The sequence below is a fragment of the Lysobacter sp. CC-YZS074 genome, assembly GCF_056739745.1.
This window is the reverse complement of record NZ_CP200301.1, coordinates 2,569,315-2,681,643: the sequence shown is the minus strand read 5'-3', so window position 1 is coordinate 2,681,643 and position 112,329 is coordinate 2,569,315. Positions and strand designations below refer to the sequence as shown.

The 112,329-nt window shown below is 70.4% G+C and carries 107 protein-coding genes, 1 tRNA gene and 1 riboswitch (2 of these 109 cut by a window edge); of the genes, 28 read left to right on the top strand and 80 right to left on the bottom strand.

Going from position 1 to position 112,329, the window contains the following annotated elements:
* From pyk to U8331_RS12135, 6 genes are all read left to right on the top strand, one after another.
* Positions 1–138, top strand: the 3' end of a protein-coding gene (gene pyk / locus U8331_RS12160) for a pyruvate kinase (protein WP_481131290.1). It extends 1,323 nt beyond the left edge of the window; 138 of the gene's 1,461 nt are visible here — the last part of the coding sequence; its start codon lies beyond the left edge, outside the window; its stop codon occupies positions 136–138.
* Between the two features lie 155 nt (positions 139–293).
* A complete protein-coding gene (locus U8331_RS12155) occupies positions 294–920 on the top strand; it encodes a hypothetical protein (RefSeq protein ID WP_481131289.1) in 627 nt (208 codons plus the stop codon).
* Between the two features lie 76 nt (positions 921–996).
* Positions 997–2,007 carry a class I fructose-bisphosphate aldolase gene (locus tag U8331_RS12150; protein WP_481131288.1) on the top strand — a complete coding sequence of 337 codons (1,011 nt, stop codon included), beginning with the start codon at positions 997–999 and terminating at the stop codon, positions 2,005–2,007.
* 99 nt (positions 2,008–2,106) lie between these two features.
* Positions 2,107–4,386, top strand: a complete 2,280-nt coding sequence (locus U8331_RS12145; RefSeq protein WP_481131287.1) for a hypothetical protein — start codon at positions 2,107–2,109, stop codon at positions 4,384–4,386.
* Between the two features lie 375 nt (positions 4,387–4,761).
* Positions 4,762–5,595 carry a M23 family metallopeptidase gene (locus tag U8331_RS12140; protein ID WP_481131286.1) on the top strand — a complete coding sequence of 278 codons (834 nt, stop codon included), beginning with the start codon at positions 4,762–4,764 and terminating at the stop codon, positions 5,593–5,595.
* A 44-nt stretch (positions 5,596–5,639) separates the two neighbouring features.
* Entirely contained in the window at positions 5,640–6,761 is a 1,122-nt protein-coding gene (locus U8331_RS12135) for a hypothetical protein (RefSeq protein WP_481131285.1), read from the top strand.
* Between the two features lie 101 nt (positions 6,762–6,862).
* Here the strand turns inward: U8331_RS12135 and cysK are convergent, their stop codons facing one another.
* Positions 6,863–7,819, bottom strand: a complete 957-nt coding sequence (gene cysK / locus U8331_RS12130) for a cysteine synthase A (protein ID WP_481131284.1) — start codon at positions 7,817–7,819, stop codon at positions 6,863–6,865.
* 214 nt (positions 7,820–8,033) lie between these two features.
* Between cysK and U8331_RS12125 the strand changes: the two genes are divergently transcribed.
* The 4 genes from U8331_RS12125 to U8331_RS12110 all read left to right on the top strand — a co-directional run bounded on the left by U8331_RS12125 (position 8,034) and on the right by U8331_RS12110 (position 14,864).
* Positions 8,034–9,155 carry an efflux RND transporter periplasmic adaptor subunit gene (locus U8331_RS12125; protein WP_481131283.1) on the top strand — a complete coding sequence of 374 codons (1,122 nt, stop codon included), beginning with the start codon at positions 8,034–8,036 and terminating at the stop codon, positions 9,153–9,155.
* Positions 9,156–9,157: 2 nt separating this feature from the next.
* A complete protein-coding gene (locus tag U8331_RS12120; protein WP_481131282.1) occupies positions 9,158–12,283 on the top strand; it encodes an efflux RND transporter permease subunit in 3,126 nt (1,041 codons plus the stop codon).
* A gap of 79 nt (positions 12,284–12,362) precedes the next feature.
* Positions 12,363–13,856: an alanine/glycine:cation symporter family protein gene (locus tag U8331_RS12115; RefSeq protein ID WP_481131281.1), complete on the top strand. Its 1,494-nt coding sequence runs from the start codon at positions 12,363–12,365 to the stop codon at positions 13,854–13,856.
* A gap of 102 nt (positions 13,857–13,958) precedes the next feature.
* On the top strand, positions 13,959–14,864 hold the full coding sequence (locus U8331_RS12110) for a TrmH family RNA methyltransferase (protein ID WP_481132974.1): 906 nt from the start codon (positions 13,959–13,961) through the stop codon (positions 14,862–14,864).
* Positions 14,865–14,992: 128 nt separating this feature from the next.
* Here the strand turns inward: U8331_RS12110 and U8331_RS12105 are convergent, their stop codons facing one another.
* The 8 genes from U8331_RS12105 to U8331_RS12070 form a co-directional block, all read right to left on the bottom strand.
* On the bottom strand, positions 14,993–15,778 hold the full coding sequence (locus tag U8331_RS12105) for a sensor histidine kinase (protein ID WP_481131280.1): 786 nt from the start codon (positions 15,776–15,778) through the stop codon (positions 14,993–14,995).
* 192 nt (positions 15,779–15,970) lie between these two features.
* Positions 15,971–17,140, bottom strand: coding sequence for a methyl-accepting chemotaxis protein (locus tag U8331_RS12100; RefSeq protein ID WP_481131279.1), 1,170 nt, complete (start codon positions 17,138–17,140; stop codon positions 15,971–15,973).
* A gap of 137 nt (positions 17,141–17,277) precedes the next feature.
* The gene (locus U8331_RS12095) at positions 17,278–18,351 is read right to left on the bottom strand and encodes a protein-glutamate methylesterase/protein-glutamine glutaminase (RefSeq protein ID WP_481131278.1); all 1,074 of its coding nucleotides are present in this window, start codon (positions 18,349–18,351) and stop codon (positions 17,278–17,280) included.
* A 14-nt stretch (positions 18,352–18,365) separates the two neighbouring features.
* Positions 18,366–18,962, bottom strand: coding sequence for a chemoreceptor glutamine deamidase CheD (gene cheD, locus U8331_RS12090; RefSeq protein WP_481131277.1), 597 nt, complete (start codon positions 18,960–18,962; stop codon positions 18,366–18,368).
* A complete protein-coding gene (locus U8331_RS12085; protein WP_481131276.1) occupies positions 18,959–19,840 on the bottom strand; it encodes a CheR family methyltransferase in 882 nt (293 codons plus the stop codon). Before U8331_RS12085 ends, cheD begins: the two co-directional genes overlap by 4 nt.
* The gene (locus U8331_RS12080) at positions 19,833–22,031 is read right to left on the bottom strand and encodes a putative bifunctional diguanylate cyclase/phosphodiesterase (RefSeq protein ID WP_481131275.1); all 2,199 of its coding nucleotides are present in this window, start codon (positions 22,029–22,031) and stop codon (positions 19,833–19,835) included. The genes U8331_RS12085 and U8331_RS12080 overlap by 8 nt, the downstream gene beginning before the upstream one ends.
* Positions 22,032–22,208: 177 nt before the next feature.
* On the bottom strand, positions 22,209–24,368 hold the full coding sequence (locus tag U8331_RS12075) for a methyl-accepting chemotaxis protein (RefSeq protein ID WP_481131274.1): 2,160 nt from the start codon (positions 24,366–24,368) through the stop codon (positions 22,209–22,211).
* A 269-nt stretch (positions 24,369–24,637) separates the two neighbouring features.
* A complete protein-coding gene (locus tag U8331_RS12070) occupies positions 24,638–27,325 on the bottom strand; it encodes a methyl-accepting chemotaxis protein (protein WP_481131273.1) in 2,688 nt (895 codons plus the stop codon).
* A 397-nt stretch (positions 27,326–27,722) separates the two neighbouring features.
* Between U8331_RS12070 and U8331_RS12065 the strand changes: the two genes are divergently transcribed.
* Positions 27,723–28,034: an energy transducer TonB gene (locus U8331_RS12065; RefSeq protein ID WP_481131272.1), complete on the top strand. Its 312-nt coding sequence runs from the start codon at positions 27,723–27,725 to the stop codon at positions 28,032–28,034.
* 424 nt (positions 28,035–28,458) lie between these two features.
* Here U8331_RS12065 and U8331_RS12060 read toward each other — a convergent pair whose 3' ends face one another.
* From U8331_RS12060 to U8331_RS11810, 51 genes are all read right to left on the bottom strand, one after another.
* A complete protein-coding gene (locus U8331_RS12060) occupies positions 28,459–28,977 on the bottom strand; it encodes a chemotaxis protein CheW (RefSeq protein WP_481131271.1) in 519 nt (172 codons plus the stop codon).
* A 36-nt stretch (positions 28,978–29,013) separates the two neighbouring features.
* Positions 29,014–31,005 (bottom strand): chemotaxis protein CheA, encoded by a 1,992-nt coding sequence (locus U8331_RS12055; RefSeq protein ID WP_481131270.1) that lies wholly within the window; start codon positions 31,003–31,005, stop codon positions 29,014–29,016.
* 4 nt (positions 31,006–31,009) lie between these two features.
* Complete coding sequence (locus tag U8331_RS12050) at positions 31,010–31,375, bottom strand: response regulator (protein WP_481131269.1); 366 nt, start codon at positions 31,373–31,375, stop codon at positions 31,010–31,012.
* Positions 31,372–31,662, bottom strand: coding sequence for an STAS domain-containing protein (locus tag U8331_RS12045; protein WP_481131268.1), 291 nt, complete (start codon positions 31,660–31,662; stop codon positions 31,372–31,374). Before U8331_RS12045 ends, U8331_RS12050 begins: the two co-directional genes overlap by 4 nt.
* An 83-nt stretch (positions 31,663–31,745) precedes the next feature.
* The gene (locus tag U8331_RS12040; protein WP_481131267.1) at positions 31,746–32,486 is read right to left on the bottom strand and encodes a chemotaxis protein CheW; all 741 of its coding nucleotides are present in this window, start codon (positions 32,484–32,486) and stop codon (positions 31,746–31,748) included.
* The gene (locus tag U8331_RS12035; protein WP_481131266.1) at positions 32,483–33,256 is read right to left on the bottom strand and encodes a ParA family protein; all 774 of its coding nucleotides are present in this window, start codon (positions 33,254–33,256) and stop codon (positions 32,483–32,485) included. The genes U8331_RS12040 and U8331_RS12035 overlap by 4 nt, the downstream gene beginning before the upstream one ends.
* Before the next feature lies 1 nt (position 33,257).
* On the bottom strand, positions 33,258–34,271 hold the full coding sequence (gene motD / locus U8331_RS12030) for a flagellar motor protein MotD (RefSeq protein WP_481131265.1): 1,014 nt from the start codon (positions 34,269–34,271) through the stop codon (positions 33,258–33,260).
* A 7-nt stretch (positions 34,272–34,278) separates the two neighbouring features.
* On the bottom strand, positions 34,279–35,019 hold the full coding sequence (locus U8331_RS12025; RefSeq protein ID WP_481131264.1) for a flagellar motor protein: 741 nt from the start codon (positions 35,017–35,019) through the stop codon (positions 34,279–34,281).
* 279 nt (positions 35,020–35,298) lie between these two features.
* A complete protein-coding gene (locus U8331_RS12020) occupies positions 35,299–37,110 on the bottom strand; it encodes a chemotaxis protein CheA (RefSeq protein ID WP_481131263.1) in 1,812 nt (603 codons plus the stop codon).
* Positions 37,111–37,112: 2 nt separating this feature from the next.
* The gene (locus U8331_RS12015) at positions 37,113–37,745 is read right to left on the bottom strand and encodes a protein phosphatase CheZ (RefSeq protein ID WP_481131262.1); all 633 of its coding nucleotides are present in this window, start codon (positions 37,743–37,745) and stop codon (positions 37,113–37,115) included.
* Entirely contained in the window at positions 37,742–38,134 is a 393-nt protein-coding gene (gene cheY / locus U8331_RS12010) for a chemotaxis response regulator CheY (protein ID WP_481131261.1), read from the bottom strand. The genes U8331_RS12015 and cheY overlap by 4 nt, the downstream gene beginning before the upstream one ends.
* 72 nt (positions 38,135–38,206) lie before the next feature.
* The gene (locus U8331_RS12005) at positions 38,207–38,968 is read right to left on the bottom strand and encodes an RNA polymerase sigma factor FliA (RefSeq protein WP_481131260.1); all 762 of its coding nucleotides are present in this window, start codon (positions 38,966–38,968) and stop codon (positions 38,207–38,209) included.
* The gene (locus tag U8331_RS12000; protein ID WP_481131259.1) at positions 38,965–39,843 is read right to left on the bottom strand and encodes a MinD/ParA family protein; all 879 of its coding nucleotides are present in this window, start codon (positions 39,841–39,843) and stop codon (positions 38,965–38,967) included. The genes U8331_RS12005 and U8331_RS12000 overlap by 4 nt, the downstream gene beginning before the upstream one ends.
* Positions 39,830–41,647, bottom strand: coding sequence for a flagellar biosynthesis protein FlhF (locus U8331_RS11995; protein WP_481131258.1), 1,818 nt, complete (start codon positions 41,645–41,647; stop codon positions 39,830–39,832). The genes U8331_RS12000 and U8331_RS11995 overlap by 14 nt, the downstream gene beginning before the upstream one ends.
* A gap of 77 nt (positions 41,648–41,724) precedes the next feature.
* Positions 41,725–43,791 carry a flagellar biosynthesis protein FlhA gene (flhA, locus tag U8331_RS11990; protein WP_481131257.1) on the bottom strand — a complete coding sequence of 689 codons (2,067 nt, stop codon included), beginning with the start codon at positions 43,789–43,791 and terminating at the stop codon, positions 41,725–41,727.
* A gap of 259 nt (positions 43,792–44,050) precedes the next feature.
* Complete coding sequence (gene flhB / locus U8331_RS11985) at positions 44,051–45,187, bottom strand: flagellar biosynthesis protein FlhB (protein WP_481131256.1); 1,137 nt, start codon at positions 45,185–45,187, stop codon at positions 44,051–44,053.
* 27 nt (positions 45,188–45,214) lie between these two features.
* Positions 45,215–46,003, bottom strand: a complete 789-nt coding sequence (gene fliR / locus U8331_RS11980; protein WP_481131255.1) for a flagellar biosynthetic protein FliR — start codon at positions 46,001–46,003, stop codon at positions 45,215–45,217.
* A 22-nt stretch (positions 46,004–46,025) separates the two neighbouring features.
* Positions 46,026–46,295: a flagellar biosynthetic protein FliQ gene (locus tag U8331_RS11975; RefSeq protein ID WP_481131254.1), complete on the bottom strand. Its 270-nt coding sequence runs from the start codon at positions 46,293–46,295 to the stop codon at positions 46,026–46,028.
* A 10-nt stretch (positions 46,296–46,305) separates the two neighbouring features.
* Entirely contained in the window at positions 46,306–47,064 is a 759-nt protein-coding gene (gene fliP, locus U8331_RS11970; protein ID WP_481132973.1) for a flagellar type III secretion system pore protein FliP, read from the bottom strand.
* 101 nt (positions 47,065–47,165) lie between these two features.
* Positions 47,166–47,903: a flagellar biosynthetic protein FliO gene (gene fliO / locus U8331_RS11965; protein ID WP_481131253.1), complete on the bottom strand. Its 738-nt coding sequence runs from the start codon at positions 47,901–47,903 to the stop codon at positions 47,166–47,168.
* Positions 47,900–48,250 (bottom strand): flagellar motor switch protein FliN, encoded by a 351-nt coding sequence (gene fliN, locus U8331_RS11960; protein ID WP_481131252.1) that lies wholly within the window; start codon positions 48,248–48,250, stop codon positions 47,900–47,902. The genes fliO and fliN overlap by 4 nt, the downstream gene beginning before the upstream one ends.
* Positions 48,247–49,251 carry a flagellar motor switch protein FliM gene (gene fliM / locus U8331_RS11955; RefSeq protein WP_481131251.1) on the bottom strand — a complete coding sequence of 335 codons (1,005 nt, stop codon included), beginning with the start codon at positions 49,249–49,251 and terminating at the stop codon, positions 48,247–48,249. The genes fliN and fliM overlap by 4 nt, the downstream gene beginning before the upstream one ends.
* 23 nt (positions 49,252–49,274) lie before the next feature.
* Positions 49,275–49,766 (bottom strand): flagellar basal body-associated FliL family protein, encoded by a 492-nt coding sequence (locus tag U8331_RS11950; RefSeq protein WP_481131250.1) that lies wholly within the window; start codon positions 49,764–49,766, stop codon positions 49,275–49,277.
* A 470-nt stretch (positions 49,767–50,236) separates the two neighbouring features.
* On the bottom strand, positions 50,237–51,427 hold the full coding sequence (locus U8331_RS11945; protein WP_481131249.1) for a flagellar hook-length control protein FliK: 1,191 nt from the start codon (positions 51,425–51,427) through the stop codon (positions 50,237–50,239).
* Positions 51,424–51,888 carry a flagellar export protein FliJ gene (fliJ, locus tag U8331_RS11940; RefSeq protein WP_481131248.1) on the bottom strand — a complete coding sequence of 155 codons (465 nt, stop codon included), beginning with the start codon at positions 51,886–51,888 and terminating at the stop codon, positions 51,424–51,426. The genes U8331_RS11945 and fliJ overlap by 4 nt, the downstream gene beginning before the upstream one ends.
* Entirely contained in the window at positions 51,885–53,303 is a 1,419-nt protein-coding gene (gene fliI, locus U8331_RS11935) for a flagellar protein export ATPase FliI (RefSeq protein WP_481131247.1), read from the bottom strand. Before fliI ends, fliJ begins: the two co-directional genes overlap by 4 nt.
* Entirely contained in the window at positions 53,300–53,908 is a 609-nt protein-coding gene (locus tag U8331_RS11930) for a FliH/SctL family protein (protein WP_481132972.1), read from the bottom strand. The genes fliI and U8331_RS11930 overlap by 4 nt, the downstream gene beginning before the upstream one ends.
* Positions 53,909–53,919: 11 nt before the next feature.
* On the bottom strand, positions 53,920–54,903 hold the full coding sequence (gene fliG / locus U8331_RS11925; protein WP_481132971.1) for a flagellar motor switch protein FliG: 984 nt from the start codon (positions 54,901–54,903) through the stop codon (positions 53,920–53,922).
* A 31-nt stretch (positions 54,904–54,934) separates the two neighbouring features.
* On the bottom strand, positions 54,935–56,584 hold the full coding sequence (gene fliF, locus U8331_RS11920; RefSeq protein ID WP_481131246.1) for a flagellar basal-body MS-ring/collar protein FliF: 1,650 nt from the start codon (positions 56,582–56,584) through the stop codon (positions 54,935–54,937).
* A gap of 69 nt (positions 56,585–56,653) precedes the next feature.
* Complete coding sequence (gene fliE / locus U8331_RS11915; RefSeq protein ID WP_481131245.1) at positions 56,654–57,025, bottom strand: flagellar hook-basal body complex protein FliE; 372 nt, start codon at positions 57,023–57,025, stop codon at positions 56,654–56,656.
* A 329-nt stretch (positions 57,026–57,354) separates the two neighbouring features.
* Entirely contained in the window at positions 57,355–58,791 is a 1,437-nt protein-coding gene (locus tag U8331_RS11910) for a sigma-54 dependent transcriptional regulator (protein ID WP_481131244.1), read from the bottom strand.
* Entirely contained in the window at positions 58,784–59,191 is a 408-nt protein-coding gene (locus U8331_RS11905; protein WP_481131243.1) for a response regulator, read from the bottom strand. The genes U8331_RS11910 and U8331_RS11905 overlap by 8 nt, the downstream gene beginning before the upstream one ends.
* A 14-nt stretch (positions 59,192–59,205) precedes the next feature.
* A complete protein-coding gene (gene rpoN / locus U8331_RS11900) occupies positions 59,206–60,591 on the bottom strand; it encodes an RNA polymerase factor sigma-54 (RefSeq protein ID WP_481132970.1) in 1,386 nt (461 codons plus the stop codon).
* Between the two features lie 238 nt (positions 60,592–60,829).
* Entirely contained in the window at positions 60,830–61,456 is a 627-nt protein-coding gene (locus U8331_RS11895) for a response regulator (protein ID WP_481131242.1), read from the bottom strand.
* A gap of 351 nt (positions 61,457–61,807) precedes the next feature.
* A complete protein-coding gene (locus U8331_RS11890; protein WP_481131241.1) occupies positions 61,808–62,365 on the bottom strand; it encodes a PilZ domain-containing protein in 558 nt (185 codons plus the stop codon).
* Positions 62,362–62,643 carry a flagellar protein FliT gene (fliT, locus tag U8331_RS11885; RefSeq protein ID WP_481131240.1) on the bottom strand — a complete coding sequence of 94 codons (282 nt, stop codon included), beginning with the start codon at positions 62,641–62,643 and terminating at the stop codon, positions 62,362–62,364. The genes U8331_RS11890 and fliT overlap by 4 nt, the downstream gene beginning before the upstream one ends.
* Entirely contained in the window at positions 62,640–63,053 is a 414-nt protein-coding gene (gene fliS, locus U8331_RS11880) for a flagellar export chaperone FliS (protein WP_481131239.1), read from the bottom strand. The genes fliT and fliS overlap by 4 nt, the downstream gene beginning before the upstream one ends.
* 4 nt (positions 63,054–63,057) lie before the next feature.
* The gene (gene fliD, locus U8331_RS11875; protein WP_481131238.1) at positions 63,058–64,407 is read right to left on the bottom strand and encodes a flagellar filament capping protein FliD; all 1,350 of its coding nucleotides are present in this window, start codon (positions 64,405–64,407) and stop codon (positions 63,058–63,060) included.
* A gap of 258 nt (positions 64,408–64,665) precedes the next feature.
* Entirely contained in the window at positions 64,666–65,847 is a 1,182-nt protein-coding gene (locus tag U8331_RS11870; RefSeq protein WP_481131237.1) for a flagellin, read from the bottom strand.
* Between the two features lie 236 nt (positions 65,848–66,083).
* Positions 66,084–67,277: a flagellar hook-associated protein FlgL gene (flgL, locus tag U8331_RS11865; RefSeq protein WP_481131236.1), complete on the bottom strand. Its 1,194-nt coding sequence runs from the start codon at positions 67,275–67,277 to the stop codon at positions 66,084–66,086.
* A 15-nt stretch (positions 67,278–67,292) separates the two neighbouring features.
* On the bottom strand, positions 67,293–69,167 hold the full coding sequence (flgK, locus tag U8331_RS11860) for a flagellar hook-associated protein FlgK (RefSeq protein ID WP_481132969.1): 1,875 nt from the start codon (positions 69,165–69,167) through the stop codon (positions 67,293–67,295).
* An 11-nt stretch (positions 69,168–69,178) separates the two neighbouring features.
* Positions 69,179–70,219 (bottom strand): flagellar assembly peptidoglycan hydrolase FlgJ, encoded by a 1,041-nt coding sequence (flgJ, locus tag U8331_RS11855; protein WP_481131235.1) that lies wholly within the window; start codon positions 70,217–70,219, stop codon positions 69,179–69,181.
* 9 nt (positions 70,220–70,228) lie between these two features.
* Positions 70,229–71,323 carry a flagellar basal body P-ring protein FlgI gene (locus U8331_RS11850; RefSeq protein WP_481131234.1) on the bottom strand — a complete coding sequence of 365 codons (1,095 nt, stop codon included), beginning with the start codon at positions 71,321–71,323 and terminating at the stop codon, positions 70,229–70,231.
* 21 nt (positions 71,324–71,344) lie between these two features.
* On the bottom strand, positions 71,345–72,094 hold the full coding sequence (locus U8331_RS11845) for a flagellar basal body L-ring protein FlgH (protein ID WP_481131233.1): 750 nt from the start codon (positions 72,092–72,094) through the stop codon (positions 71,345–71,347).
* A 2-nt stretch (positions 72,095–72,096) separates the two neighbouring features.
* Complete coding sequence (flgG, locus tag U8331_RS11840; protein WP_481131232.1) at positions 72,097–72,882, bottom strand: flagellar basal-body rod protein FlgG; 786 nt, start codon at positions 72,880–72,882, stop codon at positions 72,097–72,099.
* Between the two features lie 56 nt (positions 72,883–72,938).
* Positions 72,939–73,685 carry a flagellar basal body rod protein FlgF gene (locus tag U8331_RS11835; RefSeq protein WP_481132968.1) on the bottom strand — a complete coding sequence of 249 codons (747 nt, stop codon included), beginning with the start codon at positions 73,683–73,685 and terminating at the stop codon, positions 72,939–72,941.
* A gap of 21 nt (positions 73,686–73,706) precedes the next feature.
* Positions 73,707–74,927, bottom strand: coding sequence for a flagellar hook protein FlgE (flgE, locus tag U8331_RS11830; protein WP_481131231.1), 1,221 nt, complete (start codon positions 74,925–74,927; stop codon positions 73,707–73,709).
* A 42-nt stretch (positions 74,928–74,969) separates the two neighbouring features.
* Positions 74,970–75,638: a flagellar hook assembly protein FlgD gene (locus U8331_RS11825; protein ID WP_481131230.1), complete on the bottom strand. Its 669-nt coding sequence runs from the start codon at positions 75,636–75,638 to the stop codon at positions 74,970–74,972.
* Positions 75,639–75,661: 23 nt separating this feature from the next.
* Positions 75,662–76,069, bottom strand: a complete 408-nt coding sequence (gene flgC / locus U8331_RS11820; RefSeq protein WP_481131229.1) for a flagellar basal body rod protein FlgC — start codon at positions 76,067–76,069, stop codon at positions 75,662–75,664.
* 11 nt (positions 76,070–76,080) lie between these two features.
* Positions 76,081–76,449 carry a flagellar basal body protein gene (locus U8331_RS11815; RefSeq protein ID WP_481131228.1) on the bottom strand — a complete coding sequence of 123 codons (369 nt, stop codon included), beginning with the start codon at positions 76,447–76,449 and terminating at the stop codon, positions 76,081–76,083.
* A gap of 79 nt (positions 76,450–76,528) precedes the next feature.
* Positions 76,529–77,458, bottom strand: coding sequence for a chemotaxis protein (locus tag U8331_RS11810; RefSeq protein ID WP_481131227.1), 930 nt, complete (start codon positions 77,456–77,458; stop codon positions 76,529–76,531).
* 112 nt (positions 77,459–77,570) lie between these two features.
* Between U8331_RS11810 and flgA the strand changes: the two genes are divergently transcribed.
* The 4 genes from flgA (at position 77,571) to U8331_RS11790 (ending at position 80,266) form a co-directional block, all read left to right on the top strand.
* Entirely contained in the window at positions 77,571–78,251 is a 681-nt protein-coding gene (flgA, locus tag U8331_RS11805) for a flagellar basal body P-ring formation chaperone FlgA (protein ID WP_481131226.1), read from the top strand.
* A gap of 103 nt (positions 78,252–78,354) precedes the next feature.
* A complete protein-coding gene (gene flgM, locus U8331_RS11800) occupies positions 78,355–78,666 on the top strand; it encodes a flagellar biosynthesis anti-sigma factor FlgM (RefSeq protein ID WP_481131225.1) in 312 nt (103 codons plus the stop codon).
* Positions 78,667–78,686: 20 nt separating this feature from the next.
* Complete coding sequence (locus tag U8331_RS11795) at positions 78,687–79,028, top strand: flagellar protein FlgN (RefSeq protein WP_481132967.1); 342 nt, start codon at positions 78,687–78,689, stop codon at positions 79,026–79,028.
* Complete coding sequence (locus U8331_RS11790; RefSeq protein ID WP_481131224.1) at positions 79,025–80,266, top strand: ATP-binding protein; 1,242 nt, start codon at positions 79,025–79,027, stop codon at positions 80,264–80,266. Before U8331_RS11795 ends, U8331_RS11790 begins: the two co-directional genes overlap by 4 nt.
* Positions 80,267–80,685: 419 nt before the next feature.
* Here the strand turns inward: U8331_RS11790 and U8331_RS11785 are convergent, their stop codons facing one another.
* The 5 genes from U8331_RS11785 to U8331_RS11765 form a co-directional block, all read right to left on the bottom strand.
* Positions 80,686–82,419 (bottom strand): EAL domain-containing protein, encoded by a 1,734-nt coding sequence (locus U8331_RS11785; RefSeq protein WP_481131223.1) that lies wholly within the window; start codon positions 82,417–82,419, stop codon positions 80,686–80,688.
* A gap of 9 nt (positions 82,420–82,428) precedes the next feature.
* On the bottom strand, positions 82,429–83,859 hold the full coding sequence (locus U8331_RS11780; RefSeq protein ID WP_481131222.1) for a M28 family peptidase: 1,431 nt from the start codon (positions 83,857–83,859) through the stop codon (positions 82,429–82,431).
* Positions 83,860–83,982: 123 nt separating this feature from the next.
* Positions 83,983–84,402, bottom strand: coding sequence for a large conductance mechanosensitive channel protein MscL (mscL, locus tag U8331_RS11775; RefSeq protein WP_481131221.1), 420 nt, complete (start codon positions 84,400–84,402; stop codon positions 83,983–83,985).
* 117 nt (positions 84,403–84,519) lie between these two features.
* Entirely contained in the window at positions 84,520–85,239 is a 720-nt protein-coding gene (locus U8331_RS11770; protein ID WP_481131220.1) for a fumarylacetoacetate hydrolase family protein, read from the bottom strand.
* Positions 85,240–85,278: 39 nt separating this feature from the next.
* The gene (locus U8331_RS11765) at positions 85,279–85,572 is read right to left on the bottom strand and encodes a hypothetical protein (protein WP_481131219.1); all 294 of its coding nucleotides are present in this window, start codon (positions 85,570–85,572) and stop codon (positions 85,279–85,281) included.
* A gap of 204 nt (positions 85,573–85,776) precedes the next feature.
* Between U8331_RS11765 and U8331_RS11760 the strand changes: the two genes are divergently transcribed.
* Positions 85,777–86,106, top strand: coding sequence for a Rieske (2Fe-2S) protein (locus U8331_RS11760; RefSeq protein WP_481131218.1), 330 nt, complete (start codon positions 85,777–85,779; stop codon positions 86,104–86,106).
* Between the two features lie 6 nt (positions 86,107–86,112).
* On the opposite strand, the gene U8331_RS11755 is transcribed toward U8331_RS11760, so the two are convergent.
* The 4 genes from U8331_RS11755 to thiS are packed head-to-tail and all read right to left on the bottom strand — an operon-like array spanning position 86,113 to position 89,766.
* Entirely contained in the window at positions 86,113–87,951 is a 1,839-nt protein-coding gene (locus U8331_RS11755) for an SLC13 family permease (protein ID WP_481131217.1), read from the bottom strand.
* Between the two features lie 12 nt (positions 87,952–87,963).
* A complete protein-coding gene (gene trmB / locus U8331_RS11750) occupies positions 87,964–88,737 on the bottom strand; it encodes a tRNA (guanosine(46)-N7)-methyltransferase TrmB (RefSeq protein WP_481131216.1) in 774 nt (257 codons plus the stop codon).
* Positions 88,737–89,528, bottom strand: coding sequence for a thiazole synthase (locus U8331_RS11745; RefSeq protein WP_481131215.1), 792 nt, complete (start codon positions 89,526–89,528; stop codon positions 88,737–88,739). The genes trmB and U8331_RS11745 overlap by 1 nt, the downstream gene beginning before the upstream one ends.
* 37 nt (positions 89,529–89,565) lie before the next feature.
* Positions 89,566–89,766: a sulfur carrier protein ThiS gene (gene thiS, locus U8331_RS11740; protein ID WP_481131214.1), complete on the bottom strand. Its 201-nt coding sequence runs from the start codon at positions 89,764–89,766 to the stop codon at positions 89,566–89,568.
* Between the two features lie 175 nt (positions 89,767–89,941).
* Between thiS and U8331_RS11735 the strand changes: the two genes are divergently transcribed.
* The 6 genes from U8331_RS11735 (at position 89,942) to U8331_RS11710 (ending at position 95,858) form a co-directional block, all read left to right on the top strand.
* Positions 89,942–91,795: an autotransporter domain-containing protein gene (locus tag U8331_RS11735; RefSeq protein ID WP_481131213.1), complete on the top strand. Its 1,854-nt coding sequence runs from the start codon at positions 89,942–89,944 to the stop codon at positions 91,793–91,795.
* Between the two features lie 76 nt (positions 91,796–91,871).
* Positions 91,872–91,945, top strand: a tRNA-Gly gene (locus tag U8331_RS11730).
* 105 nt (positions 91,946–92,050) lie between these two features.
* Positions 92,051–92,536, top strand: a complete 486-nt coding sequence (locus U8331_RS11725) for an ATP-dependent zinc protease family protein (protein WP_481131212.1) — start codon at positions 92,051–92,053, stop codon at positions 92,534–92,536.
* The gene (gene rimK, locus U8331_RS11720; protein WP_481131211.1) at positions 92,533–93,441 is read left to right on the top strand and encodes a 30S ribosomal protein S6--L-glutamate ligase; all 909 of its coding nucleotides are present in this window, start codon (positions 92,533–92,535) and stop codon (positions 93,439–93,441) included. The genes U8331_RS11725 and rimK overlap by 4 nt, the downstream gene beginning before the upstream one ends.
* Positions 93,442–93,814: 373 nt before the next feature.
* Positions 93,815–94,498, top strand: coding sequence for a response regulator transcription factor (locus U8331_RS11715; RefSeq protein WP_481131210.1), 684 nt, complete (start codon positions 93,815–93,817; stop codon positions 94,496–94,498).
* Positions 94,485–95,858 (top strand): sensor histidine kinase, encoded by a 1,374-nt coding sequence (locus tag U8331_RS11710; RefSeq protein ID WP_481131209.1) that lies wholly within the window; start codon positions 94,485–94,487, stop codon positions 95,856–95,858. The genes U8331_RS11715 and U8331_RS11710 overlap by 14 nt, the downstream gene beginning before the upstream one ends.
* Positions 95,859–95,862: 4 nt before the next feature.
* Here U8331_RS11710 and U8331_RS11705 read toward each other — a convergent pair whose 3' ends face one another.
* The 5 genes from U8331_RS11705 to metK form a co-directional block, all read right to left on the bottom strand.
* A complete protein-coding gene (locus U8331_RS11705; protein ID WP_481131208.1) occupies positions 95,863–96,534 on the bottom strand; it encodes a hypothetical protein in 672 nt (223 codons plus the stop codon).
* Positions 96,535–96,622: 88 nt separating this feature from the next.
* Positions 96,623–97,225: a hypothetical protein gene (locus U8331_RS11700; RefSeq protein WP_481131207.1), complete on the bottom strand. Its 603-nt coding sequence runs from the start codon at positions 97,223–97,225 to the stop codon at positions 96,623–96,625.
* A gap of 143 nt (positions 97,226–97,368) precedes the next feature.
* Positions 97,369–98,193, bottom strand: a complete 825-nt coding sequence (gene metF, locus U8331_RS11695; protein ID WP_481131206.1) for a methylenetetrahydrofolate reductase [NAD(P)H] — start codon at positions 98,191–98,193, stop codon at positions 97,369–97,371.
* A gap of 335 nt (positions 98,194–98,528) precedes the next feature.
* The gene (gene ahcY, locus U8331_RS11690; protein WP_481131205.1) at positions 98,529–99,977 is read right to left on the bottom strand and encodes an adenosylhomocysteinase; all 1,449 of its coding nucleotides are present in this window, start codon (positions 99,975–99,977) and stop codon (positions 98,529–98,531) included.
* A gap of 50 nt (positions 99,978–100,027) precedes the next feature.
* Positions 100,028–100,153: riboswitch (S-adenosyl-L-homocysteine riboswitch) on the bottom strand.
* Between the two features lie 194 nt (positions 100,154–100,347).
* Positions 100,348–101,559 carry a methionine adenosyltransferase gene (gene metK, locus U8331_RS11685; protein ID WP_481131204.1) on the bottom strand — a complete coding sequence of 404 codons (1,212 nt, stop codon included), beginning with the start codon at positions 101,557–101,559 and terminating at the stop codon, positions 100,348–100,350.
* Between the two features lie 128 nt (positions 101,560–101,687).
* Here metK and U8331_RS11680 point away from each other — a divergent pair, with 128 nt between their 5' ends.
* Entirely contained in the window at positions 101,688–102,806 is a 1,119-nt protein-coding gene (locus tag U8331_RS11680; protein ID WP_481131203.1) for a metal-dependent hydrolase, read from the top strand.
* Here the strand turns inward: U8331_RS11680 and U8331_RS11675 are convergent.
* The 6 genes from U8331_RS11675 to U8331_RS11650 all read right to left on the bottom strand — a co-directional run bounded on the left by U8331_RS11675 (position 102,800) and on the right by U8331_RS11650 (position 109,032).
* Complete coding sequence (locus tag U8331_RS11675) at positions 102,800–103,633, bottom strand: class I SAM-dependent methyltransferase (protein ID WP_481131202.1); 834 nt, start codon at positions 103,631–103,633, stop codon at positions 102,800–102,802. The two genes, U8331_RS11680 and U8331_RS11675, sit on opposite strands and share 7 nt — an antisense overlap.
* Before the next feature lie 26 nt (positions 103,634–103,659).
* A complete protein-coding gene (gene dusB / locus U8331_RS11670) occupies positions 103,660–104,658 on the bottom strand; it encodes a tRNA dihydrouridine synthase DusB (RefSeq protein WP_481131201.1) in 999 nt (332 codons plus the stop codon).
* 194 nt (positions 104,659–104,852) lie between these two features.
* Positions 104,853–105,803 carry a ribokinase gene (locus U8331_RS11665; protein ID WP_481131200.1) on the bottom strand — a complete coding sequence of 317 codons (951 nt, stop codon included), beginning with the start codon at positions 105,801–105,803 and terminating at the stop codon, positions 104,853–104,855.
* Positions 105,804–105,813: 10 nt separating this feature from the next.
* Positions 105,814–107,112 (bottom strand): NupC/NupG family nucleoside CNT transporter, encoded by a 1,299-nt coding sequence (locus U8331_RS11660; RefSeq protein ID WP_481131199.1) that lies wholly within the window; start codon positions 107,110–107,112, stop codon positions 105,814–105,816.
* A 111-nt stretch (positions 107,113–107,223) separates the two neighbouring features.
* Positions 107,224–108,360: a GGDEF domain-containing protein gene (locus tag U8331_RS11655; protein ID WP_481131198.1), complete on the bottom strand. Its 1,137-nt coding sequence runs from the start codon at positions 108,358–108,360 to the stop codon at positions 107,224–107,226.
* A gap of 69 nt (positions 108,361–108,429) precedes the next feature.
* Positions 108,430–109,032, bottom strand: coding sequence for a TMEM165/GDT1 family protein (locus U8331_RS11650; RefSeq protein ID WP_481131197.1), 603 nt, complete (start codon positions 109,030–109,032; stop codon positions 108,430–108,432).
* 303 nt (positions 109,033–109,335) lie between these two features.
* On the opposite strand from U8331_RS11650, the gene U8331_RS11645 reads away from it, so the two are divergent.
* The 5 genes from U8331_RS11645 to gcvT all read left to right on the top strand — a co-directional run.
* The gene (locus U8331_RS11645; RefSeq protein WP_481131196.1) at positions 109,336–110,304 is read left to right on the top strand and encodes a potassium channel beta subunit family protein; all 969 of its coding nucleotides are present in this window, start codon (positions 109,336–109,338) and stop codon (positions 110,302–110,304) included.
* A 136-nt stretch (positions 110,305–110,440) separates the two neighbouring features.
* Positions 110,441–110,587: a hemin uptake protein HemP gene (hemP, locus tag U8331_RS11640; protein ID WP_481132966.1), complete on the top strand. Its 147-nt coding sequence runs from the start codon at positions 110,441–110,443 to the stop codon at positions 110,585–110,587.
* A gap of 68 nt (positions 110,588–110,655) precedes the next feature.
* Positions 110,656–111,612: an SPFH domain-containing protein gene (locus U8331_RS11635; RefSeq protein ID WP_481131195.1), complete on the top strand. Its 957-nt coding sequence runs from the start codon at positions 110,656–110,658 to the stop codon at positions 111,610–111,612.
* Position 111,613: 1 nt separating this feature from the next.
* A complete protein-coding gene (locus tag U8331_RS11630) occupies positions 111,614–112,048 on the top strand; it encodes an NfeD family protein (protein ID WP_481131194.1) in 435 nt (144 codons plus the stop codon).
* Between the two features lie 115 nt (positions 112,049–112,163).
* A protein-coding gene (gcvT, locus tag U8331_RS11625; protein WP_481131193.1) for a glycine cleavage system aminomethyltransferase GcvT crosses the window boundary here: on the top strand, positions 112,164–112,329 show its 5' portion. It continues 956 nt past the right edge of the window; only the first 166 of its 1,122 coding nucleotides appear in the window; it begins with the start codon at positions 112,164–112,166; the stop codon falls past the right edge of the window.

Below are 112,329 nucleotides of genomic sequence, written 5' to 3'. Positions count from 1 at the left end.
GATGCCGGTCAGTTGGCCGAGGGCGAACGCGTGGTCGTCACCAGCGGCGACCACATGGAGCAGCACGGTGCGACCAACGTGCTGCGCCTGCTGCAGGTGAGCGCCGACGGCAGCGCCGAAGGGCTGGGCGAGCTGTAGGCATCGTCGGATAGCCTGACTTCGCGAACGCGACCCGCTCGACGAAGGCTTGGTCGTGCACAATCAGGATCATGTAAGCGGGGATTTGTCAACGTAGCCGTGCGCGGTTAGATTGACTCTGGCGGCAGTCCTGTTTCTGCCGAGGAGGGATAGTCATGGAAGTTGCTCGGAAGCTCGCCATATCCGCTCTTGCTGCTTGTCTCGCGACCGGTCTCGTCCATGCACAGGAGGACGTGCGGGTCGCCAGTGAAGCCGATCTCGCCGAACAATGGGTACAGCTCACGTCGTCGGCTGCCCTGGGCTACCCCGCCGAGTTTGTGGAGCGGGGCGACAATGTCTGCCTGGCAATGGGTTACGCCATCGCAGCGGACGGCACGACGTCGAACTTCAACCTGCTGAAAGGCTGGAACAGCAGCACCGGGCACGACGAGCCCGTTGGTGGCTATTGGGACTCCTTCGCCCAGGCCGGTGCCGCTGCGCTGAGCCAGTGGAAGTTCCAGCCGAAGCGAGGGGCCGATGTACCGGACATGTCCTACACGGTGGCCACCCTCAGCTTCCACGGGGACGAGCCGGTCAATGCGGAGGCGCTCAGGAATCGGTGTGACGTGGATATCCACTCCCTTGTGGCGAGCAGCTGGGGAGAGTTTCAGCAGGGTCGCTCCGTCGAGGAGCGCGAGCGCGACCGGAGAATTCATACCTCACCACTCCGCGATCCACGCAGCGATGCGCGGGAACAGCGCGGGCCGCGGGTGGAGGCTGCCTCCCGCAGGGCGCGGCCCTGACCTCGACTGGAGCAGGCGGGGAGCCCGGATGGCTATACTTCCGGGTTCCACCGCCACAGCAGGGTCTTTTTCCCCCATGAGCATCGAACAGCTTGCCGAAACCGCCTTGGCGATGGTCGCCCCGGGCAAGGGCATCATCGCGATCGACGAGTCGAACGCCACCATCAAGAAGCGCTTCGATGGCGTCGGCATCGAGTGCACCGAGGAGAACCGGCGCGCCTACCGCGAGATGCTGCTGACCACGCCGAAGCTGGGCGAGCACATTTCCGGCGCGATCCTGTTCGACGAGACCCTGCGCCAGTCGACCAAGGCCGGCGTGCCCTTCACCAAGGTCATGACCGACAACGGGATCATCCCCGGCATCAAGGTCGACAAGGGCACCCACGCGTTGGCCGGCTTCCCGGGCGAAGTGGTGACCGAGGGCCTGGACGGCCTGCGCGCTCGCCTGGAGGAGTACTACAAGCTCGGCGCCCGCTTCGCCAAGTGGCGCGCGGTGATCAACATCGGCGACGACATCCCGTCGGGCACCTGCATCGACGCGAACGCCCACGCGCTGGCCCGCTACGCGGCGCTGTGCCAGGAGCAGGGCCTGGTGCCGATGGTCGAGCCGGAAGTGATCATGGACGGCAGCCACGACATCGACACCTGCTACGAGGTGACCGAGGTCACCCTGCGCTCGCTGTTCGCCTCGCTGTACGAGCAGAACGTGATGCTCGAGGGCACCATCCTGAAGGCCTCGATGGTCCTGCCGGGCACCACCAGCGGTGAGAAGGCCAGCGTCGAGGAAGTCGCCGCTGCCACCCTGCAGTGCCTGAAGTCGACCGTGCCGGCGACCCTGCCGGGCATCGTGTTCCTGTCGGGCGGCCAGTCCGACCAGGACGCGACCGCGCACCTGGACGCGATGAACCGCATGGGTCCCAACCCGTGGCCGCTGAGCTTCTCCTATGGCCGCGCGATGCAGTCGGCCGCGCTGAAGCTGTGGTCGCAGGACCTGGTCGGCAACGTCGGTTCGGCGCAGGAGACCGTGTTCGCGCGTGCGCGCGACAACGGCCTCGCCGCGCTGGGGCAGTGGAAGCCGGCCGCCTGACACGACGCAACCCACAGGTTTGACGACGACGCCGGTCCGGTTCGGGCCGGCGTCGTTCGTTTTGGCCGGCGCTACGCTGCGTCGGCCTTAGCAGGCAGCATGGGGAACCACATGCGGATCATCGCAGGGGCGATTGCGGCCCTGGCATTGGCCATCGCGGCGCCGGGCGCGCACGCCGATGAAGACATCTACTACGTCGACCAGCAGACCACCGTCCAGGGCGCTTACGGCGGCACAGTCAACCAGCAGGTGCTGATGGGAGTGGACCTGCGCCCCGAGGGCGACGCCGGCCGTATGCGGGTGCGGCAGCTCTGGGCCCGGATGCACGGTGGCGGCCACACCCAGGACACGCTCGCACTGGATCCCGCCGACCCGGACGAGTCGCCACTCATCCGCGTGCTGGCCACCGGGTTCGAAGCGGCACTTGGTCGCGACGGCCAGGTGGAGGATTTCGCGCCGGTCGACCCGGACGCGTGGGTGGCGCTGGTGGAGCGGAACCCGCGTGCGGCGGAACTGCTCGAGACGATGCGGCAGACGGCGGGCATGGCGCCGCACCCGCTTCCGTCGAAGCTCGCGCCCGGCCAGAGCTGGAGTGTGCGCGAGACACTCCCCGGACTCGGCGAGGTCCAGTGGGACCGGACCGTCGTGCAACTGGAGCCGGACGAGGTCCTGGTCGACGTGCACGCGCATGGCCCCGCGGTCGAGCTGCGCGGTCGCCAGGCCCTGGTCCGCGCCGATGGCATGCCGATCGAAGCCTGGCTGCGGCTGGTCATGCCTCCCACCACGGAAGAGCCGGCCACCCGGTCCCGGCTCTACATGGTCAACCTGCGACACCTGGAGGGGCTGGAGACCGAGTCGGACGAAACCTACGATGACATCTTCGAGCAGTACCTCCTGCAGCCGCCGTTTGCCGGCAGCGCCGCGGAGGCCGAGCCGTTCCTCTCCACGGCGACCACCGCCGAGGGTGAGCTGGAACCCTGGATGACGTCGCTCGAAGACCTCGACATGATCGATCCCACGCTGGTGTTCTCGCTCCAGCGCGACCATCGGGCGGCGCGTCCGCTGCTGCGGATCGGCGGGCAAATGGACGTGCCGCGTCCCTACGGCGAATGGCCGCGCGCGCTGGAGGCGCACCTGCGCGGTGTGGCGCTGCTCGACCGCGACGGGCGCGAGATTCCCGGGCTCGAGGCGGTGCCGGTCCGACGGGTTGCCAATGCGATCCGCGGTGCCGAGCTGGAGCTGGTCGAAAACCAGGCGCGGTTTCCGTTCCGTCTGCCTCCGGGCACGCCGGCCGCGGCGCTGGAGCCGCTGGACCGGATCCGCCTCGACCTGGACCTCCCGGTGTACGAGTGGGCCGGCAGCGAAACCGTCACGGCGGGGACGCCGGCCAATGCCGACGGGCGCCTGGCGATCGACTGGAACGGTCGGCGTGCCACGCTTTCGGGCGGGGTCCCCGGCGAGAGCGGCATCTGGACGACCGTGGTCGCGCTGGATGCCGACGGAGCGCCGATCCCGTACCACCAGTCCGCCCTGCCCCTGTTCGACCCCGCCACGGCGCCGGGACCCGGCGCGCGGCGCCTGGCGTGGGAGCGGGTGCGGCGCCCCGCGCGGATCGAGGTGGTGGCCGCCCGGCCGATCGGCGCGCTGCAACTGCGGCATTACCGCTGGGGGCCGGTCCGGCGCCAATGGACGTTCCGCAACCTCGGCACCATGGGCGCGGGTGGCCCGCTCGTGGGTGTGCACTACATCGCCCCGCCGCCGGCGCCGCCAGTCGGCGAGCACGGCGCGGAGGTGCTCGCGGCCATGCGGATCGGCTCCCCGGCGTATTCCTACGACAACGTGACGCTGGAAGGCGCGCTGGTGCCATGGGCCGTGGCGCACTGCCGGGCGATGTCAGCCGGGCATGCCGTCGAGCCGGTGCCAGGTTCCGGCGACGATGGCGCGGGTTACCGGGGTGTCGTCGAGTTCGTCGAGCCGTCGCCCGGCCCGGGCGGGCGCCCGGACGCTTTCGAAACGATCGACCCGAATTCCAGCACCCACTGGGCCTTCGCGCCTCCGGTGGGCGCGGCGGGCACCGGGCCGCTCACCGCGACCATGGAATGCCCGGCGTGGACCCGGCGCAGCCGGGAGCCGATTGCCACGAGCACCTGCTTCCAGTCCGAAGGCGATGGCTGGCTCACCATCCGTGGGACCTGCCGCGGCCAACTCGACCTCGGCACGGTCAGCGCCAGCGATGCGCAGGGACGCCACCTTTCGCCGCTTCCCGCCGGCGACCGCGAAGACGCGCTGCGCTTCTGGGGCGAACCGGCCATGGTCGATTACACCCTCCGGAGCGAGCGGGTGCTGCAACGGGAGCTGCAACTGGCGCCGCCGCGCTGAGGCAGCGGCGCGCGAAGGCACTGGCGCCGCAGCGGGAAGGCGCACCGGACCGCCCTTCGACCCGGCGCTACGGCAACCCCCCAGCCAGTCGTCATCCGAACCTTCCGCCACGTCCCCGAACAGGAAGGTGCGAGGTAGCGTTCGCCGGTGTTGGGCGGCATCGCCAGGATCCTGTTCGCAGACCCGCAAAAAAACCGACGAGCGGTAGCCTCGTTCCGGTATTCAGCCCGTTCTATCGGTCAGGAAGTCGCGCGTTGCGGCGTTCACTACCGGACTTGCCATGCCGCTGGGCAGCTCGCAACGCATCCTTTTTGAGCGCTGCGCCAGCCACTGCTTTAAGCAGAAGGTGTGGCCGTGAATCGAGGGAGAGAGGGCATGGATGAGCATTTAATTCGACGATCGATCGCCGCGCTACTGGGTATTGCTGCTATGACGTTTCTGGGGGTCGGATACGCAGTGATGATGGTGGAGGTTCGGCATTGCCGATCTGGCACTGCGTGTGCCGGGAGCGGCACTGATCGCGTATGCCGCCAAGAGTCGCACTGTTGGAGCACGTGGCACGAGACATCCGGGGGTAGCGCGATTGCCGATCGAACAGAAAAAATTGGTGGTCGGCCCCCCGTGGAATTGCCGCGGGTTAGCCCAGATGACAACTCTGACGCAACGATGGATTGCTGGAAGAACATCACCAACAGCCCTACCAAAGCATCACCGTTCCCAAATCGATACGATGGGCGCACTCACAACGGCGTAGATATCGGATCAGCTACAGCAAACTATGGCCGCGGCGCACCAATCCGTTCATTAGGTGCAGGGTACGTCACTGAGGCTGGTGCGAATTCAGCGAACGGGAACTATGTGCGAGTAATGCAGGGTGATGGTAACGAAGTCACCTATATTCATCTGCTTGATTATGGAGTCGAAGAGGGTGAAAAAATAGCGGTAGGCCAGCAATTGGGGCGAATGAACTGCACTGGATATTGTGGGGGCAAGCCAGGTGATGCGGGGTACCAGAAGGTAAATAAGACTCACGTCCATGTGCAAGTCAGGCGTGTTAGCGACAAAAAGCTTCTCGATGCGTGGGACCTGTATGGTGGTGAGGATTGCACTGCTTCTCTGCCCCCCGGGCCGCCTCCAGGTGGCGGGCCAGGCCAGTGCCCGTTAATCAACGATGTCGAGGCATCACCCTCGGCAAAACACTGCCCGTAGCGGGCCAGTATCGAGTATGGAACTTCCAGAACAAGGAAGCTGAAATGAATACTAATTTCATGAAATTTTTCGTCGCGGCTACGTCTCTCCTGGTGTCTCAGGGCGCCAGCTCGGGAGTCATCGAAAGAGCTGGAACTCCGAGCAGCTCGAATGGCATGACTATAAGCTGCAACAATCCATATCGAAATCTTGGAGTTGTCCGGGCGCCGGGAAGCACGGTGGTATTCCAGACCAGTCCTCACGGAGTGGAGTGGCGCCACTCGCTGCCGGAAATGGAGTTCACGTCCGACAGGTACTTCATGGCCCCGGACGGCTCAGCAGTCGTTGTCGGGGTATCGCCAGATTCCTCGTACCTGGTCGCCGACGAAATTGGTGTGCGGGAGCTTGAAGGCGCGGCACTAGCAGTGGACTACCAGGGTGACAGAGTGTTGATTGCCACCTCCATCGGCCCTGACACGGGCGCTGATGAGATGGAGGCTGAGGTCGTTTCAGGGCTTCGCGTCCGCGTTTTCAACCTGCGTTCTGGGACCCTGATTGGCGACTCCCGCTTCAGTGACGAGATTCCCGTTGTGGACTCCGAGTTCATTGTCCGGCTGTCGGAGGATGGCAGCTTCTACTATTACGTGGAGCGCGTTGCGACCGGCGGGGAGAGGCCGGTGCTGCGCGATGTGAAATCCGGGGAAAAAGAACTGCTGGAAGCGGAGGTTCCCGGCTCCGTCGAGGATGTGATGATGTACTCGCGTGCGCTCGGGCACGTGATTTCCGAGGAGCGGATCTACTCGATCGGGCCAGGTCAAGTGGTCCCTGTCGCTGATAACGAAGCCGTGGGTGGGGTGTATCGGCTCGTACAGTCCAGCGACCCGACCATCCAGGCTGTGAAGGGGCGGGAGGGGTGGGGAGTGTTCAACGCCGGAACGGGGGAGTGGATACTGACCGGGGTCGGGTCGACGCTTTCGTTCTCCGGGCCGCGACTGGTCGTGGTGGATACGTCCGTGGACTCCAGGGGAATTCGCGTGTGGGATTTTTCCGGCGTACGGCCAAAGCTTGTCGTGGACAGCCGGCCGGGCAGGACTCTCGATGGAAAGAGCCTGGTATGCGCCGGCCCATTTGGATTCATGAGCTTCGAGCGCGGCGAACTCCAGTGGCATGGAACGTCCAGGCCGTGAGGCACGGGTGGCCGGCAGGCCATGCGGCGCCGGTGCTGCAGCCGCAAAGGCCAGAAAACTAGTTGCGCTGGGGGCGCTCGAGGGCGCCCCGACTGCTTCGCTCAGGGCAGTCCCGCCAACCAGTCTTCATCGGAACCTTCCGCCACGTCTTCGAACAGGAAGGTGCTGAGGTAGCGCTCGCCGGTGTCGGGCAGCATCGCCAGGATCACCGCGCCGTCGTCGGCATCCTTCGCGACCTGCAGCGCGGCGGCGACGGTGGCGCCGGCGGAGATGCCGGTGAAGATGCCTTCCTCCGCCGCCAGCCGGCGCGCGGTGTCCCGGGCCAGCACGTCGTCGATCGGGAGGATCGCGTCGGCGGCATCGCGATTGAGGACTTCGGGTACGAAGTCCGGGGTCCAGCCCTGGATCTTGTGCGGTTGCCACTCCTTGCCGGCCAGCAGCGAGGCCCCGGCGGGCTCGCAGGCGGTAATCCGCACTTCCGGTCGGGCGAGCTTGAGCATCTCGCCGACCCCGGTCAGGGTGCCGCCGGTGCCCCAGCCGGTGACGAAATGGTCGAGCCGGTGGCCGGCGAAGTCCTGCAGGATCTCGGCGGCCGTGGTCTGCCGGTGGTAGGCCGGGTTGGCCGGGTTCTGGAACTGGCTGGCCAGGAACCAGCCGTGCTTTTCGGCGAGTTCCGAGGCCCTGCGCACCATGCCGGTGCCGCGTTCGGCCGCCGCGGTCAGGATCACCTTCGCCCCGTAGGCGCGCATCAGCTTGCGGCGCTCGATCGAGAAGGTCTCGGTCATCACCGCAACGAACCGGTAGCCGCGCGCGGCGCAGACCATCGCCAGCGCCACGCCGGTGTTGCCGCTGGTCGCCTCGACCACGGTGTCGCCGGGCTTGAGCAGGCCGCGGGCCTCGGCGTCGAGGATGATCGCCAGCGCCAGCCGGTCCTTGACCGATCCGCCCGGATTGAACGACTCGACCTTGGCGTACAGGGCGATGCCCTCGGGCGCGATCCGGGTCAGGCGGACGACCGGTGTGCGGCCGATGGTGTCGACGATGCTGTCGTGGAGCATGGGGTGACTCCTTTGCACGGACGGGCGGGCCAGCGTGCCACAGCTGTTCACCGGGGAACGTGCCCGCCGCCGCGGCGCGGCCAGGACGCCTTTCCGCCGGGCCGCGCGGTCCATTGCGTGACCGCTTTGCCGCTTCTGCTGTCAACCTTTGGCCCACGTCCCCGTTACCTACTCGCGTCTAGACTCTCCGATTCACTTTCCCTACCGAGACAGCATGCGATTCATGACCCGATTCGGCGCCGCCTGCGCCCTTGCGATGGTGCTGGGCATGGCCGGCTGCGGCGACGCCGAGCCGGAGCGCGAAGGCGCGAGTGCCGAGATCGTGACGACCCGGGCCGTGCGGATGCAGCCGTGGAGCGACACGGTGCGGGCGCTGGGCACGGTGCGGGCGCGCGAGTCGGTGACGGTCACGGCGAAGGTCAGCGAGACCGTCGAGGACGTGCATTTCGACAGCGGCGACGTGGTCAAGGCGGGTGAGCCGCTGGTGACCCTCAGCGGGCGGCAGCAGCGCGCCGCGCTGGCCGAGGCGCAGGCCGCCGCCGACGAGGCCGAGCGCCTGTACGGGCGCCAGGCCGACCTCGCCGAGCAGCAGCTGATCGCCCGGGCCACGCTCGACACCCAGCGCGCCACCCGCGACGCCGCCAACGCGCGGGTCGCGCAGATCCGCGCCCAGCTCGGCGACCGGGTGATCCGGGCGCCGTTCGCCGGCGTGCTCGGGCTGCGCCAGGTCAGCCCCGGGTCGCTGGTCACCCCGGGGACCGCAGTCGCGACCCTGGACGACACCGCCCGGGTCTACGTCGACTTTCCGGTGCCCGAGACCGCGCTGGCCTACCTTGCCGAGGGCCAGCAGCTGACCGCGACCAGCGCCGCCTATCCCGGCCGGGAGTTCACCGGCACGGTGGCGACCGTCGATTCGCGGGTCGACCCGGCCACCCGCGCGGTGACCGTGCGCGGCGATTTCGCCAACGCCGACCGCGCGCTGCGCCCGGGCATGCTGATGCAGGTCACCCTGATCCGGCCGGAACGCGAGGCGCTGCTGGTGCCGGAGATCGCGGTGGTGCAGGTCGGCAACACCTCGTTCGTGTACCGCACCAGGGACGACGACACGGTGGAGCGGGTCAACGTCGAGATCGGCGCCCGCCGCGGCGGCCTGGCCGAGGTGCTGTCGGGGCTGGAGCCGGGCGACCGGATCGTGGTCGACGGCACCGACAAGCTGCGCCCGGGCGCGAAGATCCGGGTCGCTCCGGACAAGGCCGCCGGCGCGCCGGCCGGCAGTGGTGACAACGCCGCGCAGGCGCCGGATGCGGCCGCCGAAGCCACCGACGCGACGGACTGAGCATGAGCATTTCCGAGCTGTCGATCCGCCGCCCGGTATTCGCCACCGTGGTGAGCCTGCTGCTGATGGTGCTGGGCGTGATGGCGTTCTCGCGGTTGACCCTGCGCGAGCTGCCGGCGATCGACCCGCCGATCGTGTCGGTCGACGTCAACTATCCCGGCGCCTCTGCCGCGGTGGTGGAAACCCGCGTCACCCAGGTGCTGGAGGATGCGCTGTCGGGCATCGAGGGCATCGAGACGATCCAGTCGCGCAGCGTCAACGGCCGTTCGGCGGTGACCCTGGAGTTCACCCTGGAACGCGACATCGAGGCCGCCGCCAACGACGTGCGCGACGCCATCAGCGGCGTCGCCGACCGCCTGCCCGAGGAGGCCGACCCGCCCGAGGTCGAGAAGGCCGACAGCGATTCCGACACCGTGGTCTGGCTCAACATGAGCTCGACCACGATGGACACCCTGCAGCTGTCCGATTACGCCGAGCGCTACATCGTCGACCGCCTGTCCAGCCTCGACGGCGTGGCGCAGGTGCGCGTCGGCGGGCGCCAGCGCTACGCGATGCGGATCTGGCTCGACAGCGCGGCGATGGCCGCGCGCGGGATCACCCCCGGCGATGTCGAGGCGGCGCTGCGGGCCGAGAACGTCGAACTGCCGGCCGGCCGCATCGAATCGGCCGACCGCGACTTCACCCTGCGCGTGGCGCGCCAGTACGAGGAGCCGGCGCAGTTCGCCCAGATCCCGGTGAAGGAGGGCGCCGACGGCTACGTGGTGCGGGTCGGTGACATCGCCCGGGTCGAGCTGGCCTCGGCCGAGCGCCGCGCGTACTACAAGAGCAACGGCGAGACCAACGTCGGCCTTGGCATCGTCAAGACCTCCACCGCCAACGCGCTCGACGTGGTCAAGGCCGCGCGCGCGCAGGCCGAAGAGATCCAGAGCACCCTGCCGGAAGGCACCGACATCTTCGTCGCCTACGACGACACGGTGTTCATCGACGCCTCGATCAAGCGCGTCTACTGGACCCTCGGCGAGGCGATGGCGCTGGTGCTGGTGGTGATCTGGCTGTTCCTGGGCAGTTTCCGCGCCGCGCTCATCCCCGCGGTGACGGTGCCGGTGTGCCTGGTCGCGGCGTTCATCCCGCTGTACCTGTTCGGCTACTCGATCAACCTGCTGACCCTGCTGGCGCTGGTGCTGTCGATCGGCCTGGTGGTGGACGACGCGATCGTGGTGCTGGAGAACATCCAGCGCCGCGCCGACCTTGGCGAACCCAGGCTGGTGGCGGCTTCGCGCGGCACCAAGCAGGTCGCCTTCGCGGTGATCGCGACGACCACCGTGCTGGTCGCGGTGTTCCTGCCGGTCGGCTTCATGGAGGGCAATACCGGCCGCCTGTTCCGCGAGTTGTCGGTGGCGCTGGCGGGCGCGGTGGCGCTGTCGGCGTTCGTCGCCCTGACCCTGACCCCGATGATGTCGTCCAAGCTGGTGCGGCCGCACAAGGAAGAGACCTCCAACCGGCTCAACGTCTGGATCAACCGCAAGCTCGACGCGCTCGCGGGCGGCTACCGGCGCTGGCTGCAGCGGCACGTCGGCAAGCGCTGGCTGCTGGCGGCGCTGATGCTCGGCACGCTGGCATTGAGCTACGGACTGATCCGGCTGGTGCCGTCGGAACTGGCGCCGGCCGAGGACCGCGGCAACTTCTTTGTCTCGGTGACCGGACCGGAAGGCGCCGGCTTCGACTACACCGTCGGCCAGATGCGCCAGGTCGAGCAGATCTTCGCCGACAACACCGGCGAGGGCACCGCGATCCGCCGCTACAACTCGCGCGTGCCGGGCGGCTGGGGCGCCAGCGAGGAGATGCACACCGGCAACGTGATCGTGTTCCTGCAGGACTGGGGCGACCGCTCGCGCAGCACCGCCGAGGTCGCCGAGGAGCTGCGCCGGGAGCTGTCGGTGCTGCCGGGCGTGCGCGCGCAACCGCGGGTCGGCGGCGGCCTGGTCGGTGGCCGCGGCCAGCCGATCCAGATCGTGCTCGGCGGCCCCGAATACGAGGAGATCGCCGGCTGGCGCGACATCATGATGCAGCGCATGGAGGCCAACCCCGGCTTCTTCTCGGTCGACTCCGACTACAAGGAGACCCGCCCGCAGATGCGCGTGCAGATCGACCGCCAGCGAGCCGCCGACCTCGGCGTCAGCGTGTCGAGCATCGGCCAGGCGCTGGAGACGATGATGGGCAGCCGGCGGGTCACCACCTTCGTGCAGGATGGCGAGGAGTACGACGTGATCGTGCAGGCCGAGCGTGGCGACCGCGCCGACCCGGCGGACATCGCCGCGATCCGCGTCCGCGCCGAGAGCGGCGAGCTGGTGCCGCTGTCCAACCTGGTCACCCTGAGCGAGCTGGCCGAGGCCGGCAGCCTCAACCGCTTCAACCGCCTGCGCGCGATCACGATCACCGCCGGCCTGACCCCCGGCTACAGCATGGGCGAGGCGCTGGCGTTCCTGGAGGCGACCGCGCGCGAAGAGCTGCCCGAGTACGCCCAGATTGACTGGAAGGGCGAGTCGCGCGAGTTCCAGAAGGCCGGCGGCGCGGTGCTGCTGACCTTCACCCTGGCGCTGCTGGTGGTGTTCCTGGTGCTGGCCGCGCAGTTCGAGAGCTTCATCCACCCGTTCGTGATCATGCTGACGGTGCCGCTGGCGGTGTTCGGCGCGCTGATCGGCCTGGCCGCGACCGGCGGCACGCTCAACCTGTTCAGCCAGATCGGGATCGTCATGCTGGTCGGCCTGGCGGCCAAGAACGGCATCCTGATCGTCGAGTTCGCCAACCAGCTGCGCGACGAGGGGCGTTCGATCCACCAGGCGATCATCGAGTCGGCCGGCGTGCGGTTGCGGCCGATCCTGATGACCTCGATCGCGACCGCGGTCGGCGCGGTGCCGCTGGTGGTCGCCGGTGGCCCGGGCTCGGCCAGCCGCGCCACCATCGGCGTGGTGGTGATCTTCGGCGTCGCCTTCTCGACCCTGCTGTCGCTGTTCGTGGTGCCGGCGTTCTACGTGCTGCTGGCCCGGTTCACCCGCTCGCCCGATGCGGTCAGCCACGAACTCGAGCGGCTGGAGGCGGAGACCCCGCAGGCGGGCGGCCACGCGTGACGGTGGCGGTGGCGGGCTGCGGCCCGCCACCGAATCCGGTTAAGGTGCGGAGCTTGTCAGCCCCAAGGATCACCGCCACGTGGAAGACCTGATCAACTCCCTCAACGGCATCATCTGGAGCCGCGCGCTGGTCGTGCTGTGCCTTGGCGCCGGCCTGTACTTCTCGATCCGCACCCGCTTCATGCAGGTGCGCGGCGTGCCGGAGATGGTCCGGCTGATGCTCACCAACAAATCCTCCGCGGCCGGCGTGTCTTCGTTCCAGGCACTGGCAATGTCGCTGTCGGGCCGGGTCGGCATCGGCAACATCGCCGGGGTCGCGACCGCAATAGCCTTCGGTGGCCCGGGCGCGGTGTTCTGGATGTGGGTGATGGCCTTCCTCGGCGCGTCGACCGCGTACGTCGAGTCGACCCTGGCGCAGATCTACAAGGAAAAGGACGACCAGGGGCGTTTCCGCGGCGGCCCGGCGTACTACATCGAGAAGGCGATGGGCCAGCGCTGGTACGCCTGGATCTTCGCGGCGGTGACCATCGTCGCCACCGGCTTCCTGCTGCCTGGCGTGCAGGCCAACGGCATCGCCGAAGGCATGACCAACGCATTCGGGTTGCCGCCGGCAGTAACCGCGGCGGTGGTGGTGGTCGCGTTGGGCTTCATCATCTTCGGCGGCGTCAAGCGGATCGCGAAGTTCGCCGAGCTGGTGGTGCCGTTCATGGCGCTTGCCTACATCCTGGTCGCGGTTGTCATCCTGTTCCTCAATGTCGAGCGGGTGCCGGCGATGTTCTCGCTGGTGTTCTCCAGCGCCTTCGGCATCCACGCCGGCTTCGGCGCGATGCTCGGGCTCGCGGTGGAGTGGGGCGTCAAGCGCGGTATCTACTCCAACGAGGCCGGGCAGGGCACCGGTCCGCACGCGGCCGCCGCGGCCGAGGTCGAGCATCCGGCGCAGCAGGGCTACGTGCAGGCGTTCTCGGTCTACGTAGACACCCTGCTGGTATGCACCGCGACGGCGTTCATGATCCTCTCGACCGGCATGTACAACGTGGTCGACGCCGGGGGGCGGATGCTGGTGGAGGCACTGCCGGGCATCGCCGCCGGACCGGGTTTTGCGCAGAACGCGGTCGAAGTGGTGCTGCCGGGCTACGGCGCCGGTTTCGTCGCCATCGCCCTGCTGTTCTTCGCCTTCACCACCATCGTCGCCTACTACTACATGGCCGAAACCAACGTCACCTACATCAACCGCAAGGTGCACCGGCCGTGGCTGGTCTTCGCGCTTCGGGTACTGCTGCTGGCCGCGGTGACCTTCGGCGCGGTGCGCAGCGCCGGCATGGCGTGGACGCTCGGCGATATCGGCGTCGGGCTGATGGCTTGGCTCAACCTGATCGCGATCCTGGTCCTGCAGAAGCCGGCCCTGAAGGCACTGCGCGACTACGAGGCGCAGAAGAAGGCCGGCGCCGGCTACAGCTTCGACCCGGAGGCGCTCGGCATCCGCAACGCCAAGTTCTGGGAGCGCAAGCAGGACGGACTGGAGCCCGTGCTGCCCGATCCGGATCGGACGCTGGACCCACGTGACGGGCACTGATGCGAATGCACCTCGAACTCCCGTGTGCGCCGACGTCGCCCTCTTTGCCCATTGTCACGACCGGCGGGCCCATGCGCCGCGGTTCCACGTCGCCCTATGACCATGCCCGCTGACCCCTATGGCCGCCATCGGGGCGGCAGGCGCCCGGCGGAGGGAGAGCGTGCATCGCGTGCGCCCAGTCGCATGCAGGTGGGCGACACACGGGCAGGCGACACGCGGCCAAGCAAACAGTCCGCCGTCGATGCGGCGCCCCGCGAGCTGCGCCTGTACGGGCTGAACGCGGTGCGCGCCGCCTTCGCGCGGCGACCGCATGCACTGCGCAAGCTGTACCTCTCGGAGGCGCGGATCCCCGTGCTGCAGCCGCTGCTGAAATGGTGCGTGGCCAACCGCATCGGTTACCGCGTGGTGGGTGAGGACGACCTGCGCAAGCTGGCGGCGAGCTCGCACCACGAGGGCGTGGTCGCCGACCTGCTGCGCGAGGAGCCGCAGCCGCTGGCGGACTGGCTGGCCGCGCTGCCGGCCGGCCCGCAATGCGCGGTCTGGCTGGATGGTGTCGGCAACCCGCACAACCTCGGGGCGATCCTGCGCTCGGCCGCCCATTTCGGCGTCGCCGCGATCCTGCTGCCGTCCGATTCCACTCTGGCGCTGTCCGGCGCCGCCGCGCGCGTGGCCGAAGGCGGCGCCGAGGCGGTGCCGCTGGTGCGGCTGGACGACGCCGACACCTTGCTGGCCCGCTTGCGCAGCGCCGGCTTCGCGCTCGCCGCGACGGTGGTCGACGGCGGTGCCGACCTGTTCGCCACCGGGTTGCCGCAGCGGCTGGTCTACGTGCTCGGGGCCGAAGGCGCGGGCATGGACCGCGGCCTGGCCGCCGACTGTGACCTGCGGTTGTCGATCCCCGGCACCGGAGCGGTCGAGAGCCTTAACGTGGCCGCGGCCACCGCGGTGCTGCTGGCCGCGTGGCGCACGGCGGCCGGCGGATCTGCCGGCACATCAAAGCCGCGCCGGTAGGAGCGACGCAAGTCGCGACCCACTGACCCTGAAGAACCGCCGCGTTCGACGCCATGTGGCATCGCGCGAACGAGGAACCGCGTTGAACGTCGGACCCGATTGTCAGTGGGTCGCGACTCACGTCGCTCCTACGTGGGGCGGTGCGGCGGACCACCCGTCGGCAACCGCGCCCGCACGCAGGTGCCGCCCTGCGCCCCGCGCACGACCTCCAGCGTGCCGCCCAGCTGTTCGGCGCGTTCGCGCATCGTCACCAGGCCGAGGCCGTGGGTCTGGCGGGGGTCGAAGCCGCGGCCGTCGTCATCGACGTGCAGTTCGAGCACGTCGTCGGCGGTGTCCAGGGTGACCTGCACCTCGGTGGCATCGGCGTGGCGCAGGACGTTGGTCAGCGCTTCCTGGGCGATGCGGAAGCAGGCCAGTTCCACCGCCGGTGCGGGACGGCGCGGCAACGGTTCCAGCGCCAGCGACAGCCGCGGCGTGCCGGCCCGGAACAGCGCCCCCGCCTGCCAGCGCAGTGCGGCTTCCAGTCCAAGCGCATCCAGCTGCGGCGGACGCAACAGCAGCGACAGGTTGCGCAGCTTCATCACGGTCTGGTCGGCGATCGCGGAGATCTCGGCGATGGTCGCCGCGCGGCGGGCGTCGTCCTCGTCGTGGAGTGCCTGCGCGCTGAGCTTGATCGCGGTGATGGCCTGGCCGACGTCGTCGTGGAGTTCACGCGACAACGCGCTGCGCTCGTCCTCCTGCAGCGTGATGATGCGGCGGGTCATCGCCTGCAGTTCGATGCGCTGGCGGCGCACGGTGTCGTCGTTGCTGCGCAGCCGGCGCCGGCACAGCCGCTCGTAGCAGATGCCCGCGCCCACCAGCGCCGACAGCACGGCGATGAGCAGGATGGTGGGCGGGGCGGAGAGCCAGGACATGGCCGCAGTGTGCCCAGTGGCCCGCGAGGGGTCTAGCGCGGCGCGGCAGCTGCCTGGCGTGGCGCGGCCGCGCCGCCGGAGGTGCGGCGGATCGTGCGGTGCCCCCGTGCGCCCGGTGCGCCGGCGTGGTCCCGCAAACGACGATCCCCGCCGAAGCGGGGATCGCGAAGCTCGTTCGTTGCCGGGACGCGGTCAGAACAATTCGACGCTGCCGGCGTCCATCGACTGCTGCATCACCGGCTTGTGCGGCGGGCGCTCCCACTCGGTGCGCATCTGCCCGATGCGCTGCACCAGCTTCTTGAGCGCGGCCTGCACTTCGTCGTCGTGGTGGTCGCGGTGCAGCAGTTCGTGCAGCGCGGTCGCCTCGGTGTTGATCGCGCTCAGGCGCTCCAGGTGGACGTTCGCCGCACCGAGGGCCTGGGTCGCGATGTCCTCGAACTGCAGCGAGCGCACCGCTTCGGCGACCGAGCCGTCGATCGCGCGACCGCAGTCGGCGATCTCGCGCATGCCGTTGCCGAGGCCGCGGTTGATGCCGTCGACGCGCTCCAGCATCGCCGCCGCCTCCTGGCGCGCGCCACGCGAGCGGTCCAGGTCGCGCGAGGCCATCGTGGTGACGGTGTCGCGCACCTTGGCGATTGCGTCCTTGGAGCTGTGGGCCAGCTTGCGGATCTGCTCGTTGAACGCGGTCGAGCGCTCCGACAGGTTGCGCACCTCGTCGGCGACCACCGCGAAGCCGCGGCCCGCCTCGCCGGCACGTGCCGCTTCGATGGCGGCGTTGAGCGCGAGCAGGTTGGTCTGGTCGGCGATCGACTTGACGTCCTCCAGCAGCGCGAAGATGCCGTCCAGGTGCTCGGCCATCGCGTCGATGTGGGTGACGGTGTTGCCGCTCTGGCCGGCGACGGCCTCCAGCGCTTCCACCAGCTGCTCCATCTTCTGGCTGGCCTGCAGGGCGAACTGCTGCACGTCCACGCCGCCACCGTTGTCGTTGCCGGTGCGGTCGATGATGCGGGCCACCACTTCGCTCTGCTCGCGCGACTTGCGGTTGACCGCCTCGAAGCTGTTGCCGAGCTTGGCGACCGATTCGCGGATCAGCTCGCGGGTGCGCTCGATCTCGGTGCGCGAACCCTGTACTTCGGTGCCGACGAAGCTGCGCAGCTCCTCCAGCAGGCGGGTCTGCTCGCGCGCCATCGCACCGGCGTGGCCGGGACGGTAGGCGAACCAGGCGAACACCAGCCAGGCGGCGGTCATGGCGACCAGCGCGCCCAGGCGCACGGCGACGGGCCAGCCGAGCAGTTCGGCACACATCAGGACGGCGGTAAGCACCAGGGGTGCAGCCAGTCGAATCATTACGCGGGAGTCCATCTGAGCTCTCTCGGGGGCAGTCACTTGCGATAACGGCGGCGGGCGGGGTTGCTTTAGGTAGAGTCCGGTCGTTTTTGCGACGGCCGCCCCGCTGCGGATGTTCCGCACGCTCCGGCGCCGATGCACGCCGCTTCGGGTTACCGCGCCGCGGCACCCTCGCGCGGCGGCGGGGCGAGCAACGCCTCCGCCACCTCGTCCAGCGAAACCACCCGCTGCGCGGCGCCGAGCGCGACCGCGGCGCCGGGCATGCCCCAGATGACGCTGCTGGCCTGGTCCTGCGCGAAGGTCGCGGCGCCGGCGTTGCGCAGCGCCAGCAGCCCGCGCGCACCATCGTCGCCCATGCCGGTCAGCAGCGCGGCCGAGGCGTTGCCGCCGGCGTGCTGGGCGACCGACTCGAACAGCACGTCCACGCTCGGGCGGTGGCCGCGCACGGCGTCGTCGTCACCCAGCCGGCAGCGCCAGCGCGCACCGCTGCGGAGCACCCGCAGGTGTCGCCCGCCCGGCGCGACGTAGGCGTGGCCGGCGAGCAGTTGCTGGTCGTCCTGCGCCTCGACGACGGTCATCCGGCTGTGCTGGTTCAGCCGCTGCGCAAACGCACCGCTGAACGGGGCGGGGATGTGCTGGGCGATCACGATCGCCGGCGCATCGGCGGGCATGGCGGCCAGCACCGAACGGATCGCCTCGGTGCCACCGGTGGAAGCGCCGATCGCGAGCAGGCGGTCGGTGGTGCGGTACGCGATCGGTGCCGGACCGGGCGCCGGCTGCCGCTCGGGCAACAGGCGGGTGACCCGCGCCCCGGCCGCCTGCTTGACCTTCTCGCGCAGCAGCGCGGTGTGTTCGACCAGGCCGCGTGCGAGGTCGAGCCTGGGCTTGGCGACGAAGTCCACCGCGCCCAGCGCCAGCGCGTCGAGGGTGATGGCCGCGCCGCGCTCGGTCAGCGACGACACCATCACCACCGGCATCGGCCGCAGCCGCATCAGGTTCTGCAGGAAGGTGAGGCCGTCCATGCGCGGCATCTCGACGTCGAGCGTGAGCACGTCGGGGGCGAGCTGCTTGATCTTCTCGCGCGCGATGAACGGGTCGGCCGCCGCGCCGACCACCTCGATGCCCGGGTCGCCTGCCAGCAGTTCGGTCATCAGCTTGCGCACCAGCGCCGAGTCGTCGATCACCAGCACCCGGACCGGGCGTCGCGGCTTTCGTGAGGGTTCCATCAGCGCCACCACCGTCAGAACAGCTCGACGCTGCCGGCCACCGGCGCACGGTTGAGGCTGCCCAGGTAGGCGCGCTCGGCCCGTGCGATCTCGTCGTCGCGGGTCGTCGGCAGGCGCTTGACCAGGGTGCGGCCGGTCTGGGCGAAGAAGCAGACCTTGCGCGGGTGGATGTCGCCGAGGTCCTGCGCCATGACCGGGATGCGCTCGGCGGCCAGGTATTCGAGCACGAACCGCGCGTTGCGGGTGCCGATCGGGTCGGTGTGGAAGCCGCTGAGCACGTTGCCGCCGCCGAACACCTTGGCCAGCAGCCGCGGCCGCCGCGCACCGCGCTTGAGCAGGTCGTTGATCAGCAGTTCCATCGCGTGCGCGCCGTAACGGGCGCACACGCTCTTGCCGTCCTCGCCGGGCAGCATGAAGTGGTTCATGCCGCCCACCTTCACCGCCGGGTCGTACAGGCAGGCCGCCACGCACGAGCCGAGCAGGGTGACCAGCGCGACCGGGTCGCCGGTGGCGACATAGTCGGCCGGCAGCAGCTTGATCGCCTCGGTCTGCAGCGTGTTGTCGTAGTAGCGGCCGGGCGCGGCCTCGGCGAGCGGCAGGACCGCGTTCATCGGCGTGCCCCCAGGCCCGGCGCGGCGCGGTAGACGGTGCGTCCGCACGGCATGACCAGGTCCTGCGCGTGGCCGAAGCTTTCCGAATGGCCGGCGAACAGCAGGCCGCCCGGTGCAAGCAATGGCGCCATGCGGCTCAGCACCGCGTACTGCGTCGGCTTGTCGAAGTAGATCATCACGTTGCGGCAGAACACCGCCTGGAAGCCGCCGCGCAGGCCGTAGTCCGCGTCGAGCAGGTTGAGCTGGCGGAAGCTCACCAGCGACTGCAACGCCGGCTTCACCCGGCACATATCGGCCTGCGGGCCGCTGCCGCGCTGGAAGTACGCCCGACGGCGCTGCTCCGATACCGCGGCGATCCGTTCCAGCGGGTACACGCCGGCGGCGGCGGTGCGCAGCACGTTGGTGTCGATGTCGGTGGCGAGGATCCGTACCGGAGGGGCCGGCGTGTCGAACGCCTCGCAGGCGGCGATCGCGATCGAGTAGGGCTCCTCGCCGGTGGACGCGGCGCTGCACCAGATGGTGATGCGTTCGGCATCGACCGCGCGCAGGTGCCGGACCAGTTCGTCGAAATGGTGCGACTCGCGGAAGAACGAGGTCAGGTTGGTGGTCAGCGCGTTGACGAACGCCTCCCACTCGGGGCCTTCATCGGCTTCCAGGGCGTCGAGGTAGTCGCAGAAACGGGCCAGCCCGAGCGCGCGCACGCGACGCGCCAGCCGGCTGTAGACCATGTCGCGCTTGTGCGCGCTCAGGTGGATGCCGGCGCGCTCGTGGATCAGCCGCGAGATGCGGCGGAAGTCGCGCTCGTCGAAGGCGAAGTCGCGCCGGCCGGCATCGTCGGCCGGCGATGCGCGCTCGCGCAGGAGGGCGGCGTCAGCCATGGCCAGTCGCTCCGGGCGCCGTCCACGCCGCCGCGGCCGGGTCGCGGGTCTGCGCGGCCAGCCATTCGCCGAACGCCTGCGGACTCAGCGCCGGCGCGTACAGGAATCCCTGCGCGCCGTGGCAGCCCAGGCCGCGCAGCAGGCTGGCCTGTTCGTTGCTCTCCACGCCCTCGGCGATGACCTGCAATTCCAGGTTGGTGGAGATCAGCAGGATGGATTTCACGATCGCGGCGTCGCCGTGGTTGGCCAGCATGTCGCGCACGAACGAGCGGTCGATCTTGACCTTGTCGACCGGCATGCGCTGCAGCATCGACAGCGAGGCGTAACCGGTACCGAAGTCGTCGAACGACAGCCGCACCCCGCGCTCGCGCAGGCTCGCCAGCGAGCGCGCGGCGGCGTCGTCGGGATTGAGCGCGATGGTTTCGGTGATCTCCAGCTCCAGCCGTTCCGGCGGCAACCCGCTGCTGGCCAGCGCGTGGTCGACCTCGCGCTGCAGGTGGCCGTTGTTCACCTGCACCGGGAACAGGTTGATGCTGATGGCGAGCTGGACGCCGTCCACCTTCGGCCAGGCGGCGGCGTCGTGGCAGGCCTGGCGGATGATCCAGCGGCCGACGTCGGCCGCCACCGGGCTTGCGGCCAGCGCCTCGATGAAATCGGCGGGCAGCAGCAGGCCGCGCTCGGGGTGGCGCCAGCGCAGCAGCGCCTCGGCGCCGAAGGTGCGGCCGGTGTCGAGGTCGATCTGCGGCTGGTAGTGCACCTCGAACTCGCCCTGCGCGTAGGCGCGGCGCAGTTCCAGATCGAGCATGCGGCGATCGTTGACCTCCTGCCGCATGCCGGGATCGAACCGGCAGCATTGCCGTCCGCCGGCCGCCTTGGCCTTGTACAGGGCAAGGTCGGCACGGGCGATCAGTTCGCTGGCCGAGCACTCGTCGTCGCCACCCTCGTGGCGGATCGCGACGCCGATGCTCGCGTCCAGGTGGACCGCGTGGCCGTCGTACTCGTGTGGCTCGGACACCCGCTGCAGCAGCGCCGCCAAGTGCTCGCCGAGCCGGACCGCGTCGGCGGCCGGGTACACCAGCGCGAACTCGTCACCGCCGAAGCGCGCCAGCAGGGTGCCCGCCGGCAACGCGGCCTGCAGCCGCGCGGCGGTGCTGTTCAGCACCGCGTCGCCGGTCTCGTGGCCGAGCGTGTCGTTGATGGTCTTGAAGTTGTCCAGCCCCACCAGCGCGAACCCGAGCGCGCCGCCGTCGCCGATGTGCCCGGCCAAGGCCTCCACCAGCGCGTAGCGGTTGGGCAGGCCGGTCAGCGGGTCGTACAGCGCGACGCGGCGCAACTGCTCCTGCTGCTCCAGCTGCTCGGTGATGTCGCGCAGCACCAGCGCCACGCCCTCGCCCTGCTGCAGCCGCCACGCGCAGCGGGCGGCCTCCAGGGTGCGCACCGACCCGCGCGAGGCCACCCGCAGGTGGAAGCGCTCGGCAGCCGCGGCGTGGCCCTGCAACCAGGCCTGCGCGGCGTCGGCATCCTCCTGCAGGTGCGCCGGGAACAGCATGTCGACCGGCATGCCGCGCATGCCGCGCGCGCGCCCGCCGAACAGTGCCTCGGCGGCATGGTTGACGAACGCCACGCCGCCGGCCGCGTCGATCACCACCACCGCGCTGAAGTCGGCCTGCATGATCTGGTTGGCGATGCGGTTGCGGCGCTGCAGCTGGTGGCGCTCCAGCAGGCGCGCGGCGAGCCGGCCGAGCTGGGCCAGCAGCGCCTCGCTGGCCGGCGGCAGTTCGGCGCGCGGCGCGGTGTCGGCAATCGCCAGCAGTCCCAGCGGCTGGCCGTCGGCGCCGTCCACCGGCAGGGTCAGCAGGAAACGCACGCCCGCGGCGACCAGCGGGTCGCGGGCCAGACGCGGGTCGGCGGCGGCATCGTGCAGCACGCGCGCCTCGGATTCGGCCAGCAGGGGGCTGTTCGCCGCTTCAGGCACGTCGAGCCCCTGCCCGGCCACCACCCGCGCCTCGTCGCCCTGGCCCACGGCGAGCATCGCGATCGGCGCACTGAACAGCGCGCTGGCGAGCGACACCAGGTCGGCGAACTCCTCGCCGCCGGACTGCGCGTCGCGGGGCAGGTCGTCACCGATCCGACTCCACGGCGCGCCGGTGTGCTCGGCGGGGATGGCGAAAGGCGAAAGGCGCTGCGGCATGGGGGTCCTTGGGGGTGGACCGGGTGTGGGGCCGGTGCCGGGGCGACCACGTGGGGGCACCTGAAAGCGTTAACGGCGGGGCCGGGATCGACTTGAGGGGGGCGGGGAAGGGGCGCGGACGCACGCAGCGGCGCCGCCCGCGACGCCTGCGCCGGGCGGACATCCCCTGCCGCCGGGTCAGCGGTCCACCGGCACCAGCACCGGCCGGGCTCCGCGTGCGTGGGCGGCCATGGGCGGTGCGTGCGGGTGGCGGTCGGCGGCGAGCTGGAACACCGACACCGCCTGCACCAGCTGCCCGGCCTGCTGCTCAAGGCTGCGCGCGGCGGCCGAGGCCTCTTCCACCAGCGCCGCGTTCTGCTGGGTGCCCTCGTCCATCTGCAGCACGGCCTGGTTGACCTGCTCGATGCCGCTGCTCTGTTCCTGCGCGGCGGCCGAGATGTCGGCAATGATGTCGGTGACCCGCTTCACGCTGCTGACGATCTCGTCCATCGTCCTGCCGGCTTGGTCGACCAGCGCGGTGCCGTTCTCGACCTTGTCGACCGAGTCGTCGATCAGCTGCTTGATCTCCTTGGCCGCATTGGCCGAGCGCTGTGCGAGCGAGCGCACCTCCGAGGCGACCACCGCGAAGCCGCGGCCCTGTTCGCCGGCGCGCGCGGCCTCGACTGCGGCGTTGAGCGCCAGGATGTTGGTCTGGAATGCAATGCCGTCGATCACGCCGATGATGTCGATGATGCGGCGCGACGACTCGTTGATCGCCCCCATGGTGTGCACGACCCTGCCCACGACTTCGCCGCCCGCGGTCGCCACGTCGGCGGCACCCGCGGCCAGCTGGCTGGCCTGGCGTGCGTTGTCCGCGGTCTGGCGAACGGTCGAGGTCAGCTCCTCCATTGACGAGGCGGTCTCCTCCAGCGCGGCGGCCTGCTGCTCGGTGCGCTGCGACAGGTCGTTGTTGCCGGCGGCGATTTCTCCCGCCGCCGAGCTGATCTCGTCACTGCCCTGGCGGATCTCGCCGACGATGCGGGCCAGCCGCTCCACGGTCTGGTTGGCGTCGTGCGCGAGCCGGCCGAACTGGCCCGGCAGCGCCTCGTCGGCACGCTGGCCGAGGTCGCCGTCCGCCACTGCGGTGAGCAGACGGCCGACATCGGACAGGCCCCGGTCGGCGGTGTCCATCAGCGCGTTGAGGCTGTCGACCGACTCGCGGTAGACGAACTCGAAGCGCCCGGCATCGCCGCGCTGGCTGAAGTCCCCCGCCATCGCGGCCTCCACCAGCCGGCCGATCTCGGCGTTGATCGCCTGCATCCCGGCTTTGACCGAATCCACCGCCGCGGTGACCGCGGCTTTCTGGCCGGGCAGCCGGTCCATGTCCTGCGACAGGTCGCCGCGGGCATAGGCGGCGACCACCTCGATCACCCGCATCTTCACCGCGATGTGGGCACCGACCAGGCTGTTGATCTGCCCGGCCATCTCCGCGTAGGCACCACTGAACCGGCTGGCGTCGATGCGGTGGGCGATCATGCCTGCCTCGTGCTCGCGGGCAATCTCGCCCTGTGCCTCGGCAAAGCACTGCAGGCCGTGCTGCATGTCGCGCATCGACCCGAGTAGCCCGGCGACCTCATCGCGGCCATTGACCTGCACGCGACCGTCGAGCTTGCCCGCGGCGATCTCGCGCGCCAGCCGGGTGGCCTCGCCGAGCGGCGCGACCAGGCTCGCGGTAATGGTGAAGGCCAGCACGCCGCCGACCGCCAGCGCCAGCAGCGCGATGACGATCAGGAGCGCGCGGCCGTCGGCGTAGCTTTCGTTCGCGGCGGCGTAGGCGATCCGGTTGGCCTCGGCCTGCAGGATCAGGTTCTGCCGCAGCGCTTCCTGCCAGGCCGTGACCGCCGGCGCGGCCTGCTCCAGCAGCACCGTCTTGGCCTCGTCGTCGCGCTTGAGCGAACCCAGCCGCAGCACCTCGTCGTTGAGCGGCAGCGCCGCCTCGCGCGCGGCGTCGATGCGCGCGCGCTGCTCGCGGCCTAGCGCGTCGGCCGGCAGCTTCTCCAGCGCGGCGCGCGCGGTGTCGTAGTCGGCGCGATAGCCGGCGAGCACCTTCATCTGCCCGGTCGCGTAGGCGGGGTCGTCCATCAGCGCGATGTTGCGGATCAGCACCGCGGTCTGGCCGGTGCGGTCGAACATGATCTCGGTCTGCGTGGTCTTGGCGTTGTTGTCGAGCGCGATGTCGTCGAGTTGCGCCTGGATCTCGGCCATCTTGGCCAGCGCGACCGCGCCGAGCACGACCAACAGCGCGAGCAGGACGCCGAAGCCGGCGATGAGACGGCTGCGGACGGGGTGGTTCTGCATGAAGCGGATCACGGGTGGGTCTCTCCGGAGGGAGGGTCGGGGTGGCTCCTTCCGGGGCCGATGGGTGACGGGTGCGCGGCCGGCGGGTCGCGCTTCGTTTCGACCTTGATATCGGCGCCAGAGGTGTGGACTTTGGTCCTCCTCCCGGGCGATGTACGGCACCGTGATGGCGGTTCGCATTCATCCGGATGCGCACGCGCAAACGACAAAGGCCGCGTCGTCGGACGCGGCCTTGCCGGTGTTGGATGGAGCGTTGCGGATACGGCCGGTCAGAACTCCTGCCAGTGCTGGTCGCCACCGGCGCCTGCACCGGCCTTGGCCGCCTTGCGCGCCGGTCGCGGCTTGGGCGCAGCCGCCTCCGCCTTCGGAGCGGCCCTGCGCGGGGCGACCGGCGCCGGCTCGGCAACGCGGGTGATGGTCGCCACCGGCGTCTGCACGCCGCCCTCGCGGGCGTTCAGGCGGAACGCGGCGACGGTCTGCACCAGGTGCGAGGACTGCTGCTCCAGGCTGCGCGCCGCGGCCGAGGCCTCCTCGACCAGCGCGGCGTTCTGCTGGGTGCCTTCGTCCATCTGCAGCACGGCCTGGTTGACCTGCTCGATGCCGCTGCTCTGCTCCTGCGACGCGGCGGAGATGTCGGCGATGATGTCGGTGACCCGCTTCACGCTGCTGACGATCTCGTCCATGGTCTTGCCGGCCTGGTCGACCAGCTGGCTGCCTTCCTCGACCTTGCCGACCGAGTCGGTGATCAACTGCTTGATCTCCTTGGCGGCGTTGGCCGAACGCTGCGCGAGCGAGCGCACTTCCGAGGCGACCACCGCGAAGCCGCGGCCCTGCTCGCCGGCGCGCGCGGCCTCGACCGCCGCGTTGAGCGCGAGGATGTTGGTCTGGAAGGCGATGCCGTCGATCACGCCGATGATGTCGTTGATCTTGCGGGAGGACTCGTTGATCGCGCTCATCGTGTGCACGACCTTGCCGACCACCTGGCCGCCCTGTTCGGCGACGTCGGCCGCGCCGATCGCCAGCTGGTTGGCCTGGCGGGCGTTGTCGGCGTTCTGCCGCACGGTGGAGGTCAGCTCCTCCATCGAGGATGCGGTTTCCTCGAGCGAGGCGGCCTGCTGCTCGGTGCGCTGCGACAGGTCGTTGTTGCCGGCGGAGATCTCGCCGGCGGCCGAGCTGATCGCGTCGCTGCCCTGGCGGATTTCGCCGACCACCTGCGCCAGCTGGCGCACGGTGCCGTTGGCGTTGCGCGCGAGCTCGCCGAACTGGCCGGGTAGGGTGTCGTCGGCGCTGCGGGTGAGGTCGCCTTCGGCCACCGCCGCCAGCAGCTCGCCCACTTCGGCCAGGCCGCGGTCGGCGCTTTCCATCAGCTCGTTGAGGCCGTCGACCATCTCGCGGTAGACGAACTCGAACCGCGTCGCGTCGCCGCGCTGGCTGAAGTCGCCGGCCACGGCGGCGTCGACCAGGTTCTTGATCTCGCCGTTGACGGCCAGCATGCGTGCCTTGACGTCGTCCACCGCCTCGGTGATGCGCGCCTTCTGGCCCGGCAGCCGCTCGATGTCTTCCGACAGGTCGCCGCGGCCGTAGGCGTCGACGATCGCGACCACGCGGGTCTGCAGTTCGATGTGCGAGCCGACCAGGGTGTTGATCTCCTCGGCCATGACGCCGAAGGAGCCGCGGAACGCGTTGCTGTCGAGGCGCTCGTCGACCTGGCCGGCCTGGTGGGCTTCGAACAGGCCGCGCTGGGCGTCGGCAAACTGGCGCAGGCTGGCGACCGCCGAGCCGAGGCTGACGCCAATGTCGTGCAGCTCGTCGCGGCTGTCGACGGTGACGCGCTCGGGGAACTCGCCGGCGGCGATCGACCTGGAGGCGGCTTCGATGCGCTGCAGCGAGCTGCGGGTGCTGCGGGTGAAGCCGAGGAACAGGTAGGCCGTCACCAGCACCATCGCGACGATGAACAGCCAGGTCAGCCACAGCTGGCGTTGCAGGCCGGCGATTTCCGCATCGGCGGCGACGCGCAGGCCGTTGTTGGCGCCGATCAGCGCCGCACCCAGCGCCGCACGGGTGGCTTCCTCACGCGCCGCCATGGCCGAGACCGGCTTCTCCAGCATCGCCGCATCGAGGATGTTTTCCTGGATGTAGGCGTTCTGCTTGTCGACGGCGGCCAGCGCGGCTTCCAATCGCTTGCCAACGTGCTCGGCGAGTTCGGGCATCGCTTCGGCGGCACTGTTCGCATCCAGCTCGGCGCGACGCCGCAGGAAGCCCTGCATGTTGCGCGTGATGGCCAGCGTGGTGCGGTCGTCGACCCAGATCGCGCCGCTGCCGAGCACGGTCATCGCGGTCGCGGCCTGCTGCGAGGTGTACTCGGCCAGTGTCGGCAGCCATTCGGTCGCCATGTTGTTGGCGTAAAGGATCTGCGCGCGGTCGGCCCGCGAGAGCCCCGAGAGGTCGGCCATCAGGCCGATCACCTGGCGCAGCTTGCGGTTGGCGTTGTCGCGGGCCTGGACGCCGGCGGCGACGTCCGCGTGTTCACCCGTGGCCGTCTTCCAGGCAGCGTTCGCTTCGTCGAAGGCCTTCTGCAGCGCGGGGTCGACCAGGCTTGCACCTGCCCAGCGCTCGACCGTCTGCAGGTTCGTGGTGACCCTGGCGGCCGCGTCGTCGATGGCCTGTTCGGAGACTTCGTCCCCGGCCGCCGCGCGGACCACCAGCTGGCGGTGCTCCTGCATGGCCAGCATGGCGTTCTGCAGCCGGGCGATCGGTGCGATCGCGTCGCGCTGCATGCGCGCCTCGCCCAGCGAGCCGGTGGCATTGACGATCAGCATGCCGCCAAGCACGCCGCAGGTCAGCATGAAGGATGCGCCGATCACCAACGCCTTCTGGCTGAAGCGCAGGCGCGCCATCAGTCGCGTCGCCGGCGCGAGCGCCTGGTCGATCAGTGAGGAGGAGGGGCGTTTGGACATGGGAACCTCGGGGCAGTGGCGGACCCGTCATGGGTCGACTCCCAGACCATCGGCGAGGCGGCGGGAAACTTTAGGCGGCCTGGTTGTGCCGGGATCGGCGGAGCGCGCGGGGCCGGTCGAGCTGCGTTTGCATGCCTGAAGTGCGGAGTGCGGGCGGTGCTGCGGACCGCGTCGATGCAGGAGCGACGCAAGTCGCGACCCGGCGAACACTGGGGCGATGTACAGGTCGCGACTTACGTCGCTCCTAAGCGGAGCTGCCATCCCGTCGCCGCGCGGTGGGGGAAGCCTGTGCAACGTGGCGGCCATCACAGTTCATACAATGGCCGCGAAAGAATCGGCGACGGGCGCCGATGTATGGGGCACCCCTCAAAGCAGTTCCCCTCCAAGGAGTCATCCCATGTCCCGTACCTCCATCTTCGTCGCGGCCGCGCTGGCACTGGCGTTCGCGGTGCCGGCCCACGCCGACCCCGACCTGAAGCCGATCAAGCGCGTCGAGCCCGAATACCCGACCGATGCGCTGCGCGCGGGTACCGAAGGTTTTGTCGAGGTCGAGTTCTCCGTCGATGCCAGTGGCAAGGTCGAGAGCGTTTCGGTCGTCAATGCCAACCCCTCGCGCGTGTTCGAGCGCTCGGCGGTGGCGGCGGTCAAGCAGTGGGCGTTCGCCCCGGGCGGCGGCCGCGGCAAGGTCCGTCTGGACTTCGCGCTCTGACCAGCGATGCCGCCGGGCTCCGGCGGCATTGTCCGGAAAGCGCAAGCGCGCCCTCCGGGGCGCGTTTTTTTTGGGCTGCTGGAGGAGTCGCTCGCCGCGTCAGCCATGCGTTCGCATGGAGGCGTGTCATACCGGCGTGGTAGGAGCGACGTAAGTCGCGACCCGCCGAACGCGGCAGGCGCATCGCGATTCGCTTGCGGATGGATTTTCCCGAAGCTGCTTCGGCGACCGCGTCGCGGCTGACGGTTCCGTTGTTTTTCGCGGCGATGTACAGGTCGCGACTTACGTCGCTCCTACGAGGCGCAGGCGCATCGCCGCGGAAAGAGGCGGACACGGGCCGCCAGGACGAACAGCAAAAAGGGCGCCCGCCTTTCGACGCGCGCCCTTGCCAGGACTGTCTTCCGGCCTCCGCGGCCGCGCCGGCTTACGCCGCCAGCGCTTCCGACATCAGGCCCATCTCGGCGCTGGTCATCAGCCGCTCGATGTCGAGCAGGATCAGCATGCGCTCGTCGAGGGTGCCGATGCCGGTCAGGAACTGGCGGTCGATCGCCGCGCCCAGCTCGGGGACCTCGCGGATCTGCTCGCCGCCCAGCCGCACCACGTCGGACACGCTGTCGACCACGATGCCGACGACGCGGTCGCCGATGTTGAGCACGATCATCACCGTCAGCGCGTTGTATTCGGCCGCCAGGCGGAACTTCAGGCGCATGTCGATCACCGGCACGATCACGCCGCGCAGGTTGATCACGCCCTTGATGTAGTCGGGCGCGTCCGGCAGGCGGGTGACCGCGTCGTAACCGCGGATCTCCTGCACCTTGAGGATCTCCACGCCGTACTCCTCCTCGCCCAGGGCGAAGGTCAGGAACTCGTCGGTGCCACCGTCGCCGTCGAGGCCCTGGTGGGCCTGGCCGGTCGGCTTCCTGGATGCGGCGGTGTTGCTCATTGTGGTGTCCTTCGATGCGTTTCGGTCTTGCGGCGCTCAGGCGGCCGCGGGCAGGGAGTTCGATTGGCCCAGGCCGCCGGCGTCGACGATCAGCGCGACCCGGCCGTCGCCGAGTATGGTCGCGCCCGACACGCCGGCCACGCGGCGGTAGTTGGCCTCGAGGTTCTTGACCACCACCTGCTGCTGGCCGAGCAGCTCGTCGACTTCCAGCGCCAGCTTGCGGCCGTCGCTTTCGACCACCACCGCGATGGGCGTGGAGGTCGCCGCGTTGGCGGCGGTATCGGCCGGCAGCCGGTACTGCTCGCGCAGGTTGAGCAGCGGCAGGTAGTCGTCGCGCACCTTCAGCACGCGGGTGTCGTTGGCGATCGTCCTGACCTCGCCCGGGCCGGGCTGCAGCGACTCGATCACCATGTTCAGCGGCAGGATGAAGACCTCGCCGCCGACCGCGACCGACATGCCGTCGAGGATCGCCAGCGTCAGCGGCAGCTTGATCGACACCGTGGTGCCGACGCCCTTGGCGCTGCGGATCTCGACCTGGCCGCCGAGCGCGACGATGTTGCTCTTGACCACGTCCATGCCGACGCCGCGGCCGGACAGGTCGGTCAGTGCGTCGGCGGTGGAGAAGCCGGGGTGGAACACGAGGTCCCAGACCTGTGCGTCGGTCGGCTCGGCCGGCACCGGCAGGCCGCGCTCGGCGGCCTTGCGCAGGATCCGCTCGCGGTCCAGTCCCTTGCCGTCGTCACCGACCTCGATGACGATGTGGCCGCCCTGGTGCGCGGCGCTCATGCTGATGGTGCCGGTCTCGTCCTTGCCCGCGGCGCGGCGCTCGGCCGGCGACTCCAGACCGTGGTCGATCGCGTTGCGCATCAGGTGCACCAGCGGGTCGACGATCTTCTCGATCACGCCCTTGTCGAGCTCGGTGGCCTCGCCCTGGGTCTTCAGGCGCACCTTCTTGTCGAGCCGCGCGGCGAGGTCGCGCACCATACGCGGGAAGCGGCTGAAGGCGAACTCGACCGGCAGCATGCGCACGCTCATCACCGCCTCCTGCAGGTCGCGGGTGTTGCGGTCGAGCTGGTCGAGGCCGCTGAGCAGCGCCTCGTGGGTGTTCGGGTCCAGGCCGGTGGACTGCTGGCGCAGCATCGCCTGGGTGATGACGAGCTCGCCGACCAGGTTGATCAGCGCGTCGACCTTGTTGACCGCGACGCGGATCGACGTCTCGGCTTCGGTGGTCGGACGCGACGCGCCGGCGTCGCCCACGGCGTCGACCGGCGCTGCCGGCGCGACGGGCGCGACGGGCGCGGCGGCGGCGGGCGCGACCGCCTCGATCGACAGCTCGCACTGGTCCTCGACCCAGGCGAATGCCTCGTCGATGGCGCCGCGCGGCACGCTGCCGGGCAGCATCAGGTCCCAGGCGAGGTGGGCCTCGAACGGGTCCAGCTCGGTGAACGGCGGCAGCCGGTCGTCCAGGCAGGTCGCCTGCACCGGGCCGTGGGATTCGAGTTCGCGCAGGATCCGCAGCGGGTCGTTGCCGCTCATGAACAACGACGGTTCCGGACGGAAGCCGATGCGCCAGCTTTCCGGGCCGGCGGGGCTGCTGGCCGCCTCGGCCGGCGCGGCGCCAGCCACGCCGGCGGCGCCGCTCAGCATCCGCTCCAGGTTGGCGCGTGCGCGGGCCAGGGCCTCGCGGTCGATGCTGCGGCCCGAATCGGCCCCGCGTTCGGCGACCGCCAGCAGCCCGCGCAGCACGTCCACCGCTTCCAGCAGCACGCCGATGGCCTCGCTTCCCAGCGAGCGCTGGCCGCTGCGGGCCTCGTCGAGCAGGGTTTCCAGCAGGTGGGTCAGGTCGCTGACATCGGCGAAGCCGAACGTGGCCGCGCCACCCTTGATGGAGTGCGCGGCGCGGAAGATCACATTGATGGTGTCGGCGCCATTGCCGCCCGCTTCCAGTCCCAGCAGGCCGGACTCCATGGCGTCGAGACCTTCGCGGCTTTCCTCGAAGAACGCGGCGTGGAACTGGGTGATGTCCATGGCGTCAGCCGAGAACCTTGCGAACAGTGGCGAGCAACTGCTCGGGGTCGAACGGCTTGACCAGCCAGCCGGTGGCGCCGGCGGCCTTGCCTTCCTGCTTCTTGTCGCCGCCGGACTCGGTGGTGAGCATCAGCAGCGGGGTGAACTTGTAGTTCGGCAGCTGGCGCAACTGGCGGATCAGCTCGATGCCGTCCATGCGCGGCATGTTGACGTCGGTCACGACGGCGTCGAACTTCGCGGTCTTGGCGATGTCGAGCGCGGCCTGGCCGTCCTCGGCTTCCTTGACGGTGTAGCCGCCCGACGACAGCGCGAAGGCGACCATCTGCCGCATGGAGGTGGAATCGTCGACGATCAGCAGGTTGGCGCTCACGCGGGGTCTCCAGTGGGTGTGTCGACGCCGAGGCTGGCGGCGAGCGCGAGCGAGCGCGCCGCGTCGGCCAGGATCGGCGAGGCGAGGGTGACGATGGTGCTGCGGCCGGCGGCGGCGCGGTCGCGTACGAAGGCGTGCAGCAGTTGCAGGCCGGCGGCGTGGACGCGCTGGACCTGGTCGCCCGCCAGCTGCAGCGGGTTGTCGTCGTCCAGGTGCGGCAGCAGCGCGGCCTGCAGCTCGGCGACGTGCTCGATCCCGAGATCGGATTGCAGCGACAGTTGGGTCATGGCGGCGGCGCGGCGAAGGGGTGGTCGAGAGGTTTAACGGCGGCGGCCGGGCGGACTTGAGGGGTGCGGCCGGTCCACCGGGCTCAATCGAACAGCGCGTTCGCATCCAGCAGAACGGTCGGGCTGCGGCCCACCCGGGCGATGCCGACGATGGCGCCGGCATCGCTGCCGATCAGCGGCGGTTCGATGTGTTCGCGCCCCAGGGTCGCCACGTCCTCGACGCGGGTTACCAGCACGCCGATCAGTTCGTCCTCGCGCTCGACCACGACGATGCGCGAATGCTCGCTGGTCACCACGTCGGCGCCGCCGAGCCAGCGGCCCAGGTCGAACACCGGCACGATCCGGCCGCGCAGGTTCATCACCCCGAGCACCGACGGCGCGGCGCCGCGCATGGCAACGATCGGGGCGACCCGCACCACCTCCTGCACCCGCAGCAGCTCGAACGCGTAGTGGTCGGTGCCGATGCCGACGCGCAGCCAGCGGCTGGTGGCCGCTGCGCGCGGACGCGGGGTGGCGTCGCCGGCGTCATGCGGCATCGGGGCCGGCCGCGCCACCGGCGTGGCGGGAGCGATGGGGGTGGGCGCGAACGACATCGGGGCGGGCTCGGCGGCCGGCGGTGGAACCGGCGGGATGGCGGCGGATGGAACGGGTGGCGCGGGCGGCGCGGGCGGCGCGAGCGCCGGCACCGGTGCCGGCTCCGGCGAAGCCACCGCCGTCACCGAGGCTTCCGGCATCGCGGCCGGCGTGGCGTCGGTCGGCCGCTCCGCCGCTTCCAGGTCGACCAGCAACTCGTCGAGGTAGGCGTCGACCACGGGGTTCTTCACGCGGCCTCCTGCTGCGGCGGCAGCGCGTCCAGCAGCCAGGTCAGCGCGGAGTGGTAGGCGTCGGCGCCGCGGCCGCTGGGCGGCTCCGGCGCGGTGAGGGTGGCGGGGTCGCGCAGGCGGGTGTCCATCGGCACCGCGCGCGGCCAGACCCGGCCCTCATAGCGGTCGTGCAGCTGCTCCAGGCTCTGCACGCCCGATTTGGTGCGGCGGTCGTACAGCGTGGGCAGGATGTGGCGCGGCAGCGGCCGGCGGCGCGAACGCTCGACCATGTCGGCGGTGCGCAGCATGTCCGCCAGCCCGTGCAGGGCGAGCGGGTCGGTCTGGGTCGGGATCACCAGCCGGTCGGCGGCGGCCAGCGCGTTGACCATCAGCAGGCCGAGCGTGGGCGGGCAATCGAGCACGGCGTAGTCGAACGCTCCGCGCGCGGCGTGCAGGGCGCGGCCGATCGACAGGCCCAGGCCGGGTTGGGTGGCGCCGCGGCGCTCGAGCGTGGCCAGCGCCGGCTGCGCGGCGACCAGCAGTAGGCCATTGATCGCGGTGCCGCGCGCGAGCGAGCGCAGTTCACTCGCGCCGCTGGTGTCGAACAGGTCGTGGCTGCCGGTCGGCGGCGGGTCGGTGGGGATGCCGAAGGCGCGGGTCAGCGACGCGTGCGGGTCGAGGTCGATCAGCACCACGCGCGCGCCGCTGGAGGCCAGCCCGCGGGCCAGGCACAGCGAGGTGGTGGTCTTGCCGACGCCGCCCTTCTGGTTGGCGATTGCCCAGGTCTGCATGTCAGGGGGCTCCCAGGCCGGAGGTGCCGCCGGCGACGACGCTCGGCGGCGGGATGGTTGAGGGGATACGTTCGGCGGCGGCCGCGGCGTCGGCGGTGCGTCCGTCCGCGGCCTCGCCGGTATCGGCCACCACCGGCGGCAGCGGCGCGGTGATCGCGTCCGGGCCCTGCGGTGCGGCCAGGATCACCAGCAGCACGCGGCGGTTGGCGTTGCGGCCCTCGACGGTGGCGTTGTCGGCCACCGGCTGGTGCTCGCCGAAGCCGACCACCGCCAGCCGGTCCGGCTGCAGGCCGGCGTCGATCAGCTCGTGGACGACGTTGCCGGCGCGCGCGGCCGACAGCTCCCAGTTGGACGGGAACTGCACCGTGCGGATCGGCTGGTTGTCGGTATAGCCCTCCACCCGCACCGAGTTGGGCTCCTCGCGCAGCACCTCGGCCAGGCGGTGCACGGTTTCGACGGCCAGTGCGCTGGGCGTGGCGACGCCGCTGGCGAACAGGATGTCGCTCTGGATCTCGACCTCCAGGAAGGTCGCGCCGCGGCGCACGGTGACCAGCTTCTGCCGGACCAGGTCCGACAGCGCCTCCTCGATGCGCCGCCCGATGGAGTGCAGTTGCTCGCGCTGCTGCCCTTCGCCGCCACGCTGGGCCACCGCGGGGGTCATCCGTGCCTGCTGGCCGAACGTCGGCATGTCCAGCACCTGCAGCAGGCGCGGCGAATCGATCGGCGCGGCCGCCGACGGGCCGGACTTGGAATCGGGCGTCTGCATCGACGGCCGGTCGAACGAGGAGCCGCGCAGCTGGGTCTGGCCCAACTGGATCGGCGAGATCGTGCGCGGCTGGCCGCCGAACGCCGACGACAGCGAGTCGGCCAGCACGCGGTACTTGCCCTCGTTGAGCGAGGAGATCGCGTACATCACCACGAAGAAGGCCAGCAGCAGCGTCAGCAGGTCGCCGTAGGGAATGGCCCAGGCTTCGTGGTTGACGTGATCTTCGTGCTTGTGCTTTCTGCGCGCCATGGCCGGATCAGTGCAGGAAGCCCTTGAGCCGCGCCTCGATGTTGCGCGGGTTCTCGCCCTGGGCGATCGCGATCAGGCCTTCGATGACCATTTCGCGCTCGCGGGTCTGGCCGCCGACCACGCCCTTGATCTTGGCCGCCATCGGCAGCAGCGCCAGGTTGGCCATGCCGATGCCGTAGATGGTCGCGGTGAACGCGGCGGCGATGCCGTGGCCGAGCTTGCTCGGGTCGGCGAGGTTCTTCATCACCGCCATCAGCCCGAGCACCGCACCGATGATGCCCATGGTCGGCGAGTAGATGCCGGCGCCCTCGAACACCTTGGCGGCGGCGAGGTCGCGGTGCTCCTGGCCTTCCATCTCGATCTCGAGCATCTGGCGGATCGACTCGGGCTCCAGCCCGTCCACCACCATCTGCAGGCCCTTGCGCAGGAACGCGTCGTCGATGGACTCGACCTCCGATTCCAGCCCGAGCAGGCCCTGGCGCCGCGCGGTGCCGCTCCACTCGACGATGCGGGCGATCAGCGCCTCGTGGTCATGCGCCGGCGGACGGAACACCCAGCGCACGATCTTCAGCGCGTGCTTGAAGGTCGCGATCGGCGTCTGCACCAGCACCGCGGCGATGGTGCCGAGCACCACGATCACGAATGCCGCCGGCGACCACAGGCCCGACAGGCCCGCGCCCTTCAGCACGCTGCCGCCGACCAGCGAGCCGAGCGCAAGTACGATTCCGATGACGCTGAGTCTGTCCATTGATCGAATTAACGGTTCGCGGGCGGGTTACTTGAGCGGCCGGTGGCGGGTTGTTGACGGTGGTCACGACGGGAAGCCGGCTGCTGCGCGTGCCGGCGCCCGTGTCGATGCAAGCCGCTCCTACAAAAGGCCAGTGGCCTTCTTTGTAGGGGCGACGTAAGTCGCGACCCGCCGAAGGCTGGAGGCGATGTACAGGTCGCGACTCACGTCGCTCCTACCCGGAGCGAAGGCTTCGCTCCCCGTTACCTTTTTGCCCCGCACACCCCCACACTCAGCCGATCACCGCCCGCCGCGCACGCCGGTGCGGTACAGCGCGTCGACATCGAGGATCAGCGCCATGCGGCCGTCGCCGATCAGGCTTGCGCCGGCGTAGCCGGCCAGCCCGCGCAGGGTCTTGGGCAGCGCCTTGATCACCACTTCCTCGCGGCCACGCACGCTGTCGACGGCGAGGCAGAAGCGCTGCTCGCCGGACTGCAGCACCACTGCGGTGGACTCCGACAGCGCGGTCTCGCCCAGGCCGAGCCAGCGCCGCAGCGACAGCAGCGGCACCGGTTGTTCGCGCAGGTCGAGCACGGTCTGGCCGTCGACCTGCATCGCCTCGCCGGGGCCGTGGGCGAGCACTTCGACCACGCGCACCAGCGGTAGCGCGTACACGTCGCCCTCGATCTCGATCAACAGCGTCGGCAGGATCGCCAGCGTCAGCGGCACCCGGATCAGGAAGCGGCTGCCGCGGCCGGGCTCGGACTGGATCTGCACTTCGCCGGAGAGCTCGCGGATCTTCGACTGCACCACGTCCATGCCGACGCCGCGGCCGGACAGGTCGCTGACCTCGGTGCGGGTGGAGAAGCCGGCCATGAAGATCAGCTGCAGGCATTCGTCGCCCGACAGCCGCGCGGCGGCCTCGGCGTCGATCAGGCCCTTGCGTACCGCGCTGTCGCGGATCTTGTCGGGGTCGATGCCGGCGCCGTCATCGCGCACCTCGATGGCGACGTGGTCGCCTTCCTGCTGCGCGCTGAGCACGACCTGGCCCTGCGCCGGCTTGCCGGCGGCGAGGCGGGCATCGGGGCTTTCGATGCCGTGGTCGATGGCGTTGCGGACCAGGTGCACCAGCGGGTCCGACAGCGCCTCGACGAGGTTGCGGTCGAGCTCGGTCTCGGCGCCGATGACTTCCAGCTCGACCTTTTTCTGCAGCTGGCGGGCGACGTCGCGGGCCAGCTTGGGGAAGCGCGAGAACACCCGGCCGACCGGCTGCATGCGCGCCATCATCACCGCCGACTGCAGGCGCGAGGTGGCGGCGTCGAGCGTGGTCACCGCGCGGTCGAGTTCGTCGTCGCGCAGGCGCGGGCGGATGGTCTTGAGCCGGTTGCGGGCGAGCACGAGCTCGCCGACCAGGTTGACCATCGCGTCGAGCCGGCGCACGTCGACGCGCACGGTCGGGTCTTCCTGGTGCACGGCGGGCGCGGGTTTGCGCGCTGGCGCCGGTTCGGCCGGGCGCGGCGCGGGTGGCGGTGCCGGCGCCGGTGCGGACGGCGCGTCGCCGGCCGTTGCGGTGTTCGCGGCCGGGTTCGCCTCGACCGTGCCGGGAATGCCGCCCGAGCCGTGCAGGCTGTCGAGCAGGGCCTCGAAATCGAGGTCGTCGAGGCCGTCGCCCGCCGGTGCGTCGGCCGGCACGCCCGGCGTCGCCGCCGCCGCGCCGCCGCCGCCCGCCCGCAGCCCGTCGAGCAGCGCCTGCGGCGCCGGCATCAGGGTCTCGCCGGCGGCCACGCAGTCGAGCAGGTCGACCAGCAGGTCGAGCGACTGCTGCGCGCCGTCGAAGGCGTCGGCATCGAGCGGCACCTCGCCGCTGCGGGCGGCATTGAGCCGGTCCTCCACCGCGTGGCAGATCGCCACCATCGGTGCGAAGTCGAGGAAGCCGGCGCCGCCCTTGATCGTGTGGAACCCGCGGAACACCGCGTTGAGGCATTCGCGGTCGGTGGGGCTGCGCTCGAGCGCGACCATCTGCTCGCCCAGCTGGTCGAGGATCTCGCGCGCCTCGATCAGGAAGTCGGCGCAGATGTCGTTGCCGGTGTCGTCGTCGAACGCAGCATTCATGGTCACAGCCCCAGTGAGGACAGCAGCTCGTTGGCGTCGTCCTGGGTCGCCGGCGCCGGGTCGATGCCGGCGATCGACGGGCCGTTGCCGCGGCTGGACAGGTGCAGCGGCTCGGCCGGGCCGGCCACGTCGCCGAGGCCTTCCTGCACCGCGCGCACCAGCTCCACCACGCGCAGGATGATCTGCCCGGTGAGGTCCTGGTAACCCTGCGCGGCGGTCATCTCCGACAGCCGCTCGCGGATGCCGGCGACCGCGTCGGCCTGGCTGGCATCGCCGGACTGCAGGCGGCCGAGCAGGCCCGAGCACTCCTGGATCAGGTCGAGCGTGCGCATGCTGGCGGTCTCGGTCAGGGTGACCACGTGCTCCAGCCGGGCGCAGGCGTCGGGCAGCGAACCGCGGTTGCCGGCGTCGCCGCCGTCGCCGAGGGCGAGCTCCAGCTCGCGCGCGATCCGTGCCAGGCCCTGCACGAACGGCTGGGTGCGCCACTGGATCAGCTCGTCGACGTTGGCCCGCCAGCCGGCGTGGTCGTCGTGCTCCAGCGCCCACAGCGCCGCGTGCAGGCGCTTGGTGATCAGCTGGCGGTCCTGCACCGGCAGGGTCTTGCCGTCCGGCGCGCCGGTGGCGACGCTGCTCACGCCGCGGTCTCCAGGCGCTCGAAGATCTTGCCCAGCTTGTCGCCCAGGGTGGAGGCGGTGAACGGCTTGATGACGTAGCCGTTCACGCCGGCCTGCGCGGCCTCGATGATCTGCTCGCGCTTGGCCTCGGCGGTCACCATCAGCACCGGGGTCTTGGCCAGCGCGGCGTCGGCGCGGATCGCCTTGAGCAGGTCGATGCCGGGCATGCCGGGCATGTTCCAGTCGGTGATGACCAGGTCGAACGGACCCTTGCGCAGCTCGACCAACGCGGTGGAGCCGTCGTCGGCCTCGGTGGTGTTGTAGAAGCCCAGGTCGTTGAGCAGGTTCTTGACGATGCGGCGCATGGTCGAGAAGTCGTCGACGATCAGGATGCGGATGTTCTTGTCCATGGGTCAGGCTCGTGCAGCGGGAAGGCGGGGTGGGCAGGCAAAGCGATGAGGCAGGGTGGCGGTCGGTGCGGTTCAGTCGTCGTCGAGCCGCGCTTCCTCGCGCCAGTCGCCCAGGCGGGCGCGCAGGCGCAACATCGCCTGGCCGTGGATCTGGCAGACGCGGGATTCGCTGATCGACAGCACCGCGCCGATCTCGCGCAGGTTCAGCTCCTGCTCGTAGTACAGCGACAGCACCAGCTGCTCGCGTTCGGGCAGGTCGCCGATGGCGCCACCCAGGGCTTCGCGGAAGGCGGTGTGCTCGAACTCGCGCGCCGGGCTGGCGGCACCCGTGGCGGCCAGGCGCGGCTCGCCGTCGTGCTCCTCCAGGTGCGCGTCGAGGCTGATCAGCTGGCCGCGCGCGGCGTCCTCCAGCATCCGGTGGTACTCGTCGAGCGGCACCTCCAGCTGGGCGGCGACTTCCTGCGCGGTGGCGGCGCGGCCGGTGTCCTGCTCGACCGCGCGGGTGGCGGCGACCACGTCGCGGTAGCGGCGGTGCACCGAACGCGGTACCCAGTCGCCGCGGCGGATCTCGTCGATCATCGCGCCGCGGATGCGGATCGATGCGTAGGTCTCGAACGCCGCGCCCTGGTCGGCCTGGAAATTGCGGGCGGCGCCGATCAGGCCGAGCATGCCGGCCTGGATCAGGTCGTCGACCTCGACGCTGGCCGGCAGGCGCGCGGCAAGGTGGTGGGCGATGCGGCGCACCAGCTCGCCGTGGCGCTCGACGATGAGCGCCGCGTCGCGCGAGGCGTCGGTCGGCTGGTGGGCGCGGTAGGCGGCAGCGACGGCGCTCATGCGGCGGCACTCCGGGCGGGCTGTGCGATCAGCCGCTCCATGAAGAACTCGACGTGGCCGCGGGGGCCGGGCGGGCTCTGCCACTGCCCGGCGCGGCGGGCGATGTCGCGGAAGGCGGCCGAGGCCGGCGCCGACGGAAACGCGTCGACCACCGCTTCCTGGCGCTGCACCGCGCGGCGCAGCCATTCGTCGCGGGGGACCGCGCCGAGGTAGTTCAGGGTGACGTCGAGGAACTTGCTGGTGACCCGCTGCAGCTTGTCGAACAGCTGCCGGCCCTCGGCCACGTGCTGGACCTGGTTGGCGAGGATCTGGATCCGGCTGACGCCGCGGTCGCGGCTGAGCACCTTGATCAGCGCGTAGGCGTCGGTGACCGAGGCCGGTTCGTCGCAGACCACCACCACCACGTCCTGCGCGGCCTGGCAGAAGGTCAGCACGCCGTCGGCGATGCCCGCGGCGTTGTCGACCACCATGGTGTCGATCGGCACGTCGAGCTGGCTGAAGGCGTGCACCAGGCCGACGTGCTGCTGCGGCAGCAACTCGGTCATGTGGCGCTTGCCCGAGGCGGCGGGCACGATCCACATGCCGCGCGGGCCTTCCAGCAGGGTGTCCTTGAGTTCGCAGCGGCCGGCGAACACGTCCGCCAGGGTGAACCGCGGCGACAGGCCGAGCATCACGTCGACGTTGGCCAGGCCCAGGTCGGTGTCCAGCAGCAGGGTGCGCTGGCCGGCGTTCTGCAGGGCGAGGCCAAGGTTGACCGAGACGCTGGTCTTGCCCACGCCGCCCTTGCCGCTGGCGACCGCGATGACGCGCACGGGCGCCGGCGCAGCGCCCGGCTGCGTCGCTTGGAAAGCGGGATTGTGGTCAGGCGACGGCATGACGATCCTCGGTGGCAAGGGGGTTATCGGCAGCACGGCGCAATTTCTCCAGTAGCAGCACGAGATGGGAGGCATCGGCGCGGGCGAGGTCGGTCGCGACCTGCTGTCCGGCGGTGGTGTAGGCCAGGCTCAGGCCGTTGCGGATCACGGTCGAGAGGGCGGCGCCGAGGCGGCCGGTCTCGTCGAGCTTGGTCAGCACCACGCCCTCCGGGCCGGCCATGCGGTAGCGGCGCACGACCTCGTTCATGTCGTGCGGATGGCTGTTGGCCGGCAGCACCAGCAGGCTGCGCAGGTTGCGGGTGGCGCGCAGCCAGGTGATCTGGCCGAGCAGGGCGCGGTCGCGGGCGCCGTAGCCGGCGGTGTCGACCACCACCAGCGGGTAGTCCTGCAACTGGTCGAGGGTCTGCTGCAGCGCCTCGGGACCGTTGGCCTCGCAGACGGTGATGCCGAGCCGGCGGCCGTGGGCGTGCAGCTGCTCGCAGGCGCCGACGCGTTCGAAGTCGGTGGTGACCAGCGCCACGTCGCGGGCGCGGTGGCGGGCGGCGAAGCGGGCGGCGATCTTGGCCGCGGTGGTGGTCTTGCCGGCGCCGGTCGGGCCGACCAGGGCGATGACGTTGTTGTTGCCGCCGACGTCATCGATGGGTTCTTCGCGGGCGATGGTCAGCATCCGCGCCAGTTCGGCCAGCATCGGGGCGTGCACGCGGGCGGGGTCCAGCGCCGGGTCGATCTTCGCGGCGAGGGTCTGCGCCAGGGTTTCGTCGCAGCCGTAGCCGAGCAGGGTGTCGAACGCGGCGGCGCGCGCCGGCGAGCCACGCAGGCGCTCGACCGCGAACTGGCCCATCTCGCGCTCGATCAGCTGGCGCATGGTGGCCAGCTCCTCGCGCATGGCGGCCACCGCGGGGTCGGCGTCCCAGCGCGGGACGACCTGCAGGCGGGGAGCGGTGTCGGAGGCGGCGGCGTCGGTTTCGGGTTGCGGCGCGGAGTCGGGCCCGGGCTCGCGTTCGGCCAGCGGCTCCAGGCTCAGTTCGAGCTTCGGCGCGGGCGCGACGGGCTCCTGCACGTGTGCAACCTGCGGGACCTGGGCAGCCGCGACCGTCGCCGGGGCATCCTGCTCCGCTGACGGCCGCGACGACGCAGGCGGGGAAACCCGGGCGGCCGCGTGGCGTGCGGCGCCGGAGAAGGTGACCACGTCATCCGCGGGTTCGGCTTCGGCCGCGGCGCTGGTGGGCGCGCCGAGCGCGGCCATCATCGCGTCGAAGCGGTTCGCGCCGGCGTCGGCCGCCGCCACGTCGGCGTGCGGCATGGCCGCCGGCGCGGCAGCGGCGGTTTCGGTAGGCGGCGCGTCGGCGGTGAGTTCGGCCAGGGTCGGCTCGTTCGACGCCGGGCGGATCGCATCGCCGATCTTGAACACCGCGCGGGCGCGGCTGGCGAGGGTCTCGCGGACCGACGGCGGGGTCGCCGCGGTGGATGCGGCGCCGGCCCTGGCGGTGGCGAAGGCCGGCAGCGGCTGGGCGGCCGGCGCGGCGGCCGGAGCCGGAGTCGCGGTCGCGATCGAAGCCGACGCGGCGGCGTTCGGCGCGACCGGTGCCGGCGCGGCGGACGGCAGCGACGGCGTGGCGATGCCCGGTGCGGCGGCGCGCAGCGCCTGGTGCACCAGCGCCTCGTCGTAGTCGGTGGCCGAGACCACTTCCACGCCCTCCGCGCAGGGGCGGTTGGACAGGATCACCGCATCCGGACCCTGTTCGTCGCGGACCATGCGCAACGCGGTGCGCATGTCGCTGGCAATGAATCGCTTGATTCTCATCAACTACCCCTGGCCGCTCCGGCTCGTGCCGGCTTTGTGTTCTTCCGCACCGCCTGCGCGGTGCTGCTCTTGTCTGTTCAGCCGATTGCGCCGACCAGGCGCAACCGTTTGTCTTCCGGCACTTCCGTGTAGGCCAGCACCGACAGCGCGGGGACGCTGTGGCGGACCAGCCGCGCGATCGTCGCGCGGATGCCCGCCGGTACCAGCAGCACCGCGGGTTCACCGCGGCCTTCCTGCTGGGTCACGCAATCGCTGAGGTTCTGGTGCAGCCGCTCGGCGAGTCCGGGTTCCAGCGCGGCCCCCTGGCCGTTGACCGAGTCCTGCAATACCCGTTCCAGCGCCGGCGCCAGGGTGTAGACGGGCAGCTCCGGGTTGAGCCCGTTGAGCTCCTGCACGATGAAGCGGCCCAGCGTGGTGCGCACCGCGGCGGTCAGCGTGGCCGGGTCCTGGGTGTGGGCGCCGTGCTCCAGCAGGGCCTCGACGATCTGCCGCATCTGCCGCAGCGGCACCTTCTCGATCAGCAGCGACTGCAGCACCCGCACCACCACCGACAGCGGCAGCAGCTTGGGCGTCAATTCCTCGACGAGCTTCGGCGTCGCCTTGCCGACGCTGTTGAGCAGCTGCTGGGTCTCCTCGTGGCCGAGCAGTTCGGACGCGCGCTCGCGCACCAGGTGCGAGAGGTGGGTGGCGACCACGGTGGCGGCGTCCACCACGGTGTAGCCCAGCGATTCGGCGTGCGCGCGCTGGTTCTTCTGGATCCACACCGCGTCCAGGCCGAACGCCGGGTCCTTGCCGGGAATGCCGTCGAGCGGGCCGAACACGCGGCCGGGGTCGAGCGCCAGTTCGCGGTCGGGGTGCAGCTCGCCGGTCGCGACCGGTACGCCGTGGACCAGGATCCGGTAGTGCCCCGGTGCCAGTTCGAGGTTGTCGCGCACGTGCACGGCCGGGATCAGGAAGCCCAGGTCCTGGGTCAGCTTGCGGCGCACGCCCTTGAGGCGCGCCAGCAGTTCGCCGCCCTGCGCCTTGTCGACCAGCGCGATCAGCTTGTAGCCGACCTCCAGCGCCAGCGGCTCGACCGGGCGCACCTCGTCCCAGCTCAGCTCGGCGGTGGTCGGCGCGGCCGCCAGCTCGGTCGACTCCTCGGCGACGCGGGCCTGGGTGTTCTCGCGCTTGTGCAACTGCCAGGCGGCGTAGCCGAGCACCGCCGCCAGCAGCAGGAACGGAATGTTGGGCATGCCCGGCACGATGCCGACCAGCCCCATCAGCAGGGCGGCGACGATGACCGCGCGCTTCTGCCCGAACACCTGCTTGCGCACGGCCGGGCCCATGTCCTGCTCGCGGGTGGCACGGGTCACCAGCATCGCCGCCGCGGTGGAGATCAGCAGCGCCGGCAGCTGCGCCACCAGGCCGTCACCGATCGCGAGCAGGGTGTAGGTGGACGCGGCGTCGCCGAAGCCCATGTCGTGCTGCAGCAGGCCGATCGCGATGCCGCCGATCAGGTTGATCGCCAGGATCAGCAGGCCGGCGATGGCGTCGCCGCGGACGAACTTGCTGGCACCGTCCATCGAGCCGTAGAAGTCGGCTTCCTCGCGGACCTCCTCGCGGCGCGCCTTGGCGTCCTCGCGCGAGAGCAGGCCGGCGTTGAGGTCGGCGTCGATCGCCATCTGCTTGCCGGGCAGGGCGTCGAGGATGAAGCGCGCCGACACCTCGGAGATGCGCCCCGAGCCCTTGGTGACGACCACGAAGTTGACGATGGTCAGGATCGCGAACACCACGATGCCGACCGCGTAGCTGCCGCCGATCACGAACTGGGCGAACGATTCGATCACGTGGCCGGCCGCGCCCGGGCCCTCGTGGCCGTGCAGCAGCACCACGCGGGTGGAGGCCACGTTCAGCGCCAGCCGCAGCAGGGTCACCATCAGCAGCACCGATGGAAAGACCGAGAACTCCAGCGGCCGCTTGACGTAGACCACCGCCATCATCACCACCAGCGACAGCGCGATGTTGATGGTGAACAGGCCGTCCAGCAGCAGCGGCGACAGCGGCACCACCACCATCGCCAGCATCGCCAGCACGATCACCGGGGCGGCGGCACCGCTGCGCACCGAGGCGGCGATGCCGGAAAACCGGCTGGGCTGGCTCATCGCGACGGCTCCCCGTCGCCGACGGCCGTGCCATCCGCGCCTGCCGCGACCCGCGCCGGCGCCGCCGCCGTCGTCGCCGTCGCCGTCGTCTCCTGGGACGGGTGCCGGCGCCTTGCGGCGTAAAGGGGGGAAAGCTCCTGAAGGACAGCGGCGTAGCGATTCACCGGGGATTCCTGCTCGACCTGCGCCTACCGATACAAGACGCGTGCCAGAGCGGCCATCGGCGATGGAAGGGACGCCGTGGCCGGCCGGCGGGGGGCTACTCCGCCGGGTCCGGCGCGCCGTCGGCGCCGACGTCGATGTCCGACAGCGTCGGCGCCGGGCCGTGGGCCGGGTGCCAGCGCTTGAGCTGGTAGATGTAGGACAGCACCTGGGCGACGGCGGCGTAGAGCTTGACCGGAATTTCCTGGTCGACCTGCGACTGCCGGTACAGGGCACGGGCCAGCGGCGGGGCCTCCAGCACCGCGACCCGGTGCTTCTCGGCGGTGTCGCGGATCGCCAGCGCCATCTCGTCGACGCCCTTGGCCACCACCTTGGGTGCGCGCATGTTGCCGGCGTCGTACTTCAGCGCCACCGCGTAGTGGGTCGGGTTCATGACCACCACGTCGGCGGTCGGCACCGCCTCCATCATCCGGCGCTGCGACATCTGGTGGGCGATCTGGCGGACCTTGGCCTTGACCTCGGGGTTGCCCTCCATCTCCTTGAACTCGTCGCGCAGCTCCTGCTTGGTCATCTTCAGCTTGCTGCGGTGCTGGTAGTGCTGCCACGGCACGTCGATGGCGGCCAGCAGGCCGAGCGAGCCGGCCATCGCCAGCAGGGCCCACAGCGCGGTGTCCAGGCCGCTGCCGATGGCGTCCTCCAGCGACATGCCGGGCATTGCCAGCAGGGCGTCGAACCCGCGGTAGATGATCATGCCGCCGACGCCCAGCACCAGCAGCACGCGCAGCAGCGAACGGGTCAGCTCGGCCAGCGCGTCCTTGCCGTACATGCGGCCGAGGCCCGCCATCGGGTTGAGCCGCTTGAAGTCCGGCTGCAGCGACTTGCTGGAGAACCGCAGCCCGCCCAGGAGCGCCGGGCTGACCAGGCAGGCCAGCAGGGCGGCCAGCAGCATCGGCAGCACCGGCAGCACCAGACCGATGGCGAGCCGCGCGCTGTGCGAGAGCAGCCGGTCCGGGTGGCCCAGCAGCGCCGGGTCGAGGGTGAGCGCGCCGCGCAGCCATCCCTGGCCGGCGTTGCCCAGCGACGAGGCGGTCACCATCAACGCCAGCGCGGCGGCCCCGAGCACGGCGACGTTGCCGAGCTCGCGCGAGCGCGGGACGTCGCCGCGTTCGCGGGCTTCGCGAAGGCGTTTTTCGGTAGGTTGTTCGGTGCGGTCGTCCTTGTCTTCGCTCGCCATTGCGTACCGGCCTCGCGGGTGCGGTGGTCAGGGGGTGAGGGCGCGCGCCGCGAGGAAGGCGTCCTCGAACAGCCGCTGCACCGGCCCCTGCAGCTCCCGTGCCAGCAGCGTCAGCAGGACCAGGCCGACCAGCAGGGCGACCGGCAGGCCGATCTGGATCGGGTTGAGCGAGGCGGCCGCGCGCGAGAGCACGCCAAAGGCGAGGTTGCTGGCCAGCAGCGCCATCATCACCGGCAGCGCCAGTAGTAGGCCGACCCGCAGGCAGGTGCCGAAGAATGCCGGGAGCGCGGCGAGGAAGTCGTTCACGTCGGCCAGCGGGGTGCCGATCGGCAGCGCCCGGTAGCTGTCGGCCAGCAGGTGGACCAGCGCCAGGTGGCCGTCGACCGCGAAGAACAGCAGGCCGAACACCAGGAAGAACCACTGCGACAACACATTCGACGAGGCCCCGCTGAGCGGATCGGCCATGGTCGCGAACGACAGGCCCATGCCCTGGCTGATCAGCTCGCCGGCGAACTGCCCGGCCTCGAACGCCAGTCGCAGCACCAGCCCCAGCGCGATCCCCACGGCGAACTCGCGCACCACGTTGAGCACGGTCGCGGCGTCCACCGCGGCCGGCGGGGGTGCCGGCAGCAGGGTCGACATCGCCGCCGACAGCGCCAGCGCGAGGATCATCCGCGCCCGCACCGGCATGCCGCGTCCGCCGATCATCGGCAGCACCTGCAGCGCCGCGCCGATGCGCAGCAGGTGCCACAGCACCGCGGCGAGCATGCCGAACAGGTTCAGCCCGTCGACGGTAGTGGCGGTGACCGGATCCATCAGGCGCTGCGCAACGGCCGGCTCAGCCGATCAGGTGCGGGATGCGGTGGAACAGGTCGGTGGTGAACGACACCAGCCGGCCGAGCAGGAAGTGCCCGGTCATCGCCAGCACCGCCACCAGCGCGATGGCCTTGGCGACGAAGGCGATGGTCTGTTCATTGATCTGGGTGGCGGCCTGCAGGATGCCGACCAACACGCCGATGGTCAGCACCGCCAGCAGCGGCGGGGCGCCCAGCAGCAGGGCCATCTGCAGGCCGCGGCCGATCTCGGTCATGGCGACTTCGGGGGTCATCGTCGTGGCCTCAGACGTTGAAGCTGGCGGCGAGCGAGCCGACCACCAGCACCCAGCCGTCGACCAGCACGAACAGCAGGATCTTGAACGGCGCCGAGATCATCATCGGCGACAGCATCATCATGCCCATCGACATCAGCACGCTGGCCACCACCAGGTCGATGATGACGAACGGGATGTAGATCAGGAACGCGATCTCGAACGCGGTCTTCAGCTCGCTGGTCAGGAACGACGCGGCCAGCACGCCGAACGGCACGTCCTGCGGGCTCGCGTACGGACCGGTGCCGGACAGGCCGGCGAAGGTCATCAGGTCGTTCTCGCGGATCTGCGCCAGCATGAAACCGCGGAACGGCTCCAGCGCCGCGGTCCAGGCCTGGCGGAACTCCATCTGGTCGTTGAGGTAGGGCGAGATGCCGGCGGCCCACGCCTGGTCGAACACCGGCGTCATCACCATCGCGGTCAGGAACAGCGCGAGCGCCAGCAGCACCTGGTTGCTCGGGGTCTGGCCGGTGCCGAGCGCCTGTCGCAGCAGGCCCAGCACGATGATGATCCGGGTGAACGCGGTGATGCCCAGCAACGCCGCCGGCAGCAGCGTGATCGCGGTCATCAGCAGCAATACCTGCAGCGGCATGCTGACCGGCTCGCCGCCGACCTGGCCGACGGTGACGTCGGGCAGCGGCTGGGTGACGCCCGGCACCGCGGACGACGCGGCCGGTGGCGGTACGTTGGCCGGCGCGGTCTGGGCGTCGGCCGGGGCCATGAAGCACATCAGCGCCAGCGCGAACGCCAGCCCCATGCATACGCGCAGCAGCCGCGCCATCGCGCCGTCGGCGGCGCGGCCCTTGCGGGCAATGATCTGTCGGGTGGCCATCACGGCTTCTTCTTTCCGAATTGCTGCGCCAGCACCTGCGCGAACGGCGACGGGGAGGCCGTCACCACCGGCAGCGGCTGTTCGAGGGTGTGCAGGGTGCGGGTGCCGCCGGGACCGGTGGCCAGCAGCAGCTGGGTGCCGCCGACATCGACCACGACCACGCGTTCGCGTGGGCCGAGCGCCAGCGAACCGACCACCTTCAGCGCCGGGTTGCTGGCGCCGCCAAGGCCCGGCATGCGCTTGGCCAGCCACGCCAGCAGCAGGATGAAGCCGATCACCAGCAGCAGCGTGACCACGGTGGTGCCGACCATGCCGGCGCTGCTTTGCGGGGCGGCGAAGGCGGGGGCGGCGGATGCCTGGGTGGTGGCGCTGGTGGCCGCCGGGTGGGCGGGCAGGACGGGTGCGGCCGCAGGCGCCTGCGCGTTCGATGCCGCGAGTCCGGCGCCTTTGGCCACGGGGGGTTCCGCAGCGGTCATGTTCGCCGCGGCGGTGGCGTCGGCCCGGGGCGTAGCGTCTTCGTGCGGCACGGCGGCAGCGCCCACCGCAGCGGCGTCGGCGCCATCGTTCACGGCCTTGCCGGTGCCGGCCACGGCGGCATCGCGGGAAGCGGTCGCCGTCGCCGGTGCGCCGTCGGCGTGGCCGGCCAGCGGTTCGACCACCGGCGAGGCGGCGACGCCCACCAGCGGCCAGGTCTGGGCCGCGCCGACCGAATCGGCGCCGATCGGTGAGGGTTTCATCGCAGCCGCTTGATCCGCTCGGCCGGGCTGACCACGTCGGTCAGGCGCACGCCGAAGCGGTCGTTGACCACCACCACCTCGCCCTGGGCGATCAGGGTGCCGTTGACGAACACGTCCAGCGGTTCGCCGGCGGCGCGCTCGAGTTCGACCACCGAGCCCTGGTTGAGCTGCAGCAGGTTGCGGATCGGGATGCGCGCGCGGCCGACCTCGAGCGACAGCGATACCGAGACGTCGAGGATCACGTCGAGGTTGAGGTCGGCGCCGCCGACGCCCTCGGCGGTCAGCTGGTCGAACGACGCACGGGCCGCATCGGACTCGGCAGCGAAGTTGTGGGTGTCGTTGTTCATGGCATCTGCAGCAGGCTGAAGGAGGGAAGGGTGCGGGCGGGCTGGATCGAGTGGATCTTCACGGCGTTGCGGCCGTTGTGGCTGCCGAACTCGCCGGTGAACAGCGGCATCTGTTCGACCTGCAGCTGCACCGTTTTGGGCAGGTCGATCGGGATCACGTCGCCGACCTTGAGCTGGCACAGCTCGCGCAGGCTGATCTGGCGTTGCGCGAGTGCGCAGGCGAGTTCGACCTCGGCGTCCTGCAGCTGGCTGCGCATCGCTTTGGTCCAGCCTTCGTCGCGTTCGACGCGGTCGCTCTGCAGGCCGGCATCGAGCTGCTCGCGGATCGGCTCGAGCATCGAGTAGGGGATGGAGATGTGGAACTCGCCGCCGCCGCCTTCCAGCTCGACGTGGAAGCGGCTGACCACGATGTACTCGCGCGGGCTGATGATGTTGGCGAAGTGCGGATTGACCTCGGAGTTCATGTATTCGAACTCCACCGGCATCACCGGCGCCCAGGCCTCGACCAGGTCGGCGAAGGTCTGCTTGAGCAGCAGCTGGATGACGCGCATCTCGGTCGGAGTGAACTCGCGGCCCTCGATGCGGGTGTGGTACTTGCCGTTGCCGCCGAAGAAGTTGTCGACCACGGTGAACACCAGCCGCGGCTCGTACACCACCAGCGCGGTCCCGCGCAGCGGCTTCATCTTCACCATGTTGAGGTTGTTGGGCACCTGCAGCGAGTGCATGTACTCGCCGAAGCGCATCAGGTCGACGCCGCGCACCGACAGGTCGGCCGAGCGCCGCAGCAGGTTGAACAGGCCGATGCGCCAAGTGCGGGCGAAGCGCTCGTTGATCATCTCCAGCGTCGGCAGGCGACCGCGGACGATGCGGTCCTGGCTGGCGAAGTCGTAGCTGCGCGCCTCGCCGGGCGCGGGCGGGGCGTCCTCGGTATCGACCGCGCCGCTGTCGACGCCGTGCAGCAGGGCATCGATTTCGTCTTGTGAAAGCAGGTCGGCGCTCATGCGTGGGTCGCTTCCGGGCTCGGTTACTGGGTGACCAGGCTGGTGAACAGCACGGCTTCGACCTTGTCGGCGGCGCTTTCGGCGCGCAGCACCGCCACGACCTCGGCCAGCGCCTTTTCCTGCAGGCGCTCCTTGGCGCTGCGCTGGGCCAGCTGCTCGGCCGACTGCTGGCCGAACAGCAGCAGCAGGCGGTTGCGGATGGCCGGGGTGTGCAGCTCCAGCGCAGTCGCGGTGGCGGGGTCGCGGGTCATGATCTGGACGTCGGCCTGCAGGTAGCGCACCGCGTCGGTGTCGGCCAGGTTGACCACGAAGGCCGGTTCCAGCGGGTAGTACTGCGCGGGCAGGCGGGCCGGGGTCGACTTCCCGGCCTCGGCGGCATCACCTTCGGGAGCGGCACGCGACTGCATGAACCACCAGCCGGCACCGCCGGCCACCACCAGCAACAGCACGGCGACGATGATCCAGGGCAGCTTGCTGGCCTTGGCGGCGGGGACGGCGGAACTCTGGGCGGACACGCGGGGCACTCCGGATCGGTGGTGCCGGTGTCGATGCAAGGCGTGTGCCGCGCCGGGCGCCGGGGCGTCCGCCGGGGATTTGACGCGAGGCTGAACCGCTCGGTGTCCGGTGGCTGACGCGGGGGCTGCGGCCGCCGCGCGGCCGCAAGCGACGCAGGCCCGGGCCGTCGGGTTGGCGTCCGAAGCGGCTTGCCGGGGTGGTCCCGCGAAAGGCGGGTTCCCGGCGTTCCTGCCGGGTTCGGCGGGTCGCGACTCACGTCGCTCCTACCAGGTGGCTGGTTCACCCAGTAGCCGGTTCACCGCGAAAACATGGGCTTTTGCAGGAGCGGCTTCAGCCGCGATGGTGGGACGGGTGCGGGCGAACGATCAGCCGATCGCGGCTGAAGCCGCTCCTACAGAAGCCCGGAGATTGGCGCGGGCGCCGGGTATCGGAATCCGGCCCCGTTCCCTGCCGCGATCGGGCCGCCGCGTCAGGCGTACTCGTCCAGCAACCCGCGCGAGCGGATGACGGCGGGGCGCTCCGCAAAGCCCGGCTCCAGCGCCGACGGCTCGCCGCCACCCTGGGCCGATCCGCCGCCCCGGCCATCGCCGCGTCCGTGGCCGACATCGCTGTGGGCCAGCTGCAGGCCCTGCTGGCCGAGCATGTCGCGCAGGCGGCCGACGCTGCTTTCGAGGGCGTGGCGGACGTCGGCCTGGGCCGAGTGGAACTCGGCGCTGACCCGGGTGCCGTCGATCTGCAGGCGCACGTCGATGGTGCCGAGCTGGTCGGGGTTCAGGCGGATCTCGGCGCGGCCGATGCGCTGCTCGGCCAGCCAGCCGATGCGGGCGCCGAACGCGTCGTCGAATCCGGCGTCCGGGTCGGCCGGGAAGGCGATCGGTTCCTGGCCGGTGGCGGCGACCGCACGGGCGGCGGTGGCGGCCGGGGCCGTGATGGTCGCGCCCGGCAGGGTGCGGTCGACGGCTTCGAGGCCGGTGTTCGCGTCGCCGGCGTTCGCCTCCACGGCCTGGTCGAGCACCTGGGCGAAGTCGACCAGCGGGATCGCCCCGGTGGCACCGGCGTCGGTCGCAGCAGCCGCGGCCGTGCCCGCTCCGGTCGCCGCCGACGCGGCCAGCGCGGGCATCGCGAGGGCGTTGGCGGCAGGTGCCCCGCCTTGGGCGGCGTCGCCGGCCGGCAGTACCGGCAGTGCGCCGTCGGTGGCGCCGGCCAGCGACGGCAGCAGCGGAGTCGGCCCCGGCGCGGTGCCGGCGGCCGTGCCCGGCTGCCCGGCGGTGGCCACGTATGCCGCGGCCGCGCTGGCCGTTGCCGACGGTGCCGGCCAGCCGCCGATCAGGGCCAGCAGCTGGTCCGGGAGCGCGGCGTCGGCGGAAACGGCTTCGCTGTCGTCGGCGTCGGCGTCGGCGTCGGCGCTCGCGTCGGCGGCTGCCGGGTCGGCGGCGTCTTCCGGCGCGGCGGCGTCGACCTTGGCGGTCCGGTCGGCGCCGGCCTGCGACGACGGCTTGCCGGCGCCGGAGCGCGCAGGCCGGGCGTCCGCCCCGGCGGGCGGGTTCATCAACCGGTCGAATTCTCCCTGGCCGGCTTCACCCGACGAGGATGCCGCCGGTGCGCCGGACGGCGCCGGTGACGGTGCCGCCGCGGTCGTGCCCAGGCCGGAGGCGATCACGACGCCACCTCCTCCTCGTTGCCGGCGCTGGCGCCCGGCGCGAGGCGCACACGGCGCGCGCCGAGGTCGTCGAGCTCGCGCTGCACGCGCTGGTCGGCGGCGCGCGACTCCTCGGCGCGGTAGCTGGCCGACAGCTTCTCCAGCACGTGGGTCTCGCGGCTGGCCAGCAGCAGGCGGGCGCGCTCGACATCGCAGTGCTGGCGGGTGTCGTGGACCACGCGGGTCTGCTGGGCGACGGCGGCGTCCAGACGCTCGCGGAACGCCAGCCGGTTGGCCAGCAGCGCGGGGTTGGTGAGGCTGGCCGCCGGGGCGGCGTACTCGGCGGCGTACTGGCGCAGCGCGGCGAGGCGCTGCTCCTGCTCGGCCAGGGCGCGGTCGCGCTCGGCGACCTCGCGGGCCACCTCGTCCTGTTGCTGCTGCTTGACCCGCAACAGCGGATCCAGGCGCTGCGATCGCGTCATCGGGAGGTCTCCTGCAAGGTCGTCTGTTGTGGGGCCGGCGCGGCGACGTCACGGCTGTCGTCGAGCAGGCGGGCGAGGGCGGCGCGGCTGGCCTCGACGTCGGAGGCCTCCCGCACGTCCTGGCCGAGGAAGTCGAGGATCTTCGGCCAGCGCGCCAGCGCCTCGTCGACGATCGGGTCGCTGCCGCGCTGGTAGGCGCCGATCGCGATCAGGTCGCGCTGGGCGTTGTAGGCCGCCATCAGGCGCTTGAGCTTGCGGATGCGCTCGCGCCAGGCGGGATCGGTGATGTCCTGCATCACGCGGCTGACCGACACCTCGACATCGATCGCCGGGTACTGGCCGGCATCGGCGATGCGGCGGGTCAGCACGATGTGACCGTCGAGGATCGCGCGGGCGGCGTCGGCGATCGGCTCCTGCTGGTCGTCGCCCTCGGTCAGCACGGTGTAGAACGCGGTGATCGAGCCGCGGCCGTCGGCGCCGTTGCCGGCGCGCTCGACCAGCGCCGGCAGCTTGGCGAACACGCTCGGCGGGTAGCCGCGCGTGGTCGGCGGCTCGCCGACCGACAGGCCGATCTCGCGCTGGGCATGGGCGAAGCGGGTCAGGGAATCCATCAGCAACAGCACATGCAAGCCCTGGTCCCGGTACCACTCGGCGATGGCGGTGGCGCGCAGCGCACCGTGCAGGCGCGCCAGCGGCGGGCGGTCGGCCGGGGTGGCGACCACCACCGAGCGGCGCAGGCCGTCCTCGCCGAGCGTGCTTTCGACGAAGTCGCGCACTTCGCGGCCTCGTTCACCGATCAGGCCCACGACGATGACGTCGGCGGCGGTGTAGCGGGTCATCATGCCCAGCAGCGTCGATTTGCCGACGCCGGAGCCGGCGAACAGGCCGACGCGCTGGCCGCGGCCGATCGGCAGCAGGGCGTTGATCGCGCGCACGCCGACGTCGAGCGAGCGGGTGATCGGCTCGCGCATCAGCGGGTTGATCGCGGTGCCGCCCAGGCCCACCCAGCTTTCCGAACGGATCGGCCCGCGGCCGTCGAGCGGCACGCCGTCGCTGTCGATCACGCGGCCGAGCAGGCCTTCACCGACCGCCACCTCGCCCTGTTGCGGGGTGGAGACCACGCGCGCGTTCGGCAGCAGGCCGGCGAGGTCGGCGGTGGGCATGAGGAAGGTGCGGTCGCCGGCGAAGCCGACCACTTCGGCGTCGACCCAGCGCCCGCCGGCGGTCTCGACCCGGCAGCGCGAGCCGAGCGGGGCGGAACAGCCCGAGGCCTCCAGGGTCAGGCCGACCGCGCGGCGCAGCACGCCCTCGCGTGCCAGGCCCAGCGACGGCGGCTGCGGGTTGGCGGCGTCGAGGCGCGCGGCCAGGCGCAGGTTGCGCGCTTCCTGCCAGTGTTCGGCGGCCACGGTGGTCATGCGGCGGCGCTCCCGGTGCCCTGCACCACGGCATCCAGGCAGGCCTGCAGGCGCGCGGCGAGGGTGCCGTCGATCCGCACGCTCTCGCTGTGCAGGCGCAGTTCGCCGCGGGCGAGCGCGGTATCGGCGGTCAGCCGCACCCCGCTGAGGCCGGCCAGGTGCGGCATCAGCACGCCGAGGTCGTCGGGATGCAGGCGCAGTTCGATCTCGCGGCTGCTGGTGCCGACCGCGTCCAGCGCCTCGCGCACCAGGTCGGCGAGCAGGGTCGGATCGGCGGCGTAGGTGCGGCCGAGCAGCGAGCCGGCGATGCGCACGGCCAGCTCGCCCAGCGCATCGGCGACCTCGGCGTCGAGCCGGGCCAGCGGGCGGGTGAAGCCGTCGAGGATGCCCTCCATCTGGGCGATCTGGCGGCGGATCTCGGCCTGCCCGGCGGCGAGGCCCTCGGCGTGGCCGGCGGCGTAGCCTTCCTCGCGCGCGGCGTTCTCCAGCGCCTGCAGCTCTTCCACGCTCGGCGGGGTGGGCAGCGGTTCGGGCTCGACGTATTCGAAGCCCGGGGCGGTCCAGCGCACCGCACCGGACGGGTCGGCGAACCGCGCCTCCAGCATCGCGGCGTCGGTCATACGAACGCCTCGGCCTTGGCGGCCAGCTGGATGGTGCCGTCATCGGCCATCTTGCGGACGATGGCGAGGATCTCCTTCTGCGCGGCCTCCACTTCGGCCAGCCGCACCGGGCCGCGGGCCTCCATGTCCTCGACCAGGATCTCGGCCGCGCGCTGCGACATGTTGGTGGTGATCTTCTCTCGCACGCGCGGGTCGGCGCCGCGCAGGGCGACGGCGAGCTTGTCGGACGGCACGTCGCGCAGCACGGTCTGGATCGCGCGGTCCTCGAGTTCGGCGAGGTTGTCGAACACGAACATCAGGTCGCGGATCCTGCCGCCGAGCACGTCGTCGATCTCGCCGATGGTGCCGAGGATGGTCTCGTCCTGTCCGGAGTCCATGAAATTGAGGATGTTGGCCGCGACCTTGATGCCGCCGACCGTGGACGACTTGATGTTCTGGCTGCCGGAGAACTGCCGCGCCATCACGTCGTTGAGCTCGTTGAGCGCGTTGGGCGGGATGCCGTCCAGGGTGGCGATGCGGATCAGCACGTCCGGGCGCACGCGCTCGGGCAGCACCTTGATGACGTCGGCGGCCTGGTCGGGGTCGAGGTGGGACAGCACGATGGCGATGATCTGCGGGTGCTCGTTGCGCACCAGATCGGCGATCGCGCGCGGCTCCATCCACTTCAGCGTGTCCAGGCCGGAGGTGTTGCGGCCGGCGAGGATGCGGTCGATCAGGCTGCTCGCGCGTTCCTCGCCCAGGGCCTGGGTGAGCACCGCGCGGATGTAGTCGTCGGCCGAGCCGAGCGCGCCGGGCTGGGCCAGCACGTCGACGAAGTCGTCGAACACCTGCTGGACGGACTCGTGCGAGATGCCGCCGACCGAGGTCATCGCCAGGCCGAGCTTCTGCACTTCCTTGGCGCTCATGTGCTTGAGCACTTCGGCCGCCTGCGCCTCGCCGAGCGAGAGCAGCACCACCGCGGCACGCTGGGTGCCGCTCAGCACGTCGAGCTTGCGGCCGTTGGCGGTCGGCTCAGCCATCGTTTTCCACCCAGTTGCGCATCACGTTGGCGACCCGCTTGGGGTCGTTGCTGACCGCGGTCTTGGCGACCTGCAGCTTCTCGTCGAAATCCATCGCCGCCTGCGCGGTGACCTGCGGGTCGCGCTTGGGCTTGGGCGCCGGCGCCGACAGCGTCACCGGCACTTCCTCCTCCTCCGGCAGCAGGGTCGCGACGACCGGCTCGGGCACCTTGGGCGCGAGCAGCTGGCGGAACGCCGGGCGCAGCACGGTGAAGATCAGCACCAGCACGGCCAGGCCCCCCAGGGCGATGCGCAGCAGCTCCTGCGCGCGCGGGTGCTGCCAGAACGGCGGAGCCTCGGGTTCCTCGCCGGTGGCGCCGCGCGCGAACGGGGCGTTCACCACCGACACCACGTCGCCGCGCTGCTGGTTGAAACCGACCGCCTGCTGCACCAGGGTCTGGATGCGCGTCAGTTCGTCGTCGGTGAGCGCGCGGTAGGTGGTCTTGCCCTCGGCGTCGGTCTGCGGAACGTTGTCGACCAGCACCGCGGCGGTGACGCGGGTGATCTGCCCCGGCGCCTGGCGGGTGTGGGTCAGGGTGCGGTCGATCTCGTAGTTGCGCACCGCGGTGCGCGCGCCGGTGCCGCTGCCGTTCGCGGCGGGCGGCGTGGCCGCTGCGGCCGCGGCCGCGGCGGTGTCGGGGTTGTTGCTGGCCGCGCCAGGCACGCCCTGCGGCCCCTGCAGCGCGGCGAGGTCGCCGGACTCGGAGATCTGCTCGCTGCGGATCATCGCCGCGTCGGGACCGTAGGTTTCGCTGGCCTGCTCGGTCTCGGCGAAGCTCATGTCGATGCTGACCTGCGCGCTGACCCGGCCCGGGCCGGCCAGCGGCTCCAGCAGCTCCTGGATGCGCTGCACGTAGACCGCCTCGGCGCGGCGCTGCTGCTCGAAGCGCTGCGCGGTCTGCGCCGACTCGCTGTCGGGATTGTCGTTGGACAGCATGCGGCCGAACTGGTCGACCACGGTGACGTTCTCGACCGGCATCTGCGGCACGCTGGAGGCGACCAGGTGCTCGATCGCGGCGACCTGGCCGGGCTCGAGCACGCTGCCGCTGCGCAGGTGCAGCACCACCGAGGCGCTGGCCGGCTCCTTCTGCCGGGTGAACGCGCTGGGCTTGGGCAGGGCCAGGTGCACGCGCGCCTCGCGCACCGGGCGCAGGTTGGCGATGGTGCGCGCCAGCTCTGTCTCCAGCGCGTGCTGGTAGCGCGCGTTCTCGACGAACTGGCTGGTGCCGAAGCCCTGGTCACCCTGCAGCATCTCGAAACCACCGCCCTCCGCCGCCGGCAGCCCGGCCGCGGCCAGCGCCAGCCGCGCCTTGCCGACCTGGTCGGACTCGACCGACAGCGCGCCGCTGCCCGAATCGATCTGGAACGGGATCTGCGCGGTGCGCAGCAGGTCGGAGGCCTCGGCGGTGGCCTTGGCGTCCAGCCCGGCGAACACCGGCACGTAGTTGGGCTTCTGGGTCCAGAAGAACAGCCACAGGCCCAGCGCGATCGCCGCGGCGACCAGCGCGAACAGGCCGATCTGGCGCACCACCGGGATGTCCTGCAGCGGACCGAGGTCCTTCAGGTTGCTGGCGGCGTTCTTGGGCAGGGTGATGACGCTCATGCGGGGTGTCTCGGCTCGTCATCCCCGCGGGCGCGGGGACCGGGATGTGTCGGTGGGCGGGGCCGTGCGTCAGATCGGCATGTTCATGACGTCCTGGTAGGCCTGGACGAGCCGGTTGCGCACCTCGGCAGTGGCCTTGAAGGCGACCGAGGACTGCTGCATCGCGACCATCACCCGCGCCAGGTCGGCACGCGGGTCGCCCATTTCGAACGCCTTCTGCAGCTCGCCGGACTCGCGCTGGACGCGGCTGACGTTGTCGAGCGCGTTGTTGAGGGTCTGGCCGAAGCCCGGCGCCCCCGCTTCACCGGCGCGCCCGATCCCGTCCGGCCGCAGGCCCTGCGGATTGATCGCGTTGCCGGCCGGCGCATCGGCCAGGGGCCCGCGCGCCCGCATCTCGTGGGCGCGGATCTGGGACAGGATCGATGAAATCGCGTCGGTCATGGGGCGTGGCTTGCGCGTTCAGCGGGTATGCCCCGGTGTAGGCAAGGCGCGTGCCACGACGGCGACGGGATTCCGGCGCAGGGGGCCGGCGCCCGCGACGTGCTGCCGTTGCCGGCGCCTGCGAAAACCTGTCACCGCGGTAGGAGCGACGTAAGTCGCGACCCACTGACCAATGGCCGATGGTGGAAAATGCGGGCGGCAACGTTCCGTGATCGCGCGATCCCGGAAGTCGCATTGCCGGAGCGACGCGTTGATCGACCGCGGAGCGGGCGGTCAGTGGGTCGCGACTCACGTCGCTCCTGCAGAAGCAGGGGGTGCGCCCCGGGACCCTATTCCCGCTCGATGCCGTACTTGCGCAGCTTCTCCACCAGCGTGGTGCGGCGCAGGCCGAGCAGCGGGGCGGCGTGGGCAACCACGCCGTCGGCCTGCTGCAGGGCGGCGCGGATCAGTTCCAGCTCGATCTCGGCGATGTGGCTGCGCAGGTCCAGGCCTTCGGCCGGCAGGGTGGTGGTGGGCGACAGGGTGCCGGGATGCAGGGTGCTGCCGTCGAGCGGGCGGGCGTCGAGCATCGACGGGGCGGCCGGCAGCTCGTCCTCCAGCGGCGGCTCGGGCATGGCGGCCCGGTAGCGCGCCGGCAGGTCGGCGGCGCGCACGGTGCCCGCCGGGTGCAGCACGGCGAGGCGCTCGAGCAGGTTGCTCAGCTCGCGCACGTTGCCGGGCCAGTCGTAGTGGCCCAGCGCGGCCACTGCGCCGCCGCTCAGGGCGACCTGGCCGCGGCCGCTCTCGGCCAGCTGGCGGGTGATGGCACCGATCAGGTCCGGCAGGTCGGCGACGCGCTCGCGCAGCGGCGGCATCTCGATCGGGAACACGTTGAGCCGGTAGAACAGGTCCTCGCGGAACTTGCCCTCGTGGATGTGCGCCTCGAGGTTGCGGTGGGTCGCGGCGACCACGCGCACGTCGCAGTGGATCACGCTGGTGCCGCCGACGCGCTCGAAGGTGCGCTCCTGCAGCACGCGCAGCAGCTTGACCTGCATCGCCAGCGGCATGTCGCCGATCTCGTCGAGCAGCAGGGTGCCGCCCTCGGCCATCTCGAAGCGGCCCTTGCGCTGGGTCAGCGCGCCGGTGAAGGCGCCCTTCTCGTGGCCGAACAGCTCGCTCTCCAGCAGGTCCGGCGGGATCGCGCCGCAGTTGATCGCCACGAACGGCTTGCTGGCGCGCTTGGAGCGCTGGTGGATCGCGCGGGCGGCGACCTCCTTGCCGGTGCCGGACTCGCCGAGGATCAGCACGGTGGTGTCGAACGGCGCGACCTGGTCGATCATCCGCGACAGCTCCAGCGTCGCCGGGCTGCGGCCGGTGGGGCCGCCGGCGGACTGCTCGCGGCGCTCGTCTTCGTCGATGCGCTTGAGGCTGGCGCGGCGCAGCGCCTCCTGCAGCTGCACGCGGCGGATCGGATAGTCCAGCGGCCACTGGGTTTCCGGGTGCAGCGCGGTGCGCCACGGCGCGTCGGCGGCGTGGCCGGGCAGGACCAGCAGCGGCGGATGCAGCGGCTGCCGGCCGAGCCAGTCGACGAAGTCCTGCCAGTCGGTGCCGTCGCCGGTATCGCCCACGACAATCGCGACCCAGTCGCTGCCGCGCGCCTTGTTCAGGTCGACGTCGGAGGCCTCGGTGACGATCCGCGGGGTGAAATCCATGAACTCCAGCAGCGTGGCGACGTGTTCGGCACGGTCCATGTCCTGGTCGATCAGGAGGATGCGCGACTCACTCATCGGCGGCGCCAGCCTCCGCGGTCGCCATGCCGTTGCCGGCCAGCGCTTCCAGCAGCGGCACCACGTCGTGGATGTAGGACAGCTTACTGACGAACGCGTCCGCGCCGGCACGCATGGCGTGCTCGCGGTGCTCGGTGTCGTCGAAGTGGCTGGCGATCACGATGTACGGCGGATTGTCCTGCGCCTTGATCAGGCGGGTGGCCTGCAGCCCGCCCATCTCCGGCATGGCCAGGTCCATCAGCACCGCGTCGGGCCGCAGCGCTTCGCACTGGGCGATCGCCTCGATGCCGTTGCCGGCCGAGCCGACCAGTTCCAGCCAGTCGAGCCGGCGCAGGTGGCGCATGGCGGCGTTGATGAAACCTTCGTGGTCGTCGACCAGCAGGAGTCGGAGGGTGCGCATGTCGTTTTCCTGGATCAGGCCGCGGCCGCGGGCCTGCAGCGCTGGCGCGCGGAGGGGATCGAGAGTTGGTCACGGTACTTTGCCACCGTGCGGCGGGCGATGCGCACGCCGCGGCGGGCGAGCAGCCCGGCGATGACGTCGTCGGCCAGCGGCGACTGCGGCGGCTCGGCGTCGATCAGGCGCTTGACCATCGCCTTGACGGCCGCGCCGGACACGCTGGCGCCTTCCAGCCGCACCGCGAACAGGCGCTTGAGCTCGAAGGTGCCGCGCGGGGTCTGGATGTACTTGCCGCTGGTGATGCGCGAGACGGTGGACTCGTGCATGCCGATCGCGTCGGCGACCTCGCGCAGGGTCAGCGGGGCGATCGCCTCCTCGCCGCGTTCGAGGAATTCGCGCTGGCGCTCGACCAGCACCTGCACCGTGCGCAGCAGGGTGTCGTTGCGCATGGCGATGCCGCGCACCAGCCAGCGGGCTTCCTCCAGCAGGCCGCGCAGCACGGACTGGTCGCCCGGCGCATGGGCCAGGGCCTGTTCGCAATGGGCGGCGATGCGGATGCGCGGCGCGGCGCGGCCGCTGAGTGCGACCCGCCACTGGCCGCCGAGGAAGCGCACGCTGACGTCGGGAATGATGTGGCCGTCGTCGCTCGCGGCCGGCTCCTCGATGGCCGAGGGGCGCAGCGACAGGATCAGCGCGGTGGCGGCGGCGACCTGTTCGACGGTCACCTGCAGGGCGGCGGCCAATGCGGCGTGGTCGTGCGCGGCGAGGGCGTCGATGCGTTCGAGCAGGATGCGCTCGGCGAGGGCGCGTTCGGCTGCTTCCGGTGTCCGGGCCAGCTGGGCGAGCAGGCATTCGGCGGCGGTGGAAGCGGCGACGCCGGTCCAGTCGCCGTGCAGCAGGCGCTGGCGCGCGGCTTCAAGGGTGGCGGCGGGGATGTCGAATGTGGCGGCACCCGCGGCGGTGAGTTCGTCCAGCGGCTGCTCGAGGAAGCCGAGTTCGTCGCAATGGTCCAGCCACCACTGGGCCAGCCGCAGGTCGGCGGCGTCGAGGTCGAACGACAGCTCCTGCAGCAGGCGCACGCGCCAGTCGCTGGACTCGCCGGCGGCGATGCGCGCGCAGGCGTCGTCGTCGCCCCCGGTGATCCCGCCGCCGGACAGGTACGCCGGTTCGGGCAGTTCGTCCCAGGCAGCGGCTTCGAGCGCGGTCTCCGTGTCGGCGCCCTCGGCGTCGGTCTCGCCGATTTCGTCGGCCTCGTCGGGCTCCAGCATCGGGTTGCGGTCGAGGGCTTGGCGCAGCTCCATCTCCAGCTGCGGCGCGGTCAGCTGCAGCAGCCGGATGGATTGCAGCAGTTGCGGCGTGAGGTTGACGCTCTGCGCAAGCTGGGTGCGGACGCTGGTCTTCACGTTCATTTCCCCTCCGCCTGCATGGCGGCCGGGCATAAATCCTGCAGGAGCGGCGACGGCGGCCGCATCGGGAGAATCCCCTCACGTGTCGGGCAGGACATGACGCAGGTAGGGGAATCCCCCACACGATCGCCGGTTTTCCGGCATCGGGGTCACGCTACGGCGGCAAAGCGAAATGCGGGTATTGGGACGGATGTCCGGTTGGCCGCGCGCTTTGGCGCGGGTGCCGGGGCGGCGGTTACAGCTCGCCGCGCAGACGCATCGCGGTGCGCAACAGTTCCACCCCGCTGCGGCAGCCGAGCGCATCCATCAGGCGCGCGCGGTGGGTCTCGACCGTCTTGATGCTGATGCCCAGGTCGGCGGCGATCTGCTTGGTGCTGCGGCCGGCGCCGATCGCGGCGAGGATCTCGCGCTGCCGCGGTGGCAGCGCATGCACGCCCTGGGCGCGCTGCGGCCGGCCAGCAGACAGTTGCGGCGCCGACACCTGCGGGCTGAGGAACGTGCGGCCCGCCGCCGCCGCGCGCAGGGCGATCTCCAGTTCGGCCGGCGCGGCCTCCTTGACCACGAAGCCGACCGCGCCGCGGGTCAGCGCCTCGCGCACGTGGATGGCGTCGTCGTGCATCGACATGATGACCACCGCGGCTTCGGGGCAGGTACGGCGCAGCTCGTCGAGCGCGTCGAAGCCGCTGCGGCGCGGCATCGACAGGTCCAGCAGGACCACGTCGGGCAGTGACTGGCTCGCGCGGATCACCGCCTCGTCGGCGCTGGCGGCCTCGGCCACCACCTCGATGCCGTCGAAGGACTCCACCAGCCGGCGCAGTCCCGCCCGGATCAGGGTGTGGTCGTCGCAGATCAGTACCCGCACGTTGAGTGGCGTCTCCGTCGCGATGTGCGCTGCGTCAACCTTAGCCGAGCGCGGCGGGGTTGCACAGGCGAGATGCGTGAGCCTTGGCCGGACATCGGTAGTCGCCCGGATGTAGGAGCGACGTGAGTCGCGACCCACTGGCAAATGGCAGCGCCGCGATGGTCGCAAATCCCGATCGCGCGATGATCGGTCGTTGGCGCTCGGAGGTCACCCGGAACCCGTTGTCAGTGGATCGCGATTCACGTCGCTCCTACCAACACGGGCCGCCGTGATCGGCATCGAGTCGGGGCGCCAAGTCCTAGCGTCGGCCGGCCCCCCCTTTCCTCCGTTTCCCGAGCCCGGCGCGCGCGGTCAGCGCACCCGCCGGCTTTCGGCGATCGCCCGGCGGTGCACGCGGAACAGGTGGCGGGCGAGGGCTGATTCCAGCGCGGGGGTGAGCGGGCCGAAACGCAGCCACAGCTGCCGGCCGTCGTCCTGTTCGACGCTGGCCAGCACCGTCGCCGGCAGCAGCAATGCCTCCGGCAGCCAGTCGGACGGTTGCACCCGGAGCGCGCCGGCGGTCCCCGGGGCCACGGCGTCGTCGACTTCCAGGCAGGCGCCCAAGGCCGACCAGCGCAGCGGCCGCATCGGGTCGAAGTGCTCGCCCAGCTTGCTGGCCACCAGCGCGGTCAGCAGGTCGAGCTTGGCCTCGATGCGGTGCAGGACGAGGTCATGGGAACCGTGCTCGCCGTCGTCCTCGCCGCGGCTGTCCTCGACCACGGCCAGCGAGCGCAGCAGGTTCTCGCCGCGCAGGCAGGCGGTGCGCAGCGCGGCGGGCGACAACGCGCCGGGAAGGAACGCCGCCGGCCGCACCTCGTCGCAGGCGAGCGAGTCGCCGAACACCTGGGCGCGGGCGGTCTCGGCGTTCATCCCTGGGCGCCCTTGTACGCGGCCGCGCCGCGATGGCTCTGGCGCAGGCGCTGCAGCGCCGAGCCGGCGTGGCTGCGGGCGGTCTGCAGTTGCTCCATCAGTTCGCGCTGGGCCTGAAGCAGCGCCAGCCAATGGGTCCGACTGCGGGCATCGGGCGGTTCGGCCGCCACCGCGTCGCGGACCGCGCGTTCGTGCTCGGCCAGCAGGGCCGACGCGCGGTCCCACTCGCCGGCGTCGAGCGCCTGCCGCACGGCGCGGATCGGCAGCACCGGGATCATCGGGTCCCGCCCCCCGGGCCGGTCGCCTCGGGATCGATCGCGCGCCAGGCCTGCTCGATGTCGCCGAGCAGCTCGTCGACCTCGGCCAGCGGCGCGGGGTCGTTGTTGCTGTTGGCCTCCAGCAGGCGGCGCTGGAAATAGTCGTACAGCGCATGCAGGCCCTCGGCGATCTCGCCGCCGGCCTTCATGTCGAGCGTGCTGTTGAGGCCGCCGATGATGCCGCTGGCGGAAGTGATCGCGTGTGCCTTGCGGGCGACATCGCCGCGCTGCAGGCAGGCGATCGCCAGCTGCACGCGTTCGCGCGCGCCGCCGAGCATCAGGCTCACCAGCTGGTGCGGGCTGGCATCGAGGATGGCGCTGCTGGCGCTGGTCTGGCGGTACTGGTTGGCGAAGGCGCGGGCGCTGTGCATGTCATCAACTCTGCGAGTAGGTCGGCAGCCGGGCGAGCTGCTGGGTAAGGAAGGAGCTGACCGAGCTCATCTGCGCGACCATGGTGTCGAGCGCGGTGAACTGGCGCAGGTAATTGGCCTCGACCTTTTCCATCCGGCGGTCGAGCGCGAGGCGGTCGCTTTCGAGGCGGTCCATGCGCGTTTCCAGCGCCTCGGTGCGGCCGCTGATCATGCCGTCGTCGCCGAGCCAGGACTTCAGCGCACCGGCCAGCGGCTTGCGCAGCGAGCCCTCGTCGCCGAGCAGGCGCTGCACGGCCTGGGGGTCTTCGGCGACCAGCTTGTCGAAGGTTTCGCCGTCGAGGCTGAGCGAGCCATCGACCTTGGTCTCGAAGCCGAGCGCGGCCAGTTCGGCGTAGCCCTGGCTGACGAAGCCGCGCAGCGACTGGGTGATGCCGCGCGGCGCGGCGTCGCCACTGAGCGCCGCGCCGGGCGCATCCTCGCTGCCGGCGGCGCTCTGCGTGCGCAACTGCGACAGCGCGGTGTTGTAGGCGCTGACGAAGCTGAGCAGGCTGGCCTTGAGCGTGCTCGGGTCGGAGGTCAGCTCGAGGTTGAACGACTCGCCGGGCTTGGCTTTGGTCAGGTCGAGGGTGACCCCGTCGATCAGGTCGTCGATGCGGTTGCTGCTGCTGGTGCGGGTGATGCCGTCGACCACCACCACCGCGTCGTTGCCGGGATCGGCCACGACCATGGTGCCGCCGGTGGTGGCCAGCGCGGACAGCCCGCCGTCGCCGCCACTGGCGGTGATCTGCATGCGGCCTTCGCTGCCGGTGTCGGTGGAGGCCAGCACCAGCACGTCGCCGTCGTCGCCGTGCACGATCGTGGCGCTGACGCCCAGTTCGCCCGCCTGGTCGTTGATGGCGTCGCGGATCGCGGCCAGCGAACCGTCCCCTTCGGCGACGGTGACGTCGACCGGATCGCCGTCGCCGACGGTGATCGTCAGCGTGCCGTGGCCCAGCTGCGCATCCGCGGCGAGCGCGGCGGACTGCAGCTTGTGGGTGCTGGCCAGGCTTTCGACCGTCACCCCATAGCTGCCCAGGGCGGCGCTGGCACCCGCCGTCGCGCTGAAGCCGGCGTCTTCCGGCACCTTGACCTTGCGGCCCGGCGACGCACCCTCGTCCTCGAGCTTGGCCAGCACGTCCTGCAGCCCGGACAGCGCGCTGCTGATCTTGCCGAACGCGGAGATCTGCGACTGGGTGGTGCTCTCGATGCGGTTGAAGCGGTTCTCGCTGGGCGCGCGCTCGGCGGCGACCAGCTGCGACACCATCGTGTTCACCGGAAGGTTGGAGCCGACGCCTGGGCTGGAGAGTGATGCCACTGCTGCCTCCTGGGGCGGGTGGACGGGTGGGCGTGGATGCTTCGGACTGCGATGCTTCAAACAGCCGGGGCAAGAATCGTTCCGCCGGGGTTTTGACACCGTGCAATGCCGCGCCTTGCGTTGCTTCCGGTAACGGCCGCCGGCGCCGTGGCTTTAGCGTCGGGGCGGCGCGGAAATCTCATCGCGCGGCAAAAAAAAACCGGCCAGGGCGAAGCCACTGGCCGGTCCGGAGAGACGAGGATCTCCCGTTTGCGGTGATCAGCGCAGCAGGCTGAGCACGCTCTGCGACGACTGGTTGGCCTGCGCCAGCATGGCGGTACCGGCCTGCTGCAGGATCTGCGTGCGCGACAGGTTGGCGGTCTCCTTGGCGTAGTCGGCGTCCATGATCCGGCTGCGAGCGGCCGACAGGTTCTCCGAGCCGGTCTGCAGGTTGGTCACGACCGAGGAGAAGCGGTTCTGCACCGCACCCAGGTCGGCGCGGGCGTCGTTGACCGACTTCAGCGCGGCGTCCATGGCGAGCATGGCGTTGTCGGCACCGGCGACGGTGGAGATGTCGAGGTCGGCGAAGCCGGTCTTGGCCTCACCGGCCACCTCGGCAACAGCCACGTCACCGTCGGCGATACCACTCGACGCCGTACCGGCGGCGGTAGCCGTGATCGTGATGTCCTCGGCCGAGGTCAGCACGATGCCGTCGCCGTCGTCGTTCACCGTGGCGGTGACGCCGGTGATGCCGGCCGCCGTGATGGCTGCCTGGACGGCAGTGGCCTGGTCAGCGGCGGTCGCGTCGGCGGCGGACTCGGCGACCAGAACGTCGGTGCCGTTGATCACCAGGTCGCCCGCGCCGATTTCCGCAAAGGTCGCGCCGGCGGTCTTGTCAGCCAGGGCGGAGCCGGTGGCGGTCGCTTCGTTCGTGGTCACCGAGGTCCAGGTGCCCAGCGAATCGGTGTTCGCATTGGCGATGGCAGCGATGTCGATGGTCTCGCCCTGGTTGGCGCCGACCTGGAACGACTGCGAAGTGAAGGTGCCGTCGAGCAGTTTGGTGCCGTTGAAGTTGGTGGTCTCGGCCACGCGGCCGATCTCGGCCTTCAGCTGGTCGACTTCCTTCTGCAGGGCGGCGCGGTCGTCGGTGGAGTTGGTGGCGTTGCGCGACTGCACGGCCAGCTCACGGATGCGCTGCAGGTTGTTGCCGATCTCGCCCAGCGCGCCTTCGGCGGTCTGCGCCAGCGAGATGCCGTCGTTGGCGTTGCGGGCGGCCTGGTCCATGCCGCGGATCTGGGTGGTGAAGCGCTCGGAGATGGCGAGGCCGGCGGCGTCGTCCTTGGCGCTGTTGATGCGCAGGCCCGAGGACAGGCGCTGGATGGTGGTGCCGAGGTCCGCGCTGTTGGTGCTCAGGTTGCGCTGCGCGTTGAGCGACATCACGTTGGTGTTGATGACAGACATTTTGAAGTCTCCTGGATTCGGAAGTCCGGCGTTTCGCGCCGGTTGGCGTCGCAGGGGCTTGCCGTGATCCGGTCCTGTCCGCTGCTGAAATGGATAACGGCCGGGGCAAGGAACGCTTTAGGCCGTTTTCGAAACTTTTTGCTTTTTGCCGCAGGGGCTGGTAGTGCCTCGAACAGGCATGCAAAGCGCCTCGCCCCGTTATCGGGCAAGGCGACGGAAACTGAAGACGGGGGCGGTTACAGCTTGTTGAACAGCGACAGGCCCTGCATGCGCAGCGTCACCTGCTGCGCGGCTTCCAGAGCGGTGAGCTGCATGGCGAAGCGCGTGGCCGCTTCGGCGTAGTCGATGTCGCGCAGGTCCGACAGCGTGGTCTCCAGCGACAGGCCGGTGGCGCTGCGGCTTTCGGCGGCGTTGTCGAGGCCGGACAGTCGTGCGCCGGTGCTGGCGCGGGCGGCGAGCAGATGCTCCTGCGCGGTGGCGAGGTCGCCCAGGCCCATGGTCAACACGTTGGTGCGGCGTGCCGCCTCGGCGGGGCCGCCGTCGGGCGCTTCCAGGGCATCGGCGAGTGCATCGAGCGTGCCGAAGATGTCCCGCGTGCCCGCGCGCTGCACGCCGAAGCTGTCGCCGGCGGCAGGCGTGCCGTTGATCTGGAGCTGGACGCCGCCGGCGCTGATGGTCTGGCCTTCTTCCCAGGTGCCGGTGCCGATCTCGGTACCGCCGGCGTCGAGCACCCGGTAGCTGCCGGGCGCGGTGAATTCGACGGTGATGCCGTCGCCGTTCCACGCCCCGTGGTCGGTCACGCTGGCGGAGGCCAGCACGCCGCTGCCGGTGTTGGCGGCGCCGACCGAGCCGCGGACGATGCCGTCGCCGGTGGGCACCTGCATGAACAGCGCGTTGCCCGGGTCGGTGTCGTCCAGGCTGAGGCCCGGCGCCACTTCGACCTCGTTGCTGCCGCTGTTGCCGGCGTACGTCACCACGCCGCCGTTGTCGGCGAACGGCACCACGCCGTCGCGGGTGCCGGCGAACAGGGCGCGGCCCGCGCCGTCGCCGCGGTTGCCGATGGTGATCATCTCCGCGCGCAACTGCCGCAGTTCGATCGAGATGAGCTTGCGGTCCTCGCCCGACAGCGTCGGGGTGTTGGCACGGATGATCAGTTCGCGGGCGCGGATCAGCTGGTCGCCGGCGTCCGACAGGGCGTTTTCCTGCAGGCCTAGGCGGCGCTCCAGATGCCCGGCATTGCTTTCGAACTGCTCCAGCGACGCCAGGGCGTGGTCGAGGCCCTGCACGGCCGCGGCGGCGGAAGGGTCCTGCGCGGCATGGGTGAAGCGCCGGCCGGTGCTCATCTGCTCCTGCGTGCGCGCCAGCTCGGACTGCCGCTGCATCATGCTCTGCAGGCCCTGGTTGAACATGCTGGCGGTGGAGATTCTCATCGGTCGCTCCGGGCGTTAGCGGCGCACCGCGCCGAGCAGGGACTGGAACAGGGTGTCGGCGGTGGCTATCACCTGCGCCGCGGCCTGGTAGGCCTGCTGGTAGCGGAGCAGGTTGGTCGCCTCCTCGTCGAGGTTGACGCCCGACAGCGACTCGCGCTCGGCGATGACCTGCGAGTGGATGGCCGTCTGCGCCTCCAGGGTCAGCTCGGCCTGGCGCGCGGCGCTGCCGGTGGTGCCGGTGAACTTCGACAGGCCCGCGGTGAGGTCGACGGTGCCGCCGGTGAGGAGGTCGCGCTCGTCCAGTGCCGCCATGTCGCGCGCGTTGCCGTTGTCGGACGAACGCGGCGGGGTGCGCGTCAGATTGAACGCATCGCCGGCGCCGGGGGTGCCCTGCAGGTCCAGCGACCAGCCGTCGCCGGTGATCGGCGTGCCGGGCGTCCAGGCGATCGGGTCGCCGCCGTTGATGGTGTAGGTGCCGGCATCGATGAACTCGATGGTGGCCCCGGAGAACGCCGCGAACGCGGCGGGGTCGGTGATGCGGCTGGCGCCGGCGGTGGCGTTGCCGATGTTGCCGGCCGCGGCGGTGGATTCCAGTGGCGCGGCGGCGGCGATCGCCGAAGGGTCGTCGATCAGCACCTCCATGCCGCCGGCGACGCCGGAGGTGGGGCGCAGCGAGAAGCGGTCGCCCGGCGCAGGGGTGCCGCCGACCACCAGTTCCACGCCGTCCACGCGCAGCGGGTCGGCGGCGGTGCCGGTGCCGGTCATGGGTACCGTCTCGCCGGTGTCGGCGCGGGTGGCGCTCCAGCTGCCCGCGTCGAAACGCAGGACCAGGTCGTTGCCCTTCAGCGCGCCGAGGTCGCCGATGCTGGCGTCCAGGGTGGCGGTGCCGCTGTTGCCCTGGTGGCGGTCGATGCGGGGCGGCGGCAGCGAGAACAGGTCGGTGCCGACCGCGCCGTTGTAGTCGACGCCGGCGCGCTGGGTGGCGTTGAACGCCTCGGCGAAGCCGGTGGCGAGGCGGCCCAGCTCCGCGCGTGCCGGATCGAGCACGCGTTCGCGGAATTCGATGAGGCCGCCGACCTCGCCCGACACGGTGTCGGCCGGCAGGCGCATGGCGGTACCGGCGGGGGTTTCCAGCGACAGCTGCAGGCGGTCGGCGCGATAGGGATCGCGTACTGTGCCCAAGGTCATCGCGCGGTTGCCGAGCACCATCGGCTGACCGCCAGTGGTGAACACGTTGAGCGAGCCGTCGTCCTGCTGCACGGTCTCCGCGCCCACCAGGCCGGCGAGCTGGTCGATCCGCAGCGCGCGCTGATCCAGCAGGTCGGGCGAGGCGTTGCTGCCGGCCGCGGCGATGTCGCGGTTGAGGTTCGCGATTTCGCCGGCGAGCTGGTTGGCGGCGGCGACCTGGGTCTGCAGCCGGGCGTCCACCTCCTCGTCGAGCTGGGCCACCTGGCGGTCCATCGCGCTCCAGCGCGAGGCCAGCTGGTTGGCGCTGGCAAGCAGTTCGTTGCGCGCCGACGAGGACGTCGGCTCGGCGGTCACGCCCTCGGCGGCGGCGAAGAACTCCGACCACGGACCGGCCAAGCCGCTGCTGGGATCGGAGACGATCTTGTCGAGCCGCCCCGACAGCGCCGACAGCTGCTCCAGCCGGCCCATCTCGCCGCTGCTGTCGACCTGCCGCCCGAACACCAGCCCGTCGGCGAGGCGCTCCAGGCGTGCGATGTCGACACCGGCGCCGATGTAGCCCGCACCGTGGTTATGGCCCACCCGTGCTTCCATCTCCACGCGCTGCCGGCTGTAGCCGGGCGTGGTCGCGTTGGCGACGTTGTGGCCGACGGTGTTGAGGGCGCGCTGGAAGGCGAGCAGGGCGGAGCTACCGGTGGAGAGCATGTCGGCCAAGGTCAGCCTCGCGGAGTCGTGTCGGGCAGCGCGGCGTAGGCGCGGCCGTGGAGGTCGTCGAGCCCGGCGAGCGCGCGCTGCAGGGTCGGACCGTTGGTGATAGCGGTGATCTTGGCCGCGTACGACGGGTCGGTGGCGTAGCCGGCGCGCTGCAGTGCGCTGGCGAAGCGCGCCGGGTCGTCGCCGGCGGCGAGCGCGCCGGCGTAGCGCTCGTTGCGCATCAGCCGGGCGTAGTCCTCGAAGCTCTCGTGGATCGAGCCGTAGGCGCGGAAGTCGTCGCGCTGGTTGTGGCGCACGCCGCCAACGAACTCGTGGGTGGCCGAGTTCACCTTCGCGCCGTTCCAGCCGGTTGCCTTGATGCCGAACAGGTTGTGCGAGCCGTCGCCGCCGACCAGTCGACGGCCCCAGCCGGTCTCCAGCGCGGCCTGGGCGACCAGCGCCCTGGCCGGCACGCCGAGCTCGGCCGCGGTGCGCTGCGCGTGCGGCCAGATCGAGCGCACGAACGCCTCGGGGCTGCTGCAGTCGAGCTTCGCGTCCGCGTCGCAGGCCGCATCGACGGCGGTCGGTTCGGGCAGCGGCGCCGCGAGCGGAGCGACCGCGCCCAGCGACACGCCGCTGCGGGTCGGCGCCAGGGTGAGTCCCGCGGAGCCCGACGGCAGCGCCATCGCGGTAGCGGACGAGGCCGACAGCGGCATCGCCATCGGCAGGTTGCGGGTCAGCGGCAGGCCGCCGTGAGGGCCGAAGGTGACGCCGGTGTCGCCGTCCGTCCCGGTCGTGCCCTGGCTGCGCTCGAGCTGGCGCACGATCATCGGCGCCAGGCCGAGCCCGTCGCCCTTGGCCATTTCCTTCGCGAGCTGCTGGTCGTACATCTCGCGGTACATGGTGTTGTCGCCCAGCATCGGGTCGCCGAAGCTCGCGCTGCGCATCGACTTGAGCATCATCTGGGCGAACTGGGTTTCCAGCTCGCGCGCAGCCGTACGCAGCCGGTCCCGGGAGGGTTCGGCTGCGCTGAGCGGCATCGCGGTGGCGGATTGCAGGTGCATGGCCGTGGCTCAGATCACCTCGAGTTCGGCGCGCAGGGCGCCGGCGCGCTTGAGCGCTTCGAGGATCGCGACGATGTCGCCCGGGGCGGCGCCGACGGCATTCACCGCCTGCACGATCGCCTGCAGCGAGGCGCCTTCGAGCACGAACATGCGGTTGCCGTCCTCGGTGATTTCAATCGAGGACTCCGGCACCACTGCGGTGGCGCCGTTGGCGAACGGACCCGGCTGGCTGATCTGCGCGCTTTCGACAATCGACACCGTCAGCGAGCCGTGGGCGACCGCGGCCGGCAGCACGGTGACTTCGCCACCCATCACCACGGTGCCGGTGCGGGAATTGACGATGACCTTGGACGGCGCGGTGCCGGGGCTGACCTCGAGGGTTTCCAGCCGCGACAGGAACGCGATGCGGTCGCCCGTCGGCGGCGCGACTTCGATGGTGACGCCGTCGACCGCGTGCGCGCGACCGGGACCGAACGCGGCGTCGATCGCCGCGACGATGCGGGCGGCGGTGGTGAAGTCGAACTCGTGCAGGTTGAGGGTGACGCTGCCGCCCGGCGCCGCACCCGGCACCGCACGCTCGACCACCGCGCCGTTCGGAATGGTGCCGGAATTGGGCGCGTTGACCGAGATCCGCGAACCGTCGCGGCCGGACGCGCCGAAGCCGCTGACCATCAGGCTGCCCTGGGCGATCGCGTAGACCTGGCCGTCGGCGCCCTTGAGCGGGGCCATCAGCAGGCTGCCGCCGCGCAGCGAGCCGGCGTTGCCGATCGAGCTGACTGTGATGTCGATGGTCTGGCCGGGCTTGGCGTGCGGCGGCAGCTCGGCGTGGATCGCGACCGCGGCGACGTTCTTGAGCTGCGGGTTCACCCCCGGCGGAATGCTGACGCCGAGCTGGTCGAGCATGGTCTTCAGGCTCTGCACCGTGAACGGCGTCTGGCTGGTGCGGTCGCCGCTGCCGTCGAGGCCGACGACGAGGCCGTAGCCGACCAGCGGGTTGCCACGGACGCCGGCCACCTGGGCGAGGTCCTTGATCCGTTCGGCCGAGGCCGGGGCGCTGGCGAGAGCCAGTCCCAGCGAAACGATGATGGCGATGAGCAGGCGCATGGAGGGGATCTCGGCGTGCTGTCAGTAAGGGAAGGCGGCGGAGTTGAAGAACCGGCCGAGCCAGCCCATCGCGTTGGAACGTGCCAGCGTGCCGCGACCGCCATAGACGATCTGGGCATTGCCGACGCGGTCGGAGGTGATGCGGTTGTCGGGACCGATATCGGCCACCCGCACGATTCCTTGAACCTGCACGAGTTCGTCGCCCTGGTTCAGGCGCATCTGCTTCTGGCCGCTGACCAGGAGATTGCCGTTGCCCAGCGTGCGGACCACCTGCACGGTGATCTCGCCGTCGAGCCGGTTGCTCTGGGTGGAGTTGCCGGCGCCGTCGAACTCGCGCCCGGCCTCCACCTCGGCCTGCAGGATCGACTGGCCCTTGTAGGTCACCGGCACCCCGGCGATCACCGGCGCGCCGAGGCTGAAGCCGCTGTCCTTGGTGACCGAGGTCTGCGCCCGCGAAGTCGAGGAGGTGTTCTCGACCAGCACGATGGTCAGCAGGTCGCCGACCTGGCGCGCCTTGTTGTCCTCGAACAGGCTCATCGTGCGCCCGCCGCCCTGGACCGCACTGCTGGCGGCGCTGGCGTAGATCGAACCGGTGGCGGCCTGGGCGGCGCCCATGGCCGGCGCCGGCACCGCCCCGGGGTAGGCCTGGGCGGCTATGGCCGGGTCGATGGCCGGGACCGGTGCGATCGGCTCGAACGGGCGGACGTCGCCGACGAGGCTGGCGCAGCCGGCGAGCAGGAGCAGGGCAATGGAGGCAACGAGGCGCTTCATGGTCACAGGTTCTGGTTGAGGAAGCCGAGCATCTGGTCGACCGTGGAGATCGCCTTGGCGTTGGTCTCGTAGGCGCGCTGGGTCTCGATCATCGACACCAGTTCCTCCACCGTGTTGACGTTGGAGGACTCCAGCGAGCCCTGCGCGAGCAGGCCGATGCCGCCGGTGCCGGGGCCGCCGACCTGGGCCGGGCCGCTGGCGCCGGTCTCGACGAACAGGTTGCCGCCCTTGGCCTGCAGGCCGGCGGGATTGACGAAGTCGGCCAGGGTCAGCGCGCCGACCTGCACCGCCTCGGCCTCGCCGGCGACCTGGACGCTGACGGTGCCGTCGGCGGCGATGGTCACGCTCTGCGCACCTTCGGGGAACTGCAGGCCGGGCTGCACCGGGTAGCCGGAGTTGGTCACCAGCTCGCCGTTGGCATTGATCTGGAAGCTGCCGTCGCGGGTATAGGCCGGGCTGCCGTCGGGCATCAGCACCTCGAAGAAGCCGCGGCCGTTGATCGCCACGTCCAGCGCGTTGCCGGTCTGCGACAGGTTGCCCTGGGTGAACTGCTTGGCGGTCGCGGCCACGCGCACGCCGGTACCGGTCGACAGGCCGGACGGCAGCTGGGTCTGCTCGCTGGACGCGCCGCCGGGCTGGCGGACGGTCTGGTACAGCAGGTCCTCGAAGCTGGCGCGGTCGCGCTTGAAGCCGGTGGTGTTGGTATTGGCGAGATTGTTGGAGATGACCGCCATGCGCGTTTGTTGCGCGTCGAGGCCGGTCTTGGCGATCCACAGAGCCTGGGTCATGGCGGGTTACCTCTTTGTTCCGGTGGTGCCGACCGGCGGTCCGGTCAGTCAAGAAATCAGCGCGAGGACAGCAGCGAGTTGCTTGCCTGCGCGCTCTCGTCACCGCTCTGCAAGACCCGTACCTGCATCTCGAACTGGCGCGAGAGCTGGATCATCGAGACCAGCATCGAGGTGTTGTCGACATTGCTGCACTCCAGCGCGCCGGAGGTCAGGACATTGCCGGCGGCGGGCGGAGCCGGGTCGGCACCGGGCGGCATCCGCATCAGGCCGTCGTCGCCGCGCACCAGCTGGTCGGTGCGTGCTTCGACCACCTGCAGGCGCCCGGCTTCGGCCAGCGTCGACGGCGGCTGGCCCAGCGGGACGACCGAGATCGTGCCGTCGCCGCCGATCAGCATCGACTCATTGGGCGGCACTGCGACCGGGGCGCCGCCCTGGTCGAGCACCGGCAGGCCCGAAGACGTGGTCAGCAGGCCATTGGCGGTCAGTTGCAGGTTGCCGGCGCGGGTGTAGGCGACGCCGCCGTCGGGCGCCTGCACCGCGAGCCAGCGGTCCTGGTGCAGGGCGATGTCGGTGGCGTTGCCGGTCGCGTTTATGGCGCCCGGCGCCGAGCTGACGCCGAGCGTGCGGTGGCTGGCGGCCACGCGCGAGTCGAAGCCCTCGCCCTGCACCGGCGCGGCGACGGTGCCGCTGAGCGTGGCCTGGAAGCCGACCGTGTTCGCGTTGGCGAGGTTGTGCGACACCGACGCCTGCGCCTTCAGCGTGGCGCTGGCGCCGGTCATTGCGACGTAGAGGGCTCTGTCGATCACGGCCGGTTACCTCCCGCCTCAGCGGATGTTGATCACCGTCTGGGTGACCTGGTCCTGGGTCGAGATCATCTGCGCGTTGGCCTGGAAGTTGCGCTGCGCGGTGATCATGTTGACCAGCTGTGCGGTCAGGTCGACGTTGGAGGCTTCCAGCGCGCCGCCCTGGACCAGGCCGAACTCGGACGAGCCGGCCGAGCCGAGGCGGGCGTCGCCGGATTCGGCGGTTTCCGCCCAGCCGTTGTCGCCCAGCGGCTGCAGCCCCTGCGGGTTGGCGAAGTTGGTCAGCGCGACCTGGCCCAGCGGGGTGGAGACGCCATTGGTGTAGCGGGCGTTGACGATGCCGGCCGAGGAGACTTCGATGCCGGTCAGGCGGCCGGTGGCGTGGCCGTCCTGCACCAGCGCCGAGACGCCGAAGTCGTTGCCGTACTGGGTGGAGTCGGCCAGGTCGAGCTCGATCGCCATTGGCGCCGCGCCGTTGCCGGGGTCGTGGCCGGGCAGGGCGATGGTGCCGGGGTTGGGGGTCTGCAGCGCGCCGACGTCGGAGTACTGCAGCGTGGTCGGGCCGCCGACCGCGGTGCCGTCGATGGACGCGTGCACCTGCCACTCGTTCGGGTTGGCGGTCTTCACGAAGTGCAGGGTCTGGGTGTGCGACGCGCCCAGCGAGTCGTACACCGTCAGCGAGGTGGTGTGGTTGTAGGTGGTCGGGTCGGTGGCGTCGAACGGTGCCACCGCCGGCACGGTGGCGTTCGCCGGCAGGTTGGTGCCGATGTCCACCTCGGCGGTGGCCTGCGGCGGGGCGTCGCCGGTGGCCAGCTGCAGGTCGGTCAGGCGGCCGGTGTCGAAGCCGGTGCCGGCTGCGTTCGGCGGAAACACCTGCAGGCGGTGGCCGCTCGGATTGACCACGTAGCCGTCGCTGTCGGCGCCGAAATTACCGGCGCGCGAATACACCGTGGCGCCGCCGTTGGACAGGGTGAAGAAGCCCTGCCCGCTCAGCGCCAGGTCGAGCGCCTTGCCGCTGAACTCGACGTTGCCCTGGTCGAACTGCTGCGCGACCTGCGCCAGCTTCACGCCGGCGCCGATGGCGTTGCGCGACAGGCCGTAGGCCGACACCGGGAAGACGTCGGAGAACTCGGCGCGCGACTGCTTGAAGCCGGTGGTGTTGGCGTTGGCGATGTTGTTGGAGGTGACGTTGAGGTCGGCGGTGGCCGCGTTCATGCCACTGAGCGAGATGCGGAAACTCATGATGCGTGCTCCCTGTTCGGATGCTGGTGGACGAGGCGGCGGTCAGCCGACGCGACGGATGGCGGACAGCGGGTGGCTGCCCAGGCCGGAGAGGTTGAGGACGAGACCGGTGGGTTCGATCGACACGCTGTCGATGTGTGCGGCGACGCCGACAGCGAGCGCTTCAGCGTCCTCGCCGAGGCCACTGCTGGCGCGGATGCTGTACTCGCCGGCCGCGATGGGCTCGCCGTTGTTGTCGCGGCCATCCCACTGCCACGGCACGCTGCCGGCGCCGTCGGCCTCGACCGAAGTGGTGCGGACGATGGCGCCGGCACTGTCGAGGATGTCGATCCGGATCGGGCCGGCGCCGGTGGCGGCGACTTCACCGTTGACCGCAGCGCCCGCCGCCAGCTCCACGGTGTCGGCCTCGACCAGCGCCTCGCGCCCGACCAGGCTGGCCGCGCGCAGGGTCTGGTCGGATTCCATCACGCTGGCCATCGAGCCCATTGCGCCCTGCATGTCCTCGATGCCCTGCACCGTGGAGAACTGCGCGAGCTGGCCAAGGAACTGGTTGTTGTCGAGCGGCTTGAGTGGGTCCTGGTTCTTGAGCTGCTCGGTCATCAGGCGAAGGAAATCGGCCTGTCCGAGCGTGGTGTCCCGCTCCTGGGTCGGCTTGGCCAGACCCAGAGCGCCATAGGGGTTGTCGTTGCCGGTAGCGCCGATCGCGGTCATCTGGAGGTCTCGTCAGTCACGGGCTACCTGCCCATGTTCAGGGTCGCGGTCGCCAGTTCCTTGGCGGTGTTGAACACCTCCACGTTGGCCTGGTAGCTGCGCGAGGCGGAGATCAGGTCGACCATCTGCGCGACCGGGTCGATGTCGGGGGCGTAGACATAGCCGTCGCCATCGGCCAGCGGGTGGCCGGGTTCGTAGCGCTTGAGCGGGGCGGCGGTGCTGTCGACCACTTCGGTGACGCGCACGCCCGAAAGGCCGGGATCGCCGGCCACGGGGGCGGCGTTGAATACCGGCAGCTTGGCCTGGTACACCGCGTCGGGGTTGCCGGAGACGGTGTCGGCGTTGGCCAGGTTGCTGGCGACGGTGCTCAGGCGCACCGACTGGGCATTCATCGCCGAGCCGGCGACGTCGAAGATCGGGAGGTTGCTCATCGTCCGCGCCCCTATTGCCCGGTGATCGCGGTCAGCATCCCGCGCACCTTGGCCTCGACGAACGACAGCGAGGCGCGGTATTCCAGCGAGGCCTGGGCGAAGGCGGCCTTGGCGCGCTCGCCGTCGACCGTGTTGCCGTCGAGGCTGGGCTGGCTGGCGGCGGGCGCGTACTGCGCCATCGCGACCGCGTTGTCGATCGCGTCACCGGGGCCGACCGGACTCAGCGCGGCATTCAGCGCGGACTGGAAGTCCAGGTCCTGGGCCTTGAAGCCGGGGGTGTCGGCATTGGCGATATTCCCCGCGAGCAACTGCAGGCGCTGCTCACGCAGGGCCAGCGCGGTGCCGTGGATGCCGAGGAACGATGAATCGAGTGAAGGCATGGGTGCCCTCCGGGTCTGGTTCACCCGGGATCAGGCAAGCGCCGTGCCACGACGTGGAGGATCGCGCCCCCGGCCGGCCCTACGCGGCGCGCTGCAGCGCCGTCATCCGCACCGCGATGCGTTGCGCCAGCTCGTGCTCGGAGTACTTGGGCACGAAGTCGTCGGCGCCCACGCGCTCGACCATCGCGTGGTTGAACACGCCCGACAGCGAGGTGTGCAGCAGCACGTAGAGGCCGCGCAAGGCGGGACTGCGACGGATTTCCGTCGTCAGGGTGTAGCCGTCCATCGCCGGCATCTCGATGTCGGAGATCACCATCGCATAGCGGTCGCACGGCGATCGGCCGCTGTCGGCCATCTGCTGCAGGTGCTCCAGCGCCTGGCGGCCGTCCGAGAGCAGGGTGGCGCCCAGGCCGAGCTGCTCGAGGACCTGGCGGATCTGGTTGCGGGCAACGCGGGAGTCGTCCACCACCAGCACCTCGTGCGGCACCCCGGCGGTCTGCGCGAGCGGGGTGATGCCGGCGGCGTCGCTGGCGCGCGGGGCCGATTCGGCCAGCACGCTCTCCACGTCGACCAGCTGGATCAGCTCGCCCTGGTGGCGGGTGACGCCGGTGAGGTAGTGGCCTTCGCCGCCGAGGTCGGGCGGCGGCTGGATGTCCTCGACCGCGATGTTGACGATGCGCTCGACCCCCGACACCAGGAAGCCCTGCACGGTACGGTTGAACTCGGTCACCACCAGGTAGCCGGGCGCGGCGCCGTCGTGGGCGTGGCCGATCGCGCGGGCCAGGTCGAGCACCGCCACCGTGCGGCCGCGCACGTCGGCGGCGCCGGCGAACGCCGAGGGCAGCTGCGGCAGGGTGAACAGCGGCGGCCGCGGGATCACCTCCTGCACCTTGAACACGTTCACGCCAAAAAGCTGACGCGTGCCCAGGCGGAACAGCAGCAGGGCCAGCCGGTTGTGGCCGGCCAGGCGGGTACGTTGGTCGATGCGGTCCAGCAGGTCGCGGCTCATGGCGAGGTTGTCGGCCGCCCTGCGCGGTTCTTGAGCCCGATCGGGCAGGTCCGGTCGCCACGGGCGGCACGGGTCTTGCTTGAAGCCGGGCAGGTCCGTTCCGGAATCCATCGTGCGGCAGTTGTTCTCCAAAACCTGGCTGATCGTGGCGCTGTGGGGGCTCGCCGCCTCCGTGGCAACCGCCGCGGACGCCGCGCCGGCATCGATCACCGCACCCGCGGCGATCCGTGCGGCGGCGGTTGCCGCGCTCGGCGTCGATCCGTCGCAGGCCGAGGCCTCGGTCGATCCGAACCTGCGGATGGCGGCCTGCGACGCCCCGCTGCAGGCGGTGCCGACCAGTGCCCGGGTGGTGCAGGTGCGTTGCCCGGACCAACCCGGCTGGCATCTGTATGTGCCCGTGCAGGTGCGCGATATCGAGGAAGTGGTGGTGCTGACCGAGCCGGTGCAGGCCGGCGAAACCATCACCGCCGACATGCTCGCCGTGCGCAGGCGCGACATGGCCGGAACCGGCAGCGGCTTCGCCGATCCGGCCGCGCTGGTCGGCCAGACCGCGCACCGCAGCCTGGCGCCGGGCTCGGCCCCGACCCGCGGGGACGTGGCCGGGGAGCGGCTGCTGCGGCGCGGCGACCCGGTCGTGCTGGTCTCGCGCGCCGGCGGCATCGAGGTGCGGGTGGCCGGGCGGGCGCTGGGCCGGGCGGCGCCGGGCGGGGCGATCTCGGTGGAGAACACGCAGTCGCGGCAGATCGTCAGGGGGCGGGTCGTCGGCGACGGCGTGGTGGAGGTCATGCGTTGAGGCACAAGCGTCTGGCGCGGGTTGGGATCGGGTTCACGGAACCGCTAAAGTTCGCCGGCGGCGGGCCGTTACCGGGTTCGACCGAGCCACCAGGAGCACTTCCATGACCACCAAGATCGACGGCGCACCGCCGCCGGCCGTCCGTACCGCCGAACTGGCGCAGGCCGGTGCCGCCCAAGTGCGGTCGGGCGAGGACCGTTCGCAGCCGGTCGCCGCCGCGCCCGCGTCCGACAGCGTCCGCCTGACCGGCGAGGCCGAGGGCCTGCAGGCCCTGCAGCGCGAACTCGGCGCCCCCGGCATCGACGTGGCGCGGGTCAACGAGGTGCGCGCGGCGCTGGCCGACGGCAGCTACCGGATCGACCCGCAGCAGATCGCCACGCGCATGCTGGCGCTCGAGAGCGAGCTGGGTCGATGAACCCGGCGGTCGCGCAGCCGATGCCGGGCAGCCCGGCCGACCCGCTCGACACCCTGGAGCAGGCGCTGCAGGCCGAGCGCCGCGCGCTGCTGGCGCAAGACGTCGACGCGCTGCTCGACTCCACCCAGGCCAAGTTGCGCGCGCTGCGGCTGGTCGAATCGCAGCCCTTGCGCGGCAACGACCCGGCCCGGGTGACCGCGCTGAGCGAGCTCAACCGTGCCAACAGCATCCTGCTGGCGCGTCGCCGCCGCGAGGTGAACTGGGCCCTGCGCCACCTTGGCCGCGTCGAGTCGACGGGCGTGTACGATGCCGGTGGGCAATCGGGCGCACGTCCGCAGGTGCGCTGCCTCGGAGTGGGATGAGCGAACGCGAGACACCGGCCGCCGCGAACGACTGGAGCGCCCAGATGCTCTGGGCGTTGACGATGGTCGACACCGCGGTGCTGCTGCTCGATGGCGAGGGTGGGCTCGTCCACGCCAACGACGCGGCCCGCGCGCTGGCCCTGCGCCTGGATGCCCGGGCCGACCCCGACCGGCTGCTGGCCCGGATTCCCGACGGCGCCTGGGATATCGCCTGCGAAGCAGGGCGCTGGACCGGCGAGGTGCTGGTCGAGGCGCCGCCGCTGGTGCTGGAGATCAAGCTGTTCTGCGGCCTCGGCGAACAGGTCGGCCGTCGGCTGGCGTCGTTCAGCGACGTGTCCGCGCGTTCGGCGCGCGAAGGCGAGCTGCAGCAGCGCCACGATGAACTGCAACGCACCTACCGCCGCCTGGCCGGCACCCAGGAGCAGTTGCTGCAGTCCGAGAAGATGGCTTCGATCGGCCAGCTCGCCGCCGGCGTCGCGCACGAGATCAACAACCCGATCGGCTACGTCCACTCCAACCTCGGCACGCTGCAGGAGTACACCGGCGCGCTGCTGGCGCTGATCGACGGTTATGCCGGCGCGCTCGCCGGCGACGACCCCGCTGCCGCGCGCGAGGCGATGGCGCAACTGCGCGAACGCCTCGACTTCGACTTCATCGCCGGCGACCTGCCGCAACTGCTGGCGGAGTCGCGCGAAGGCATCGAGCGGGTCACCAAGATCGTGCAGGACCTCAAGGACTTTTCGCGGATCGGGCGCGACGAGCCGATGCGGCCGTCGGACCTGCAGAAGGGGCTGGAGTCGACCCTCAACATCGTCTGGAACGACCTCAAGTACAAGGTCCGCGTGGAGAAGCACTACGGCGAGCTGCCGCTGGTGGAGTGCCACCCGTCGGAGATCAACCAGGTGCTGATGAACCTGCTGATCAACGCCGGGCAGGCCATCGCCGAGCGCGGCACCATCGTGCTGGCCACCGGCTGCGAGGACGACGAGGTCTGGATCACCGTGTCCGACAGCGGTTGCGGTATCGCCGAGGAATCGCTGCAGCGCATCTTCGACCCGTTCTACACGACCAAGCCGATCGGCCGCGGCACCGGGCTGGGCCTGGCGATCTGTTACAGCATCGTGGCCAAGCACAACGGCCGGATCGACGTGAGCAGCCGGCTGGGGGCGGGCACGACGTTCCGGGTGGTGTTGCCGGTGCGGCAGCCGGTGGGTGGGGCGGGCGAACAGGCGGTCTGAAAGGCTTTCTTGGCGGGCATTGCCGTTACGCCGCGTTGTGGCGACCCGTGCGCGGTGCGGAGTTCCGGGCTGTTGTAGGAGCGGCTTCAGCCGCGATCGGATGATCCTGTGCCCGTGCCGACTCCACGATCGCGGCTGAAGCCGCTCCTACAAATGCATGACCCGGCATGAGCTACGCCGTGGGAGGAAGGTCCCTCGCAGGAGCGACGTAAGTCGCGACCCGCCGAATGCCTGAAGTGATGTACAGGTCGCGACTTACGTCGCTCCTACATTCCTCCCGGTGGGATTGGACGAGATCCGTTGCCACGGGTGCCGGTCGGCGGCGCAATCGCTGCACGCCGAACGCCAAAGCTGCACACCCAAAGAGAGGCGGGAGGCGGATGCGCGACGTGGGTGTACCGCGCGCACGCGCTCGGCGCTCAGTACGCCGCCTCGCCGGTGGCGCGCCGCTCGAACGCGCGGAATGCGGCATGGATGTGCTCGCGCAGTTCCTCGTCGTTCCACGGCTTGGTCAGGAAGCGGTAGATCGCGCCGCGGTTGATCGCTTCGGTGATCGTGGCGACGTCGGTGTACCCGGACAGCACCATGCGGATGGTGTCGGGGTAGAGGTCGCGCACGCGGCCAAGGAACTCGGTGCCGCTCATGTCCGGCATGCGCTGGTCGGAGACGATCACCTGCACTGCGTTGCTGGCGAGCAGGTCGAACGCCTCGCGCACACTGTTGGCGGTGAGGATCTGGTAGCCGTCGCGGCGGAACAGGCGCACCAGCGAGCGCAGCACGTTCTCCTCGTCGTCGAGCAGCAGCAGGGTGCGCTCGGGCCGGGTGGCGGCGAACGCGCCGGGCAGCAGGAAGCGGCGCTTGATCAGCTCGTCGAGGCGGTCGGCCGGCAGCGGTTCGCTGAACAGGTAGCCTTGGAAGAAGTCGCAGTGGTTGCGGCGCAGGAAGCCCAGCTCGGCCTCGTTCTCCACCCCTTTCGCCGTGACCTTCATCCCCAGGCGGTGGCCCATCGCGATGATGCCGCGCACGATGGCCGCGCTGCGGGTGTCGCTGGCGACGTTGCGGATGAAGCTGCGGTCGATCTTGATCCGGTCCAGCGGGTACTGGGCCAGCGCGGCGAAGCTCAGCCCGCCCAGGCCGAAGTCGTGCACGGTGAGGGTCGCGCCGAGTGCGCGCAGGCCGGCCAAGGTGTCGAACACCTGCCGCGCGTCGAGCGCCAGCACGTTCTCGGAGATCTCGAACTCCAGTGCGTCGCCGGGCAGGCCGTACCGGTGCAGCAGCTCGCCGATGCGGTCGACGCAGTCGGCCTGGGTCAGCATGGAGCCGGCGAGGTGCACCGACATGCCCACGTAGTCGAGCCCCTGCGCGCGCCATTGCGCCAGCTGCGCCAAGGCGTTCCCGGTGACCCATTCGCCGAGCCGCGCCGACAGGCCCACCCGCTCGACGATGTCCATGAAGCGGTTCGGCCGAAGCAGGCCGTTGTCGGTCTGCCAGCGCAGCAGCGCGCCGAAGCCGGTGAGGCCGCCGTCGTGGGCGCTGACCAGCGGCTGGTAGAACAGCCGGAATTCATCGTTGTCCAGTGCTTCGATGAAGCGCTCGGCGAATCCGTCCGTCGCCGCGCCGCGGGCGGGACGGGTCGAATAGTGGCCGACCGCATCGAGCCCTTCCTCCTTGACCCTTCGCAGCGCCTGCTCGGCCTTGGCCAGCAGGCCGGCGGCGTCGGAGGCGTGGTCGGGGAATACCGCCACGCCGATCGAGAGCGTCATCGGCAGGGTGTAAGGAGGGATCGACAGCGGGATCTCGAGCGCATCACGCAGGCGTTCGGCCAAGCCGGCGCCGTCGAGCTCGCCGTCGCGGTAGCCGATGCCGGCGATGAACTCGTCGCTGTTGAGCCGCCACAGCCACGCGTCCGACGGAATCGCCTTGCGCAGGCGTTGGGCAATGGCCGCCAGGGCCTGGTCGCCGATGTCCTCGCCCATGTTCGCGTTGATCGAACGGAACATGTCGACGTCGATGTGCAGCAGTGCCACCCGCCGCTTGGTGGCGCCGGCCGCGGCGAGCGCGGTCGGCAGGCTGGGGCCGTTGGCCCCGAGGCGGTAGATCCCGGTGACGGGATCCACCGCGATGCTTCCAAAATCGTCGTAGCGCTGCGGCATGCCCACAGCTTACTGCCCGGCGGTGTCTCCGCCGTCGTCGCGGCCGCCACCGAAGTCGCCTTCGGCCGACGCCGCCAGGTAGGCGAACACCGCGTAGGCGGCGACGTTCTGCGCGAGCGCTTCGGGGTCGATCTTGTCGAAGGTGTCGTCCGGGGTGTGGTGCAGGTCGAAGTAGTCGGTGCCGTCCTGTGCCAGTCGCGCCCAGGCGAGGCCGTCCTCGGCGAACGGGCTGATGTCCGGGCCCGGGCCGCCGGCATCGCCCGCGTACTCGATGCCGAGCGGTGCCATCACCTGGGCGATCCGCTTCACCGCGCCCTGCGCATAGTCCGGCGCGCCGGTGCTGATGGCGTAGATGCGGCCGGCGCCGAAGTCGCTCTCGGCGGCGATCTGGTGCTTCTTCACCTCGTCGGCGTACTTCTCGGCATAGGCCTTGCCGCCCCACAGGCCCTGTTCCTCGTTGGCGAAGGCGACCACGCGGATGGTGCGGGCCGGGGCCTGGTCGAGGTCGCCGATCAGCTTGCCGGCGGCCATGGTCAAGCCGACGCCGGCGCCGTCGTCGATCGCGCCGGTGCCCAGGTCCCAGGAGTCGAGATGGCCGCCGATCAGCACCACCTCGTCGGGCCTGCTGCTGCCGGTGATTTCGCCGATGACGTTGTAGCTGGTGGCTTCGCCGTCCCAGCCGCAGTCCAGCGCCATCCGCACCCGGACCGGCTCGCCGAGCGCGAGCAGACGGGCGAGCTGGTCGGCATCGGGTACCGCCAGCGCGGCCGACGGCACCGGCGTCAGGCCGTCGTCGAAACGGGTGATGCCGGTGTGCGGGTTGCGGTGGGAATCGGTGCCGGCCGAGCGCATCAGGTAGCCGATGGCGCCGGCGCGGATTGCCGCCGAAGGGCCGCCGCTACGCACGCGCGAGCCGGGGCCGTAGCCGCTGCCGTCGCGGGCGCGCTCCATCCTGTAGTCGATGAAGGCGATCTTGCCCTCGAGCGAACCGGCCGGGGCCGCCTCCAGTGCGGCGAGGTCGGCGAAGCGCACGACTTCGCCTTCGACCGTACCGGCCGGGCTGCCGCCGAGCGCGGTCAGCGACAGTGGCTGGGCGTAGCGGCCGAGCACCTGCGCGTTCTCGCTGCGGCGTTCCCACTTGGGGAAGGTGACCGGTTCGGTCCAGACCTTGTCGTAACCCAGCGCCTCGAACTTGGCCTTGGCCCACTCGACCGCGCGCGCATCGGCCTCGCTGCCGGCCATTCGAGGGCCAACTTCGGTGGTCAGCGACTCGGTGATCCGGTAGCCGAGGTCGCTGGCCAGCGCCGTTTCCCGCAGCTGGGTCGCGTTGGCGACGGCGGACTCGGGGATGCTGGTCTGTGCGGTGGCCCCATGCGCGGCGCCTGCAACGACCAGGGAAGTGGCCAGGGTGGTTCCCAGCGCCGTCAACATCGCTCGCATCCGGTTCTCCTGCAGGGCATGGCCCGAAAAAAGGACGAAGCCGCGAGGGTAGCAACTCGCGGCTTCGTCCTGGGGTGCCTCAAGTCACGCGGCGTTGTGCCGCACTTGGCAGTTCGTCGCCGATCAGGGCGCCTCGCGCTTGAGCGAATCACGGATCTCGCGCAGCAGCAGGACCTCCTCGCCCGGCGACGGAGGCGCCGCTTTCGCCGGAGGGTTCACCCGGTGGTAAGCCTTGACTACCAGGAACACCACGAAGGCGATCAGCAGGAAGTTGATGATCGTCTGGAGGAAGGCGCCGTAGGTGATCACCGGGGCGGCCGCTTCCTGGGCGACGGCGAGACTGGCGTAGTCGTTGCCGTCAAGGGCCACGAACAGTTGCGAGAAGTCCACCTTGCCCAGCGCCATCCCGACCACCGGCATGATGATGCCGTCGACCAGTGCGGTAGTGATCTTGCCGAATGCCGCACCGATCACCACCGCAACGGCGAGGTCGAGCACGTTGCCGCGATTGATGAATGCCTTGAACTCGCTGACCATTCCCATCCTGCCGCGCTCCTTTGAGTGGAAGTTGTCGGAGCGAGTATAGGAATTCCGGGCAAACGGGTCGTGCGGTCAGTCCCCGGCAGCAGCAACCGCCATCGCGCACAGGTGAGTCCCGCGCTAGGGCGCGCCGCCGGTTACCCTGCCGCGCAGTTCGATCAGGCCGTCCAGACTGGCGACGTACTCGTCTCCGCGCTGCAATGGGCCGACTCCTGCCGGTGTGCCCATGAAGACCAGGTCGCCGGCCTTCAGCGCAAACAACCGCGAAAGCTCATGCAGGATTTCGGGCACGTTCCAGATCAGGTCCGTGAGCGAGCCGTGTTGGCGTACTTCACCGTTCACCCGCAGTGTGAGCGAGCGACCATGGAGGTCGCCGGCTTCCACCACCGGGACGATCGCGCTGATGGGCGCGGAATGGTCGAAAGCCTTGCCGGTGTCCCAGGGCAGGCCCTTGGCCTTGGCGGCGCCCTGCAGGTCACGCCGGGTCAGGTCCAGGCCCACCGCGTAGCCGTACACCAGAGCACCGGCCCCGGCGGGATCAAGCAGGCCCGCAGGGGCATCGGCGCCGAGTGCGACCACCAGCTCCACTTCGTGGTGGAGGTCGGCGGTGCCAGGTGGGTAGGGCGCCAAGCCATCGGGCACGACCGCGTCGGCCGGTTTGCAGAAGAACACCGGATGACCGCGGTCGGCTTTCGAGGCCGGCGCGGCAGCGCCCATCTCGCGGGCGTGGTCGGCAAAATTGCGGCCGACGCAATAGATGCGGCGGACCGGAAAGGTAGCGCCATCACCGGAGCGAACCGGGATGCGCGGCTGTGGCGGCGCCGCGATGACATCGACCATGGATAAAGTCCGGATCGGAAGCGAGGCGGCTCGTGCCGATCAGCGGGTCAGCACGGGTTTGCCGACCACGCGGTATTCGCCGTCGACGATGCGGGAATCGCTCTTGCGGCCAACGGCCTTGCCCCGGCCGCGCCAGAGTTTGAACACCAGGCCCGCCGCCAGCATCGCCGCGCCCAGCGCGACCGAGAACATCACCAGCAACGCGAGCAGACCCAGGCCGACGACACCGAGCACGAACCGCAGCACGCGATGGCGCGGTTTGCGCGGCTCGAATGCGGAGCGCATGCGTGACTGGAACTGCTGGGTATCGAAGCGGAAGCTGGAACTGATCATCGGAAGCATCGTGACACAATGCGGCGACATCGCCGGACACCCGAGTATCGCGGCGCGCAGGATGACAGTTGTGAGAACTTCGTTAAGTATTCAGCACACAGCCGGTGATGGGGTTGTGAAAGACCGATCCGGCAATGGCTGTCCCGTCCGCGGGGCAATGGCCACCGCGGTAAGCGCGCTGCCGTATGCGGTGGTGGTGGCGCCATGAACATGCCGTTGGCGACTGTCGAGCAGCTTGCCGATGGTGGCTTCATCGAGGTCGAGGCGACCGTGGACGGGGACGCCGAATCGCTGGTGCTGTACCGCGAAGGCGAGCAGGTGCGGGCCTGGTTCAACATCTGCCCGCATGCCGGCCGCCGCCTCGACTGGGCCCCGGGGCAGTTCCTCAAGAGCAGGGAAGGCTTGCTGGTCTGCGCAGCACACGGTGCAAGTTTCGAGTTGCAGGGCGGTGAATGCGTCGCCGGCCCGTGTCGTGGCGAGTCGTTGCGCCCTGTCGATGTCGAGGTGCGTGACGGCGCCGTCTGGCTGCGTTGAGCCCGCTCAGAAAAGCAGGTTCACCATCAGCACCGCGATCACCGAGTACACCAGCGACAGCGGCGCACCGACCTTCCACAGCTCCTTGCCGGTGTAGCCCGCGGGACCGGTGATCATCGAGATCACCGGATTCGATGCGGTCATGAAATTGTTCGACGCCGACAACGCGACGATCAGCGCGAACGCGGTCGGGTTGCCGCCGGCGGCCAGCGCGATGTTGATCGCCAGCGGCACCATCACGATCGCCGCGCCGACGTGGCTGATCACCAGCGAGAACGCCGTCGTCAGCAGGCCCAGCGCGAGTTGCAGCAGCCAGCGCGGCGTCGCCTCCGGCAGCTGTTCGATCGTGTGCCCCGCCACCCAGGCCGCCGCGCCCGACGAGTCCATCGCCCACCCGAGCGGGATGAGGCAGGCCATCAGGAACACGGTCTTCCAGTTGATCGCCGAGTAGGCCTCGTCGATGTGGATAACGCCGGCGATCAGCATGCCGGCGACGCCGGTCATCAGCGCGATCGACACCGGCAGGCGCGAGGACAGCGCCAGCAGCATCGCCACGCCGAAGATGCCCAGCGCGATCTTGAGCTTGTGCGGGCGCTGCTCGCCCTTCGGGTAGTCGGTGACGACCACCAGGTCCTTGCCCTTGGCGGCCTCGGCCAGGTCGGTCCAGATGCTGTGCAGCACCAGCATGTCGCCGGCGCGCAGCGGCACGTCGCGCACGTTGTCGCGCATGACGTTCTTGTCGCGGTTGACCGCCAGCAGGCTCAGCCCGAGCTGCTTGCGCAGCTGCAGGTCGCGCCCGGTCTTGCCGATGAACTTCGACGTCGCCGGGATCACCGCCTCCGAGATGCCGGCCCGGCTCGGATTGAACAGGTCGCCGAAGTTGCGCAGGCGCGTGCTGAGCCGGAGCATCTGGTTCTGCGCGAAGTCGCCGACCTGGCGCCGTGAGCCCATCGCGCCGATCACGCTGCCGACCCAGATCCGCGCATCGGCCGGTGGCGACAGCCGCGCCTCCTCCTTGGTCTTGAGCGCGAGCACCAGCGGCGCGCCGTGCAGCGCTTCGGCCTCGCCCAGCGACATGCCGACCAGCGGGCTGTCGGCGGTCACGGTCAGTTCGTAGACATCGCCTTCGATGCCGTAGGCGTTGGCGAAATAGCTCTGGGTGCGTGCCGGGGTGACGCCCTTGCCTTCCTCCTCGTGCAGCCGGCGGTTGCCGAAGAAGCGGAAGTACAGCAGCGAGGTCGCCAGCAGCGCGGCGCCGATCGGCAGCGGCGCGAACATCTTCAGCGGTTCGAGCGTCGCCACGCCCGAGGGCAGGTTGCTGTTGGCCTGCAGCAGCAGGTCGTTGAGCATGATCAGCGGCGAGTTGCCGACCATCGTCAGCGAGCTGCCCATCACGATCGCGGTGGCCAGCGGCAGCAGCAGCCGCGGCAGGGTCAGGCCGGTGCGCGAGGACAGTCGCGAGGCGACCGGCAGGTACAGCGCCATCACCGACGGGTTCTGCATCACCGAGGAGTTGATGCCGGCGATCGCACCGGTCAGCAGCAGCAGCCGCTGCTCGACCCCGTGCGCGCGCCGCAGCAGCCAGCCGGCGAGGCGATTGAGCGCGCCGGTGCGGTCCAGCCCGGCGCCGAGGATCATCGTCGCGATGATGCTCATCACCGCGTTGGACGAGAAGCCGTTGAAGATCTCCTCCGGCGCGACCAGCCCCGACAGGCCCAGCAGCACCAGCACGACCAGCGCGACCACATCGGCGCGGATCCGCTCGAACAGGAACATCACCATCGTGAAGCCCACCAGCCCGAGGACGAGCTTCATGTCGGTGGTGAGCGTCAGCGCGGTTTCCATGCCCGGGGTCGGCTACTCGTCTTGGGCCGGCGACTCCCGTGGAGCGGTCGCGGACGGCTTGTCGTACAGCAGGTCCCAGACGCCGTGGCCGAGCTTCTGGCCGCGGGTCTCGAAATGCGTCTGCGGGCGCCATTCCGGCCGCGGCACCGCACCGCGCGGGCCGGCCCGGTTGGCGATGCCGGCGGTCGCGTCGAGCACGTCCCACATCTGCTCGGCATAGTCCTGCCAATCGGTGGCGAGGTGCAAGCGGCCGCCGGGCGCGAGCTTGCGCACCAGCAGCGCGGCGAACTCCGGCTGCACCAGCCGCCGCTTGTGGTGGCGCTTCTTGTGCCAAGGGTCGGGGAAGTAGATCCGGACCTCGTCGAGGCTGGCGTCGGCGACCTCGCGGGTCAGCACCTCGACCGCGTCGTGGTGGTAGACGCGCACGTTGGCGGCGCCGTCGGCGGCCAGCGCGTTGAGCAGGCGGCCGACCCCGGGGGCGTGGACCTCAATGCCGATCAGGTCGCGCGCCGTGTCGTGCTGCGCGGCGAAGCGCAGCGCCTCGCCGTTGCCGAAGCCGATCTCCAGTACCCGGGGCGCGCTGCGGCCGAACACCGTGTCGTAATCGCGCGGCGTGCCCTGGTAGTCGATCCCGTAGTGCGCCCACTGCTGGTCGAACGCGCGCTGCTGGGCCGGGGTGAACCGGCCCTGCCGCAGCACGAAGCTGCGCACCTGGCGGTGGCCCGCGGTGACGGTAAAGGGCTTGGGCGGCGCGACCTTGCCGGGCGCCTGCTCGCTGTCGTCCATCAGCCGATCAGTCCATCCACCGGGCTCGACGCACTGGCGAAGCGCTTGCGCGGGATGCGGCCGGCCTTGAACGCGGCGCGGCCGGCCTCGACTGCGAGCTTCATCGCGTGCGCCATCAGCACCGGGTCTTTCGCGCCCGCGATCGCGGTGTTCATCAGCACGCCGTCGCAACCCAGTTCCATCGCGATCGCGGCGTCGGACGCGGTGCCGACGCCGGCGTCGACGATGATTGGCACCTTGGCGTTTTCGACGATCTCGACCAGGTTCCACTTGTTCTGGATGCCGAGGCCGGAGCCGATCGGCGCGGCCAGCGGCATCACCGCGACGCAGCCGATTTCTTCCAGTCGCTTCGCCAGCAGGGGGTCGTCAGAGGTATAGACCATCACCTCGAAACCGTCCTTCACCAGCGTCTCGGCGGCGGCGAGGGTCTGCACCACGTCGGGGAACAGCGTGCGCTGGTCGCCGAGGACTTCGAGCTTGACCAGGTTGTGGCCGTCGAGCAGCTCGCGCGCGAGCCGGCAGGTGCGCACCGCTTCGTCGGCGGTGTAGCAGCCGGCGGTGTTGGGCAGGATGGTGTAGCGGTCCGGCGGCAGCACGTCGAGCAGGTTCGGCTCGCCGGGGTTCTGGCCGATGTTGCTGCGGCGGATGGCGACGGTGACGATCTCGGCGCCGGCGGCCTCGGTGGCGCGGCGGGTTTCGTCGAGGTCCTTGAACTTGCCGGTGCCGGTCAGCAGGCGCGAGGCGTAGGGCGTGCCGGCGATGACGAGGGAGTCGTTGGGGGAGTTGGTCATGCCGGCATTATCGCACTGGCGCGCGGCTGACCGCCGCTCAGCCGCCACCGAGCGCGTGCACGATCTCGATGCGGTCGCCATCGTTCAGCACGTGCTCGCCATGCCGGCTGCGCGGCACGATCTCGCCGTTGACCTCCACCGCGACCCGGCGCCCCGCCAGTTGTTCGGTCTCGAGCAGTCCGCTCACGGTCAACGCGGCCGGGAACGTGCGGGGTTCGCCATTCAGGGTGATGTCCATGCCCGGCATTGTCCCGCGGAGCCGGTACCAAGGCCAGATCGGGCGCGTGACCCGCGCATCCGGCGCCGGGCTCGAGACATCGGCAGGCGCCTTGTCTGACGTTCCCGACCGTGCTTGGATGCAGGCCATCCGCCGGCGCATGGCGCGCCGTTCTTCCGTTGCAGGAGCATCCGTGATGAAACCAGCCCGCACCATCCTTGCCGCCGCGCTCGCGCTGGCGGCCGCACCGGCCCTGGCCCAGTCGGGCGCCGAGTCGAGCGACCAGCCGTATTCGCAGACCGTGTTCTTCGGCGACAGCCTGACCGATTCGGGCCACTTCCGCCCGGCGCTGGTGCAGCTGGCCGGCCCGCAGGCGGCGGTCCTCGGCCGCTTCACCACCAACCCGGGGCTGGTGTGGTCGGAGTACCTGGCCGGGTTCTACGGCACCGACGCCACGGCCGCCAACCAGGGCGGATCCAATTACGCCGTGGGCGGGGCGCGCGCCGGCATCGACGCAGTCGGTGATCTCGGCTTTACCCCGGCAGTCACCACGCAGGTCGCCAGCTACCTCGCGGCCACCGGCGGCAGCGCCGATGCGAATGCGCTCTACACCCTGTGGGCCGGCAACAACGACGTGTTCGCCGCCGTCGCGACCGCCGCCGCGGGCGGCGACCCGGCGCCGGTGATCGGCGCCGCGGTGACCGCACAGGTCGGGGCCGTCGGCGCCCTGCAGGCCGCCGGCGCCCGGTACGTGCTCGTCCCGACCATCCCCGATATCGGCCTGACGCCAAGCTTCCGTGCGCAGGGTCCGGCGGCGCAGGCGGCGGGCACCCAGCTGTCGGCGGCGTACAACGACGCCCTGTTCGGCGCGTTCGCCCAGAACGGCCTGCGGGTGATTCCCCTCGACACCTTCAGCCTGTTCCAGGAAGTCGTGGCCGACCCGGCGGCGTTCGGTTTCGGCAACGTCACCGGCACCGCGTGCCAGCCGCAGATCACCGCCCAGTCGCTGACCTGCAACCCGGCCACCTACGCCTCGCCCGATGCCGCCACCCGCTACGCGTTCGCGGACGGCGTCCATCCCACCGGTGGCGCCCACGAGGTGATCGCCGACTATGCGGTGTCGGTGCTGGAAGCGCCGCGCCAGGTCGCGGTACTGCCGAATTCCGCCGCGATGACCGGCCGCGCCCGGGCCGATCGCGTCTCCGCCCAGCTGATGGCCCCGGCCGCGGATGAAGGCACCCGCTGGTGGGCCGACGTGCGCGGCGACTTCCAGCGCTACGACCACGGCAACCTGTACGACGGTGCCGGTCCGGCGCTGACCGTCGGCGTCGACTGGCGCAGTGGTGCGATGACCTTCGGTGCGTTCGGTGGCTACGGCCGGCAGGAGCATGACTGGGGCCAGCGTGGTGGCAACTTCGACCAGAGCGAGGCAAGCATCGGCGCCTACCTGGGCTGGGCGTCCGAGACCGGCGGTTGGGTCAATGCGCAGGCCAGCTACAGCCGGCTGGGCTTCGACATCGAGCGCAACGCGAATCTTGGCCTGGCCACCCGCACGCACCGCGCCGATGTCGACGGCGACAACCTCAGCCTCGGCCTCAACGCCGGCTGGGAGTTCGGTGACGGCGCCCTGCGCCACGGGCCGGTGATCGGCGTGCTGGCCCAGCAGATCGACATCGACGGGTTCGCCGAAAGCGAGCCGGCGCTGTCCACCTCGCTGGCATACCCGGAGCAGACCTTCGATTCGATGATCGGCAGCGCCGGCTGGCAGGTGCGGTTCGACGCCGGTGCGGTCCAGCCGTACGCGCGGGTGACCTGGGACCGCGAGTTCGAGGACCACCCCGAGCAGGCGTTCGCGCGGCTGCAGTCGATGCCGGGCACGATGGACTACGCGGTCCCGGGCGTGGTGTTCGACGACAGCTATGGCACCGTCATGTTCGGCGCCCGGACCTCGCTGTTCGGGCTGGACGCCAACCTCGGCAGCAGCCTGACCGTCGGCCAGGGCGAAGGCCACCACGCCACCGTGTTCGCCAGCCTCGGCCGCCGCTTCTGACCCCGGCCGCCCTCCCACCGGCGCGGCGGGAGGATGCTTCCTGTAGCGGCCCGGCTGGCTGTAGACTTCCGGCCATGCGGGTGTAGTTCAATGGTAGAACTTCAGCTTCCCAAGCTGATAGCGTGGGTTCGATTCCCATCACCCGCTCCAAATACACGGCGGCCCCGCTCTTCGGACGGGGCCGCCGTTTTCGTTGTAGCCCATGAGCCCACGCGCGAGCCTGCGCCGGGCGTACCGCAATCGCGGAGGCGGCGCATGCCGGTGTCGATGTCATCGAGGGTCGTGCTGGGCTGGCGCGAATGGGTGGTGCTGCCCGGCCTGGGCGTCCAGGCGATCCGCGCCAAGGTGGACAGCGGGGCGCGCAGTTCGGCGCTGCACGTGGACGCGCAGTGGTGCTTCAGCGAGGGCGGCGCGCCGTGGGTCGGGTTCCGGTTGACGCCGGGGGCCGGCAGCGAGGTGATCGAGTGCACGGCACCGGTGTGCGACGAGCGCGAGGTCACCGACTCGGGGGGGCACGCCACCCGGCGCGTCTTCATCCGCACGCCATTGCGGCTGGCGGGCGTGGAACGCGAGATCGACATCAACCTGACCCGGCGGCATGGCATGACGTTTCCGATGCTGCTGGGCCGCAGTGCGATGGCTCGCATCTTCGCTGTGGATCCGGCGCGATCGTTCCTTCACGGCCGCACCGGTCCCGCGCCGGCAGCTTCTTCCTTCGAATCCCCGCAGCCCCGGCCATGAAACTCGCCATCCTGACCCGCAACACCAAGTTGTACTCGACCCGCCGCCTGGTCGAGGCCGCGCGCGAACAGGGCCACACCGTCCGCACGCTGGACCCGCTGCGCTGCTACATGCGCATCGCCAGCGACGGCTTCGCGATGCACTACAAGGGGCAGTCGATCTCGGGCTACCACGCGGTGATCCCGCGCGTTGGTGCGTCGGTCACGCGCTACGGCACCGCGGTGCTGCGCCAGTTCGAGCTGATGGGCAGCTTCACCCCCAACTCCTCCGACGCGATCCTGCGGGCGCGCGACAAGTTGCGCAGCCATCAATTGCTGGCCGCGCAGGGCATCGGCATGCCGGCGACGGTGTTCGGCGACAACCCCGACGACACCGCCGACCTGCTGTCGATGCTCGGCCCGCCGCCGCACGTGATCAAGCTCAACGAGGGCACCCAGGGCGCCGGCGTGATGCTGACCGAAAAGCTGTCCGCGTCGAAGGGCGTGATCGAGGCGCTGCGCGGGTTGTACGCGCAGTTCCTGGTGCAGGAGTTCATCCCCGAGGCCAAGGGCGCGGACCTGCGCTGTTTCGTGGTCGGCGGCAAGGTGGTGGCGGCGATGAAGCGGCAGGCCCCGAAGGGCGACTTCCGCTCCAACCTGCACCGCGGCGGCAGCGCCCGCGGCCTGAAACCGACGGCCGCGGAGCAGGACGTGGCGATCCGTGCCGCGCGCGTGCTCGGGCTCGGGGTGGCCGGCGTCGACCTGATCCGTTCCCGTCGCGGGCCGCTGGTGCTCGAGGTGAACGCGTCGCCGGGCCTCGAGGGCATCGAGGAGGCGACCGGCGTGGATGTCGCCGGGGCGATGGTGGGGTACGTCGCCGAGCGGCATCGGCGCCTGCTGGCCAAACGTGCCGCGGCCAAGTCGTAAGTCACTGAGTAGATAGATATTTTTCGGGAATTACGGATCGTTTCGCCCGGCTTAACGACGCTTTAATCGGCGACCGGTTACGGTCCTGCAAACCGCAGCTTTGCCCGGCGGGTTCCTCGGCGCAGCCACAGGAATCCCGCCCGCACGGTGCGGTATCGGGGCAACAACCTTTGGCCCAGGCGCGGTGGCTCCGCGCCTGGGTTTTTTATGGTGCGGATGCGAGCCGGCGCACGCCGACGGGCCCGTCACGGCCGATGCGGGCATGCTGCGCCCGGCGCGCTCTGGCAGAATCCATCGGATCGCCGACCCGCGCCTCCACGCCTCTTTACCGTCCGGTCCGGCGACCGGATGGCCGCCCCCACAGGAAGGTCCGATGCGCATACTCGTGATTGAAGACAACCAGGACATCGCCGCCAATCTCGGGGATTTCCTCGAAGATCGCGGCCACACCGTCGATTTCGCCGCCGATGGCATCACCGGCCTGCACCTCGCGGTGGTCCATGACTTCGACGCGATCGTGCTCGACCTCAACCTGCCCGGACTGGACGGCCTCGAGGTCTGCCGCAAGCTGCGCAACGAGGCGCGCAAGCAGACCCCGGTGCTGATGTTGACCGCGCGCGACAGCCTCGAGAACAAGCTGGCCGGCTTCGATTCCGGCGCCGACGACTACCTGATCAAGCCGTTCGCCCTGCAGGAAGTGGAGGTGCGCTTGAACGCGCTCTCCCGCCGCGGTCGTGGCGTGCAGACGCGCGTGCTCAACGCCGCCGACCTGGAATACAACCTCGATACCCTCGAAGTGCGCCGCCAGGGCAAGCTGCTGCAACTCAACCCGACCGCGCTGAAGATCCTGCAGGCCCTGATGGAAGCCAGCCCGGCGGTGGTGACCCGGCAGGAGCTGGAAACCCGCGTGTGGGGTGAGGAGCTGCCGGACTCCGACAGCCTGCGCGTCCATATCCATGGCCTGCGCGCGGTGGTGGACAAGCCGTTCGACACGCCGCTGATCCAGACCCGCCATGGCATCGGTTACCGGATCGCCGAGATCGATGCCGGAAACTGAAGCATCCGCCGACGCCGCGCCCGCGCAGCGTCGCACGCGTTACCGGCGGCAGCTGCGCAGCCGCATCATCCTTTCCTTCGTCCTGCTCGGCTTCGGGTTGACCACGCTGTTCGCGTGGGCCACCAACGAAGTGCGCTCGCGGGTGGAAAACCAGCTGGTCGAGGAGATGATGAACCGCAACATCTCGAACGCCGCCCGGCAGTTCGAGCTCGACCCCGACAACCCCGAGTTCCCGGTCGACCAGATCCGCGCGTTCGTCTACACCCCGGACAAATTCGAGTCGGTGCGGATCAATCGCCCCGAGTGGTACGAGCTGTCGGACGGCATCGTGGGCATGACCGGCGTGGACGAGGAGGGCGAGCAGTTCGCCTACAAGCTCGCAGTGCGCAAGACGCCCGACGCCTGGTTCTATCTCGCCTACGACATGACCCAGACGGCGAAGGCGGAAGAGAAGTTCAACCGCGCGATCTACGGCTCGGTGTTCCTGTTCACCCTGCTGTCGCTGCTGGTCGGCTGGTGGGCGGCCTCGCGCGTGATGAGCCCGGTGTCGGAGCTGGCGAGCCGGCTCAAGCAGTCCGGACGGAGCGCGCAGCCGGAGTCGCTGGCCTCGCATTTCCCCGACGACGAGGTGGGCCAGCTGGCCGAGGCGCTGGACGACTACGCCGCGCGGCTGACCGAGGTGGTGCAGCGCGATCGCGAGTTCAACGCCGACGTCAGCCACGAGCTGCGCACCCCGCTGTCGGTGATCAAGGGCGCGGCCGAGCTGCTGCTGTCGCGCCCCGACATCGACGACAAGACCCGCGCGCGCCTGCAGCGTATCCAGCGGGCCGAGCAGCAATGCACCGACCTGATCAGTGCGCTGCTGCTGCTGTCGCGCAACGAACGCGGGCACGGCGCGACCGACGTGGCCAAGGTCGCCACCCAGCTGATCGAGGTCCACCGCACCCAGACCGCCGGCAAGGCGCTCGAGCTGCGCCTGGAGCGTGAGCACCACGACCTGGTGGTGGATGCGCCGGAGGCGGCGGTGGCGGTGGCGCTGGGCAACCTGGTCGGCAACGCGGTCAAGTACACGAGCGAGGGCGAGGTGGTGGTGCGGATGCTGCCTCGTGCGGTGGAGGTGATCGACTCCGGGCCGGGTTTGAGTCCGGAGGACGCGGCGAAGCTGTTCCAGCGCGGCTACCGCGGCACCCATGCGGGTCATTCGCAGGGCGGTGGTATCGGCCTGTCGATCGTGCGGCGGCTGTGCGAGCTGTACGGCTGGGACGTGTGGGTCAAGCCGGGCGATACACGCGGCGTGGTGGCGACGCTGACGTTCGCGCGGCCGGCCGCACCCGCGACAGGCGCGCCTGCGGCGGGCTAGCCGCTCAGCCCTTGATCCACACGCAGCCGAAGTGTTCGTGCAGGTCGAACGTCGTGTCGGCGGGCGTGCTGCCGTCTTCGAGGGTCTGCACCACGCGCAGCGCGACCGGTGCCTGCATCTCGCTGGCGGGGTAGTGATCGCCGGCCACCGGTGGGGGCGGGTCCAGCGGCAGTGCGGAACCCATGCCCATCGCCGGCGGCGCCGAAGGATCCCTCGAGGGGACCGGATCGGTGACGCTGGCTAGCGCCGCGTGCAGGCTGGGCAGCGGTGACGCGGCCATGACCGGCACGATGTCCACCAGCGGGCGCTGCACGACCGCTTCCAGCCGGTCCATCACCGCGTAGCCTCCGCTGCCCGACATCCCTGCCCAGTGGTAGACGTTGGCGAGCCGGTTGGGGTCGCGCGCATCGATCGCGGTGCTCATCTCGAACATCAGGTCCTGCAGGTTCCGCGCGCATCCGCCGCGGTACACGCGCCGATTGCCCGGAAGGCCGGGACCGGCGGGGGCGCGGGCGATCGCGTCGACGTCGGTGCAGCGGTGGTCGGTGTAGACCGACGAGCCGTCGGCGCGCTCGCAGCGCGAAACCTGCCCCGCAGCCGTCGAAGGAAAGGCGAAGCACAGCAGCAGCGCGCCGGCGAACGCGGCAGGAAGGTGGCGGGGTTGGAAAATGGCCATTCCTGCAGCCTACCTTCCCGTGAAGAAGGGGTGAAGTGGCCGGACCGGGGCGGGCGTCGCGTTCTTGCGCGTTGAACTGTACGGCGGCTCAGAACCGCACGAAGTAGCAGCCGTTGTAACGCTGTACCTGCAGGTCCTGCACGCGGCTGCCTGCGCCGTCGTCGAACACCAGTTGCATGACCCCGACGGTGGCATTGGACGTGGCGACCGGTGCGGAGGCGTCGGCGAACTGCATCATGCCGCTGCCGATCCGCGCATCGAAGAATTCGGCATCCCACAGCGTCTGCCCGGCGAGTCGTTCGAGACGTTGCATGATCGACCGGCCCTGGTCGGCGCCGAGCCCGGCCCAGTGGTAACTCTCGGCGATGCGGTTCACGTCGCCCAGCGCCCAGGCGCCGTGCAGGTCCATGGCCAGCTGGGTGGGCGTGCGCGCGCAGCCACTCGCCGGCGAGCGCCTCGCGATCGCAGCGGGTAGGGGAGTGTCGGGCGTGGTCATCGCGCTGCCCGCGCCTCCGCCGCCGGTGTGTACCAGCCGATTGAGGAGCTCGCCACGCATCGGCGAGGCGGTGGCGCCGAGCGCCGTGCACGCCTTGTCGGTGTAGATGGCGGTGCCGTCATCGCCAACGCAGCGCTGGATACCGGTCCCGGCATCCTGCGCGGGGGCGGGCGCGGGTGCGGCAACGAAGGACAAGACGAGGCCGGCTGCAGCGAGGAGGGAGATTCTGTTCACGGCGGGGTGCACTGCGAAGGGTCATCGCGATGCTCCGCCGCCTGCTGTCAAAGCCTTGTGTGACAAGGCCTCCGGGGATGAACGAGGCGGTAATGCCGGCTGAATCACTCCAGCCGCGCGAGCACGTTCAGCGTGGGTTTCGCCAAGTTCAACGTGTAGAAGTGCAGGCCGGGCGCACCGCCGTGGATCAGGCGCTGGCAGAGTTGCGCGACCACGTCGGCACCGAACGCGCGGATGCTCTCGGCATCGTCCGCGTAGGCCAGCATCCGCTGGGCGATCCAGCGCGGAATCTCGGCGCCGCACATGTCGGAGAAGCGGCGGATCTGGCTGAAGTTGGAGATCGGCATGATGCCCGGCACCACCGGGATGTCGATGCCCGCGGCGCGGATATCGTCGACGAAGCGGAAGTAGGCGTCGGCGTTGTAGAAGTACTGGGTGATGGCGCCGTCGGCGCCTGCGCGCACCTTGCGGATGAAGTTCTCGATGTCGATCCGGGAATCGCGCGCCTGCGGGTGCATTTCCGGATAGGCCGCGACTTCGATGTGGAAGTGGTCGCCGGTTTCGGTCCGGATGAACTCGACCAGCTCGCTGGCATAGCGCAGGTCGCCCGGGCTGACCATGCCCGAGGGCAGGTCGCCGCGCAGGGTGACGAGGCGTTTGGCGCCGAGTGCACGGTAGAGCTTGAGCAGGCCGCGGATTTCCTCGCGTGAGCCGCCCATGCAGGTGATGTGCGGCGCGGCGTCGTAGGCATGCTGCCCGCGCAGCCGCTGGATGGTTTCGGGCGTATGGCTGAGCGTGGAGCCGCCGGCGCCGAAGGTGACGCTGACGTAATCGGGCGCGCGGTCCTTCAGCCGCGCCGCTGTCTTGTCGAGTTGCGCGCGCTGTTCGTCCGTCTTGGGTGGGTAGAACTCAAAGCTGATCGGGATCATGGCGCGCGGCTGCGATGAAGGTGTCCGCAATATATCGCTTCATCGGGATGGATGTAAATGGAATCGTGACTCTTGATGTCTTGATGTCTTGATGGTCCGATTTTTTTGTAGGAGCGGCTTCAGCCGCGATCGTGGAGCAGGCGGGGGCGGGTCATTTGCAGATCGCGGCTGAAGCCGCTCCTACAAAGGCCGCTCCAGTCCCTGACCGAAGAACGCCCCGGCGGAGCCGGGCCGGGACACCCGGCGTCCCGCGGGCTGCGCGTTGCCCTCCCTGCCTCATGCAAAAAAAACGGGCGCCGAGGCGCCCGTCTTTCGGTGGGACTGAGCCCGCCGGATCAGTAGCGGTAGTGGTCCGGCTTGTACGGTCCCTCGACCGCGACACCGAGGTACTTCGCCTGCTCGTCGCTGAGCGTGGTCAGCTTCACGCCGATCTTCTCCAGGTGCAGTCGCGCGACCTCCTCGTCCAGCTTCTTGGGCAGCAGGTAGACCTGCTTGCCGTAGCTGTCCTTGTTGGCCCACAGGTCGATCTGCGCAAGCGTCTGGTTGGCGAACGAGTTGGACATCACGAAGCTCGGGTGGCCGGTCGCGCAACCCAGATTCACCAGGCGGCCTTCGGCCAGCAGGAAGATGCTGTTGCCACCCTTGAAGGTGAACTTGTCGACCTGCGGCTTGATGTTGGTCTTCTGCACGCCGTCCAACGCATACAGCGCGTCGACCTGGATCTCGTTGTCGAAGTGGCCGATGTTGCAGACGATCGCCTGGTCCTTCATCGCCTGCATGTGCTGCACGGTGATGATGTCCTTGTTGCCGGTGGTGGTGACGTAGATGTCGCCACGGCCGAGGGTCGACTCGACGGTGTTGACCTCGAAGCCTTCCATCGCCGCCTGCAGCGCGCAGATCGGGTCGATCTCGGTCACCACCACGCGCGCGCCGTAGGCCCGCAGAGAGTGCGCGCAGCCCTTGCCGACGTCGCCGTAGCCGCAGACCACCGCGACCTTGCCAGCCAGCATCACGTCCATCGCGCGCTTGAGGCCGTCGGCCAGCGACTCGCGGCAGCCGTACAGGTTGTCGAACTTGCTCTTGGTGACCGAGTCGTTGACGTTGATCGCCGGGATCAGCAGCTTGCCCTGGTCGGCCAGCTGGTAGAGGCGGTGGACGCCAGTGGTGGTCTCCTCCGACACGCCCTTCCAGTCGCGCACGACGGTGGTCCAGAAGCCGCGGCGCTCGGCGTGCACGCGCTTGAGCAGGTTCTTGATGACCTGCTCCTCGTGGCTGCCCGAGGCGCTGTTGACCCAGGACTCGTCGCCCTGTTCCAGCTCGTAGCCCTTGTGGATCAGCAGGGTGACGTCACCGCCGTCGTCGACCACGAGCTGCGGGCCGAGGTAGCCGCCGTTGCCGTCGGGGAAGCTCAGCGCCTCCAGCGTGCAGTCCCAGTATTCCTCCAGCGTCTCGCCCTTCCAGGCGAACACCGGGGTGCCGGTCGCGGCAATCGCTGCCGCCGCGTGGTCCTGGGTCGAGAAGATGTTGCACGAGGCCCAGCGCACGTCGCCGCCGATGTCCTTGAGCGTCTCGATCAGCACCGCGGTCTGGATCGTCATGTGCAGCGAGCCGGTCACGCGCACGCCCTTGAGCGGCGCCTCGGCGGCGTACTTGCGGCGGATCGACATCAGCCCCGGCATTTCGTGCTCGGCGATGTCGATTTCCTTGCGGCCGAAATCGGCCAGCGAGATGTCGGCGATCTTGTAGTCGCCGTCCATCGAGAAGGTCTTTGCTACAGCGTTCATGGGTGAAGCTCCGGTCATGGGCCCCGATCCGTTGCGGTGGGGCGGGTGAAGACAACCGGGCGCCGTTGGTGCGTGAAACCGCGCCGAGCCTGGCCGCGCTTGGTGGCCGGCACACGGAGTGCAGGCCGGTGCGGATGGGTCCGCACCGCATCGCGGTCGCAGCGCCCCTCGGCGGGGCAGGTGGGGAATTCTATCGCGGGCCGGGAACGGGCGATTGAACGCGGGCCCGGCGGCGACGGGTTTTTGTAGGAGCGGCTTCAGCCGCGATCGGATCGCCGGTCGCTCGCGCCGAATCACGATCGCGGCTGAAACCGCTCGTACAGAAGCAAAAAGCCGCGGCCCTCCGGATGGGAGGGCCGCGGCCAACCACTTACTTCAGCTTCGCGGCCTTGCGCAGCTCGTCGGCGCGGTCGGTCTTCTCCCACGAGAACGCAGTCGCGTTGTGGGTGACGCCGGCAGAGTCGGTGTAGCTCATGTCCTTCGGCTTGCGGCCAAAGTGCCCGTAGGCCGCGGTCGACTGGTAGATCGGGTGCACCAGGTCGAGCATCTGGATGATGCCGTACGGACGCAGGTCGAAGTGGCGGCGGATCAGCTTTTCGATCTGCTCGTCGGGGATCCGGCCGGTGCCGAAGGTGGTGACCGAGATCGAGGTCGGCTCGGCCACGCCGATCGCGTAGCTGACCTGCACCTCGCAGCGGTCGGCCAGGCCGGCGGCGACGACGTTCTTGGCGACGTAGCGCGCGGCATAGGCGGCCGAGCGGTCGACCTTCGACGGGTCCTTGCCGGAGAACGCGCCACCACCGTGGCGCGCCCAGCCGCCGTAGGTGTCGACGATGATCTTGCGGCCGGTCAGGCCGCAGTCGCCGACGGGACCGCCGATCTCGAACTTGCCGGTCGGGTTGATGTGGAACTTGGTGCCCTTGTGCAGCCACTTGGCCGGCAGCACCGGCTTGAGGATCTCCTCGCGCACGGCCTCGACCAAGTCCTTCTGCTTGATGCCCGGGGCGTGCTGGGTCGACAGCACCACCGCGTCGATCGCGGTCGCCTTGCCGTCCTCATAGCGAAGAGTGACCTGGCTCTTGGCATCCGGGCGCAGCCACGGCAGCGGCGAGTTGCGCTTCTTGCGGATCTTCGCCTGCTGCTCGACCAGACGGTGCGACAGGTGGATCGCCGCCGGCATGTAGCTTTCGGTCTCGTTGGTGGCGTAGCCGAACATCAGGCCCTGGTCGCCGGCGCCCATTTCCTCGGGCTTCTTGCGGTCCACGCCCTGGGCGATGTGCGGACTCTGCTTGCCGATCAGGTTGAGCACGCCGCAGGTGGCGCCGTCGAAGCCGACGTCGCTGGAGTCGTAGCCGATGTCGAGGATCACCTTGCGGGTCAGCGCCTCCAGATCGATCCACGCGGAGGTGGTGATCTCGCCGGCGACGATCGCCACGCCGGTCTTGACCATCGTCTCGCAGGCCACGCGGGCGCGCTTGTCCTGGGTCAGGATGGCATCGAGGACGGCATCGGAGATCTGGTCGGCGATCTTGTCCGGGTGGCCTTCGGACACCGATTCGGAGGTGAACAGGGTGCTGGACATCAGGGCTATATCCTTGCATTCGGATAAAAGGATGGGCGCGAATCATACAGACTCGCCGCACCCGTCGCATTCTGCCCGCAACGGGGTATGCCTGCGGTTAAGGCGGCGTGGGCGGTTAGCATGCGTCGATGGACTCGCTCACCCAGATACTGCTCGGCGGCGCGGTGGCCGCGGCGATCGCCCCGCCGGGACACCGCCGCGCGGCGCTGCTGGCCGGCGCCGCGCTGGGCACGCTGCCCGACCTCGACGTGCTGCCGATCAACCTGTTGACCGACGACCCGGTCGAACGCATGACCTGGCACCGGGGCATCAGCCATTCGCTGCTGGTGCTGCCGTTCGTGGCGTGGGCGGTCTGGGCCTGGTGCCGCAGCCGAGGGGGGCGGGTCGCGCAGGCACCGCGCCGCTGGTTCTGGGCGATCCAGCTGGCGTTGCTCACCCATCCGCTGCTGGACGCGTTCACTGTCTACGGCACCCAGTTGCTGTGGCCGTTCTCGCCGCAACCGGCGATGTGGTCGAGCGTTTTCATCATCGATCCGCTGTACACGGTGTGGCTGCTGCTGGGATGCGTGGTGGCATGGTTCGCGCGCGGGCGCCGGCTCGGCACCCAGGTGCTGCTGGCGGGGCTGGCGCTGAGTACCGCCTACCTCGGCGCTTCGCTGCTGGCCAAGTGGCAGGTCGAGCGCGTGGCCGGGCGGTCGCTGGCGGCACTGAACCTGCAGGACGCGCCGCGGTTCTCGGTGCCCACCCCTTTCAACATCCTGTTGTGGCGGGTGGTGGCGATGACGCCGGAAGGTTTCGTCGAGGGCGAGCGCTCGCTCGTGGCCGACCGCGGGGCGATGCGTTTCCGCGAGTACCGTACCGACGTGAAGGCGCTCGCCGCGGTGTACGAGTACCCGGTGGTGCAGCGGCTGACGTGGTTCAACCGCGGCTTCATGAAGGCCGAGCGCCGTGACGGCCAGCTGGTGCTGAGCGACCTGCGCATGGGCTCGGAGCCCGATTACACCTTCCGGTTCGTGGTGGCCGAACACGATGGCCAAGGCTGGCGCGAGGTGCCGGTGCGGCAACTCCAGTGGCCGTGGGAGGCCAGCGGGCGGCTGGCCGCGCTGTGGCGGCGCATCTGGACCGCGGACGACACCGCGTGGGCGGGCCAAGGCGCATCGGGTGCATATCGGCGCGGACCGGGGTCCGTCTCGGCCCCGCCGGGTGCGCCACCGTCAACGGACGGGCGCGGCGCGTCGCTTCAATAGACGACCGCGCGCGCCTGCACGAACGAGAAGAAGAACACCGCGTTCGGGTCGTTCTGTACCTGCCGCATCTCCTCGCGCACGCCCGCGACCACCTCCGGCGTGACCTTGCCGGCGGCGACCAGCTGGTCGGCGGCCGACAGCAGCAGCTCCTCCCAGAACGCGATCATGGTCTTGCGACGCGCCGGCTCGCGGTTGTCGAAGTGGAAGGTCTTCACCTCGGTGGTGACGTCGTGGAAACCGCCGGCCAAGAGCAGGTTGCCGAGCTTGGCACCGACGAACGGGTCGCCGCCGCTGTCGATCTGGAAGTCGTTGAACGCCATCCAGTAGCGCCAGGTGTTGGGCGAGTACGGGTCGAGCAGGAACGAGGCGTTCATGACCTCGGTGACGTAGACCACCGAGCCGGGTTGCAGCACCCGGCGCACCTCGCTGAGGGCGCGTGCCGGCGCCGGCACGTGCTCCAGCACCCAGCACAGGAAGGCGGCGTCGAAGCTGCGCGGCTCGAACGGCAGGTCGGTGGCGTCGGCCTCGTGGATCTCGTAGCGGCCCTCAAGCCACGACCGCGCGCCGAGGTTCGCCCGGGCCGCGCCGATCTGCGCCGGGTTGAGGTCGACGCAGGTGACGTGCAGGTCCGGGAAGCGCCGCAGCAGGATCTCGGTCTGCGCGCCGACCCCGCTGCCGACCTCGAGCAGGCGCCTGGCGCCGGCGTAGTCGATGTTGCGGAAGATGGTCGATTCGGCGAGCCGCGCCTGCTTGACCAGGCGGGCCTGCTCGGTCTCGGAGAAGCCGTGCAGGTAGGGGAAGTCGGTGGCGCTGCAGGATTCGATCATGGGCAGGGAACTCGGGCCGTGCGCGCTCAGGCGGCGGCCGGCAGGTCGGGGGCGACGCCGGCCACGAGGGCGTCGAAGTAGTCGCGGGTCAGGCGCAATTGTGCCTCGGCGCTGTCGGCGCGGTTCACCACCGCGCGGAACGCGGCGTTCTCCGGGCGGTCCTTCGCGTACCAGCCCAGGTGCTTGCGGGCGATGCGCACGCCGGAGGTTTCGCCGTAGAAGTCGTGCAGGTGCGCGAGGTGGCCGAGCAGGATGTCGCGGACCTCGGCCAGCGTGGGCTCCGGCAGGGTGTCGCCGGTGGCGAGGTAGTGGGCGATCTCGCGGAAGATCCACGGCCGCCCCTGCGCCGCGCGGCCGACCAGTACCGCGTCGCAACCGGTGTGCCTGAGCACCTCCTCGGCCTTGCGCGGCGAGTCGACGTCGCCGTTGGCCATCACCGGGATCGACAGCGCCGCCTTGACCTCGGTGATGGTGTCGTACTCGGCCACGCCCTTGTACTGCTGGTCTCGGGTGCGACCGTGCACCGCCAGCGCGGCGATGCCGGCGGCTTCGGCGATGCGGGCGATCTGCAGCGCGTTGCGCTGGTCGGCGGCCCAGCCGGTGCGGATCTTCAGCGTCACCGGCACGTCGACCGCGCCCACCACCGCGTCCAGGATGTCGGCGACCAGCGCGGGCTCGCGCATCAGCGCCGAACCCGCCCAGGCGTTGCAGACCTTCTTGGCCGGGCAGCCCATGTTGATGTCGATGATCTGCGCGCCGTTGTCGACGTTGTGGCGCGCGGCGTCGGCCATCACCTGTGGCACCGTGCCGGCGATCTGCACGCTGATCGGATCGGGCTCGCCGTCGTGGTCCATGCGGTGGCGGGACTTGGCGGTGTTCCAGAAGCGCGGGTCCGACGTGGTCATCTCCGACACGCACAGCCCTGCGCCCAGGCGCTTGCACAGCACCCGGAACGGCTTGTCGGTGACCCCCGCCATCGGGGCGAGGACCACTTTCGGGTCGATGGGGTGGGGGCCGATGCGCATGGCGACAGTTTAGCGACACATGGCGTCTTGTTCCGGGCGCTCCCGGGCGTCTGCAGGAGCGGCTTCAGCCGCGATCATGGAATCGTTCGCCCGCGCCGGCTCACGATCGCGGTTGAAGCCGCTCCCACGGAAGCCCGGTCTCATCCGGGTTGCGGCGAAGAGGGCGGGCGGCGCTCTCGTCGCGGACAAAAGCGTCAGGAAGCCAGTTCGCCGATCAGCGGCATGGCCGATGCGGCGCCCGCACGCTCGGTCGCGCGAGCGGCATAGCGTCCCGCGAATCGTGCGTGATCGGCGAAGCAGGGGCGACCCGAGGCCAGCGAAGCCGCGAGTGCACCGCTGAACGCGTCGCCGGCGCCGGTGGTGTCGATCGCGCGTGCGGGGCTGGCGGCGAGCCGGTAGCACGCCTGCTGGTCGCCATGCCGCGCATCGTTGGCGTGCGACACGAAGCAGCCCGCCTCACCCAGGGTGACCACCACGGTTCCGTGCGGGAGCAGCCGTCGACACAGCGCATGCAACGCTTCGTCGCCCATCCCGGCCACCGCTTCGGCGTCGATCCGCTCGCCGCAATGGCGGGCGAGCTGAGCGCAGAATTCCGACTCGTTGGGAGTCAGCACGTCGGCCAGCGCCAGCAGCGACGGCGGCACGTCGGCATCGGCCGGGGCGGGATTGAGCACCGTCAACGCACCCGCCTGGCGGGCGAGGTCGAACCCCGTGGCCACGGCGTCGATCGGCGACTCGAGCTGCGCCAGTACCACCCGGGTCCGTTCCAGTACGTCCTTCTGCGCCTGGACGAATTCAGGCGACAGCGTGGCGTTGGCCCCAAGGCCGATCACGATGCTGTTGCGGCCCTCGTGGTCGACGTAGATGCCGGCGGTGCCGGTCGGCGCGTCGCTGGCGTGGTCGCGCAGGTCGATGGCGTCCGCGGCGGCCAGCGCCCGCGCCAGTTGTCCACCGGCATCCGCGCCCAGCGCGCAGAGGAAAGCGGTGTCGGCGCCCGCCCGTGCCGCGGCGGTCGCCTGGTTGAAGCCTTTCCCGCCGGGGCCGGTGCGGTACTCGCCGCAGCGGGTCTCGCCCGGTCGCGGCAGCGCCGGCAGCGACCAGACGTGGTCGACGTTGAACGAGCCGATGACGACGACGGAGCTCACGGGACCCCGATCAGCCGCCGAACCAGGTCAGCACGCCGGCGATGGTCGCGGTCATCAGGGTGGCGATGGTGCCACCCAGCACGGCGCGCAGGCCGAAGCGGGCGAGGTCCTGGCGGCGGTCCGGGGCGAGGCCGCCGATGCCGCCGATCTGGATCGCGATCGAACTGAAATTGGCGAAGCCGCACAGGGCGTAGGTGGCGATCAGCCGGCCCTGTTCGGTCAGCACCACGCCCGGGTTCTGGCCATTCACGATCTCGGCCAAGTGCAGGTAGGCGACGAACTCGTTGAGCACGATCTTCTCGCCGATGAGACCGCCGACGACGTTGGCGTCCTGCCACGGCACGCCGATCAACCAGGCGATGGGCGATAGCACGTAGCCCAGCAGGGCGGCCATGTCGGTCGGCTTGCCGAGTGCGGCCGAAAGCCCGGTGACCTCGCCGATCCAGGTCAGCGGCCAGTTGATCAGCGCAATCAGCGCGATGAAGGCCAGCAGCATCGCGCCGATGTTCAGCGCCAGCCGCAGGCCGTCGCCGGCGCCGGCGGCGGCGGCGTCGATGACGTTGCTGGTGGTCTTCTCGACCTCCATCTTGACCGTGCCGCGGGTCAGCGGGGTGCCGGTCTCGGGGATCAGCAGCTTGGCGACCACCATCGTCGCCGGCGCGGCCATGATCGACGCCGCCAGCAGGTGCTTGGCATAGAACGCCTGCGCCACCGGGTCGCCGCCGCCGAGCATGCCCACGTATGCCGCCAGCACGCCACCGGCGATGTGCGCCATGCCGCCGATCATCATCGTGATCAGCTCGGACTCGGTCATCTTCGAGATGTACGGGCGCACCGTCAGCGGCGCCTCGGTCTGGCCGATGAAGACGCTGGCGCACACGCTGGTGGTCTCCGCGCCCGACACCCGCATCACCTTGGTGATCGCCCAGGCCATCGCCCGCACCACCGCCTGCATCACGCCCAGGTGGTACAGCACGCTCATCAGCGAGGCGAAGAAGATGATCGTCGGCAACACATGGAAGGCGAAGATGAAGCCGTAGGTGTCGACGTCCATCAGGCTGCCGAAGATGAATTCCGAGCCCGCATTGACGAAGCTCAGCAGCCGGACGAAGCCGTTGCCGAGCGCATCGAACACGTCGCGGCCGCCGGGTACCAGCAGCACCAGCGCGGCGAAGCCGATCTGCAGGGTGACGCCGGTGAGCACCAGGCGCCAGTCGACGGCCTTCTTGTGATTGGAGAACAACCAGGCGATGCCGATCAGTACCGCAAGACCGAACAGGCCGAAGGCCACCCGTGCAAGACCTTCCATTCGTTTCCCCTTCGGCCCACTGCCGTACGACCGCGCAGGTTAGGGCAGCGCGCCGGGTGCCGGCAACCGATCCGCGGTTCAGCTAACCGGCCGGCGATCCTCCCGGGGGTGTCAGCCGTCGCGCGCGATCACCCGGTTGCGGCCTTCGCGCTTGGCCAGCTTGAGGCGCTGGTCGGCGCGCCGCAGCAGGCTCGACAGGTCCGGTCCGTCACCCGGACTGGCGGCCACGCCGGCGCTGAAAGTCAGGCGCAGCGGATCGAGGTTGCCGCGTTCGGGATCGAACGGCCGCTGGCCGAGCGCGCGCCGGACCGCGTCGACCCGCTCCCACGCGGTGCCGAGCGGCTGCGGGGTGATCAGCACGAATTCCTCGCCACCGAGACGGACCAGCCAGTCGCCGCGGTCCGCCATGCCCTTGAGCACGCCGACGATGTGGCGGAGCGCGCGGTCGCCGGCGTGGTGCCCGGCTTCCTCGTTGACGCGGCTGAAGTGGTCCACGTCGATCAGTGCCAGGCTGAGGCTGCCGCCATCCTCGCCCGCCGCCTCCAGCAGGCGCGGCATCCGGTGCAGCAACCAGGTGCGGTTCGGCAATCCGGTCAGGCCGTCGGTGCCGGACAGCTCGACCAGGCGCTGCATCCGGTACACCACCATCGCGGTGATCAGCGTCGCTATCGCCAGCAGCATCATGCGCTGCAGCTGGCTGCCGACGGTCACCGCGCCGTAATCGCTGGAGATCAGCTGCTCGGGCGAGGACACCGTGGCGAATACCGCCAGGTTGAGCAGACCGTACTCCAGCAGCGCCAGCGCGCCGGCGAACACGGTGGTGCGGCCATCGCTGCGCAGGGCGGTGAGTACGATCGCCAGCAGATAGCAGCCCCACACCACCATGCTGTTGAGCGCTGCCGGCAGGTGGTTGAACGCGAGCACCACCAGCACCGAGGTGGTCGCGGTGACGTCGAAGGCGACCGTGGCGAACGGCAACCAGCGGTAGCGCCGCCGCCGCCGCGCGAGCTGCAGCCAGACCTGTGCGAAGAGGTTGACCACCACCGCGCCGAGCAGGCCGATCAGGGTTTCGCGGACGCTGCCGCCGGTCACCGCATTTACCAGCGGCAGCAGCAGCAGCAGCGCGGCGATGACCGCACGCAGCCGAGCGACCAGCAGCTCGCCCCCAGCGCCGACTTCCAGCAGGATCTCGTCCGGCCGCCCGAGCAGCCCGGCCACTGCGTCACGGGCGTTTCGGCTGCTTTCCATGGTTTCACCCCGCATGCCCCGCGGCAGCATAACGCAGGGCGGCACGTGCAGCGGGACGGCGCCGCCGGGTCAGCCGATGCCGCGCCAGACCACCCATCCGGCCAGCAGGGCGAACACCGCCGCGGCGACATAGCGTGCGGCCTTCAACGGCAGCCGGTCGGCAAAGCGGCTGCCGAGCAGCACCACCGGCACGTTGGCCAGTAGCATTCCGGCGGTGGTCCCGGCGATCACTTCCCACAGCGGGGTGTAGCGCGTGGCCAGCAGGACCGTCGCGACCTGGGTCTTGTCGCCGATCTCGGCCACGAAGAACGCCAGCGTGGTGGCGATGAAGGCGCCGCGCGCGGGCAGCTGCGCATCGTCATCGATCGAGTCGGGCTTGAGCGTCCACAGCGCGACCGCGAGGAAGCTGGCGGCGACGACCCAGCGCAGCACCTCCGGCCGCAGCCACTGGGCGGCGACCGCACCCACCCACGCCGCCAGCGCGTGGTTGAGCAGGGTGGCGACGAGGATGCCGGCGATGATCGGCCATGGCCGGCGGAAGCGCGCGGCCAGCAGCAACGCCAGCAGCTGGGTCTTGTCACCGATCTCGGCGAGCGCGACGGTGCCGGTGGAAATCAGCGCGGCGGCAAACGGGATGGACCCGGCAAACAGGGTTTCGGGAGCAGGAAGCATGTAGTGGCGTGGGGCCGGGCGGGGCAGGAGGAAAGCAGTCGCCGTGCGGCCCGGCCCCGCACCGAAGTGCCGGGGTCATTCGCACGGGTCTGCCTTCGGTCTTGCCCGGGCCGCGTGGCGGCTCTCGTGCGCCATGGCCTGCCGGCCAAGCATGTTGACGCACGTCCCCGCGCGGTGGCGCGGGTGGGCTACTCCCCGGAGGAATCGCCGGCCCATTGTAGAGGCTCGGGCAGGTACTGGCGATCGCGCCGCCGTTGCGGGAGCCCGGCCGTAAACTGCGCATGCCTTCAACGGAGTCCCGCCATGCATTACCGCCGCCTCGGATCGTCCGGCCTGCAGCTGTCCGCGCTGTCATTCGGCGCCTGGCTCACGTTCGGCGCGCAGGTCGGCCGTGGCACCGCGCGCAACCTGGTCGCGGCGGGGTGGGACCACGGCGTCAATTTCTTCGACAACGCCGAGAGCTACGCCCACGGCGACGCCGAACGGGTCATGGGCGACGTCATCGCCGACCTGCGCCTGCCGCGGGACGGATACTGCGTGTCGAGCAAGGTCTTCTTCGGTGCGACCGCGGATCCGCGTCCCACCCAGCAGGGTCTGTCGCGCAAGCACGTCACCGACGCGTGCCATGCCGCGCTCGGGCGCTTGCGGGTCGACTACCTCGACCTGTTCTATTGCCATCGCCCGGACCCGGACACGCCGATCGAGGAGACCGTGCGCGCGATGGACGCGCTGGTCCGGCAGGGCAAGGTGCTGTACTGGGGGACGTCGGAGTGGTCGGCCGGGCAGATCCGCGAGGCACACCGCATCGCCCGTGCGCAGCACCTGCAGCCGCCGACGATGGAGCAGCCACAGTACAACCTGCTGCATCGCGACCGGGTCGAGCTGGAGTACGCCCCGCTCTACGCCGAATACGGGATGGGTGCGACGACGTGGTCGCCGCTGGCCTCCGGCCTGCTGACCGGGCGCTACAACGCCGGCATCTCCGAGGACGGCCGCTTCGGCGCGCTCGGTCCGCACCTGCGCCGGACCATCGTCGGCAGCGAGAGCGAGCGCCGGCTGGAGCGCGCGCGCCGCTTCACCGCGGTGGCCGACGAGCTGGGCGTCGCCCCCGCACCGCTGGCGATCGCCTGGTGCCTGCGCAATCCCCACGTATCCAGCGTGATCCTCGGGGCGAGCCGGGTCGAACAGCTCGAGCAGAACCTGCAGGCGCTGGAGCTGGTGGAGCGGCTGGACGAGACCGCCTGGCAGCGGGTGAGGGCCGAGAGCGCCTGAACCCCCCCGCTTGAACATCAAATGAGAATCATTATCATCATGGCGACTCCTCCAGAGGCTGCCGTCGATGAACCCGCAAGCCGCTCCGCGCCATAACGTCCTCCACCTGTCCGCCCAGGGCCGTGCTGAACGCGCGATGCCGCCGGTGTACTCCCCGGCGCCACTCCCGGCACTGCACAGCGATGCCCTCCTGCGGGGCACCCGCGAGGTGCTGATCCGCCACGGCGGCGAGGTCTACCGCCTGCGCCACACCCGCAACGACAAGCTGATCCTCACCAAATAGCGCTCCGCGCCCGACCCCACCGGCGGGCGCGCTGCCTATACTCACTCCAACAAACGGAGGGGGTGGGCATGAGTCTGGGGACGATTCTCGCGGTCGTTTTGCTGGTCGCCGGCGTGGTGATCCTGTTCAAGGCGGTGCGCATGGTGCCGCAGGGTTACGAGTGGACCGTCGAGGCCTTCGGCAAGTACACCCACACCCTGTCACCGGGCCTGCATTTCCTGATCCCGGTCTACCAGGGCATCGGCCGCAAGATCAACATGATGGAGCAGGTGCTGGAGGTGCCCAGCCAGGACGTGATCACCAAGGACAACGCGGTGGTCAAGGTCGATGGCGTGGTGTATTTCCAGGTGCTCGACGCGGCCAAGGCCGCCTATGAAGTCGCGCAGCTGGAGATCGCCACCCTCAACCTGGTGATGACCAACATCCGTACGTCGATCGGTTCGATGGACCTCGACGAATCGCTGTCGCGGCGCGACGAGATCAACGCCAAGGTGCTGGCCGCGGTCGACCAGGCGACCCACCCGTGGGGGCTGAAGGTCAACCGGATCGAGCTCAAGGACATCGCGCCGCCGCGCGATCTGGTCGAGGCGATGGCGCGCCAGATGAAGGCCGAGCGCGAGAAGCGCGCCAACATCCTCGAAGCCGAGGGCTTCCGCCAGGCCGAGATCCTGAAGGCGGAGGGCGAGAAGCAGAGCACCATTCTCGAAGCCGAGGGCGAGCGCGAAGCCGCGTTCCGCGAAGCCGAGGCGCGCGAGCGGCTGGCCGAAGCCGAAGCCAAGGCCACCCAGATGGTGTCGGACGCGATCTCGGCCGGCAACGTGCAGGCGATCAACTACTTCGTCGCGCAGAAGTACATCGAGGCATTCAAATCGCTGGCCGAGGCGCCGAACCAGAAGTTCGTGCTGATGCCGATGGAGTCGGCCGGCGTGATCGGCTCGCTCGCGGGCATTGCGGACCTCGCCAGGGAAGCGCTCGACCGGCCGGCCAGCGCACGCACCGCCGTGCCGCCGCGGAGCGGAGGCTGACATGCGCTGGGACTGGCCCGCGGTGACATGGGCCGCGATCGCGCTGCTGCTGTTCGCAGCCGAAGCGCTGGCGCCGGGCGCCTTCATGCTGTGGCTCGGGTTCGCGGCAACGGCGGTGTTCGTGCTGGTGCTGCTGTTCGACCTGCCGCTGCTGGCGCAGGTGGTCGCTTTCATCGGCCTGAGCTTCGCCTCAATCCAGCTCTACCGCACCCGCTTCCGCGGCCGCGAGCGCCAGAGCGACCGGCCGACCCTGAACCGCCGCGCGGATGCGCTCGTAGGCCGGGTGGTGCCGCTGGAGCAGGCGATCGTCGCCGGCCGTGGGCGCGTGCAGATCGCCGACGCCTACTGGGACGTCAACGGTCCGGACCTGCCCGTCGGTGCCGCGGTGCGCATCACCGGCAGCGAAGGCATGGCCCTGTTGGTGGAACCGGCCTGAAGTCCTTTGCGTCGGCGGCCGCGTCGGCGCGACGTCCGCCGTTCCGTACGCCGGCGCCGCCGGCGGCCGTCCGGTCTGGGATAATGCGGATCCCCCATCGCAGGCCGCCGACTCCATGACCCGGAAGACCATCCTCAACGACAGCCACCGCGCGCTCGGCGCCAAGATGGTCGACTTCGGCGGCTGGGACATGCCCATCCACTACGGCTCGCAGATCGACGAGCACCACCTGGTGCGCCAGAGCGCCGGCATGTTCGACGTCTCCCACATGACCGTGGTCG

Bases quoted from the DNA above. Each gene is read 5' to 3' on its own strand.
- U8331_RS12155 (WP_481131289.1), top strand. From the start codon at position 294: ATGGAAGTTGCTCGGAAGCTCGCCATATCCGCTCTTGCTGCTTGTCTC.
- U8331_RS12150 (WP_481131288.1), top strand. From the start codon at position 997: ATGAGCATCGAACAGCTTGCCGAAACCGCCTTGGCGATGGTCGCCCCG.
- U8331_RS12145 (WP_481131287.1), top strand. From the start codon at position 2,107: ATGGGGAACCACATGCGGATCATCGCAGGGGCGATTGCGGCCCTGGCA.
- U8331_RS12140 (WP_481131286.1), top strand. From the start codon at position 4,762: ATGGATGAGCATTTAATTCGACGATCGATCGCCGCGCTACTGGGTATT.
- U8331_RS12135 (WP_481131285.1), top strand. From the start codon at position 5,640: ATGAATACTAATTTCATGAAATTTTTCGTCGCGGCTACGTCTCTCCTG.
- cysK (WP_481131284.1), bottom strand. From the start codon at position 7,819: ATGCTCCACGACAGCATCGTCGACACCATCGGCCGCACACCGGTCGTC.
- U8331_RS12125 (WP_481131283.1), top strand. From the start codon at position 8,034: ATGCGATTCATGACCCGATTCGGCGCCGCCTGCGCCCTTGCGATGGTG.
- U8331_RS12120 (WP_481131282.1), top strand. From the start codon at position 9,158: ATGAGCATTTCCGAGCTGTCGATCCGCCGCCCGGTATTCGCCACCGTG.
- U8331_RS12110 (WP_481132974.1), top strand. From the start codon at position 13,959: ATGCCCGCTGACCCCTATGGCCGCCATCGGGGCGGCAGGCGCCCGGCG.
- U8331_RS12105 (WP_481131280.1), bottom strand. From the start codon at position 15,778: ATGTCCTGGCTCTCCGCCCCGCCCACCATCCTGCTCATCGCCGTGCTG.
- U8331_RS12100 (WP_481131279.1), bottom strand. From the start codon at position 17,140: ATGGACTCCCGCGTAATGATTCGACTGGCTGCACCCCTGGTGCTTACC.
- U8331_RS12095 (WP_481131278.1), bottom strand. From the start codon at position 18,351: ATGGAACCCTCACGAAAGCCGCGACGCCCGGTCCGGGTGCTGGTGATC.
- cheD (WP_481131277.1), bottom strand. From the start codon at position 18,962: ATGAACGCGGTCCTGCCGCTCGCCGAGGCCGCGCCCGGCCGCTACTAC.
- U8331_RS12085 (WP_481131276.1), bottom strand. From the start codon at position 19,840: ATGGCTGACGCCGCCCTCCTGCGCGAGCGCGCATCGCCGGCCGACGAT.
- U8331_RS12080 (WP_481131275.1), bottom strand. From the start codon at position 22,031: ATGCCGCAGCGCCTTTCGCCTTTCGCCATCCCCGCCGAGCACACCGGC.
- U8331_RS12075 (WP_481131274.1), bottom strand. From the start codon at position 24,368: ATGCAGAACCACCCCGTCCGCAGCCGTCTCATCGCCGGCTTCGGCGTC.
- U8331_RS12070 (WP_481131273.1), bottom strand. From the start codon at position 27,325: ATGTCCAAACGCCCCTCCTCCTCACTGATCGACCAGGCGCTCGCGCCG.
- U8331_RS12065 (WP_481131272.1), top strand. From the start codon at position 27,723: ATGTCCCGTACCTCCATCTTCGTCGCGGCCGCGCTGGCACTGGCGTTC.
- U8331_RS12060 (WP_481131271.1), bottom strand. From the start codon at position 28,977: ATGAGCAACACCGCCGCATCCAGGAAGCCGACCGGCCAGGCCCACCAG.
- U8331_RS12055 (WP_481131270.1), bottom strand. From the start codon at position 31,005: ATGGACATCACCCAGTTCCACGCCGCGTTCTTCGAGGAAAGCCGCGAA.
- U8331_RS12045 (WP_481131268.1), bottom strand. From the start codon at position 31,662: ATGACCCAACTGTCGCTGCAATCCGATCTCGGGATCGAGCACGTCGCC.
- U8331_RS12035 (WP_481131266.1), bottom strand. From the start codon at position 33,256: ATGCAGACCTGGGCAATCGCCAACCAGAAGGGCGGCGTCGGCAAGACC.
- motD (WP_481131265.1), bottom strand. From the start codon at position 34,271: ATGGCGCGCAGAAAGCACAAGCACGAAGATCACGTCAACCACGAAGCC.
- U8331_RS12025 (WP_481131264.1), bottom strand. From the start codon at position 35,019: ATGGACAGACTCAGCGTCATCGGAATCGTACTTGCGCTCGGCTCGCTG.
- U8331_RS12020 (WP_481131263.1), bottom strand. From the start codon at position 37,110: ATGAATGCTGCGTTCGACGACGACACCGGCAACGACATCTGCGCCGAC.
- cheY (WP_481131261.1), bottom strand. From the start codon at position 38,134: ATGGACAAGAACATCCGCATCCTGATCGTCGACGACTTCTCGACCATG.
- U8331_RS12005 (WP_481131260.1), bottom strand. From the start codon at position 38,968: ATGAGCGCCGTCGCTGCCGCCTACCGCGCCCACCAGCCGACCGACGCC.
- U8331_RS12000 (WP_481131259.1), bottom strand. From the start codon at position 39,843: ATGCCGTCGCCTGACCACAATCCCGCTTTCCAAGCGACGCAGCCGGGC.
- U8331_RS11995 (WP_481131258.1), bottom strand. From the start codon at position 41,647: ATGAGAATCAAGCGATTCATTGCCAGCGACATGCGCACCGCGTTGCGC.
- flhA (WP_481131257.1), bottom strand. From the start codon at position 43,791: ATGAGCCAGCCCAGCCGGTTTTCCGGCATCGCCGCCTCGGTGCGCAGC.
- flhB (WP_481131256.1), bottom strand. From the start codon at position 45,187: ATGGCGAGCGAAGACAAGGACGACCGCACCGAACAACCTACCGAAAAA.
- fliR (WP_481131255.1), bottom strand. From the start codon at position 46,003: ATGGATCCGGTCACCGCCACTACCGTCGACGGGCTGAACCTGTTCGGC.
- U8331_RS11975 (WP_481131254.1), bottom strand. From the start codon at position 46,295: ATGACCCCCGAAGTCGCCATGACCGAGATCGGCCGCGGCCTGCAGATG.
- fliP (WP_481132973.1), bottom strand. From the start codon at position 47,064: ATGTGCTTCATGGCCCCGGCCGACGCCCAGACCGCGCCGGCCAACGTA.
- fliO (WP_481131253.1), bottom strand. From the start codon at position 47,903: ATGAAACCCTCACCGATCGGCGCCGATTCGGTCGGCGCGGCCCAGACC.
- fliN (WP_481131252.1), bottom strand. From the start codon at position 48,250: ATGAACAACGACACCCACAACTTCGCTGCCGAGTCCGATGCGGCCCGT.
- fliM (WP_481131251.1), bottom strand. From the start codon at position 49,251: ATGAGCGCCGACCTGCTTTCACAAGACGAAATCGATGCCCTGCTGCAC.
- fliJ (WP_481131248.1), bottom strand. From the start codon at position 51,888: ATGACGCGATCGCAGCGCCTGGATCCGCTGTTGCGGGTCAAGCAGCAG.
- fliI (WP_481131247.1), bottom strand. From the start codon at position 53,303: ATGACCACCGTGGCCGCCGAACACTGGCAGGAAGCGCGCAACCTGCGC.
- U8331_RS11930 (WP_481132972.1), bottom strand. From the start codon at position 53,908: ATGCTGGAGGCGCGGTTCGCCGACCCGTCCGGTGCGGTGCGCTGGACC.
- fliF (WP_481131246.1), bottom strand. From the start codon at position 56,584: ATGAGCGTCATCACCCTGCCCAAGAACGCCGCCAGCAACCTGAAGGAC.
- fliE (WP_481131245.1), bottom strand. From the start codon at position 57,025: ATGACCGACGCGATTTCATCGATCCTGTCCCAGATCCGCGCCCACGAG.
- U8331_RS11910 (WP_481131244.1), bottom strand. From the start codon at position 58,791: ATGAGTGAGTCGCGCATCCTCCTGATCGACCAGGACATGGACCGTGCC.
- U8331_RS11905 (WP_481131243.1), bottom strand. From the start codon at position 59,191: ATGCGCACCCTCCGACTCCTGCTGGTCGACGACCACGAAGGTTTCATC.
- U8331_RS11890 (WP_481131241.1), bottom strand. From the start codon at position 62,365: ATGAACGCCGAGACCGCCCGCGCCCAGGTGTTCGGCGACTCGCTCGCC.
- fliT (WP_481131240.1), bottom strand. From the start codon at position 62,643: ATGATCCCGGTGCTGCCGATCCGCGCCGTGCGGCAGGCGCTCGACGCC.
- fliS (WP_481131239.1), bottom strand. From the start codon at position 63,053: ATGCACAGCGCCCGCGCCTTCGCCAACCAGTACCGCCAGACCAGCGCC.
- U8331_RS11870 (WP_481131237.1), bottom strand. From the start codon at position 65,847: ATGTCTGTCATCAACACCAACGTGATGTCGCTCAACGCGCAGCGCAAC.
- flgL (WP_481131236.1), bottom strand. From the start codon at position 67,277: ATGAGAATCTCCACCGCCAGCATGTTCAACCAGGGCCTGCAGAGCATG.
- flgK (WP_481132969.1), bottom strand. From the start codon at position 69,167: ATGCTCTCCACCGGTAGCTCCGCCCTGCTCGCCTTCCAGCGCGCCCTC.
- flgJ (WP_481131235.1), bottom strand. From the start codon at position 70,219: ATGCACCTGCAATCCGCCACCGCGATGCCGCTCAGCGCAGCCGAACCC.
- U8331_RS11850 (WP_481131234.1), bottom strand. From the start codon at position 71,323: ATGCGCCTGCTCATCGCCATCATCGTTTCGCTGGGACTGGCTCTCGCC.
- U8331_RS11845 (WP_481131233.1), bottom strand. From the start codon at position 72,094: ATGAAGCGCCTCGTTGCCTCCATTGCCCTGCTCCTGCTCGCCGGCTGC.
- flgG (WP_481131232.1), bottom strand. From the start codon at position 72,882: ATGACCCAGGCTCTGTGGATCGCCAAGACCGGCCTCGACGCGCAACAA.
- flgE (WP_481131231.1), bottom strand. From the start codon at position 74,927: ATGAGTTTCCGCATCTCGCTCAGTGGCATGAACGCGGCCACCGCCGAC.
- U8331_RS11825 (WP_481131230.1), bottom strand. From the start codon at position 75,638: ATGACCGCGATCGGCGCTACCGGCAACGACAACCCCTATGGCGCTCTG.
- flgC (WP_481131229.1), bottom strand. From the start codon at position 76,069: ATGAGCAACCTCCCGATCTTCGACGTCGCCGGCTCGGCGATGAATGCC.
- U8331_RS11815 (WP_481131228.1), bottom strand. From the start codon at position 76,449: ATGCCTTCACTCGATTCATCGTTCCTCGGCATCCACGGCACCGCGCTG.
- U8331_RS11810 (WP_481131227.1), bottom strand. From the start codon at position 77,458: ATGAGCCGCGACCTGCTGGACCGCATCGACCAACGTACCCGCCTGGCC.
- flgM (WP_481131225.1), top strand. From the start codon at position 78,355: ATGACCACCAAGATCGACGGCGCACCGCCGCCGGCCGTCCGTACCGCC.
- U8331_RS11795 (WP_481132967.1), top strand. From the start codon at position 78,687: ATGCCGGGCAGCCCGGCCGACCCGCTCGACACCCTGGAGCAGGCGCTG.
- U8331_RS11790 (WP_481131224.1), top strand. From the start codon at position 79,025: ATGAGCGAACGCGAGACACCGGCCGCCGCGAACGACTGGAGCGCCCAG.
- U8331_RS11785 (WP_481131223.1), bottom strand. From the start codon at position 82,419: ATGCCGCAGCGCTACGACGATTTTGGAAGCATCGCGGTGGATCCCGTC.
- U8331_RS11780 (WP_481131222.1), bottom strand. From the start codon at position 83,859: ATGCGAGCGATGTTGACGGCGCTGGGAACCACCCTGGCCACTTCCCTG.
- mscL (WP_481131221.1), bottom strand. From the start codon at position 84,402: ATGGGAATGGTCAGCGAGTTCAAGGCATTCATCAATCGCGGCAACGTG.
- U8331_RS11770 (WP_481131220.1), bottom strand. From the start codon at position 85,239: ATGGTCGATGTCATCGCGGCGCCGCCACAGCCGCGCATCCCGGTTCGC.
- U8331_RS11765 (WP_481131219.1), bottom strand. From the start codon at position 85,572: ATGATCAGTTCCAGCTTCCGCTTCGATACCCAGCAGTTCCAGTCACGC.
- U8331_RS11760 (WP_481131218.1), top strand. From the start codon at position 85,777: ATGAACATGCCGTTGGCGACTGTCGAGCAGCTTGCCGATGGTGGCTTC.
- U8331_RS11755 (WP_481131217.1), bottom strand. From the start codon at position 87,951: ATGGAAACCGCGCTGACGCTCACCACCGACATGAAGCTCGTCCTCGGG.
- trmB (WP_481131216.1), bottom strand. From the start codon at position 88,737: ATGGACGACAGCGAGCAGGCGCCCGGCAAGGTCGCGCCGCCCAAGCCC.
- U8331_RS11745 (WP_481131215.1), bottom strand. From the start codon at position 89,528: ATGACCAACTCCCCCAACGACTCCCTCGTCATCGCCGGCACGCCCTAC.
- thiS (WP_481131214.1), bottom strand. From the start codon at position 89,766: ATGGACATCACCCTGAATGGCGAACCCCGCACGTTCCCGGCCGCGTTG.
- U8331_RS11735 (WP_481131213.1), top strand. From the start codon at position 89,942: ATGAAACCAGCCCGCACCATCCTTGCCGCCGCGCTCGCGCTGGCGGCC.
- U8331_RS11725 (WP_481131212.1), top strand. From the start codon at position 92,051: ATGCCGGTGTCGATGTCATCGAGGGTCGTGCTGGGCTGGCGCGAATGG.
- rimK (WP_481131211.1), top strand. From the start codon at position 92,533: ATGAAACTCGCCATCCTGACCCGCAACACCAAGTTGTACTCGACCCGC.
- U8331_RS11715 (WP_481131210.1), top strand. From the start codon at position 93,815: ATGCGCATACTCGTGATTGAAGACAACCAGGACATCGCCGCCAATCTC.
- U8331_RS11710 (WP_481131209.1), top strand. From the start codon at position 94,485: ATGCCGGAAACTGAAGCATCCGCCGACGCCGCGCCCGCGCAGCGTCGC.
- U8331_RS11705 (WP_481131208.1), bottom strand. From the start codon at position 96,534: ATGGCCATTTTCCAACCCCGCCACCTTCCTGCCGCGTTCGCCGGCGCG.
- metF (WP_481131206.1), bottom strand. From the start codon at position 98,193: ATGATCCCGATCAGCTTTGAGTTCTACCCACCCAAGACGGACGAACAG.
- ahcY (WP_481131205.1), bottom strand. From the start codon at position 99,977: ATGAACGCTGTAGCAAAGACCTTCTCGATGGACGGCGACTACAAGATC.
- metK (WP_481131204.1), bottom strand. From the start codon at position 101,559: ATGTCCAGCACCCTGTTCACCTCCGAATCGGTGTCCGAAGGCCACCCG.
- U8331_RS11680 (WP_481131203.1), top strand. From the start codon at position 101,688: ATGGACTCGCTCACCCAGATACTGCTCGGCGGCGCGGTGGCCGCGGCG.
- U8331_RS11675 (WP_481131202.1), bottom strand. From the start codon at position 103,633: ATGATCGAATCCTGCAGCGCCACCGACTTCCCCTACCTGCACGGCTTC.
- dusB (WP_481131201.1), bottom strand. From the start codon at position 104,658: ATGCGCATCGGCCCCCACCCCATCGACCCGAAAGTGGTCCTCGCCCCG.
- U8331_RS11660 (WP_481131199.1), bottom strand. From the start codon at position 107,112: ATGGAAGGTCTTGCACGGGTGGCCTTCGGCCTGTTCGGTCTTGCGGTA.
- U8331_RS11655 (WP_481131198.1), bottom strand. From the start codon at position 108,360: ATGGAAAGCAGCCGAAACGCCCGTGACGCAGTGGCCGGGCTGCTCGGG.
- U8331_RS11650 (WP_481131197.1), bottom strand. From the start codon at position 109,032: ATGCTTCCTGCTCCCGAAACCCTGTTTGCCGGGTCCATCCCGTTTGCC.
- U8331_RS11645 (WP_481131196.1), top strand. From the start codon at position 109,336: ATGCATTACCGCCGCCTCGGATCGTCCGGCCTGCAGCTGTCCGCGCTG.
- hemP (WP_481132966.1), top strand. From the start codon at position 110,441: ATGCCGCCGGTGTACTCCCCGGCGCCACTCCCGGCACTGCACAGCGAT.
- U8331_RS11635 (WP_481131195.1), top strand. From the start codon at position 110,656: ATGAGTCTGGGGACGATTCTCGCGGTCGTTTTGCTGGTCGCCGGCGTG.
- U8331_RS11630 (WP_481131194.1), top strand. From the start codon at position 111,614: ATGCGCTGGGACTGGCCCGCGGTGACATGGGCCGCGATCGCGCTGCTG.